The 113,996-nt window shown below is 69.6% G+C and carries 103 protein-coding genes, 3 tRNA genes, 1 rRNA gene, 1 other RNA gene, 3 pseudogenes and 1 riboswitch (1 of these 112 running past the window's edge); of the genes and pseudogenes, 59 read left to right on the forward strand and 52 right to left on the reverse strand.

Going from position 1 to position 113,996, the window contains the following annotated elements:
- The first annotated feature begins 3 nt into the window (after window positions 1-3).
- A 5S ribosomal RNA gene (rrf, locus tag NQ706_RS04395) occupies window positions 4-121 on the forward strand.
- Window positions 122-187: 66 nt separating this feature from the next.
- On the opposite strand, the gene NQ706_RS04400 is transcribed toward rrf, so the two are convergent.
- A complete protein-coding gene (locus NQ706_RS04400; protein WP_051806246.1) occupies window positions 188-964 on the reverse strand; it encodes a LacI family transcriptional regulator in 777 nt (258 codons plus the stop codon).
- Between the two features lie 163 nt (window positions 965-1,127).
- Between NQ706_RS04400 and NQ706_RS04405 the strand changes: the two genes are divergently transcribed.
- Window positions 1,128-2,933, forward strand: coding sequence for a long-chain-acyl-CoA synthetase (locus tag NQ706_RS04405; protein ID WP_038569709.1), 1,806 nt, complete (start codon window positions 1,128-1,130; stop codon window positions 2,931-2,933).
- A 107-nt stretch (window positions 2,934-3,040) separates the two neighbouring features.
- On the opposite strand, the gene leuE is transcribed toward NQ706_RS04405, so the two are convergent.
- Genes leuE through NQ706_RS04420 form a run of 3 tightly spaced genes read right to left on the reverse strand, consistent with a single transcriptional unit; the run spans window position 3,041 to window position 5,204 of the window.
- The gene (leuE, locus tag NQ706_RS04410; RefSeq protein ID WP_051806244.1) at window positions 3,041-3,733 is read right to left on the reverse strand and encodes a leucine efflux protein LeuE; all 693 of its coding nucleotides are present in this window, start codon (window positions 3,731-3,733) and stop codon (window positions 3,041-3,043) included.
- Entirely contained in the window at window positions 3,730-4,236 is a 507-nt protein-coding gene (locus NQ706_RS04415) for an acyl-CoA thioesterase (RefSeq protein ID WP_006945484.1), read from the reverse strand. Before NQ706_RS04415 ends, leuE begins: the two co-directional genes overlap by 4 nt.
- Before the next feature lie 23 nt (window positions 4,237-4,259).
- Window positions 4,260-5,204, reverse strand: a complete 945-nt coding sequence (locus NQ706_RS04420; RefSeq protein ID WP_051806242.1) for a histidine phosphatase family protein — start codon at window positions 5,202-5,204, stop codon at window positions 4,260-4,262.
- A gap of 47 nt (window positions 5,205-5,251) precedes the next feature.
- On the opposite strand from NQ706_RS04420, the gene NQ706_RS04425 reads away from it, so the two are divergent.
- Window positions 5,252-6,112, forward strand: coding sequence for an alpha/beta fold hydrolase (locus NQ706_RS04425; protein ID WP_051806240.1), 861 nt, complete (start codon window positions 5,252-5,254; stop codon window positions 6,110-6,112).
- A 114-nt stretch (window positions 6,113-6,226) separates the two neighbouring features.
- Here NQ706_RS04425 and NQ706_RS04430 read toward each other — a convergent pair whose 3' ends face one another.
- Both NQ706_RS04430 and NQ706_RS04435 read right to left on the reverse strand, forming a co-directional pair.
- Window positions 6,227-7,264 (reverse strand): Type 1 glutamine amidotransferase-like domain-containing protein, encoded by a 1,038-nt coding sequence (locus tag NQ706_RS04430; protein ID WP_404360462.1) that lies wholly within the window; start codon window positions 7,262-7,264, stop codon window positions 6,227-6,229.
- A 369-nt stretch (window positions 7,265-7,633) separates the two neighbouring features.
- Window positions 7,634-8,542, reverse strand: a complete 909-nt coding sequence (locus tag NQ706_RS04435) for a transglycosylase family protein (protein ID WP_051806237.1) — start codon at window positions 8,540-8,542, stop codon at window positions 7,634-7,636.
- 290 nt (window positions 8,543-8,832) lie between these two features.
- Between NQ706_RS04435 and NQ706_RS04440 the strand changes: the two are divergent.
- Window positions 8,833-9,108, forward strand: a pseudogene (locus tag NQ706_RS04440) (response regulator); the annotation flags it as partial.
- A 24-nt stretch (window positions 9,109-9,132) separates the two neighbouring features.
- Here NQ706_RS04440 and NQ706_RS04445 read toward each other — a convergent pair.
- Entirely contained in the window at window positions 9,133-9,372 is a 240-nt protein-coding gene (locus NQ706_RS04445) for a hypothetical protein (RefSeq protein WP_051806233.1), read from the reverse strand.
- A 29-nt stretch (window positions 9,373-9,401) separates the two neighbouring features.
- On the opposite strand from NQ706_RS04445, the pseudogene NQ706_RS04450 reads away from it, so the two are divergent.
- A pseudogene (locus tag NQ706_RS04450) lies at window positions 9,402-9,653 on the forward strand (winged helix-turn-helix domain-containing protein); the annotation flags it as partial.
- A gap of 96 nt (window positions 9,654-9,749) precedes the next feature.
- On the opposite strand, the gene NQ706_RS04455 reads toward NQ706_RS04450, so the two are convergent.
- The 8 genes from NQ706_RS04455 to NQ706_RS04490 all read right to left on the reverse strand — a co-directional run bounded on the left by NQ706_RS04455 (window position 9,750) and on the right by NQ706_RS04490 (window position 17,832).
- Entirely contained in the window at window positions 9,750-10,118 is a 369-nt protein-coding gene (locus NQ706_RS04455) for a transglycosylase family protein (RefSeq protein WP_051806229.1), read from the reverse strand.
- Between the two features lie 152 nt (window positions 10,119-10,270).
- Complete coding sequence (locus NQ706_RS04460) at window positions 10,271-10,909, reverse strand: hypothetical protein (protein WP_038569705.1); 639 nt, start codon at window positions 10,907-10,909, stop codon at window positions 10,271-10,273.
- A gap of 258 nt (window positions 10,910-11,167) precedes the next feature.
- A complete protein-coding gene (locus tag NQ706_RS04465) occupies window positions 11,168-12,424 on the reverse strand; it encodes an acyl-CoA desaturase (RefSeq protein ID WP_038569703.1) in 1,257 nt (418 codons plus the stop codon).
- A 187-nt stretch (window positions 12,425-12,611) separates the two neighbouring features.
- On the reverse strand, window positions 12,612-13,724 hold the full coding sequence (locus NQ706_RS04470) for a ferredoxin reductase (protein ID WP_081873758.1): 1,113 nt from the start codon (window positions 13,722-13,724) through the stop codon (window positions 12,612-12,614).
- A 344-nt stretch (window positions 13,725-14,068) separates the two neighbouring features.
- Complete coding sequence (locus NQ706_RS04475) at window positions 14,069-14,506, reverse strand: hypothetical protein (protein WP_006945528.1); 438 nt, start codon at window positions 14,504-14,506, stop codon at window positions 14,069-14,071.
- A gap of 169 nt (window positions 14,507-14,675) precedes the next feature.
- On the reverse strand, window positions 14,676-16,025 hold the full coding sequence (locus NQ706_RS04480) for a hypothetical protein (protein ID WP_038569702.1): 1,350 nt from the start codon (window positions 16,023-16,025) through the stop codon (window positions 14,676-14,678).
- A 205-nt stretch (window positions 16,026-16,230) separates the two neighbouring features.
- Complete coding sequence (rraA, locus tag NQ706_RS04485; RefSeq protein WP_038569700.1) at window positions 16,231-16,728, reverse strand: ribonuclease E activity regulator RraA; 498 nt, start codon at window positions 16,726-16,728, stop codon at window positions 16,231-16,233.
- Window positions 16,729-17,088: 360 nt separating this feature from the next.
- Window positions 17,089-17,832 carry an AraC family transcriptional regulator gene (locus NQ706_RS04490; protein ID WP_006945550.1) on the reverse strand — a complete coding sequence of 248 codons (744 nt, stop codon included), beginning with the start codon at window positions 17,830-17,832 and terminating at the stop codon, window positions 17,089-17,091.
- A 186-nt stretch (window positions 17,833-18,018) separates the two neighbouring features.
- Here NQ706_RS04490 and NQ706_RS04495 point away from each other — a divergent pair, with 186 nt between their 5' ends.
- Window positions 18,019-21,753 (forward strand): proline dehydrogenase family protein, encoded by a 3,735-nt coding sequence (locus NQ706_RS04495; protein ID WP_038569698.1) that lies wholly within the window; start codon window positions 18,019-18,021, stop codon window positions 21,751-21,753.
- Between the two features lie 218 nt (window positions 21,754-21,971).
- On the opposite strand, the gene NQ706_RS04500 is transcribed toward NQ706_RS04495, so the two are convergent.
- Window positions 21,972-23,705 carry a serine/threonine-protein kinase gene (locus NQ706_RS04500; protein ID WP_051806227.1) on the reverse strand — a complete coding sequence of 578 codons (1,734 nt, stop codon included), beginning with the start codon at window positions 23,703-23,705 and terminating at the stop codon, window positions 21,972-21,974.
- 118 nt (window positions 23,706-23,823) lie between these two features.
- On the opposite strand from NQ706_RS04500, the gene NQ706_RS04505 reads away from it, so the two are divergent.
- From NQ706_RS04505 to NQ706_RS04515, 3 genes are all read left to right on the forward strand, one after another.
- On the forward strand, window positions 23,824-24,120 hold the full coding sequence (locus NQ706_RS04505; protein ID WP_038569695.1) for a YciI family protein: 297 nt from the start codon (window positions 23,824-23,826) through the stop codon (window positions 24,118-24,120).
- On the forward strand, window positions 24,117-25,319 hold the full coding sequence (locus NQ706_RS04510) for an alpha/beta fold hydrolase (protein ID WP_051806225.1): 1,203 nt from the start codon (window positions 24,117-24,119) through the stop codon (window positions 25,317-25,319). Before NQ706_RS04505 ends, NQ706_RS04510 begins: the two co-directional genes overlap by 4 nt.
- 238 nt (window positions 25,320-25,557) lie before the next feature.
- Window positions 25,558-26,043, forward strand: coding sequence for a hypothetical protein (locus NQ706_RS04515; protein ID WP_006943448.1), 486 nt, complete (start codon window positions 25,558-25,560; stop codon window positions 26,041-26,043).
- Here the strand turns inward: NQ706_RS04515 and NQ706_RS04520 are convergent.
- Window positions 25,994-26,899, reverse strand: coding sequence for a hypothetical protein (locus NQ706_RS04520; RefSeq protein ID WP_051806223.1), 906 nt, complete (start codon window positions 26,897-26,899; stop codon window positions 25,994-25,996). The two genes, NQ706_RS04515 and NQ706_RS04520, sit on opposite strands and share 50 nt — an antisense overlap.
- A 148-nt stretch (window positions 26,900-27,047) precedes the next feature.
- On the opposite strand from NQ706_RS04520, the gene NQ706_RS04525 reads away from it, so the two are divergent.
- Entirely contained in the window at window positions 27,048-27,827 is a 780-nt protein-coding gene (locus tag NQ706_RS04525) for a polyprenol monophosphomannose synthase (RefSeq protein ID WP_038569692.1), read from the forward strand.
- Between the two features lie 80 nt (window positions 27,828-27,907).
- Here NQ706_RS04525 and NQ706_RS04530 read toward each other — a convergent pair whose 3' ends face one another.
- Complete coding sequence (locus tag NQ706_RS04530; RefSeq protein WP_006943451.1) at window positions 27,908-28,438, reverse strand: GtrA family protein; 531 nt, start codon at window positions 28,436-28,438, stop codon at window positions 27,908-27,910.
- A 209-nt stretch (window positions 28,439-28,647) separates the two neighbouring features.
- On the opposite strand from NQ706_RS04530, the gene NQ706_RS04535 reads away from it, so the two are divergent.
- The 4 genes from NQ706_RS04535 (at window position 28,648) to NQ706_RS04550 (ending at window position 32,735) form a co-directional block, all read left to right on the forward strand.
- Window positions 28,648-30,372: an FAD-binding dehydrogenase gene (locus NQ706_RS04535; RefSeq protein ID WP_038569691.1), complete on the forward strand. Its 1,725-nt coding sequence runs from the start codon at window positions 28,648-28,650 to the stop codon at window positions 30,370-30,372.
- Between the two features lie 69 nt (window positions 30,373-30,441).
- Entirely contained in the window at window positions 30,442-31,077 is a 636-nt protein-coding gene (locus NQ706_RS04540; protein WP_051806221.1) for a ScbR family autoregulator-binding transcription factor, read from the forward strand.
- A gap of 12 nt (window positions 31,078-31,089) precedes the next feature.
- The gene (locus NQ706_RS04545; RefSeq protein ID WP_038569689.1) at window positions 31,090-32,229 is read left to right on the forward strand and encodes an AI-2E family transporter; all 1,140 of its coding nucleotides are present in this window, start codon (window positions 31,090-31,092) and stop codon (window positions 32,227-32,229) included.
- Window positions 32,226-32,735, forward strand: coding sequence for an NUDIX domain-containing protein (locus NQ706_RS04550; RefSeq protein WP_006943456.1), 510 nt, complete (start codon window positions 32,226-32,228; stop codon window positions 32,733-32,735). The genes NQ706_RS04545 and NQ706_RS04550 overlap by 4 nt, the downstream gene beginning before the upstream one ends.
- Window positions 32,736-32,756: 21 nt before the next feature.
- Here NQ706_RS04550 and NQ706_RS04555 read toward each other — a convergent pair whose 3' ends face one another.
- Complete coding sequence (locus NQ706_RS04555) at window positions 32,757-33,389, reverse strand: response regulator transcription factor (protein WP_038569687.1); 633 nt, start codon at window positions 33,387-33,389, stop codon at window positions 32,757-32,759.
- A complete protein-coding gene (locus tag NQ706_RS04560; RefSeq protein WP_051806218.1) occupies window positions 33,386-34,777 on the reverse strand; it encodes a sensor histidine kinase in 1,392 nt (463 codons plus the stop codon). Before NQ706_RS04560 ends, NQ706_RS04555 begins: the two co-directional genes overlap by 4 nt.
- Before the next feature lie 152 nt (window positions 34,778-34,929).
- Here NQ706_RS04560 and NQ706_RS04565 point away from each other — a divergent pair, with 152 nt between their 5' ends.
- Entirely contained in the window at window positions 34,930-36,006 is a 1,077-nt protein-coding gene (locus tag NQ706_RS04565) for an FtsX-like permease family protein (protein WP_038569685.1), read from the forward strand.
- A 94-nt stretch (window positions 36,007-36,100) separates the two neighbouring features.
- Window positions 36,101-36,796: an ABC transporter ATP-binding protein gene (locus tag NQ706_RS04570; protein ID WP_038569683.1), complete on the forward strand. Its 696-nt coding sequence runs from the start codon at window positions 36,101-36,103 to the stop codon at window positions 36,794-36,796.
- 289 nt (window positions 36,797-37,085) lie between these two features.
- On the opposite strand, the gene NQ706_RS04575 is transcribed toward NQ706_RS04570, so the two are convergent.
- Window positions 37,086-37,547, reverse strand: a complete 462-nt coding sequence (locus tag NQ706_RS04575) for a hypothetical protein (protein ID WP_006947571.1) — start codon at window positions 37,545-37,547, stop codon at window positions 37,086-37,088.
- A 241-nt stretch (window positions 37,548-37,788) separates the two neighbouring features.
- A riboswitch (cobalamin riboswitch) is annotated at window positions 37,789-37,857 on the forward strand.
- A 47-nt stretch (window positions 37,858-37,904) separates the two neighbouring features.
- On the opposite strand from NQ706_RS04575, the gene NQ706_RS04580 reads away from it, so the two are divergent.
- The 4 genes from NQ706_RS04580 to NQ706_RS04595 all read left to right on the forward strand — a co-directional run bounded on the left by NQ706_RS04580 (window position 37,905) and on the right by NQ706_RS04595 (window position 40,906).
- Complete coding sequence (locus NQ706_RS04580) at window positions 37,905-38,624, forward strand: energy-coupling factor ABC transporter permease (RefSeq protein WP_038569681.1); 720 nt, start codon at window positions 37,905-37,907, stop codon at window positions 38,622-38,624.
- Window positions 38,617-39,021 carry an energy-coupling factor ABC transporter substrate-binding protein gene (locus NQ706_RS04585; RefSeq protein WP_038569679.1) on the forward strand — a complete coding sequence of 135 codons (405 nt, stop codon included), beginning with the start codon at window positions 38,617-38,619 and terminating at the stop codon, window positions 39,019-39,021. The genes NQ706_RS04580 and NQ706_RS04585 overlap by 8 nt, the downstream gene beginning before the upstream one ends.
- 2 nt (window positions 39,022-39,023) lie before the next feature.
- Complete coding sequence (cbiQ, locus tag NQ706_RS04590; RefSeq protein ID WP_038569677.1) at window positions 39,024-39,788, forward strand: cobalt ECF transporter T component CbiQ; 765 nt, start codon at window positions 39,024-39,026, stop codon at window positions 39,786-39,788.
- A gap of 125 nt (window positions 39,789-39,913) precedes the next feature.
- Window positions 39,914-40,906 (forward strand): energy-coupling factor ABC transporter ATP-binding protein, encoded by a 993-nt coding sequence (locus NQ706_RS04595; RefSeq protein WP_404360472.1) that lies wholly within the window; start codon window positions 39,914-39,916, stop codon window positions 40,904-40,906.
- A 295-nt stretch (window positions 40,907-41,201) separates the two neighbouring features.
- On the opposite strand, the gene NQ706_RS04600 is transcribed toward NQ706_RS04595, so the two are convergent.
- Window positions 41,202-42,998 (reverse strand): FUSC family protein, encoded by a 1,797-nt coding sequence (locus NQ706_RS04600; protein WP_038569674.1) that lies wholly within the window; start codon window positions 42,996-42,998, stop codon window positions 41,202-41,204.
- Window positions 42,999-43,122: 124 nt separating this feature from the next.
- Here NQ706_RS04600 and NQ706_RS04605 point away from each other — a divergent pair, with 124 nt between their 5' ends.
- Window positions 43,123-43,533, forward strand: a complete 411-nt coding sequence (locus NQ706_RS04605; protein ID WP_143181311.1) for a hypothetical protein — start codon at window positions 43,123-43,125, stop codon at window positions 43,531-43,533.
- Between the two features lie 80 nt (window positions 43,534-43,613).
- Here NQ706_RS04605 and NQ706_RS04610 read toward each other — a convergent pair whose 3' ends face one another.
- The 4 genes from NQ706_RS04610 to NQ706_RS04625 all read right to left on the reverse strand — a co-directional run bounded on the left by NQ706_RS04610 (window position 43,614) and on the right by NQ706_RS04625 (window position 48,060).
- Entirely contained in the window at window positions 43,614-44,138 is a 525-nt protein-coding gene (locus tag NQ706_RS04610) for a PadR family transcriptional regulator (protein WP_038569668.1), read from the reverse strand.
- 115 nt (window positions 44,139-44,253) lie between these two features.
- A complete protein-coding gene (locus NQ706_RS04615; protein ID WP_404360476.1) occupies window positions 44,254-46,953 on the reverse strand; it encodes an FtsX-like permease family protein in 2,700 nt (899 codons plus the stop codon).
- Between the two features lies 1 nt (window position 46,954).
- Window positions 46,955-47,293 (reverse strand): hypothetical protein, encoded by a 339-nt coding sequence (locus tag NQ706_RS04620; protein WP_038569662.1) that lies wholly within the window; start codon window positions 47,291-47,293, stop codon window positions 46,955-46,957.
- Window positions 47,290-48,060 (reverse strand): ABC transporter ATP-binding protein, encoded by a 771-nt coding sequence (locus NQ706_RS04625; protein ID WP_038569659.1) that lies wholly within the window; start codon window positions 48,058-48,060, stop codon window positions 47,290-47,292. The genes NQ706_RS04620 and NQ706_RS04625 overlap by 4 nt, the downstream gene beginning before the upstream one ends.
- Before the next feature lie 261 nt (window positions 48,061-48,321).
- On the opposite strand from NQ706_RS04625, the gene NQ706_RS04630 reads away from it, so the two are divergent.
- Entirely contained in the window at window positions 48,322-48,525 is a 204-nt protein-coding gene (locus NQ706_RS04630) for a hypothetical protein (RefSeq protein WP_006943496.1), read from the forward strand.
- On the forward strand, window positions 48,518-48,940 hold the full coding sequence (locus NQ706_RS04635) for a hypothetical protein (protein WP_143181554.1): 423 nt from the start codon (window positions 48,518-48,520) through the stop codon (window positions 48,938-48,940). Before NQ706_RS04630 ends, NQ706_RS04635 begins: the two co-directional genes overlap by 8 nt.
- A gap of 53 nt (window positions 48,941-48,993) precedes the next feature.
- Here NQ706_RS04635 and NQ706_RS04640 read toward each other — a convergent pair whose 3' ends face one another.
- The 8 genes from NQ706_RS04640 to NQ706_RS04675 form a co-directional block, all read right to left on the reverse strand.
- Complete coding sequence (locus NQ706_RS04640) at window positions 48,994-49,338, reverse strand: hypothetical protein (RefSeq protein ID WP_150112808.1); 345 nt, start codon at window positions 49,336-49,338, stop codon at window positions 48,994-48,996.
- Window positions 49,339-49,340: 2 nt separating this feature from the next.
- Window positions 49,341-49,952 (reverse strand): hypothetical protein, encoded by a 612-nt coding sequence (locus NQ706_RS04645; protein WP_150112807.1) that lies wholly within the window; start codon window positions 49,950-49,952, stop codon window positions 49,341-49,343.
- A 321-nt stretch (window positions 49,953-50,273) separates the two neighbouring features.
- Window positions 50,274-51,245 (reverse strand): NAD(P)H-quinone oxidoreductase, encoded by a 972-nt coding sequence (locus NQ706_RS04650; RefSeq protein WP_038569653.1) that lies wholly within the window; start codon window positions 51,243-51,245, stop codon window positions 50,274-50,276.
- Between the two features lie 9 nt (window positions 51,246-51,254).
- Window positions 51,255-51,983, reverse strand: coding sequence for a molybdenum cofactor guanylyltransferase (locus NQ706_RS04655; RefSeq protein WP_051806217.1), 729 nt, complete (start codon window positions 51,981-51,983; stop codon window positions 51,255-51,257).
- A gap of 92 nt (window positions 51,984-52,075) precedes the next feature.
- A complete protein-coding gene (locus NQ706_RS04660; RefSeq protein ID WP_038569651.1) occupies window positions 52,076-52,639 on the reverse strand; it encodes a TetR/AcrR family transcriptional regulator in 564 nt (187 codons plus the stop codon).
- A gap of 608 nt (window positions 52,640-53,247) precedes the next feature.
- Window positions 53,248-53,337: transfer RNA gene (locus NQ706_RS04665), tRNA-Ser, on the reverse strand.
- 54 nt (window positions 53,338-53,391) lie between these two features.
- Complete coding sequence (locus NQ706_RS04670) at window positions 53,392-53,907, reverse strand: LytR C-terminal domain-containing protein (protein ID WP_038569649.1); 516 nt, start codon at window positions 53,905-53,907, stop codon at window positions 53,392-53,394.
- A complete protein-coding gene (locus NQ706_RS04675) occupies window positions 53,904-54,197 on the reverse strand; it encodes a hypothetical protein (RefSeq protein ID WP_006945312.1) in 294 nt (97 codons plus the stop codon). The genes NQ706_RS04670 and NQ706_RS04675 overlap by 4 nt, the downstream gene beginning before the upstream one ends.
- Window positions 54,198-54,258: 61 nt before the next feature.
- On the opposite strand from NQ706_RS04675, the gene NQ706_RS04680 reads away from it, so the two are divergent.
- Window positions 54,259-55,821, forward strand: coding sequence for a helicase HerA-like domain-containing protein (locus tag NQ706_RS04680; RefSeq protein WP_038571819.1), 1,563 nt, complete (start codon window positions 54,259-54,261; stop codon window positions 55,819-55,821).
- 97 nt (window positions 55,822-55,918) lie between these two features.
- On the opposite strand, the gene NQ706_RS04685 is transcribed toward NQ706_RS04680, so the two are convergent.
- Both NQ706_RS04685 and NQ706_RS04690 read right to left on the reverse strand, forming a co-directional pair.
- Window positions 55,919-56,728, reverse strand: coding sequence for a LytR C-terminal domain-containing protein (locus NQ706_RS04685; protein WP_038569647.1), 810 nt, complete (start codon window positions 56,726-56,728; stop codon window positions 55,919-55,921).
- A gap of 155 nt (window positions 56,729-56,883) precedes the next feature.
- Window positions 56,884-56,973 (reverse strand) — tRNA-Ser (locus tag NQ706_RS04690).
- Between the two features lie 125 nt (window positions 56,974-57,098).
- Here NQ706_RS04690 and NQ706_RS04695 point away from each other — a divergent pair.
- On the forward strand, window positions 57,099-58,454 hold the full coding sequence (locus NQ706_RS04695) for an MFS transporter (protein ID WP_083607409.1): 1,356 nt from the start codon (window positions 57,099-57,101) through the stop codon (window positions 58,452-58,454).
- Between the two features lie 49 nt (window positions 58,455-58,503).
- On the forward strand, window positions 58,504-59,127 hold the full coding sequence (locus NQ706_RS04700; protein WP_038569645.1) for a hypothetical protein: 624 nt from the start codon (window positions 58,504-58,506) through the stop codon (window positions 59,125-59,127).
- Here NQ706_RS04700 and ffs read toward each other — a convergent pair.
- An RNA gene (ffs, locus tag NQ706_RS04705) (signal recognition particle sRNA small type) lies at window positions 59,124-59,218 on the reverse strand. The genes NQ706_RS04700 and ffs overlap by 4 nt on opposite strands.
- A gap of 160 nt (window positions 59,219-59,378) precedes the next feature.
- Here ffs and NQ706_RS04710 point away from each other — a divergent pair.
- From NQ706_RS04710 to NQ706_RS04735, 6 genes are all read left to right on the forward strand, one after another.
- Complete coding sequence (locus tag NQ706_RS04710) at window positions 59,379-62,834, forward strand: DNA polymerase III subunit gamma and tau (RefSeq protein WP_242686937.1); 3,456 nt, start codon at window positions 59,379-59,381, stop codon at window positions 62,832-62,834.
- 291 nt (window positions 62,835-63,125) lie between these two features.
- Window positions 63,126-63,623: a hypothetical protein gene (locus NQ706_RS04715; RefSeq protein WP_051806211.1), complete on the forward strand. Its 498-nt coding sequence runs from the start codon at window positions 63,126-63,128 to the stop codon at window positions 63,621-63,623.
- A gap of 57 nt (window positions 63,624-63,680) precedes the next feature.
- Window positions 63,681-64,280 carry a recombination mediator RecR gene (gene recR, locus NQ706_RS04720; protein WP_038571803.1) on the forward strand — a complete coding sequence of 200 codons (600 nt, stop codon included), beginning with the start codon at window positions 63,681-63,683 and terminating at the stop codon, window positions 64,278-64,280.
- Window positions 64,281-64,537: 257 nt separating this feature from the next.
- Window positions 64,538-65,803 (forward strand): aspartate kinase, encoded by a 1,266-nt coding sequence (locus tag NQ706_RS04725; RefSeq protein WP_038569640.1) that lies wholly within the window; start codon window positions 64,538-64,540, stop codon window positions 65,801-65,803.
- Between the two features lie 104 nt (window positions 65,804-65,907).
- Window positions 65,908-66,951, forward strand: coding sequence for an aspartate-semialdehyde dehydrogenase (locus tag NQ706_RS04730; RefSeq protein ID WP_038569638.1), 1,044 nt, complete (start codon window positions 65,908-65,910; stop codon window positions 66,949-66,951).
- A 274-nt stretch (window positions 66,952-67,225) separates the two neighbouring features.
- The gene (locus NQ706_RS04735; RefSeq protein WP_038569636.1) at window positions 67,226-68,314 is read left to right on the forward strand and encodes an aspartate-semialdehyde dehydrogenase; all 1,089 of its coding nucleotides are present in this window, start codon (window positions 67,226-67,228) and stop codon (window positions 68,312-68,314) included.
- Here the strand turns inward: NQ706_RS04735 and NQ706_RS04740 are convergent.
- Window positions 68,256-68,678 carry a hypothetical protein gene (locus NQ706_RS04740; RefSeq protein WP_150112805.1) on the reverse strand — a complete coding sequence of 141 codons (423 nt, stop codon included), beginning with the start codon at window positions 68,676-68,678 and terminating at the stop codon, window positions 68,256-68,258. The two genes, NQ706_RS04735 and NQ706_RS04740, sit on opposite strands and share 59 nt — an antisense overlap.
- A gap of 281 nt (window positions 68,679-68,959) precedes the next feature.
- Here NQ706_RS04740 and NQ706_RS04745 point away from each other — a divergent pair.
- From NQ706_RS04745 to NQ706_RS04760, 4 genes and pseudogenes are all read left to right on the forward strand, one after another.
- Window positions 68,960-69,658 (forward strand): annotated as a pseudogene (locus NQ706_RS04745) (transporter substrate-binding domain-containing protein); the annotation flags it as partial.
- 66 nt (window positions 69,659-69,724) lie between these two features.
- Entirely contained in the window at window positions 69,725-70,348 is a 624-nt protein-coding gene (locus tag NQ706_RS04750; protein WP_051806469.1) for an amino acid ABC transporter permease, read from the forward strand.
- Window positions 70,345-71,268, forward strand: a complete 924-nt coding sequence (locus NQ706_RS04755; protein WP_235181951.1) for an amino acid ABC transporter ATP-binding protein — start codon at window positions 70,345-70,347, stop codon at window positions 71,266-71,268. The genes NQ706_RS04750 and NQ706_RS04755 overlap by 4 nt, the downstream gene beginning before the upstream one ends.
- Before the next feature lie 31 nt (window positions 71,269-71,299).
- Window positions 71,300-71,929, forward strand: a complete 630-nt coding sequence (locus NQ706_RS04760; protein ID WP_081873752.1) for a GPP34 family phosphoprotein — start codon at window positions 71,300-71,302, stop codon at window positions 71,927-71,929.
- 101 nt (window positions 71,930-72,030) lie between these two features.
- On the opposite strand, the gene NQ706_RS04765 is transcribed toward NQ706_RS04760, so the two are convergent.
- The 3 genes from NQ706_RS04765 to NQ706_RS04775 all read right to left on the reverse strand — a co-directional run bounded on the left by NQ706_RS04765 (window position 72,031) and on the right by NQ706_RS04775 (window position 74,890).
- Window positions 72,031-72,342 carry a FitA-like ribbon-helix-helix domain-containing protein gene (locus tag NQ706_RS04765; RefSeq protein WP_038569625.1) on the reverse strand — a complete coding sequence of 104 codons (312 nt, stop codon included), beginning with the start codon at window positions 72,340-72,342 and terminating at the stop codon, window positions 72,031-72,033.
- A gap of 94 nt (window positions 72,343-72,436) precedes the next feature.
- Window positions 72,437-73,618, reverse strand: coding sequence for an acyl-CoA dehydrogenase family protein (locus NQ706_RS04770; RefSeq protein ID WP_038569623.1), 1,182 nt, complete (start codon window positions 73,616-73,618; stop codon window positions 72,437-72,439).
- A 105-nt stretch (window positions 73,619-73,723) separates the two neighbouring features.
- Window positions 73,724-74,890 (reverse strand): cysteine desulfurase family protein, encoded by a 1,167-nt coding sequence (locus NQ706_RS04775; RefSeq protein ID WP_038569621.1) that lies wholly within the window; start codon window positions 74,888-74,890, stop codon window positions 73,724-73,726.
- 264 nt (window positions 74,891-75,154) lie between these two features.
- On the opposite strand from NQ706_RS04775, the gene NQ706_RS04780 reads away from it, so the two are divergent.
- The 4 genes from NQ706_RS04780 (at window position 75,155) to NQ706_RS04795 (ending at window position 80,060) form a co-directional block, all read left to right on the forward strand.
- Window positions 75,155-75,982 (forward strand): nitrilase-related carbon-nitrogen hydrolase, encoded by an 828-nt coding sequence (locus NQ706_RS04780; protein ID WP_404360486.1) that lies wholly within the window; start codon window positions 75,155-75,157, stop codon window positions 75,980-75,982.
- Window positions 75,983-76,187: 205 nt separating this feature from the next.
- The gene (locus tag NQ706_RS04785; RefSeq protein ID WP_038571792.1) at window positions 76,188-77,708 is read left to right on the forward strand and encodes an APC family permease; all 1,521 of its coding nucleotides are present in this window, start codon (window positions 76,188-76,190) and stop codon (window positions 77,706-77,708) included.
- Window positions 77,705-79,399 (forward strand): NAD(P)/FAD-dependent oxidoreductase, encoded by a 1,695-nt coding sequence (locus NQ706_RS04790; protein ID WP_038569619.1) that lies wholly within the window; start codon window positions 77,705-77,707, stop codon window positions 79,397-79,399. Before NQ706_RS04785 ends, NQ706_RS04790 begins: the two co-directional genes overlap by 4 nt.
- Before the next feature lie 88 nt (window positions 79,400-79,487).
- Window positions 79,488-80,060, forward strand: a complete 573-nt coding sequence (locus NQ706_RS04795) for a helix-turn-helix domain-containing protein (protein ID WP_038569617.1) — start codon at window positions 79,488-79,490, stop codon at window positions 80,058-80,060.
- A gap of 104 nt (window positions 80,061-80,164) precedes the next feature.
- Here NQ706_RS04795 and NQ706_RS04800 read toward each other — a convergent pair whose 3' ends face one another.
- Both NQ706_RS04800 and NQ706_RS04805 read right to left on the reverse strand, forming a co-directional pair.
- A complete protein-coding gene (locus NQ706_RS04800; RefSeq protein ID WP_081873751.1) occupies window positions 80,165-81,625 on the reverse strand; it encodes an FAD-binding oxidoreductase in 1,461 nt (486 codons plus the stop codon).
- Between the two features lie 134 nt (window positions 81,626-81,759).
- Entirely contained in the window at window positions 81,760-83,325 is a 1,566-nt protein-coding gene (locus NQ706_RS04805; protein WP_376783766.1) for a sodium:solute symporter, read from the reverse strand.
- A gap of 253 nt (window positions 83,326-83,578) precedes the next feature.
- On the opposite strand from NQ706_RS04805, the gene speB reads away from it, so the two are divergent.
- The gene (gene speB, locus NQ706_RS04810; protein WP_006947199.1) at window positions 83,579-84,601 is read left to right on the forward strand and encodes an agmatinase; all 1,023 of its coding nucleotides are present in this window, start codon (window positions 83,579-83,581) and stop codon (window positions 84,599-84,601) included.
- Window positions 84,598-86,349, forward strand: a complete 1,752-nt coding sequence (locus tag NQ706_RS04815; RefSeq protein WP_081873750.1) for a thiamine pyrophosphate-binding protein — start codon at window positions 84,598-84,600, stop codon at window positions 86,347-86,349. Before speB ends, NQ706_RS04815 begins: the two co-directional genes overlap by 4 nt.
- A 146-nt stretch (window positions 86,350-86,495) precedes the next feature.
- Here NQ706_RS04815 and NQ706_RS04820 read toward each other — a convergent pair whose 3' ends face one another.
- Window positions 86,496-87,005 carry a MarR family winged helix-turn-helix transcriptional regulator gene (locus NQ706_RS04820; RefSeq protein ID WP_051806209.1) on the reverse strand — a complete coding sequence of 170 codons (510 nt, stop codon included), beginning with the start codon at window positions 87,003-87,005 and terminating at the stop codon, window positions 86,496-86,498.
- Window positions 87,006-87,087: 82 nt separating this feature from the next.
- On the opposite strand from NQ706_RS04820, the gene NQ706_RS04825 reads away from it, so the two are divergent.
- Entirely contained in the window at window positions 87,088-88,572 is a 1,485-nt protein-coding gene (locus NQ706_RS04825) for an MFS transporter (RefSeq protein ID WP_231729417.1), read from the forward strand.
- Between the two features lie 270 nt (window positions 88,573-88,842).
- On the opposite strand, the gene NQ706_RS04830 is transcribed toward NQ706_RS04825, so the two are convergent.
- Both NQ706_RS04830 and NQ706_RS04835 read right to left on the reverse strand, forming a co-directional pair.
- Window positions 88,843-89,442, reverse strand: coding sequence for a hypothetical protein (locus tag NQ706_RS04830; protein WP_038569615.1), 600 nt, complete (start codon window positions 89,440-89,442; stop codon window positions 88,843-88,845).
- Window positions 89,439-89,663 carry a hypothetical protein gene (locus NQ706_RS04835; RefSeq protein ID WP_038569613.1) on the reverse strand — a complete coding sequence of 75 codons (225 nt, stop codon included), beginning with the start codon at window positions 89,661-89,663 and terminating at the stop codon, window positions 89,439-89,441. Before NQ706_RS04835 ends, NQ706_RS04830 begins: the two co-directional genes overlap by 4 nt.
- 133 nt (window positions 89,664-89,796) lie before the next feature.
- Between NQ706_RS04835 and NQ706_RS04840 the strand changes: the two genes are divergently transcribed.
- Complete coding sequence (locus NQ706_RS04840) at window positions 89,797-90,258, forward strand: hypothetical protein (RefSeq protein WP_150112804.1); 462 nt, start codon at window positions 89,797-89,799, stop codon at window positions 90,256-90,258.
- A 269-nt stretch (window positions 90,259-90,527) separates the two neighbouring features.
- On the opposite strand, the gene NQ706_RS04845 is transcribed toward NQ706_RS04840, so the two are convergent.
- The 3 genes from NQ706_RS04845 to gabT all read right to left on the reverse strand — a co-directional run bounded on the left by NQ706_RS04845 (window position 90,528) and on the right by gabT (window position 94,861).
- Window positions 90,528-91,913 (reverse strand): NAD-dependent succinate-semialdehyde dehydrogenase, encoded by a 1,386-nt coding sequence (locus NQ706_RS04845; RefSeq protein ID WP_038569610.1) that lies wholly within the window; start codon window positions 91,911-91,913, stop codon window positions 90,528-90,530.
- Window positions 91,914-91,937: 24 nt separating this feature from the next.
- The gene (locus tag NQ706_RS04850; protein ID WP_006943997.1) at window positions 91,938-93,392 is read right to left on the reverse strand and encodes an NAD-dependent succinate-semialdehyde dehydrogenase; all 1,455 of its coding nucleotides are present in this window, start codon (window positions 93,390-93,392) and stop codon (window positions 91,938-91,940) included.
- A 131-nt stretch (window positions 93,393-93,523) separates the two neighbouring features.
- Complete coding sequence (gene gabT / locus NQ706_RS04855; RefSeq protein ID WP_006943994.1) at window positions 93,524-94,861, reverse strand: 4-aminobutyrate--2-oxoglutarate transaminase; 1,338 nt, start codon at window positions 94,859-94,861, stop codon at window positions 93,524-93,526.
- Window positions 94,862-95,086: 225 nt separating this feature from the next.
- On the opposite strand from gabT, the gene NQ706_RS04860 reads away from it, so the two are divergent.
- Window positions 95,087-95,962 carry a LysR family transcriptional regulator gene (locus NQ706_RS04860; RefSeq protein WP_038569601.1) on the forward strand — a complete coding sequence of 292 codons (876 nt, stop codon included), beginning with the start codon at window positions 95,087-95,089 and terminating at the stop codon, window positions 95,960-95,962.
- A gap of 15 nt (window positions 95,963-95,977) precedes the next feature.
- Here NQ706_RS04860 and NQ706_RS04865 read toward each other — a convergent pair whose 3' ends face one another.
- Window positions 95,978-97,990 (reverse strand): acyltransferase family protein, encoded by a 2,013-nt coding sequence (locus NQ706_RS04865; RefSeq protein WP_167539860.1) that lies wholly within the window; start codon window positions 97,988-97,990, stop codon window positions 95,978-95,980.
- A gap of 756 nt (window positions 97,991-98,746) precedes the next feature.
- Here NQ706_RS04865 and NQ706_RS04870 point away from each other — a divergent pair.
- The 10 genes from NQ706_RS04870 to NQ706_RS04915 all read left to right on the forward strand — a co-directional run bounded on the left by NQ706_RS04870 (window position 98,747) and on the right by NQ706_RS04915 (window position 108,773).
- Window positions 98,747-98,823 (forward strand) — tRNA-Pro (locus NQ706_RS04870).
- A 187-nt stretch (window positions 98,824-99,010) separates the two neighbouring features.
- Window positions 99,011-100,000, forward strand: a complete 990-nt coding sequence (locus tag NQ706_RS04875; RefSeq protein ID WP_167539859.1) for a cytochrome c oxidase assembly protein — start codon at window positions 99,011-99,013, stop codon at window positions 99,998-100,000.
- 173 nt (window positions 100,001-100,173) lie between these two features.
- Window positions 100,174-100,635 (forward strand): hypothetical protein, encoded by a 462-nt coding sequence (locus NQ706_RS04880; RefSeq protein WP_038569595.1) that lies wholly within the window; start codon window positions 100,174-100,176, stop codon window positions 100,633-100,635.
- 2 nt (window positions 100,636-100,637) lie between these two features.
- The gene (locus NQ706_RS04885) at window positions 100,638-101,027 is read left to right on the forward strand and encodes a hypothetical protein (RefSeq protein WP_038569592.1); all 390 of its coding nucleotides are present in this window, start codon (window positions 100,638-100,640) and stop codon (window positions 101,025-101,027) included.
- A 58-nt stretch (window positions 101,028-101,085) separates the two neighbouring features.
- On the forward strand, window positions 101,086-101,187 hold the full coding sequence (kdpF, locus tag NQ706_RS04890; RefSeq protein ID WP_197079011.1) for a K(+)-transporting ATPase subunit F: 102 nt from the start codon (window positions 101,086-101,088) through the stop codon (window positions 101,185-101,187).
- A gap of 11 nt (window positions 101,188-101,198) precedes the next feature.
- Entirely contained in the window at window positions 101,199-102,836 is a 1,638-nt protein-coding gene (kdpA, locus tag NQ706_RS04895; RefSeq protein ID WP_038569589.1) for a potassium-transporting ATPase subunit KdpA, read from the forward strand.
- A complete protein-coding gene (gene kdpB, locus NQ706_RS04900) occupies window positions 102,833-104,848 on the forward strand; it encodes a potassium-transporting ATPase subunit KdpB (protein ID WP_038569586.1) in 2,016 nt (671 codons plus the stop codon). The genes kdpA and kdpB overlap by 4 nt, the downstream gene beginning before the upstream one ends.
- A 1-nt stretch (window position 104,849) precedes the next feature.
- A complete protein-coding gene (gene kdpC, locus NQ706_RS04905; RefSeq protein WP_038569584.1) occupies window positions 104,850-105,422 on the forward strand; it encodes a potassium-transporting ATPase subunit KdpC in 573 nt (190 codons plus the stop codon).
- 37 nt (window positions 105,423-105,459) lie between these two features.
- A complete protein-coding gene (locus tag NQ706_RS04910) occupies window positions 105,460-108,099 on the forward strand; it encodes an ATP-binding protein (RefSeq protein WP_038569582.1) in 2,640 nt (879 codons plus the stop codon).
- Window positions 108,096-108,773: a response regulator transcription factor gene (locus NQ706_RS04915; protein WP_038569579.1), complete on the forward strand. Its 678-nt coding sequence runs from the start codon at window positions 108,096-108,098 to the stop codon at window positions 108,771-108,773. The genes NQ706_RS04910 and NQ706_RS04915 overlap by 4 nt, the downstream gene beginning before the upstream one ends.
- Before the next feature lie 18 nt (window positions 108,774-108,791).
- Here the strand turns inward: NQ706_RS04915 and NQ706_RS04920 are convergent, their stop codons facing one another.
- Window positions 108,792-109,943 (reverse strand): metallophosphoesterase, encoded by a 1,152-nt coding sequence (locus NQ706_RS04920; RefSeq protein WP_051806207.1) that lies wholly within the window; start codon window positions 109,941-109,943, stop codon window positions 108,792-108,794.
- A 36-nt stretch (window positions 109,944-109,979) separates the two neighbouring features.
- Here NQ706_RS04920 and NQ706_RS04925 point away from each other — a divergent pair, with 36 nt between their 5' ends.
- Window positions 109,980-110,450 carry a GatB/YqeY domain-containing protein gene (locus NQ706_RS04925; protein WP_038569576.1) on the forward strand — a complete coding sequence of 157 codons (471 nt, stop codon included), beginning with the start codon at window positions 109,980-109,982 and terminating at the stop codon, window positions 110,448-110,450.
- Window positions 110,451-110,539: 89 nt separating this feature from the next.
- Here the strand turns inward: NQ706_RS04925 and NQ706_RS04930 are convergent, their stop codons facing one another.
- Window positions 110,540-110,872, reverse strand: coding sequence for a WhiB family transcriptional regulator (locus NQ706_RS04930; protein ID WP_081873748.1), 333 nt, complete (start codon window positions 110,870-110,872; stop codon window positions 110,540-110,542).
- 198 nt (window positions 110,873-111,070) lie between these two features.
- Between NQ706_RS04930 and NQ706_RS04935 the strand changes: the two genes are divergently transcribed.
- The 3 genes from NQ706_RS04935 to NQ706_RS04945 form a co-directional block, all read left to right on the forward strand.
- Window positions 111,071-113,464, forward strand: a complete 2,394-nt coding sequence (locus NQ706_RS04935; protein ID WP_051806205.1) for a transglycosylase domain-containing protein — start codon at window positions 111,071-111,073, stop codon at window positions 113,462-113,464.
- A gap of 138 nt (window positions 113,465-113,602) precedes the next feature.
- Entirely contained in the window at window positions 113,603-113,758 is a 156-nt protein-coding gene (locus NQ706_RS04940) for a DUF4177 domain-containing protein (protein WP_006943980.1), read from the forward strand.
- A 3-nt stretch (window positions 113,759-113,761) separates the two neighbouring features.
- Window positions 113,762-113,996, forward strand: partial view of a RidA family protein gene (locus NQ706_RS04945; protein WP_038569573.1) — the 5' portion only. Its footprint extends 230 nt past the window's final position; the window shows 235 of its 465 coding nt (coding positions 1-235); its start codon is at window positions 113,762-113,764; its stop codon lies beyond the right edge, outside the window.

Raw genomic sequence — 113,996 nt, forward strand, 5'->3', positions numbered from 1 at the left:
TGTTACGGTGGTTATAGCGAAGTGGGAAACGCCCGGTCACATTCCGAACCCGGAAGCTAAGCCCTTCAGCGCCGATGGTACTGCACTCGGTAGGGTGTGGGAGAGTAGGACACCGCCGGACTTCTTCTAAGACGTGATGGTCTTGAACAGCTCCCCCGAAAGACTGGGGTTGAGTAGTTCAAGACCATCACGCATTTCTACGTCCACTACAAACACCCTGACCCCCGCCGCCCCTGCGAATGCTTGTACGGGTGCGGATAGACACGTACATGACGTGGCCCACTCCGTCGGGGACTGGGCATCGATAGGTAGAGAGGGTCAGGCGCCGGCCTGCGCGGCCATCGAGGTGCCTTCGATGAGCGCGAAGGTGTGGGTACGTGACGTCGGGAAATACGTCGAGGAAGCCGTCGGTGCATGCGGTCGCCTCGGGGTTGGCCGTCGGCGTCGTGTCGCCCTCACCGCGGCTCGCACCCTGGGGCGTCTCGACGAACGCGACGTCGCGGTGGCCGAGGTCGTACAGGTACGTGGCCAGGGTGCGCAGCGCGGCGCGTTCCATCGTCAGCTGCAGGACCCCGTCGATCGCTGGGTGGCCCGTGCCGACGAGCGGGATGCGGCGATGGCGCAGGTGGTCGAGCGCCGCTGCCGAGACGTGCCCGCCGAGCGGGAAGACGCCGGCGTCGAGGGGGATGCCGGAGATGCGTCGCACGACCTCGCGTCCGTCGCTGCCCTGTGCCGGGATGAGCAGGATGCCGCTCGAGTTCTGGCCCAGGTGCTGCGTGAGACGGTCGAGCACGCTGACGGCGAACGGGTCGCTGAACGAGTTGAGCAGTGGACCCTCGGCGAAGACACCGACGATGCCGGAGGGTCCCTGTCGCAGGGACGAGGCGAGCGGGTCGGGGCCGCCGTAGTCGAGATCCTCGGCGGCATTGAGGACGCGCTCGCGCGTCGCGTCGGCTTCGTTCATCGTCCAGCACGGCCGGGGGGATGGCAATTTTGTGCTGGCACCCATCGATGTGGGACGGGCTGAGCGGTATCCGTCACGTGGTTACTGAAGCGTAGGTAGGGTTGGGGGATCGCGGCGCGGACCGCGACACCGGAGCTGACGACGGCCGAAGGAGACCACAGCGATGACGACCTCACGGACCCGGGTGACGCTGCTCGACGTGGCGCGCGGGGCACTGACGATGACGCCCGACGTCCCCCACGTCGCCAAGCATCTGCCGTCCTTACTGCTGCGTCGATCGGGCCGCGCCATGTCGATCGGCTCGGTGTTCGAAGGGCTCGCCGAGCGGCACCCGCAGCGTCCGTTCGTCGTGGCCGACGAGGGGCGCCTCACCTATGCAGAGGCCAATGAGCGCGTCAACCGGCTCGCGTGGGTGCTCAAGGACGCTGGGGTGCGTCACGGGGACGTCGTCGGGCTGATGTCGCACAACTCGATCGACATGCTGCTCGTCATGCTCGCGACCGTGAATATCGGCGCCGTCAGCGGGCTGATCAACTACAACCAGCAGGGCGATGTGCTCGCCCACAGCCTCGGAGTACTCGACGCCCGCGTCATCGTCGCCGAGCCGTCGTTGCTCGAGGCGGTGACGACGTGCCTCGCGGGGGAGGGCTCAGCGAACACCGCACCGTCGTCGGATACCGGGCGCCACGCGGACGTCGTCGGGCTCGACGAGCTCGTCGCACAGGCGACGAACGCGCCTACGGCGGCGGCGCAGAACCCGCCCGAATGCGCGCAGGTGCGCGGCAGCGACAAGGCGTACTACATCTTCACCTCCGGCACGACGGGCATGCCGAAGGCCTCCATCATGAGCCACCATCGGTGGCTGCAGTCGTACTCGGGCCTCGGCGGGCTGGGCGTGCGGCTGCGCGAGGGCGACACTCTCTACTGCTGCCTGCCGCTGTATCACAACAACGCCGTGACGGTCGCGCTCGGAGCCGTGCTCAACGGCGGCGCGTGCTTCGCCATCGCGCGCAAGTTCTCCGTCTCCAACTTCTGGGACGACGTCATCCGCTTCGACGCGACGTCGTTCGTCTACATCGGCGAACTGTGCCGCTATCTGCTCGGCCAGCCGCAGCGGGACGTCGACCGGGCGCACCGCATCCGCGTCATCGTCGGCAACGGCCTGCGGACCGACATCTGGGCCGAGTTCCAGGAGCGCTTCGGCATCGCGCGCGTCGCCGAGTTCTACGGGGCGAGCGAGTGCAACATCGCGTTCATCAACGCCTACAACATCTCCGAGACGGCCGGCACGTGCCCACTGCCGCACAAGGTCGTCGCCTACGACCCGGAGACGGGCGGCGCGGTGCGCGACGCGAACGGGCGGCTGCGTCAGGTCAAGGTCGGCGAGGCGGGCCTGCTGCTCGCCAAGGTGACGAAGGCGCAGCCGTTCGACGGGTACACCGACGACGACGCCACCGAGAAGAAGCTGCTGCGCGACGGTTTCAAGGACGGCGACTGCTGGTTCATCACCGGCGACCTCGTGCGCCGGCAGGGGCTCAACCACGTGGCGTTCGTCGATCGGCTCGGCGACACGTTCCGGTGGAAGGGCGAGAACGTCGCGACGACGGAGGTCGAGGCGGCCCTCGAGCGGCTGCCGTTCGTCGAGGACTGCGTCGTCTACGGCGTCGAGGTGCCCGGCTGCGACGGGCGAGCCGGCATGGCCGCCGTCGTGCTGCGCGAGGGCGAGCCCTTCGACGCCATCGCGGCCGTGGCGCTCGACGAACGCCTGCCGAAATACGCGGTGCCACTTTTCGTGCGCGAGGTCGATTCGCTCGAGCACACCTCGACGTTCAAGTCGCGCAAGGTCGAACTGCGCGACGCCGGGTTCGCCGGCGTGGGTGACGACCGCGTGTGGGTGCTGACGCGTGACGGCTACGTGCCCTTCTACGAGAGCTACCCCGAAGACGTCGCAGCAGGGCGTCAGCCGTGAGGGGTTGAGCTTCGCCGTCGGCCGGCCATGTGGTTGTGCGGCAGCCGTGAGGGGTTGAGCTTCGCGTCGGCGTGGTTGTTCGGCGTGGTGGTTCAGCGTGTCGGGCGTCAGAACGATGCGGTGGCGAGCTTGACGGCGAACAGGCAGAAGGCCGTCCCCGCGGCGAGGTGTGCGCCGGCGACGACGCGCGGGCGTCCTGCGACGCGGTGGCCGAGCCGTGAACTGATGGCGATGACGGCCGCGAGGTAGGTGAGGCTGATGATCTGCATGATGACGGCGAGCACCCCGAAGTTGACCCACAGGTGCGGATCGCCCGGCGTCACGAACTGCACGAAGAACGCGGCGAAGAACAGGATCGACTTGGGGTTGAGCATGCCCGTCGCGATCGAGCGGCGGAACGGGGACGTCGCGGTGCCGGCGTCATCGGGGCCCGCGCCGGTGTCGATGGGGTTGAGCGAGTCGTCCGTGGCCTCGGCGCGCGTCAGCGCTCGATGTTCGCGCAGCAACTGCACCCCTCGGCGCAGCAGACCGAACCCGAGATAGGCGAGATAGGCGCCGCCGATGAGCGTCAGCGCGCGGAAGAACAGCGACCCGCCCGTCAGCAGCGTGCCCGCGCCGGCGACGGCCGCGATCATGAGGATGCTGTCGCTGATGAACACACCGGCGGCGGCCTGCCAGCCGGCGCGTCGCGATACCTGCGCGGCGCTCGTCGCGACGAACAGCGAGTTCGGCCCGGGCAGCAGGATGATGAGCACCGCGCCGAGGGAGAACTGCGCGAGCTGGGCGAACGTCAGCGTCATGCGCGCTCGACGGACGCCTCACCCGCGCCGAGATCGCGGATGGCGGCGCGCTGCGCGAGGCGGTGCTCGCGACGGATCTGCGCGGCGCGGAAGCGGCGCTTCTCCTCCTCCGTCACCGGCTCGAGCGTCGGCACCTGACGCGGCCTGCCCGACTCGTCGACGCCGACCATGACGAGGAACGCCGTCGCGACGTGGACCGGGGGCGTGCGATCGTCCCACCGCGTCGTCTCGACGCGCGCGCCGACCTCCATCGACGAACGACCCGCCCAGTTGACCTGCGTCTTCACCGTCAGCACGTCACCGACGCGCACCGGGGCGAGGAACAGCATCTCGTCCATCGCGGCCGTGACGGCGGGGCCCTGCGCGAAGCGCGCCGAGACGGCGCCCGCGGCGTCGTCGACGAACTTCATGATGTTGCCACCATGGACGGTGCCGAGCAGGTTCGTGTGCTGGTTGCCCATGATCTGGCTGAGGACGAGTTGCGTGTCGGAGGGAGCGGTCATGACCGCCATTGTCTCGCAGGATCTCAGCGGTTCGTAACGAGCCCGGCGCCCTCGAGATGGGTGAACTCGTTGAACGTCAGCAACCGAGGGCCATGACGATCGATCGTGATGCGCGTGACGCCCGTGTTGACCGCCGCGAGGGTGAAGTGCTTCCACGCATCGAGGCTGCCGCCGGCGGTGAGGTGAGCCGCCGTCCAGCACACCGGGCCGGCCGACGTCACGACGACGACGTGCTCGTGCGCGGCGTCGACGAGATCGTCGAGCGCCTCGTTCGTGCGCGAGGTGAACTGCTCGAAGCTCTCCGGGTACTCGTGGTCGTACTGGCCGCCACTCCAGCGATCGACGGCCTTCTCGAACGTCTCCTCGAACGCGATGCGCGGACGCAACGTACGCACCATGTCGGCCTTCAACACGAGCATGTTCTTGTACGCCGGTTTGTACGCCGTCAGGAGCGCGCGATGATCGAGCTCGTTCCAGCGCTCGTCGAGACCACGCGCCACGACGCGCGGGGCATGCGCGGCGATGATGGCGTCATCAGGCTGTTCATCGGGTTTCGGGTGAGGGGGCTTGCCTCTGGAGGGTTTTCTCGGCGCGTGTGTGGCGGCGTCCTGGGTGCTCTCCAGGTGTTGCGCTCGGTCTGTTTCTCGGTCGCTCGACGCCGGGGCGGGCGGCGTGGCCGGCGCCTCCGGTTCGTCCGCGCGGGGGTGAGCGGGCGTCGTCACGTGTGTGGGTTCGGTGGCGGGGGCGTCGTCGAGCTGCCAGCCGGCGCCCGCGGCGATCTCGGCGAGAGTCTGACGGTGGCGCTTCATCGAACCACTGACGATGAGGCTCGGTGCGACGCCGTGCGCGGCGAAGTGCTTGCCGAGCAGATACGCCTGCTCGTGGCCCGTCTCGGAGAGGTTGTCGTAGTCGGACTTGCCGAAGGACGCCTGCCCGTGGCGCACGAGCCAGACCGAACGCGTTTCCATGGACCAATCTTGCCGCACCACGTGCTACCCGCGGGTAGCCTTTCGTCGTGCATTCCACGACCGCCCTCGAGGCCACCGTCACGACTACGAGCGGGCTCACGAGCCACGTCACCTTCATTCCCGTCGACGACCCGGCGGCGCCCGTCCTCGTCATCCGACCGGCGTTCGGGGCGCCCGCGTCGTACTACCGGCACCTGACGCCGGCGCTCGCCGAGGCGGGGCTCGCGAGCCTCGTCGTCGAGTACCCGGGGCGGGAGACGCGCGACGGAATCGGGCGCGAGACGACGTACGGCTACGACGCGCTCGCGACCGGGGTGCACGAGAGCGTCATGACGCACGTGCGCGAGCTTCGGCCCGACGCCCCGGTCGTGCTGCTCGGGCACAGCCTCGGCGGGCACGTGTCGATCTTCGCGGCGGCGCTGCACCCGGATGGGCCGGCCGCGGTCGACGGCGTGATCCTCGCGGCGTCGGCGAGTCCCTACTGGCGGGGGTACGGGGCGCCCGGCAGGGTGCGCTCCTTCGCGGGGACAGCGCTGATGGCGACCGTCGCGCGCGCCGTCGGGTACTGGCCGGGCGACCGGCTGAAGTTCTGGGGGCGCCAATCGCGGGTGCTCGTGCAGGACTGGTCGCGGATGGCGCGTACCGGGCGCGTGCGTCCGTCGGGGGCTCAGATCGACTACGAGGCGGCGTTGGGGGCCTATGGCGGGCAGGTGCTCGCGATCTCACTGCCGAACGACTCGTTCGCACCCGTCGGCGGGCTCGAGCAGATGCTGCGTTGGGTGCCTAAGGCGCGCGTGACGCGCTGGCACTCGCCGGACGATCTCGGGCACATCCAGTGGGTGCGTCGCAACGTCGACGTCGTGCCCGTCATCGCTGCGTGGGTCGAGGAGAACGTCGCGGCTCGGTGACGGGTGCGTGATGGGTGTTGACGCCTGGCGGCGGGGGGTAGTTGCACGAGTTATGTGCATCTGCACGTCGAATGTGCGGCACATTCCTCGTGCAGATGCGCAGAAGTCGTGCAGCTAAAAACTGCGATTGCGTCCGGTCGATGACGAAGCGTGCAGGTTCCAGATCTGACGAGCGACGTCGACGTACTGCTCGCGTGGGCCTGCGGTGGAGGGTGTCTCTGGTTCGGCGGCGCTCTCGCCATCGCTGTCGAAGCAGTGGACGAACGTCGCGTGGACGAGGGTGAGGACGTCGTCCGGGCTCGTGCACGCAGGCAGTCCCGAGGCGATGTACTCGGCCTCGGCGTCGAACTCGTCCGACGGCGCGCCGATCTCGGCGAGCCCGAGGAGGTTTGCGGCGTCGAGGATCTCGCTGATGCGGGGTGCCACCGTCGAGCCCCGCAGGCGCGCCGGGATGACGTGTGGCTCGCCCTGTTCGCGCGTCACGCGCCAGGCCACGCCGCCTGGTTTCTCGGTGACGGCGTAGGTGGAGGTGCCGTACTCGGTGTCGCGGTGCCAGATGAGCGCAACGCCGTCATCGGCGGCATGGCCGTCGGGCAGGGCGCCGTCAGCGACCCACCGCCGGTACTTCTCGGCGCGGCCCGGTTCACCGAACAGGTGGGGGCACGCGCTGCCGGGGAGAAAGCCGAGGCCGTCATCGAGGGGTGCGAGTGGGCCGAACGAGTCGGTCGACGACGCCTCGAACCAGCAGTTCATGCCGGCGCTGATACCGGCCAGGACGGTGCCGTTCGCCGCGGCTTCGCGCAGGAGGTCGGGCAGGCCGTGCGTGCGCCAGATCGCGAGCAGGTTGGCCGTCGACCCACCGCCGACGTAGACGACGTCCTGGGTGAGGACGTGGCGGGGGTCGCAGGTCCAGTTGGCGTTCGCGGACTTGGTGAACAGCGACAGGACGCTCGTCTCGGCGCGCCCGGCGAAGGCTTGCTCGAACTTCGCGGCGTAGTCGAGGTCGTCGCCGCTGGCCGTGGGGACGAAGCAGACGCGGGGACGCTCGGCGCGCGTCAGCTCGAGGATGTGCTCGTCGATCGGCGTGACGGCGCCCTCCTGAGAGAAACCCCCGCCGCCGAGGGTGATGATCGTGCCGGTGAAGTTCGTCATCCCTCGATTGTCGCCGAGGCGATGCGTGGTGGCGACAGACTTTCAGTCGGCGGGGTTTGGTCTGCCGTCGGGTGTGAGTGCGGGTGCAAGTGCGGGCGCCGGTCCGTCGTCGTGACTCACCGTCATGGGTCGTCGAGCTCGTCGCTCTGGGCCCAGCTTCCGGCGTGGTTGAGGACGACGGTGAATGTGGACGAAAATCACCGATGGGTACGAGAATCGCAGGTGAGCACACGCGTCGCCGGCGTGGATCGTGAGATGCCGGGGTGAATGCGACGGCTCGCACTCACCCCGGCATCTCACGCTCGGGCCCGACCGGCGTTCACGCGACGGGTAGGGCGCTCCCGTCATGGGCGGAAAGCGCGGCGCGGCTCAGGCCGCAGCCTTCGCCGGAGCGTGCGAACCGTGCGCCGCCAGCGAGTTGGCCGGCTTCGTCAGGTGCTTCGGGGCCACCTTCGCGTGGTGCTTGCCGACCGGCTTGGCCTTCGGCAGCGCCTTGTTCGCGTCCTTGCCGTGCGGCTTGGGTGCGGCCTTCGCGTGAGCAGGCTTGGGTGCAGTCTTGCCATGCTTCACCGTCGCCAGCTTGGGCTGCGGCTTGGCCTTCTCACCCGGCTTGCCGTGCTGCGCCGGGGCGGGCTTGCCGTGCGCCTTCGTCCTGCCCGGGTGCGCCGCCTTCGTGCTCGCGGTGCTGCTCTTCGAGTTGGACACGCTCGTCGTCGTGCTCGAGCTGTTGCCCGTCGAGCTGGACGCGCTCGACGCCTTCGTGCTCGTGGACGTCGTCGTGCCCGACGTGGCGCTCGTGCTCGGCGAGGCGCTCGTCGATGAGCTGGAGGTGCTCGTCGTGGGCGCGCTCGTCATGCTCGACCAGCAGCCGCTCGAGGCGGCCCAGGGCGACGTCCCGGCCTGGTTGTAGAGCTCGAGGGCGGCGGCGTCCTGCACCGACGCGGGCGCCGAGGCGGCCGTCGTGTAGCCGGCGGCGGCCGACAGGCCCTTCCACGTCGAGTTCAAGAACTGGTAGGCGCCCGAGGCGCCACTCGAGGCGTTGACGGCCTGGTAGTTGCCGCCGCTCTCACAGGACTTGATCTTGGCGAGCACCGATGACGCGGACGACGAGGACGTCGACGTCGCGGCGCTCGCGGTGGAGGCCAGGCCCGCACCGGCGACGCCGACGAGCGCGATTCCGCTCGCGAACGTCATGGCGCGTTTGCGCTTCTGCTTGGGTGCGGCGTCCGTGATGTCGTGCGAACGGATCGGGTCGGTGGTGGCGTCGAAGTGGGTCATGACTGTTCCTCTCGTCGGTCTGTTGACGTCATCCACCGTGCCGACGCTTCGTTGCGGGCGGCTGACGCGACTCTGACGGCGACGAAACGTTGTGAGCCTGCTGTGAGGCGTGCCGTCATCGCATCCTGTCGACGGGCGGGCGGCTCTGATCGCTTGTGGTGCAACAGTTTTCGACAGAAGCACCGCGTCGCGGCGAGCCGCCGGGCGAGGGTCCGTCGGTGCCTCAGAGAGGGCGCGTGACGGCCGGCGTTCTTATCGAAATCAAAGGCGAGGTTCTTAGCGTCGCCGTCATGAAGGCACTCATCGTCGACGAATCCGGCCGCACGTCGGCACGTCTGCAGCCGGCGCTCGCGCAGGAGGGGTACGTCGTGCAGGCGGCCTCTCAGCGCGGCGAGGCGCTGTGGTTGGCGAGCGAGGCGGAACCCGACGTCATCGTCATCTGCAGCGCCCGACCCGGCACGCACGACGTCCCCGTCGTCACCGCCCTGCGCGGCGACGGCGAGCGCGCGCCGATCCTCGTCATGGCTCGCCGCGGCGAATCGGCCGACCTCGTCGAGGTGCTCGACGCGGGCGCCGACGACGTCGTCACCTCACCCGTGCCGTTCGCCGAGGTCGCCGCGCGTCTGCGAGCTCTGACGCGCAGGGCCCCGCACCTCGTCGAGGACGAACTGCGCGTCGGGACCCTCCGTCTGGATCGCGCGGCGCGCGTCGCCGTCAGGACGCTCGACGACGCCACCATCGGTGACGCCGGCATCGATCACGCCAGCATCGGTGACGCCCTTGCCGAGCCGGGCGGGGCCACCACCCGCGACGTGGTGAGCGGCGCGCAAAGGGGTGAGGTGGCGATCGACTCACCGCCCGCGAGTACGCCGTCCTCGAACTGCTCATGCGCAACGCGGGGCACGTGGTGTCACGCGCGCGCATCGTCGACGACGTCTGGGGCGGGCTCGATGCGGCGACGTCGAACCTCGTCGACCAGGTCGTCAGCCATCTGCGGCGCAAGCTCGACCGCCCGTTCGGTCGCCACGACATCACGACGGTGCGTGGCGTCGGCTACCGCATCATCGACTCAGCCGCTCAGCTCGACGGCGTCGTGCGACGCGCGTCCTGACGGGCCCCACCCCCGGCCTGCCCGGGCAGCACGACGCCCCGTCAGGACAAATCCTGACGGGGGCGTCACCGGCACGACACATCGTGCCGAGAGGTCTTACGTGGCCCAGCAGCTGGAGCTGGCGGCCCAGGGGGAGGTGCCGGCCTGGTTGTACAACTCGAGGGCTGCGGCGTCCTGCACCGACGCGGGCGCGTACTTGGCCTTCGAGTAGCCCTTGGCGGCGGAGAGGCCCTGCCACGTCGTGTCGAGGAACTGGTAGGCGCCCGAGGCGGTCGACGACGGGTTCTGCGCCTGGTAGTTGTTCGAGCTCTCGCAGAACTTGATGGCGGCGAGCGTGCTCTGCGCGCCCGAGCCGGTCGCTGCGGAAGCGGTGCTCGCGAGGCCGGCTCCTGCGGTGCCGACGCTGGCGACTGCGCCGACCAGGGCGGCGGCGCGGTGACGGATGTTCATGGTCGAGTGCGACATGTGGCGTCTCCTCGGAAGGTGTGAGCGGGCACGAAGTGGTGTTGCTCCGTGCGGGTTCTCCACCTGTCTAATGACCGAGCCCCGGCCCGCCACAAACGCGAGACGCCCGCCGAGCCGTGGCTCGACGGGCGTCACCCGGGAAAAGCGTTGCGTCAGCGCGATGCTCGGCGACGCATGACGAGCGTCACACCCGTCGCGGCGAACGCGAGCGCGGCAGCGCCCGTCAGCGCGCCGGTGTTCGACGACGGCGCGACGCGGTCGGTCTGGACGACGGGGCCGGCCGGCTTCGACGAGGCGTGGGACGTGCCCGGCTTGTGCGGCATCCCGCCCGGCATCTGCGGCATGCCGGACATGCCCATGAGCGTGGTGAACCATGCGTCCCACTGTGCTTCGGACGCGTTGGCCGACGGCGGCTTCGGCAGGCCGAACATCGTGGCGACCTTGCCGGCCCACGCGTCGTACTCGGCGTCGGAGGCGTCCATCGCGGGCAGTGCCGGCAGGCCGAGCAGCTTCACGACGGCCTTGACGTACGTGTACGCCTGCGCGTCCGTGGCGTTCTCACCCGGGAAGGGCGGCAGGCCGAGGGTCTTCGACGCCTGCTGGAACCACGCCTCGATCTGCGCGTCCGTGGCGTTCTCGCCGGGGAACGGCGGCAGCTTGGCAGCCAGCTGCTCGATGGTGGCGGGCATCGTCGGCTTCGGGGCGGGCTGCTCGGCGAGGGCCGGAGCGGCGAACGAGACAGCGACGAGCGCGGTGCCGAAACCGGCGGCGACGCGGGAGGTGAGTGACACGTGAGTCACCTTTCGATGAAGGCCCGCGAGGCTCGGTCTCGAGCAGATCGGGCATGCACAGCCCATTATGAGCTACTTCACAGGGTGGCGGCGACTCGGCGAGCTGTGCGCTCAGCGGATACGCGAACTATCGCGCCAGTCGCGACGGCAACGTGCGGGTTGGGTGCTCCCGCGCGCTCACACGCCCGTCCGACGGAGCGTGCGAACCCGCACTCCCGTCGAGACAGGACGTGCGGGTTCGTCGAGGGGCAGAGGCGATCAACCGGCGCGGTAGGCGGCCCATTCGTCACGTGTCGGGACTGCGAGGACGCAGATGTTCTTCCACGTCGAGCCGAGCTGACGCCCGAATCGTCCCGTGTTGTACGGCAGGCCATAGCGTTCGCAGATCTCGCGCACCTTGGGGGCGACCTCGATGTAGCGGTTGCTCGGCAGGTCGGGGAAGAGGTGGTGCTCGATCTGGTGGCTGAGGTTGCCCGTCAGCGTGTGAAACGTGCGGGTGCCGGAGATGTTCGCCGAGCCGAGCATCTGCCGGATGTACCAGTCGCCGCGCGTCTCGCCGTCGATCATGCGTTCGTCGAAGGTGTCGACGCCGTCGGGGAAGTGACCGCAGAAGATGACGGCGTGCGCCCAGACGTTGCGCAGTGCGTTCGCCGCGACGGTGCCGCCGAGCGCGCGCAGCGCCGTCGAACAGAAGTTCGTCGGTCGTCCGAGGGCCTTGCCGACGAGCGCGCCGACGGTGGCCGCAGCGAGCGGCGTCGCGACGTAGTCCTTGGCGACCATCGCGATGGCCTTGTCGCGCAGCGCCGCGATGTCGGCCATGACGGCCTCGCGCGACTTGTACCCGGCCTTGTACTGATCCCACTCGATGTCGTAGCTCGCGATGCCCCATTCGAACATCGGCGCGAGCACGAGGTTGACGAGCGGGTTCGCGAGGTCGCGCGGCTTCCACGGCTGGTCGTCGCTGACGCGCAGGATGTTGTAGCCCACGTCGCGGTCCTTGCCGATGACGTTCGTCCACGTGTGGTGCAGGTCGTTGTGCGTGTGCTGCCAGCCGCGGGCGGGCGCGACGAAATCCCACTCCCACGTCGTCGAGTGGATGTCGGGGTCGCGCATCCAATCCCACTGCCCGTGCAGGACGTTGTGGCCGAGCTCCATGTTGTCGAGCACCTTGCCGAGCGCGATGAGGCCGACGCCGGCGCTCCACGCGATCTTCGAGCGGCTGCCGATCATGCAGACGCGGCCCGCGAGTTCCGTCGCACGCTGGATCTTCACCATGCGCTTGACGTACGCCGCGTCCTTCGCGCCGCGCTCGGCGAGCACCTCGTCACGGATCGCGTCGAGTTCGGCGCCGAGGCGTTCGACGTCGTCGTCACTGAGGTGCGCGGCCGTCGGCGGGCGCACGGCGAGGTGGCCGTGCGTCGGCAGGACGCCGGTGCGCTTGTCGGGCTTCGCGGCCGCGCGGGCCGTCTTCGAATCGGCGGCGCCGGGCTTGAGGGCGTTGAGGACGGATGTCATGAGCTGAACTCCTGGTCGGGTTCGTTCTCGCCGGATTGGGAAAGAGGACGTGAGGTGGCCGCGCGTCCGGTCAGCGCGGCGTGACGGGGCGTCGAGGGGCTGACGACGCAGCGGGATCGTGCGCTCAGGGCGGGCGCGTCGGGTCGGCGGAATGCGCCGTGGGTGGTCATGGTGACGTCATCACTACTCACGCGTCGAGGTGGACCGGGCCCACGGCGGCGCTGATGCAGGTCTGGATGAGTTCGCCCTCGTCGGAGCACAGTTCGCCCGACGACAGATTGCGCACGGTGCCACTGACGAGCGGCGTCAGGCACGTTCGGCAGATGCCCATGCGGCACCCGGACGGAAGCAGGACGCCCGCGTCCTCGCCGACCTCGAGCAGCGTCGTGTTGCCCTCGGCGTTCGCCTCCTTGTCGGACTTCTCGAACGTGACGACGCCGCCGCGCGCGTCGGGGTCGGCGAACAGGGTCGGGGCGAAGCGTTCGACGCTCAGCTCGTGCGGCAGATCCTCGCTGTGCCAGAGGCGTTCGGCGTCGTCGAGCATCTCCTGCGGCCCGCAGACGTACGTCTTGCGGCTGCGCCAGTCGGGGCAGAGCGTGTCGAGGTCATGGGTCGTCGCGAGATCGAGACGGCCTTCGTGCTCGGTGAAGCGGTGCACGAGCGTCAGGCTGTGGTGTGCGTCGTTCATCTGCGTGAGTTCGTCGAGGAACAGCGTCTCGTCGGAGTTGCGCGAGGAGTGGATGACGACGACGTCCGCGTCGCGCCGCTGCGGCAGCAGGGTGCGCAGCATCGACATGACGGGCGTGAGGCCGCTGCCCGCCGTCAGCATGAGCAGGGGGCGCGGGCCGGTGGGCAGGAGGAAGTCGCCCTGCGGCGGAGCGAGGAACAGCACGTCGCCGGGCTCGGTGTGGTGCACGAGGTGGCTCGAGACGCGCCCGACAGCGGTGACGGTGATCGCCGGGTCGTGGCCCTCGGCGGTGACGAGGGAGTACGAGCGCCAGTTGCGCACCCCGTCGATCTCGACGCCGATGCGCGCGTACTGGCCGGCCTTGTGCGCGTCCCACGTGCCACCGGGCGTGAACTCGATCGTCGCCGAGTTCGCCGTCTCATGGCGCACGGCGGTGACGACGCCGCGCAGCTGACGGCTCGAGACGAGCGGGTTGAACAGGCGCGCGAACTCCTGCGGCGGCGCCGGCGTCGTGAACACCTCGGCAGCGCGCCACGCGGCGCGCTTGAGCAGCGAGCCGCGGCGCGGGGTGCCTGACGAGCGGGCAGGGCGCGGTGGCAGAGCGGAGTTCACTCAGACATTGTGCCTCTCACAACTGACAAAAGCTTCCGCCGCCGGGGTGAGCAGCTCTGGGACCTTCGTCTCTGCGGACGAACTGGCGGGTTCGGTGGGGCAGCGGCGAGGGCGTGGCTGACGGGGTGCTCGGCGCTCGCCGACCCCGGCGCGATCTTGTGTCATCAACGCGTGAAATGGCGCGCGTTCATGACACAACATCCAGGAGGCTTGACGAGATGACGAACGTTCACTCTAGCAGATCGCGAAGTCATCCCCTCATGGCGCCATGCCACCGTCCTCGGTGATGGGATCGCCATCAGCGACATGACGTAAAGCGGTCTGTGGTGGGGGACCCTCGTCAACTACGCCAGGATCGGGAGGAGGCAGTCGACCTCGCCTTCACGTCGATAACTCTCGATCTGCGGACGGGACGAGTCGTGATCTGCCGAGCCGAAGAGGACGTCGAACGCCTCGCCGATGTGCCCGTAGACCTCCGGAGCTTCACCTCGTAGGCGCAGCCGAAGGTAGGCGCCACCCGGGATCGTCGTCTCGTCCAGACCCAGCGAATTTGCGGCGTCGCGATCCAACCGAATCGAGCACATGCGGTAGATGTGCGATCCGCCGTAGACGAGGCCCATCATGCGTCGTCCCCTCAGGGAGTCGAAGGCGTGCTCGAAGTCGGGCCACCCGGCTTGGATGCTCGGCAGGTCGAGGGGAACATCGCGGCTGAGCGCGGGAAGATCCTTGAGGTTGATGACATCGATCCTGCCCAAGGCGTGGCGTTCTGGGTAGTCGCTCATGCGCCAGGTCTAGCCAAGATTTTGGAAGGTTTTCAAGTGTTCGGAGCAGTCAGGCGACGCCGGCCCGCAGGGATGGGCCGGCGAGCTCGACGCGCTGTCCGTGCTGGAGCCCAACCGCGACGGCAGCCCGTACGGTGGGTGACCGCCCCGTCGGCTGACCTGCGCGCCGTCAGCGACCGGTGCGAGCCCGCCACTCACGACGCGTCTCGCCCGGGCGCGGGGCGCTGTCGTCGTCGGAGGCGCTGGCGGCGGTTGCTTCGGGCGTCTGGGGTGTCGCCGCACCGGAGGCCGGCGGTTGGTTCGGCGTCTCGGTCGACGCGCCAGGGACGTCGGTGCGTGCGGCACCGGAGGTGGGCGTTTGGTCCGCCGCGCGTGACGGCGCACCGGGCGTATCAGTCGCGTCGGGGGTGTCAGTGGTGTCAGCGCTCGCGACAGCGGCGTTCTTGGGTTCTCTGGTCTGAGAAACACCCATCGACTCGTCCGCTTCGTCGGCGCCGGGCTCGACCACGTCAGGCTCGGCGGGCAGTTCGCGTCGGGCGTCGAGGGCGTCCTCGGTGGAGGATTCCTCGCGCGTGGAGGGCGTGGGGACCGGCTTCGGGCGCAACCCGGCCTCGGGGTCGCCGCCCTTCCACGCTGCGTGCTCCTCGGTGGTGCGCACGACGCCGTCCTCGCCGAGGACGAGGCCGTCGGGCAGATCGGGGGCATCCATCGGCATGACGTCGTCGGGGGAGTGCGGGTCGCCGTCACGGAACGTCGGGCCGACGCGTTCGGCGGGGGAGTCGTACGCGGCCGACGGGTCGTCGAGACCGTGCGCCGGGAAGCCGGCGAGCAGCTCGACCTGACCGACCGTCACCGACCCCGGTGCCGGCACGCCGTCGAGGGGAACGGGCGTGCACAGGTCGATCTCGCCGCACACCGTCGCGATCCGGGAGACGAGGAACTCGTGGCCCGTGACGGAGTTCGTGCGGATCTCGGCGAACTGGACGGTGCCGCTCAACGTCGCGAGAGGCGAATCGCTCGACGCGGCGGGCAGGAACGTCTCGATCTCCATCGGCGGCGGCCACGGCAGACCGAACTGCTTGACCTCGGCCGGCGGCTCACCTTCGACGCCGGGCATCGCACTGCGGGGCGAATCGAAGAAATCCTCGACCGTCGCGAAGAACTCGGTGTCGACACCCATCGCGACGAGCGCGACGCGCCCCACCGCGGCCCAACCGACCGTGTACCGGTTGTCCGGTACGACCGTGAACGGGTCGAGCTCGAAACCCGAGACGTCCGTCAGCGTCACCTGCGCCAGACCGTTCTCGAGCGGCGTGATGCCGCAGTACGGAGTGCGCACCGGCGTGTCGAAACCAGGGCGCGCGTACTGCGCCGTGCGGTCGAGCAACAGCATCGCGCCACTCGAGTCGACCCAACGCGTCGTGCTCGACAACTCGTGCGCCGGCGCACCCTTGTCGCGCGCCAGGGCGGCCAGGGCAGCGGGGTCGGTAAAACCGATGCACGCGACAGTTGAACTCATGGGCGTAACGGTAGGCGAGCAGGTGACCCCTCGCCACTCTCGCGGGACGTTCTATCGCGTCGCGGCATGTGGTGGCCCGGCGCGGCCCGGCGCGGCACGCGGACGACGCGGTGCGCTGGTGGCATCGACGTCGACCGGACCTGCGAGGCAGACCTGCCAGGCGGGCTGCGTCGATATCGGCATCAGGTCGGGCTTGTCAGGCCCGTCAGGACAGGAAGGTGGAGGCGTGTTCCGCGGACGTGACGACGATGCCGTCCTCGTCGCTCCACAGATGGTCGCCGGGCGTGAACGTGGCGCCCCCGAACGTCACCGGAACGTCCTTCTCGCCCTTGCCGTCCTTCGCCGACTTGCGCGGGTTCGTGCCGAGAGCCTTGGTGCCGAGGTCGAGTTTCGCGACGGCGGCGCTGTCACGGATGGCGCCGTTGATGATGACGCCCTCCCACCCGTTCACGACGGCGGCCTCGGCGATCATGTCGCCCATCAAGGCGCTCTCGACGTTGCCGTCGCCGTCCACGACGAGCACCTTGCCCGCGCCCGGCGAGTTGAGTGTCTCCTTGACGATCTGGTTGTCGCGGAAGCACTTGATCGTCACGATCGTGCCGCTGAACCGCGCGCGTCCGCCGTACTGAGTGAACTGGGTGGAGCACGAGTCGAGCGCGTCGCCGAGCTCGTCATAGAGGTCGGCGGTGGCGATGTCGGCCATGAGAGGCGTCCTTTCGTCGGGTTCGAAGGGCATGCAGGTCCACGCTATTTCGCGAGGACGCCCCATGGGGCGTCGCGGGCCGCGGATCAAGACGAGGCGCGGCGGTGACGGCCGGGGTCGGAGCGATGAACGGTGAATGTGGACGAAAATCGCAGAAGCGGACGAAAATCGCGAATGGGGACAGGATTCGCACAGGGGGACGGGATTCGCCGATGGGTACGGGGCCGTGCCACTCTGCGATTTTCGTCCACATTCGCGATTCTTGGTCACATTCGGAATCGGGATGCTGTCGGCGCGCGGGCGGTGCCGGCCGTTGGCTGGGGTGGGGCTCGGGATCAGGTCAGGTCGGGTCGGATCACGTCAGCCCTGGGTGCGGCGCTCGCGGCGATAACGTCCCGGGGGCATGCCGACGAGGCGCGTGAACGTGCGGTTGAACGCGGCCTGGTCGGAGTAGCCACAGCGGTCGGCGATCTGCGCCAGCGTCAGCTCTTTGGCGGTGAGCATCTCGCGCGCGGCGTCGATGCGTGACGACAGGACCAGTTGGCGCGGCGAACGTCCGAACACGCGGCGCGAGCGTCGCTCCAGCGTGTCGACCGAGCATCCCGCGACGCGGGCGAGATCCTGCGACGTCACCGGCTGGTCGAGGTGCGCGTCGATGTAGGCGCGCACGGCGCCGAGCGACGTCATCGCCGGGTCGTCCTCGGCGGCCTCGCCGACGTCCTGCGACATGCTGGCGATGCCGACGACACGCCCCGCCTGGTCGCGCAGCGGCACCTTCGCCGTGATGTGCCAACGAAACGGCCCGCCCGAGGCGCGGATCAGCTCGAGCTCGTTGAACAGCGGCTTGCCGGACGACAGGACACGCGCGTCCTGCTCCTCGTAGCGCTCGGCGAGCTCCGGCACGAACAGCTCGGCCGCGCGACGCCCGACGACGTCACCGCGCGAGCGCTTGTTCGTGCGCTCGACGAACGTCGGGTTGACGGCGAGGTAGCGACCGTCCGCACCCTTGACGCAGAACATCGTGCCCGGCAGGTGATCGACCATTTCGAGGACGGCGGGTCCGAGCGCGCCACGTAGGGCGTCGAGCGTCGGTGCCGTCGTCATGAGGGAAGGGTAGCGGGCGTGTCGGCACCGCCAGGCCCACAGACCTCGCCAGCCCCACAGGTCCCTGGGTCTTCCCGTCCCGCCGGCGACACGAACCGTCACGACGAGCCGTTCTGGCCGATACCCGCGGCGAGGCTGCGGCAGGCGGGCAAGACTTTAGCGGTCAGGAGGGGTTTGACTGGTGGTATGAGCCAGATCACTGACGCACCCCGCACCCCGGGCGCCACCACCGTCGACACCACCCCGTCCGACGACGCTGCGACGTTCGCCGAACTGCACGACCTCGTCGAGGACGCCGTCGCCCTCGCGAACCGTTGGAGCGACGCGACCGGGGCCGGCCAGACGAAGGCCGAGAAGCGCACGAGCGACCAGCTCGGCGCGCTGCTGCGTGACGAGAAGGGCCTGGACCTCGCGGTGAAGTTCGTCGACCGCGTCGCGCGCCCCGAGGACAACACGGCCGCTGCGCGCGAGCTCGCGCGCCTGTCGTCGAACGAGGCAACCGGGTTCATGGGCAAGCTCGACGCGAAGCTGCTCGGCCTCGGTTCCCGCCTCGCGACGACGATGCCGCCCGTCGTCGTGCCCGCGGCGCGCACGCGTCTGCGTCAGCTCGTCGGCCACCTCGTCGTCGACGCGAGCGACCCGACGCTCGCGAAGCACCTCGCCGAGGCGCACGCCGACGGCTTCCGCCTCAACATCAATTTGCTCGGGGAGGCCGTCCTCGGTGAGGCCGAGGCCGCGCGTCGCACCGAGGAGACGCGCAAACTGCTCGCGCGCGACGACGTCGACTACGTCTCGATCAAGGTCAGCTGCCTCGTCTCGCAGATCTCGACGTGGGACGCCGAGGGCACCGTCGAGCGCGCCCTCGAGCGGCTGCGTCCGATCTACCGCGTCGCGAACGGCACGGCGAGCGACGCGTCGTCGCCATCGTCGAACACCGGTGACGCCAACGCCGACGCAGGCCAGCCGGGTGGGGGCGCCGCGAACGTCAACCGCGGCGACATCAAGAAGAAGTTCGTCAACCTCGACATGGAGGAGTACCGCGACCTCGACCTGACGATCGAGCTGTTCACGCGCCTGCTGTCGGAGCCGGAGTTCCACGACCTCGAGGCGGGCATCGTCCTGCAGGCCTACCTGCCGGACGCGGTGCCGGCGCTCGAGCGTCTCATCGCGTTCGCGAAGGAGCGCAAGGCCAACGGTGGCGCGGGCATCAAGGTGCGTCTCGTCAAGGGCGCGAACCTCGCGATGGAGCGCGTCGAGGCCGAACTGCACGACTGGAAGCAGGCGCCGTACACGTCGAAGGAGGACGTCGACGCGAACTACCTGCGCTTCATCGAGCGCGCGACGCGCGCCGACGCGATGGAGGTGTGCCGCCTCGGTGTCGCCTCGCACAACCTGTACGACGTCGCGATGGCGCACCTGCTCGCCGAGAAGCGTGGCGTGAGCGAGCACCTCGACGTCGAGATGCTGCAGGGCATGGCGCCGTCGCAGGCCCGCGCGGTGAAGGCCGACGTCGGCACCGTCCTGCTCTACACGCCCGTCGTGAAGCGCGAGGACTTCGACGTCGCCGTCTCCTACCTCATCCGTCGCCTCGAGGAGAACGCGGCGGAGCAGAACTTCCTGCACGCCATGTTCAGCCACGACGAGGGTGCGGCCGAGCGTCACAAGTACGTGCGTGACGGCCTCGTCGGCACCGGTGCGCTGTCGGCGATGCAGGACCAGGAGCGACGTTTCCGTGAGTCGATCGACGCGATCGCCTCGACGCCCGTCGGCCCGCGACGCTCGCCCGAGCGCGCGCCGATCGGAGACTTCTTCGAGAACACGCCCGACTCCGACCCGGCGCTGCCCGCGGTGCGCGATTGGGCGCGTGAGGCCGTCACGCGTCAGCCGGCGCCGCTGACGTCGCCGCAGCTCACGTCGCGCGAGATGGTCGACGACGTCGTCGCGCGCGGCGTCGCGGCGCAGGCCGGGTGGGCCGGACGTTCCAACACCGAGCGTGCCGCGCTGCTGCGTGAGGCGGCGCGGGAGATCGAGAAGCGTCGCGGTGATCTCGTCACCGTCGCGGCCGCCGAGGGGGGCAAGACGATCGACCAGGTCGACCCGGAGATCTCGGAGGCGATCGACTTCGCGCGCTACTACGCTGACCGCTGCGAAGAGTTGGTCACCGGAATGGCTTCTGACGGAGCACGATTCGAGCCTCACCGCCTCACGCTCGTCACTCCGCCGTGGAATTTCCCCGTCGCCATCCCGATCGGTTCGGTGCTCGCGGCGCTCGCGAGCGGATCGGCCGTCGTCATCAAGCCGGCACCGCAGACGGTCGGCTGCGTCGAGGTCGCGATGGAGGCCCTGTGGGCTGCGGGCATCCCGCGCGACGCCGCGCAGGTCGTCCGCGTCGAGGAGGACGACAACGGCCGCGCGCTCGTCGCGCACGACGACGTCGACACCGTCATCCTCACCGGCTCGATCGAGACGGGTCGCCTGTTCGCCGGGTGGCGCGCGCGTCACGCCGGTGGGCCGCGCGTGTTCGGTGAGACGAGCGGCAAGAACGCACTCGTCGTCACGCCCGCCGCCGACCTCGACCTTGCCGCCGCCGACCTCATGAAGTCGGCGTTCGGGCACGCCGGGCAGAAGTGCTCGGCTGCCTCGCTCGGCATCCTCGTCGGCTCGGTCGCGACGTCGAAGCGGTTCCGTGAGCAGCTCGTCGACGCCGTGAAGTCGCTGCGCGTCGGCTGGCCGAGCGACCTCGGCACGACGATGGGCCCGGTCATCGAGCCGCCGTCGGGCAAGCTGCTCAAGGCGCTGACGACGCTCGAACCGGGTGAGACGTGGCTCGTCGAGCCGAAGCAGCTCGACGACACCGGCCGCCTGTGGAGCCCCGGCCTCAAGGACGGCGTGAAGCCCGGCTCGTTCTTCCACATGACCGAGGTCTTCGGCCCCGTGCTCGGCCTCATGCACGCCGACACGCTCGAGGAGGCGCTCGAACTGCAGAACGCGACGCAGTTCGGCCTCACCGCTGGCATCCACAGCCTCGACGAGGACGAGGTCACGTACTGGCAGGAGCACGTCGAAGCGGGCAACTGTTACGTCAACCGTCACATCACGGGCGCGATCGTGCAGCGTCAGAGCTTCGGCGGGTGGAAGGAATCCGTCATGGGCCCCGGCGCGAAGGCGGGCGGGCCGAACTACGTCGCGCAGTTCGGCACATGGGTGCCTGACGGCGTCGCGCGTCAGGGCGCGCCGATCATGCCGCGGGTGCGCGACCTGCTCGAGATCCTGTCGCCGCTGGCGCGAAACGAAGCCGACCGCGAGTGGCTGCATGCGTCGCTGCGTTCCGACGCGTTCGCGTGGCGCGAGGAGCTCGGCATCGAGGCCGACCCGTCGTCGCTGCGCGCCGAGTCGAACGTCTTCCGCTACCGCCCGCAGCCGCAGGTCGTCGTGCGCGCGGAGCTCGGCGAGACTTCGGCGGACGGCGACGTCGACGCCGTCGCGGACCGCACGCTCGCCGAGGTGGCGCGACTCGTACTCGGAGCGCACCTCGTCGGTTCGAGCGTGTACCTGTCGTGGGATGTCGCGCTGCAGCCGGCGCTGACGCGCCTGGCGGCGACGGGCGAGGGACGACAGGCACTCGTCTGGCTGAACCGCATGGGGTCGGTCGAGAGCTCGGCGCAGTTCGTCACCTGGTGCCGTGAGCGCACGCGCGACGGCGAGCCGCTGCGCATCCGCATGGTCGGCGCGGACGCCGACGGCGAGACGGCCGCCGCGCTCGCGTCAGCTCCCGGCGAGGACCAGGGCGCGAGCATCACGCCGCTGTTCGGCGAGGTGCTGTCGACGGGACGCCGGGAACTGCTGACGTTCCTGCGCGAACAGGCCATCTCGCGGACACTGCACCGCTTCGGCCACGTCGCGCCGGAGCTGATGCGCTGACCGGTTGACGCCGAATCGGTGACCCACCGAGGTCTACTGCGTGACGAGCCGTCAGGGGCGGCTCGTCACGCAGTTGGTTCGAGTTGAATGTGGACGAGATTCGCGAGTGTGGACATAGATCGCGAATGCGGACGAAAATCGCAGGTGGGCGGGGCCTGAGAGGGTGGGTGGCGCCGGGGGTATCCAGGGCGTGAGGGCGGCGCGGGGCGCCCAGGGCGTCAGGATGTGCGCAGGGTGCCGGCGACGAGGGCGACCGGGGCGGTGTCGAGCGCGGGCGAGCAGCCGATCGAGTCGGTGTCGACGTTCAACGTACGGGCACCGCTGACGGGCACGCGGAGTGTCTTGGCCTGCTTGCCGCCGAGGGTGACGGTCTGCTTGGCGCTGCCGTCGACGCGGACGGTCACGGTCGTCGTGCCCTCCGGCTGCATGTTCGTCCCCCCGGGCTGGGCGTCGGTGGCGCCGACGGTGAACGCCACTTCGTCGTAGCGACGATCGAGGGCGAACTGTGCCGCGGCGGTGCACGCCTGGCGGTCGGTGAGCAACGGCGCGACGGCGTCGTCGTACGAGGATCCGCCGACGCGCACGCTCGCCGTGCGCGCCCCGCCCGACAGCGCGCCCGACAGGGGGACGTCTCGTGGCTGCGCCGAACGACTCGACGCCGACGATGACGGCGCCGGAGCTGCGCCATGCGACGAGGAGGAGTCGCGCAGCAGCAGCCACGCGACGAGCGCGATGAGAGCGAGACCGGCGACGAGCGTCACCGCCAGCCAGACGCTGCGCCGGTGCTGCCCCCCGCTCGGAGTGTCGCTCGTCGCCGACGCTGTGCCCAGGTGATCGGCGGGATTCGGCCCACCCGGGCCGGCCACGCCACCCACGCCGCCCGCGCCGACCGCCCCACCTGCGCCCGCAGGCAGCGCCGCCACCGCGGCGGCGCCTGACATGGGCGCGGGCGATCCGATGGGCGCGGAACTTTCCGACGCCCCTGCGGCGACGATCCGTGACGTCCGCGGCGGTGCGCTGAGCATGGGCGCGGCGGGAGCGCCGGCGAACTGCGGCGCCATGGCCCACAGTCGCTGTGCCACGGCTGCGGCATCGTCCGGGCGTTCGTGCGGGTTCTTCGCGAGCAGCTCGGCGATGAGCACCCACTGGGCATCGGGGATGCCGTCGGGGCGCGTCGGCGCGTGATCGGCGTGCAGGCGCAGCAACGCGACGGGGGAGTCCGCGTGGAACGGCACCGCGCCGCACGCCATCTCGTACAGCGTGACGCCGAGCGCGTAGAGGTCGCCCGCACGTCCGCTCGGTTGCCCGTCGCCGAGTTCGGGCGCGAGGTACTGCGGCGTGCCGATGACGTTCGCCGTCGCCACCTGCCCCGTCTGCGTGACGAGGGAGGCCACCCCGAAGTCGGCGAGCTTCGGCACGAGAGTGCCCAGCGCGTCGGTGGACGTCCGCGTCGATGCGGCGGCGGGCAAGGCGGTCTCGGTCGTAGCCCTCGACATCGCAGCCCTCGACATCGCGTCAGGGTCTTCGGCGAGCAGGACGTTCTCGGGCTTGAGGTCGCGGTGCAGCACACCCGCGCCGTGGACGGCGGCGAGGCCCTCTGCGATCTGGGCGCCGAGCGTCGCGACATCGTGCGGGGGCAGGTTGCCGCGCCGTTGCAGGAGGGCGCGCAGGGAGTCGCCGGCGACGTAGTCCATGACGATCGCGAGGCGCGGGCCCTCGACGACGAGGTCGTGCACGCGGATGACGTACGGGCTGCGCAGGCCGACGAGGAGGTTGCGTTCCTGCAGGAAGCGCGCGACGACGCCGGGGTCGTCGGCGAGTTCGGGGCGCAGCAGTTTGAAGGCCAGGGTGTGGTCGTCGACGTCATGCCCGACCCACACCTGCCCCATCGCGCCCGAGCCGATCTGCCGCTCGAGCGTGTAGCGGCTTCCCAGCTGCCAACCCTCGCTCACGCCGAGTTCCCTCCCTGCCTCGTTGGGACGATCCTATGGGCGCGCCGCCGCGTCTGGGGCTACTCTCGGGCACCAACCCCGACTTGCCCGCCGACCGGCGCGTGGCGTAGGAGAGATCATGGCCATCTTCGCTGTCACCTACACGTATTCCGACGACGTCGCCGCCCGCGACGCCCACCGCCCCGAGCACCGCACCTACCTCTCGCAGGTCGAGGGCATGCTGCTGTCCGGCCCCCTCGCCGAGCCCGACGGTGCGCTGCTCGTCATCGCCGCGCCGACGCGTGAGGATGTCGCCGAGCGCCTCGACCGCGACCCGTTCTTGCTCGAGGGCATCGTCGTCGAACGCACGATCCGCCCCTACACGCCCGTCCTCGGCTCGCAGGCGCCGACGTTCGCCGAACACCTCGAACGATGACGGAGACGCCACGCGAGCCCGCACCTGACGGCACGTCGGGTACCTCGTTCGTCGGCACCTCGGGCCTCGCCGAGAGGGCAGACATTGACGAAACACCGGCGTCTGAGGGCGCATCGTCGAGCCACAAGAATATGTCGCTGTCGAACGCAGATCTGCCGGAGCCGAACCTGCCACCGATCACGAGCGTCGTCATCGACATCGGGGACGATCGCGTCGAGGTCTTCCACCGAGACAGCGGGCCTGATGATCAGCCCGACAACGCCTCGAGTGACGGGGGTGTCGACGTCCCGGGCGTGAACGCGTCGCTCGCCGGCGAGCAACGGGAGCACGCCGCGGCTGACGCTGCGGCCGACCCTGGTGCCGCCGACGCTGAGCCCCACCCCGAAGCCGCGCCGACTGGTCGCCCGACGTATGTGCTCGTCCATGGTCTCGGCGGCAGCCTCGCCAACTGGGAGCCGTTGTGGCCGTTCCTCACCGAGCACGGTCGCGTGCTGGCGCTCGACCTCGCAGGGTTCGGCCGCACGAGTGGGTCGAACCGCTCAGCCGTCTCCGACAACGTCGATCTGCTCGCGGCGTACCTGCGTCAGCTCGGTCTGAGCGACGTCGTCCTCGTCGGCAACTCGATGGGCGGGATGATCGTCGCGATGATGACCGCGAAGCACCCTGAGCTCGTGTCGCGTCTCGTGCTCGTCGACCCCGTGCTGCCGCTGCACCCGCAGGATCGGCCGCACTGGTCCGTGCTCGTCACCTTCTCCCTCTACATGTGTCCACCCGCGGCGCGACGCGTCATCCCGCGTTACGCCGCGCGCCGCGGCATCGACCGCATGGGCGTCGAGGGCGTCCTGACGGTCGTCGCCGACCCGCATCGCGTGCCGAAGTGGGTGATGCGACGCTCCGTCGAGGAGGTCCGTGCTCTGGCCGAGAACCAGGACTCCGTGCCCGGGCTCGTGCGGGCCGCCAACTCGCTCGTCGTGGCTGCTGGAAGCCCGCGCTACCGTCGCGTGCTGAGTGAGTTGCGGGTGCCCGTCACGCTCGTGCACGGCGAGCGCGATCGCCTCGTGCCCGTCTCCGCGGCGCGTCGCATCGCCGCTCGTCACCCGGCCTGGGCGTTCCTCGAAGGCCCCGGCCTCGGCCACGTGCCGATCTACGAGGCCGCGGGGTGGGTCGCACGCTGCATCGTGGGGGCGGCAGCGTCCTGACGAGCAAGACGGCCCGAGCCCGACGCCCGGCTCGGGCCGCCGATTGCCGGCGCCGTGCATGGTGTTTACCACCGCTCGCTCAGGATCGCCTCGCGCGCGCTGGTTCTGGTCGCTGGTGGATGGCACTGTGCGTGGCGGGTGTCACCGCGTGCTGACTGGCCGCCAAGGTCACGAATGTGTCACGGTGGAGTCGATCGTCCGTCATCGTGACCCACCCCGACCTTCCTGAGAGGACCCAGTGACCTTCACTCTTCGACCCGCCCGCACGCTGTCGGTGCTCGGTGCCTGCGCCGGTCTGACGCTCACGCTCGGTGCCTGCGGCAACAGCGGCGACGACCCGAGCGTGCAGGTCAGCCAGTCGAGTTCGGCCTCCGGCAAGCCCGGCGCGACACTTGCGCTGCGCAAGGCCTGCATCTCGTCGAACAGCCAGGTCGTCTCGGCGAACGCGGCGTGGAACGACGCCGTCGACTCTCACAAGGACGCCGACCTGCAGAAGGCGACGAAGACGATGGGTTCGCTCGCGGATTCGCTGCGCTCGGACGGGAAGCAGTCCGGTGATTCGTCGTTCAAGAAGAAGGCCGACGCAGCTGCGGCTCAGGTCGATGCGTTGAAGAAGGCGGAGAAGCCGGCGAAGACGGTCGACACGACGTCGTACAACAGCGCCGTCGAGGACCTCACGAGCTACTGCTCGACGATGTTCCCCCAGGCATCGAAGAGCGCCTGAGCAACGCCTCTTCGAGAGCGGCCCGCGCCGAGTCGCGGGCCGCTCTCGCTGCGTCGTAGGCCTTCTGCGCCGCCTCGACGCGGACTCGCAACCGCGCGATGCGGGCATCCATCTCGGCCAGCGCTGCCTTCTCGCGCTGCTCCTGCTCGGCCCGCCGCCTCTGGGCGCTCTCGCGCTCGGCGGCCCCACGTTCGGCTTTCTCCTGCTCGTCCTCATCCCGCCGGCTCTGGGTGTCGGCGACCTGCGGGGAGGCTCCATCCGCGGAGGAGGAAGCGGATGGGGCTGATGTCGCGGCCGCAGCACCGCGGATTCGGTCTTGGGCAGGCGTACCGCCGGCGACGAGTCGCAGCGCGGGGCGCGCAGGCGCGTCGCGGTGCGCGACGGCGTCGGTGAGGTCGACGTCGCCCCACCCGCTGTAGCTCAGTGGTCGCACGAGTGCGCGGGTCGCCACGGCGTCGGCTGCCTGCCGGTCCGCGATCGCCGCGAGCAGCGTGGCGCGCACGGCCTCGGCGAGCGAGCCGTTCAGGTCGTGCCGCGTGACGATCTGCTGCAGCAGTTCCTGCCGTCGGGCCGACAACTCCTTGAGCGTGGCCGCGTCGAGCGAGGTCTGCGCGGCACGCATCTGTTCGCCGAGGGCAAGGACGTCGCTGATGGCGCCGTCGTCGAGGTGGTTGACGGCCGCGGCCGCGGCGGTGGGCTTGCGGAGCGCGGCGATCTCACGGGCAGCATCGCGCTCACCGGCGGTACGTGCGGCTGCGGCGAGTTCCTTGCGCACCGCGACGAAGTCGGCCGGGTCGCCGCCGTAGAGCGTCGTGACGGCCTCGGCGACGGTGCCCATGTTCATGTCGGCGCTCATGCGGCCCGGCCGGGGGGTGTGCGTCGCACGAGGGCCTGCGGATGCCCGGCGACCGCGATTCGTGCTGGGTTCATTGCTCCATTGTCCGTCGCCACCGATAGGGTGTGCACAGCCTGGCGCCCGCCTGGCGCTCGTGGGGAGGTCTTTGGTGGTCGACGCAGCGGATCGCGCACCGATCGAGCGAGTGCTCGTTCTCGTGCCGACGTACGACGAGCGGGAGAACCTGCCGGTCATCGTCGAGCGCATCCGGAGTGCCGTCCCCGACGCCGACATCCTCGTCCTCGACGACAACTCGCCCGACGGGACAGGGCAGCTCGCCGATGAGATGGCGGCGGCCGACGCCCACGTGCACGTCATGCACCGTCGCGGCAAGGAGGGCCTCGGCAAGGCCTACCTCGCCGGTTTCGCGTGGGGTCTGGAGCGCGGCTACGACGCGCTCGTCGAGATCGACGCGGACGGTTCGCACCCGGCCGAGGAACTGCCTGCGATGCTCGCGCTCGCGGCCGGCGCCGACCTCGTCATCGGCTCCCGCTGGATCAAGGGCGGCTCCGTCGTCAACTGGCCGAAGAACCGCGAGATCCTCAGCCGCGGCGCCAACGTCTACGTCCAGGCGATGCTCGGCACCCGAGTCCATGACGCGACGGCCGGGTTCCGCGTCTACCGCGCGACGCTGCTGCGCCAGATCGACCTCGCGAGCGTGACGTCAGCCGGTTACGGCTTCCAGATCGACCTGACGTGGCGCTCGATCCGGGCCGGGGCGCGCATCGTCGAGCACCCGATCCGATTCAGCGAGCGCGAACTCGGCACGTCGAAGATGTCGGGCAACATCATCAGCGAGGCGCTGCTCGCCGTCGCCGGCTGGGGTCTCGAACTGCGGCGCGAACAGGCCGGGCACCTCCTGTCGCGGGTACGGGCGCGACGGTCCTAGCGTTCGAGGGTGATGTGGTCGGGCACCTCGTGTCCCGGGTGGGCGCACGGCGCTCAGCCCCCTGATCCCGCTCCTGCGCGTCAGGCTTTCGGATCCTCTGCGGCGGCGCCGAACACGATCGTCCGGTAGGCGACGAAGCGCAGGATGGTGCCGATTCCGATGCCGATGAGGGCGTGCACGTTCTCCCACAACGCGCCGCGGGCCCCCAGCACGTAGTGCGCGAACGCGACCCAGGCCGAGGTGGCGGCGAGTGCGACACCGTTGACGGCGAAGAACAACACGACCTCGTGGTGCAGCGGACGGTTCTCGCGGTGACGGAACGTCCAGTACCGGTTGCCGACCCATGCGAACACGGTGGCCACGGCGCCCGAGATGATCTTCGCGGTCGTCACCTTGCCGTCGAGCGGGCCGGCGCGCAGCCAGTTGTACAGGCCCATGTCGATGAAGATGTTGAGCACGCCGATGATGCCGAACGTGCTGAGCTCGCGCCAGAACGCGGCGAGCGGGGACGACGCCGTAGTCGCCTGGTGCCCGGACGAGTCGGCCCCGAGCGATGACGCTCCGGCCGCGGGCGTCTCGTCGGGGCGCGCCGCTGCGGTCCGTGAGGTCATAACGTCCGATGCTACCCATTGCGCCTTCTGACGGGCTGAGAACGTCAGCACATCGGACGGCCGCGCAGCGCCTTTTCGTCGTTCGTCGATGCGCCCGAAAACCCGTGAGTACAGTGATCGGCATCACATCGAACCCTGGCGTTCGATACAGGCCGCGACGTGACGCGTCGTCCCGAGACAGTGCGTGCGACGAGACTTTGGAGGTGGGCATGGACGGGAAGAGTTTCGACGCGATCGTCGTGGGCGCGGGGCTGGCAGGTCTCGTGGCGGCGGCCGAACTGACGTCGCGGGGGCGCCGCGTCGTCGTCGTCGAGCAGGAGAATCGCGCCAATCTGGGCGCTCAGGCGCACTGGTCGTTCGGTGGGTTGTTCCTCGTCGACTCGCCCGAGCAGCGCCGCCTGCGGGTGCGCGACAGCCTCGAGCTCGCGTGGCAGGACTGGTGCGGCAGCGCCCAGTGGGACCGCCTCGAGGGTGAGGCGAACGCGTCCGGTGAGCCCCTCGGTGAGGACGTCTGGGGAAAGCGCTGGGCGCGCGCCTACGTCGAGTGGGCGGCCGGCGGCAAGCGGGAGTGGTTGCGCGAGAACGGAATCGAGCTCACGCCAATGGTCGGGTGGGCCGAGCGAGGCGACGGTCGCGCCGGGGGTCACGGCAACTCGGTGCCCCGCTTCCACATCGCGTGGGGCACCGGCACGGGCGTGAGCGGCCCCTTCGTCGAGAAGGCGCTCGATGCCGAGGCCCGGGGCCTGCTGACGTTCGCGCACCGTCATCGCGTCGACGAATTCATCGTCGAGACCCCTGCCGACGGTGGTGCTCGCGCCGTCACCGGCGTGCGCGGCAGCGTCCTCGCTCCCGACGACGCGGAGCGCGGTGTCGCGTCGAACCGCGACGTCGTCGGCGGGTTCGAGTTCACGGCGCCGTCGGTCATCGTCGCGAGCGGTGGCATCGGTGGCAACCACGACCTCGTGCGGCGCTGGTGGCCGGCGGATCTCGGCGAGGCGCCGCGTTCGATGCTGACGGGGGTGCCCGCCTACGTCGACGGGCGCATGCTCGAGATCGCCGCGGACGCGGGCGCGCGCCTCGTCAACCGTGATCGGATGTGGCACTACACCGAAGGCATCCGAAACTGGAACCCGGTGTGGCCGCAGCACGCCATCCGCATCCTGCCCGGCCCGTCGCCGCTGTGGTTCGACGCGATCGGACGTCGCATGCCGATGCCGTGCCTGCCCGGTTTCGACACGCGCGGCACGCTGCGTCATCTGCGCAGCGACCCGGCGATCCGCGCGTACGACCACTCGTGGTTCATCGTCACCCAACCGATGCTGGAGAAGGAGTTCGCCCTCTCCGGCTCGGAGCAGAACCTCGACCTGACGTCCGGGAGCCGCCGCGAGGTCGTGCGGGCGCGGCTGGCCAAGGGTGCGCCGCGAGCGGTCGCCGACTTCGTCGAGCACGGCGAGGACTTCGTCGTCGCCGAGACGCTCGAAGAGCTCGTCGCGAAGATGAACGAGTTGACGGACGAGCCGCTGCTCGATGCGGCACACGTGCGTCGGCAGATCGAGGAGCGTGACGCGCAGGTCGACAACGCCTACGGCAAGGACGTGCAGGTCATGGCGATCCACAACGCGCGCCGCTACCTCGGCGACCGGCTGGCGCGCGTGTCGGCGTCGCACCGCGTGCTCGACGAGAGGCAGGGCCCGCTCGTCGGCATCAAGCTGCACGTGCTGACGCGCAAGAGTCTCGGCGGCATCCAGACCGACCTCGACTCGCGCGTGCTCGACGCTCGCGGCCGCGTCGTGCCGGGGCTGTTCGCCGCCGGTGAGGCCGCCGGCTTCGGTGGGGGAGGCGTCCACGGCTTCAACGCGCTCGAGGGCACGTTCCTCGGAGGATGCCTGTTCTCCGGGCGAGCGGCCGGGGTGGCCGCCTCCCGAGTGGCATGACGGACGACATAACAATTCGTGATTGAATCCGCAGGCCGAAATACGAGACGACCATGAGGGGGTGGCTCGGTGGCGCAGCGGAAAATCACCCAGGCGCGTGCGCACGAGACGCGCTCTCGCATCCTGACGGGCGCCGCCGAGGCGTTCGCCGAGCACGGTTTCGCCGGCGCGACCATCGCCGACATCATGACGCGCTCGGGCGTGACGAAGCGCGCGCTGTACTTCCACTTCGACACGAAGGAAGAGGTCGCCGACGCCGTCCTCGCCGCGCACACGACGTGGCTGCGCGACGCCGTCGCCGCCCTGGCGGGCTCGCCGGTGCAACGCCTCGTCGACTACGGCTACCTCACCTGTGACGGGCTCGCCGACGACCCGATCTTCCAGGCGACGGCTCGGCTCGCGATCGAGCGCGAGACCTACGGCGCGGGGCGTCCGGCGTCGTTCGGGGTGTGGCAGGAGACGACCCGCGACATGCTCGACGAGGTTGCCGCTGCGGGGTGCCTCAATGCCGGGGTCGACACGGGCGTCGTGGCGCGCATGCTCAGTGCGCCCGTCCTCGGGCTGCACCTGTCAGCACGCGCGAGCGACCCGTCGTCGCGCCTGCACGCCGAGATCGAACAGTTCTGGACGCACGCCGGGGCGACCCTCGTGAGGCCCGAAGCGCTCGCCGGTGTGACGCTGCGTCGCGCCCGCCCCACCGCGTGACACTCTTGGGCCATGGAACAGCAGAAGGTGGAGTCGGCGCGTGAGGCCGTGCCGTACGGCGTGCGGGTGGCCGCGTGGTGGTCGGTGTGCCTGCTCGCCATCGCCGTCGGGGTGCTCGCGTTCTTCTGGGGCGTCACGCGTCTCGGCGTCGTCACCGTCTCCTTCGTCACCGGGGTGATGTTCGCGGCGCTCCTCGCTCCGATCGTGTCGTGGCTGGTGCGGCGCGGCGTGGGGCGCACGACATCCGCGGTCATCGCGTTCTTCGTCGGTGTCGGTTCGGCTGCGGGGCTGATCGCGTTCGTCGTGGCGCAGATCGACGACTCCAGCGGCGAGTTCGCCCGACAGCTGACGCTCGCCGAGCAGGGCGCGCGGCACTGGCTCGTCGACGGGCCGCTGAAGATCGACGAAACCTCCGCGAGCCGCTACACGACCGACCTCGGAACGACGCTGAGCAACCACACGGCCGACATCGTCGGCTGGGCGGCGGCGCACGTCGGCATCGTCACGGACGGGTTGTCGGCGCTGCTGCTCACGCTGTTCTGCGCGCTGTTCCTGCTCGCCGACGATGGCTCCATCTGGCGTTGGATCGTGCGGCTGCTGCCGCGTGGCGCGCACAACCACGTCGACCTCGCGGGCGCGGCGGCGTGGCGCACCCTCGTCGTCTACATGCGCTCGCTCGTGCTGCTCGCACTGCTCAACGCGGCGGCGATGCTGCCCGTCCTCTGGTTCGCGGACGTGCCCCTCGCCGTCCCGCTGACCGTCGTCATCTTCCTCGGCTCGCTCATCCCGCTCGTCGGGGTGCTGCTCGCCGCGGCGCTCATGTTCGCCGTCGCGTTCGTCGGCAACGGGCTCGTCACCGCGCTCGTGCTCGTCGCGATCCTCACGGTGCTCGTGCAGCTGCTCGGCAACCTCGTCAACCCCCTCATCCTCGGACGGTTCGTCGACCTGCACCCCGTCGTCATCCTGATCGGCGTGAGCGCCGGCACGCTGCTCGGCGGGGCGTTCGGCGCGTTCACGGCCGTGCCGCTCATCGCCGTCGTCAACAACATGGTCAAGGTGATGCGCAGCTACCATCTCGAGGAACACGGCGACGAGGATCTCGACGCCGTCGACGAACGTCAGCTCGAACGCCGCGCCAAGGAGGCCATGTGAACGCCGAGCGTCCCGGAGCGCTGCGGATGGCCGCGCTGCGCGTCTACCGGATGCTGCCCGCCGGGCTCAGCCACCGCATCGTGCACGCCATGCAGCCGACGTTCAGCGCCGGCGCCGTCGCCATCATCGAGCACGACGGGCGCGTGCTTGCGCTGCGTCAGGCGCACCGCAGCGGATGGTCGCTGCCGGGCGGCCTCATCGACGCCGGCGAACAACCGCAGGACGCCGTCGTGCGTGAGGTGCGTGAGGAGACGGGCCTCGACATCGAACCGGGCAGCGTCATGGCCACTGATTTCGACCCGGAGATCCGGCACGTCGACGTCATCTTCCGCGTCGTGTGCGACGAGCGCCCCGAGGTCGAGGTGGCGAGCGAAGCCCTCGAATCCGGATGGTTCGCGCTCGACGAACTACCGCACCCCGACAAGTCGACGCGCCGCATCCAGCGCGCCGTGCGCCTCGCGCGGCAGCCATCAAGCGTGGGGCGTGTCGTCGGGCGCGGCGACTGAGGGTTCAGCCCTGCGCGCTTCTCAGCGCAGCAGCCCGGCGCGTCGTGCGAGTGCCACCGCTTCGGTGCGCGAGGTGGCGCCCAGTTTTTCGTTGATGTGCACGAGGTGCGTCTTGACGGTCGCCTCGGAGACGAAGAGGTGCTTCGCGATCTCCTTGTTCGTCGCGCCGCCGGCGACGGCGTCGAGCACGTCGAGTTCGCGGGCCGTCAGCGTCGGTGCGGGCGAGGACAACCGGTTGACGAGGCGCGCCGCGATGGCGGGCGCGAGCACCGTCTCGCCGCGTGAGGCGCGGTGCACGGCCTCGACGAGGTCGGCGGGCGGTGCGTCCTTGAGCAGGTAGCCGGACGCGCCGGCCTCGACGCCGCGCACGATGTCGGCGTCCGTGTCGTAGGTCGTGAGGATGAGGACGCGGGGCGCGTCGTCGCGGGCGCGGATGGCGCGCGTCGCCGCGACGCCGTCGAGGCCGGACCCCATCTGCAGATCCATGAGGACGACGTCGGGGCGCACCCCCTGCTCGGCGAGGCGGTCGAGCACGCGCAGGGCCTCCTCGCCGCTGCCGGCCTCGTCGAGGACGTCGATGCCCGACGCGTCGAGCAGCGCTCGTAGGCCCGCGCGCACGACGGGATGGTCGTCGGTGAGGATGACGCTCGTCATCGGAGGCTGCTTTCCGTCGAGGGTGTCACGTGCGGTTCGACTCCGGCCGTCAGGGCAGGGGCGGGCTCGGTGTTCTCCTGCCTCACCGCCTTGTAGGGGCCGCTGGTGGGGATGGTCGCGATGAGAGCGGCGCCCTCGCCGGGCTGGGATTCGATCTCGAGGTGGCCGCCGAGTGCGTCGAGGCGTTCACGCATGGCGCGCAGGCCGAATCCGCTGCCGCCCAGGGGTGCGCGTTCGACGTCGGCGTCGGTGAAACCCACGCCGTCGTCGATGACTTCGAGGCCGACCTCGTCGGGTCGGTAGCTGAGCGTCACGCCGACGCGCTGCGCTTTGCTGTGGGTGCGCACGTTGGCGAGGGCGCTCTGCGCGATGCGCAGCAGAGCGACATCGACTGGGGCCGGCAGTGGGCGCGGTTCGCCGTCGCAGGTCGTGTCGGCGCGGATGCCGGTGTGCTCCGTCAGGCGCGCGGTGAGGCGCTCGAGAGCGCCGGACAACGGCGCGTCGACGAGGTCGCTCGGCGTCAGGGCATGGACGACCTCGCGCGAGTCGGCGAGGCCCTGCGCGGCCGTCGACTCGATCTGCTCGAGCAGGCGCGCCATCTCGTCGCCGGCATGCGCGGCGCTGTCGCGGGTGGCCCGGGCGCTCGCGTGCTGGGTGCGGGCGTGCTGGTTACGGGCGAGGCCCGCGCGCGACAGCAGCACGATGCTGGAGAAGCCCTGCGCGAGGGTGTCGTGGATGTCGTGCGCGAGGCGCTCGCGCTCGGCGAGGACGCCGGCGCGGTGCTGGGCGAGGGCGAGCGTCTCCTGCGTCGCGAGCACGTCGTCCTGCGCGGCGACGAGCTGGGTGAAGAGTTCGCGGCGGCGCGTGTTCTCCGCGCGCAGCTGGGCGTACACCCACGAGATGCCGAGCGCGACGATCATCCCCATGATCGGGCCGATGACGGTGCCGACGTTGCGTCCGTCGGGGCGCGAGACGAGGGCGGCGACGCTCGCGACGAGGACGAGGGGCACGAGGGCGGCAGCGATGGGCCGGATCGCGACGTGCAGGACGAGGAAGTACAGCGCGAACGCCACCCACGCGAAGTCAGGCGCGACGGCGAGCGTCAGGCACCACGCGAGCGTCAGCGCGATGATCCACACCTGGCCGGTGTGCGAATCCTGGGCGGCGCGCAGCGACTGGGCGCGGCGCGCGCGGCGTTCGACGACGAGGCCGCTCAGGTAGACGCCGGTGAACACGACCGTCGCGGCGATGACGGCGAACGGCGAGGCGTCTCCGGCGAGCGCCCGGATCACCCCGACGACGAGCAGCACGACGAACAGGACGTGCATCGCGGCCTGCATGATGCGGATGGTGCGTTCGGAGTCGGTGGTGGGGTCGGTGGTACTCATCACCGCCCATTTTGCCGCGTGGATGCGTCGAACGCGCACGGACGTCAACCGAACGATTGATGCGTTCTCCCACTGCCTGGGTGATGCGCGCAGGGGGTGAACCGCACTGGAATGGAGAAAACCTGGAGAACCTGTGCCGAAAGAAGAGGTTGATGTTCCTCGCAACTCGAGACCTTGCGTACGCCAAGGGGCGTTTCGCCCTCATCGGCGGCGTCATCGCCCTGATCACGCTGCTCGTCGTCATGCTGACCGGCCTCGCGGCCGGCCTCGGGAAGGAGAGCGTGTCGGCCATCGACACGTTGCCCTCGCACGGTGTCGACCAGATCGGCTTCTCGGCCCCCGCGAAGGGGCAGAAGGTCGGGTATGACAGCTCCCACGTCGAGGCGAAGGACATCGACAAGATCAAGTCGGTCAAGGGCGTCACCGACGCCTCGCCGCTGACGATCACGCAGGGCCGCGCGAGTGTCTCCGGTGTGCCGTCGGCGGTCGCCGTCTTCGCCGTGCCGGACGGTTCGTTCGCCGCGCCGAAGGGGGTGAAGAACGGCTCCGTCGTCGTCGGCAAGACGATCACGAAGGACGCCGCGCTCAAGGAGGGCGAGTCGATCTCGTTCAACAACAAGAGCGTTCGCGTCGCGAAGCTGAGCGACGACGCGTCGTACCAGCACCAGCCCGTCGTGTGGATGACGGAGAGCGACGCGAAGGCCGCCGGCCTGCTCGGCCAGGGCTCGGGCACCGTCGCGCTCGTCAAGACGGGCAGCGGGTTCTCGAAGGACGCGCTCACCTCGGCGACCGGCCTCGACGTGCAGGACCCGAAGACGTCGCTCAGCACGATCAGCGCCTACCAGGCCGAGAACGGCTCGCTGACGCTCATGCGCGTCATGCTCATGCTCGTCTCCGCCCTCGTCGTCGGCGCGTTCTTCACCGTCTGGACGATCCAGCGCACGCCCGACCTCGCCGTCCTCAAGGCGATGGGCGCGCACACCGGCTACCTCGTGCGTGACGCCATGGGTCAGGCCGCCATCCTGCTGCTCATCGGTGGCGGCCTCGGCACGATCGTCGCGACCGTCCTCGGCTACTTCGCGCAGGGCACGGTGCCGTTCGTCCTCAGCCTCACGACCACGCTCGTCCCGCTGGCGCTGCTGTTCGTTCTCGGTCTGCTCGGCGCGCTCGTCAGCGTGCGCCGCATCGTGACCGTCGACCCCAACACCGCACTGGGGGCCGCGCGATGAGCCTTCGTCGTCATGCACCCGTACCTCGTGTCGAAGGCCGCGCGATGAGCCTCGACGCCACCCTCGTCCCCACCACCGCGCCAGGAGCAGCCCGATGAGCCTCGACGTCAAGAACGCGACGCTGACCTTCCCCGACGGCGCCTCGGGGCGCATCACGGCCGTCAACGACGTGTCGTTGCACGTCGCCGCGGGCGAGTTCGCCGCGGTGACGGGCCCGTCGGGTTCCGGCAAGTCGTCGCTGCTCGCCGTCGCCGGCCTGCTGCAGACGCCCGACTCCGGCATCGTGACGATCGACGGCAAGGTCGTCTCGGGGCTCTCGCACAAGGACGCCGCAGCGGTGCGCCTGTCGTCGATCGGGTTCGTCTTCCAGCAGAGCAATCTCATCGCGTCGCTGACGTCCGTGGAGCAGCTCGAGATCGTTGCGCGCATCGCCGGGCGTCACGGCAAGGACACCGCATCGCGGGCCGAGGAACTGCTCGCCGCCGTCGGGTTGGAGAAGGTCTTCGACCGCCGCCCCGCAGCGCTCTCCGGCGGTCAGCGTCAGCGTGTCGGCATCGCCCGCGCGCTGATGAACGAGCCGAAGCTGCTGCTCGTCGACGAACCGACCGCGTCGCTCGACACCGAGCGCGGCACCGCCGTCGTCGAACTGCTCGGCAAGGTGACGCACGAACACCAGGCCGCGACCATCATGGTGACGCACGACCTGCACACCCTCGACGCCGTCGACTCGCTGCACGAGATGGTCGACGGTCGCCTGCGCACGCTCGAGGCGACCCCGACGCAAGGTTGATGTCGGCGCCTCGTCGTAGTGCTGGCCTCGGCGCCTGATCGTCTCGACGGAGACGACGCGAGGAATCGGGTGTAGGCGAACATGACGCCGGCCGGATGCGACAAGCATCCGGCCGGCGTTCGTCGTCTCGTGGTTGCGGCGTCTCACGGTGACGTCGCCTCGTGGTCTCGGCGTCTCGACGGTAGGTGTGAGGTCGGCGAGTCGTTGGGGACGGGATTCGCAGATGGGGACGCGAATCGCGGTTTGGGACGGGAGTTCGAGCTGGCGCCTGTTCTCGAGCCGGCGTTGGTCAGGAGCTGACGTGAGCCAGCTGCGTCGTCGTGGCCGGCGCGTCATGCATCAGGGCGAGGCGTAGGCATCCGAGAGCGACGGGGATCTCGGCGGCGAGCGCCATGGCGACGGCGGTGGCGAGCGAACTTGTCGTGGTCGCGCTCGCGATGTCCGTGACGGCGTCGAGGACGAACAGCGTCGCGGCGACGAGCCCGATGAGCCGGGTGGCCGCGGCGCGTCGACTGGTGGCCAGAACGAGTGCGGTGAGGGCGAGGAGTTCGCTCACGTCGAGCCCCAACCACGCCGCGATGCTCGCAGGGTCGACGCGCTGCGCGTCCAGGCGCAGGTAGAGCACCGGGATCCAGGCTGCGAGGACGCCGCCTGCCACCGTCAGGACTCGTGTCACCGTCGTGTTCTCCACGTCCCCCACGTTCGCGCTCGCGTGTGGGTGGGTGATGTCGAGATCCTGTGCGTCGGCCATGAGCGCTCGCGGGCGATCTGGCGTGGTGTTGACGTCGCAATGTCGACGTGGTGCGGTGCCGCAGCGCGGGCGTGGGGGAGCACCGGGGTGAAGCCTGGCCGTGGGGCGGTGGCGCGAGGGGCCGTCAGAGGTGGCGGGCCGGACACGACGAAGGTGTGATCACCGTTGCGGGAGCTACTGCGTCCCGGGCGCCCACGGCGGGCGGGCGGTTCGCTAGGGTGGGCAGCGCGCGTCACCCAGGACGAGGAAGCCGGTGAGAATCCGGCACGGTCGCGCCACTGTGAACGGGATTTCCGTGAGTCAGGAACTCGGGGTGACGCCATCGAGCGGGACGCGTCATCCCGGGAAGGTGCACTCATGCATATCGCTGAGGGGTTCTTGCCCCCTGTTCACGCTGCCGCCTGGAGTGCGGTAGCGGCACCCTTCGTCATCCACGGAGCGCGCGAGATCAAGCGCACGATCGAGAAGCATCCGGAGTCGAAGCTGCTGCTCGGCGGAGTCGGGGCGTATTCGTTCGTGCTGTCGGCCATCAAGTTGCCGTCCGTCACCGGGAGTTCGTCGCATCCGACGGGCACCGGCGAGGGCGCCATCATCTTCCGCCCGCCCGTCATGGCGGCGCTGGGCACGATCGTGCTGCTGTTCCAGGCGCTGTTGCTCGCGCACGGCGGGCTGACGACGCTCGGCGCGAACGTCATGTCGATGGCAGTCGTCGGGCCGTGGGCCGGGTACGGCGTCTATCGGCTGATGCGTCGCGCGCCGCTGTCGATCGCCGTGTTCTGCGCCGTCGCCGTCTCCGACCTCATGACGTACGTGACGACGGCGACGCAGCTCGCCCTCGCCTTCCCCGACCGCGCGACGGGTTTCGTCGGCGCATGGTCGCGGTTTCTCGGGCTGTTCGCGGTGACGCAGATTCCGCTCGCCATCGTCGAGGGCCTCGTCGGTGTGCTGCTCATGAACGCGCTGCGCTCCTGGGCCGGCCCGGAGCTCGCCGGTCTGGGATTCGGACGCGATCGTGGGTTCGATACGGGTGTCGCGGTCTCGGCCGACGTCGAGGCGAAGGAGGCGAGCCGTGCGTGACCGTCGACTGACGAACGTCCTCCTCGTCGTGCTCGCGGCGGCGATCTTCGTCCTGGCGCTCGTCATGGGCACGCGCAGTGGCGACTTCGGTGGCACGGACGCTGCGGCCACCGAGACCATCGAGAAGTCCGACCCCGACTACAGGCCGTGGTTCGAGCCGTTCTGGACGCAGCCCGGTGGCGAGGTCGAATCGGGGCTGTTCGCGATGCAGGCCGCGCTCGGTGCGGGCTTCCTCGGCTTCGTCCTCGGCACGTTCCGCGAGCGTCGCAAGAACCGCGACGCGGCGTCGGGTGTCGCGAGTGCGGGTAGCGGTGTTGCGTCACGTCGTGCTGCCCCGGGTGATGACGCTGCGACGGGTGTCGTCACGAACGCGCCCGACGGTTCGCGGATCGCCTGAGCGTGGCTCATCTCGCGATCGACGAGGCGGCGTGGAGCAGCGCGTGGCGCTCGCATGCCGTCAGCGAGAAGGCTGCGCTGGCGCTCGGTCTTCTCGCCGTGGCGATGGTGGCGCGGGACGTGCGCGTCGACCTGGCCGTCGTCGTCGTCGCGTTCGTCGCCGTCACGGTGGGTGCGCGCGTCGCGCCAGGGCTGGTGCTGCGTGTGTGGGCGCTGCCGGCGGTGTTCGTCGTCATCGGCCTCGTGGGCGTGCTCGTGTCGATCGGCCCCGCGCCCGATGACGCGCTGTGGCAGGCGGGGCCGTTTTCGATCGGGCGATCGTCGCTCGATCGAGCCGTTCTGACGGGGTCGCGTGCAGCGGCGGGGGCGGCTGCCGTCCTCGTGCTCGCGCTGACGACGCCGATGACGGACGTCCTCGGCGGGCTGCGGCGCGTCGGGGTGCCGGCGTTTCTCGTCGAGATCGCGGGCGTCGTGTATCGGATGATCTTCACGCTGCTCGACTCGGTCGGCACGATCCGGGAGAGTCAGACGGCGCGCCTCGGCTACGCGACGCGCCGCGCGGCGCTCGCGAGCACTGGGACGCTGCTCGCGGGGGTGCTCGTCCGGGCCTGGACGCGCGCCCAGCGCCTCGAAGCGGGGCTCGCCGGACGTGGATACACGGGCGACCTCATCGTCACGACGCCCGCGCGGCAGGCGTCGTGGCGGTCGCTGTGTGGTGTCGTGCTCGTCGTCGGCGCCCTCATGGCGTGGGCGGTGATGTCGCGATGAACAGGTGGCTGCAGAACAGGCAAGCTGGGCCGAACGGCGTCGCTCGAGATAGTGAGTCACGTGTGGCTGAGCCCGGCGGCCGGGAGGCAACTGGTACCCGTGGGTTGGGTGTCAGGGATCTGCGCGTGGGGTATCGCGGTCGGGATGCCGTACTCGACGGCGTCGACCTCGACGTGCAGCCGGGGCGGCGGCTCGCGTTCGTCGGCGCGAACGGCGCAGGCAAGACGACGCTGTTGCGCGCCGTGGCCGGGTCGGTTGCGGCGACGTCGGGGGACGTCGTCGTCGACGGGGTGGTGTTGCAGCGTTCGCGGCGCGGGCTGGAGCGTCATCGACAGCTCGTGCAGCTCGTGCTTCAGGATCCGGCGGATCAGTTGTTCTCGGCGGACGTCTTCGCGGACGTCTCGTTCGGCCCGACCAACCTCGGGCTGCCGCCCGACGAGGTGCGGCGACGCGTCGAGGAGACGCTCGACGTCCTCGGGATCAGCGACCTCGCGGATCGGCCGGTTCATCAACTGTCGTTCGGGCAGCAGAAACGCGTGGCCATCGCGGGTGCCGTCGCGATGCGCCCCGCGTACCTGCTGCTCGACGAGCCGACGGCCGGTCTCGACCCGGCCGGCGTCGAGGCGCTGCTCGCGAGCCTCACGTCGCTCGAGGAACGCGGTACGACGATCGCCCTGTCGACGCATGACCTCGCGTTCGCGTGGGAGTGGGCCGACGACGTCGCGCTGCTGCACGACGGGCACCTGCGTCAGGACGCCGCGCATCGTGTGCTCAGCGACGAGCCCGCCCTGCATGCCGCGGCGCTGCGCGCTCCCTGGCAGGCGCAGATGTTGGCGCGCGCAGGCGTGACGTGTGCCGGAGCGCAGACGTCGCGCGACGGGGGCGCCGACGGGGCCATCGACGGGGTCGCCGTCGAGGCCGTCAACGAGGTCGTTGGCGGCGACGCGGGGCCTGGTGACACCGCGGGCGACGCGGGGCCCGGCGACGCCGGCGGCGAAGGCCCAGGCGCTCGCCGGCGTCCTGTCATCGGGGCGATGCCGCGCACGATCGATGAGATATACGACGCTGTGGTCAGTGGCGTCTCACGCTCCAGTGACGGCACTGCGCAGGCGGAATGACAGCCCCGGCCGCTCATCGCAGGGGGGTGACAACAGGTGCCGCCGGCAGCTGGCAGCTGGCGGCCATCAGCCAGTGACCATCAGTCGGTAATCAGCGGTCGGTGGTCGGGGGTGGTCGGCGGTCGGTGGTCGGGGGTGGTCGGCGGTCGGCAGTTGGCGGGCTCGGCGGCTGGTGGATATGGCAGTCGGCGGGGGCCACGGTTGCTCTGCTCAACGCCGCGCAGGATGTTCTCACTCATGGCGTGGGTGGGTCGGGACGTGTGGGAGTGCCACCTCGGCGGTCGCGACGACACCGCTACGGGCGCGGCGCGGCGCCGTGCCCCCCGACGTCGAGTAGCTCGTCGACGCTCGCGGCGATGGTCGTCGCGTCGACGAGCTGCGTCGAGACGGGCGGCAGGTCGTGGATGAGGCGCGCGAGGCGTGACGCCATCGCGTTGGCGTCGAGGTGAGCGAGCGGATCGTGCGTCCAGCACGCCGCGAGGGTCACGTACGTGGCCGAACCGAGGCTCGCCTCGAGCTCGCTCCACGACCCGAGCACGCGCGGCAGGTCGCGCTGTGCGATCTGCAGGACGTGCGCGGCCTCGAGCTGCTCGAAGACGAGGTCGCGCCGCGCGCTGACGCCCCGCTCGGAGTTGTGCTCACCGTCGGCCAGGAGCAGCAGCACCCGCTCGAGGGCGCGCAGGGCGCGACGGAACTGACGACGCACGAGCAGCACGGGCAGACGACGCCCGAACGCCCACAGCACGAACAGGCAGATGACGCACGACAGGGCCGTCTCGAAGATGCGATCGAGCATCAACTCACCGATCGGCTTGTGCGCCGTGCCCGCCGACGCCACGAGCAGCGCCATCGGCGTGATGAACATCGAGCCCAGCGCATAGTTGCGCACGACCGTCCACTGCAGCAGGTACACGCACATCAGCGCGACGACGATGACCCACCAGCCGCTCGGATGCGTGAGGCTGACGAGGAAGAACAACCCCACCCCGACGACCGTGCCGACGAAGCGGTGCGCGGCGCGATGCGTCAGTGTCAACCGGTCGCCGCCGAGGGAGATGAGCAGCGCCGTCGTCATGACCGCCCAGTACGGATGCGTGACGCCGAGTGCGTATGCGAGCACGCACGTGAGCAGCACCGCGAGCGCTGCGCGCCGCGCGATCAGCGCAGGCAAGGACGAGCGCGACAACCCCCAGCGCAGCAGGTAGCGCCGCGGTGGGCGTCCGAGGTAGCGCGCCTGCGCCATGACGGGGACGGCGATCACGGCCCCGGGCAGTCGCGTGGCGGCGGTGCGTTGGACGACTTCGATGTGCAACCGGCGCAGGCGCTTCGTCAGCTCGCGCCAGTGCGGGTCGGGGTGACGGCGGCCCGTCGCCGCGCTCAACGCCCACGCCGCGGAGAAGATCGACGCGTACGCCGTGTCCCGCAGGCGGCCCGTCTCGACGAAATCGCCGTCCGGGTCTGACTCGAAGTACGCGTCACACGCCTCCTGCGCCTCGTCGACGGCTTGATCCTCCGGTTCGTGACGCTGCGGGTACTGCAGCGCGAGGCTCAGCACGCTCGACATCACGGCGCCACAGCCTGCTGCCAGCAGGAACCGGCTGCCGGGCACGCCGACCGTAGGCAGATACGTGCCGATGGCCGGGCCGATCGTCAGAAAGACAGGGCCAGGCGGGTCGCCGACGAGCGCGTGGTACAGAAGCACACTGACGCCGGCGATCGCCGTCAGCGCGACCGTCGTGAGCACCGCATGTCCTGCGACGCTCACCCCGATCGTCAACGCCGCGACGTACGCGAGCGTCATGCACGCGAGGATGGTGACGCGGTGACGCCACGTCCGCTTGACGCTGACGGTGCACAAGAACGTGCCCGTCAACCCGAGCAGACCGAGCTGTGGGCCGAGGACGAACGACAACGCCAGCACCGTCAGCGTCACGCACGTCGTGATGTGTGCCGCCGTCTTCCAGCGCCCCGGCGCGGGCTTGACCTCGACGAACGTCTGCAGCTCGTCCGCGAGGCGCGCCTTCGTCACCCCGCGACGACGGGCAGCGCGACGCACCTGCGGCGGCGCGAGCATCATCGTGAGGCGGGGCATGCCTCTATTGTGAACCTGGCCACCGACAACCCCGGAAACCTGGGCCTTTCGCCTCCACATGTACACGGGTGCTCGTCGCCGCGGCAGTGGCATGGCGTCGTGTGCATGAATTCAGGGACAGAACATGAGAGTCAAGGAACCCGCGGCAGCGGGCACGAAACCGCGCGCCTATGCGGTGCGTTGCCGGTGGCTGCCGTGGAGCCCCCGGGCTCACCGGTGGGCCGGGCAGCTCCTCAGTGCATCCCCCGGCGGTGATGACCTGATCTCGGCGGTGATCTTCGCCATCGTGCTCGTCCCGTTCATCGTCGTCCTGGTCTACCTCATCGGCGAGCTGGCTCTGCTGTTGCTCCTGGTTCCGCTGCTGGCATTGACCCGTTTCGTGTTTCGTCGCCCCTGGGCCGTCTGTGTGAGTCGACGTGGCCGGGTGCTTCACGAGGAGCGGTGCCCCACGTTCAGCGCCGCCCGAGCGCGTCGGGGCGACCTCGCACAGGCGGTGCGAACCGGCACCTGGCGCGAGCTACCGCGTCAGCACTGAGGCGCGCGCGACGAAGCACCTCGACGTCAACCCCGCGCCAGGCGCTCCCACCTCGCGATCCATGTGGACCGCGCACGACGTCAGCCGCGAGCCAGCCGTTCCTCGACGTAGTCGAGCCAGCGCAGCTCGGCCTCGTCGGCGAAGATGAGCGATTCGAGGACGAGCTCGTCGGGCGTCGGTGCGCTCGGCGCGCCCGGTGCGCGGCGCGGTTTCGACCGGTTGAGTTCGCGCAGGTGCCGCATCGTCGCGGTGCGTTGCGTCGAGACGAGCGCACGCACGTCCACCCCCGGCATCGTGACGGCGAGCGCCAACTTGATGGCGAGTTCGTTGCGTGGCGTCACGTCGCGCGGGACGGCCTGGGCCCACCACGAATCCACTTCGCCGCGCCCCGCCTCGGTGAGGCGATACGGGATGCGGCCCTCGTCGTCGGCCGCGCCCGCGCCCTCGACGAGACCGTCGCGTTCGAGGCGCCCGAGCGTCGTGTAGACCTGCCCGATGTTGAGCGGCCACTGGCCGCCCGTGCGCGCCTCGAACTCGGAGCGCAGCTGCGCGCCGTACATCTCCTGCGAGGCGAGCAACGCGAGCAGGCCGTTGCGAACGCTCACGTCAGCCCCCTTCGCGACGTCGCGGTGAACGATGAACGTTCAACGGTACGACGCGGGGCGCCCGCCCGCCGAACCCGGCGAACCCGTCGGACCCCGCGTGGATCGTGTACGACGCTCACCGCTCACGCCTCGTCAGCACCGGCTTGCGGCGTGCGAACAGCATCGACACGAGCGCTGCGACGAGTGGCACCGCGACGAGCATGATCGCGAGCGACCACCATGGGATCGCGTACGTGCCGCCGCTGAGCTGGTGCGTCCGCTCGTCCATCACGTGGTTCGTCGAGGCCCGCGCCAGGATGAGCCCCGGCGCGATGCCGACGGCGATGCCGATGAGCGCACCGATGACGCCGATCGCCGCCGCGTGCGCGCCGACGATGCGTCGCCGCATCCCCGTGGGCGCCCCGACGGTCGCGAGCGTCGCGGCGTCGGCCTGCGATTCGGCGTCGTTGAGCAGCGTCGACACGATCGTCGTGAGCAGGACGACGAACGCGAGCGCCGCCGTCATGATGCCGAGGATGACGAGGATCGGGCTCGAATAGCCCCGCTCCACCATCAACGGCATGTCGATCGGGGAGGCGGCCTTGAGCTGACCTTCGAGCTTCTTGCTCACCCCACCCTCGGGCGCGACGGTGATCGCCGCGAGATGGGCCGTCATGTGGTGCTTCGCCAGCGTTTCGCGGGTCGCGATGAGCGAGTTCGGCGTCGAACCTGCGAGCTTGAACGCGGCGTCGAACGACACGGGGCGTGCCGGCACCGTCAGGGGTGAGCAGGACGCGACGGTGGCCTCCGGCTGCTCGGCGTTCTTCCACTCCACCGCGGCCAGCGTGACCTCGCCGTCGTTGATCGTCGTGGCGCTCGACTCCGGCCCCCACGTTGCCGCGCCCAGGCTGCCGTTCGTCGACGGCCCGACGTGGAGGAACTCTCCTCGCTTCAGGGCGTCTCGCGTCGCGGCATCGAGGCCCATGAGCGTCATGCCGGCCTCGTCGACGCCGAGCACGCTGACGGCCGCGGCGGCGGCGTCCTGACCGGAGCCCTTCGCCGGGCACTTGCCCGCGAGGTAGCGGGGCATGAGATCTGTGGCGCCCACTGTCCACGCACCCGCGGCGCCGGGGACGATCTTGCGGGCCGCCGCGATGGCTGCGCTGTCGTCCGTCTCACTGGTCCGCGACCCGGGAGAGCTCGAGATGAACGCCGCCTCGCCCATCGGCATCGACGGGGTGTACCTCTTGGCGTGGTACGCGTCCTCGCTCGCGCCGTAGACGCTGACACCCGTGCACACGGCGACGGTGGCGAGCACCGCGCCGATCGACGCCGTCGCCCGCGTGCGCTGACGGCTGACCTCGCGCACCGCGATGCGCGGCGTCAGGGGCAGGCGGCCGGCGAGCTTGCCGGTCAGCATGAGCACGTACGGCACCGCGAGCACCGCGCCGCCGAAGAACAGCGGCACGCCGATGTACGCAAGGGCGGTCTGCCCCTCCTCACCCATCGACGACCCGTCGCCCCCTCGCTGCGTCGCAAAGAACAGGCACAGCGTGCCGGCCGCGACGGCGATGACGCCGATCGTCGGCAGTCGACGCTTGACGACACGCGCCGACACCTGCCCGCGCAGGGCCTGCAGAAGGTTGGTACGACCCGCAGCCCCCGCGGGCACCCACGCGGCGATGAGCGCGGCGAGCGTCGAGACGACGACGAGGCCGACGATCCAGCTGAATCGGATGTCGGTGGGCGCGTCGAGGGTCGTCACCTGCCGGCAGGCGATCTTCGCGGCGACGACGCCGAGCGCGGTGCCGAGGACGGCACTGACGAGCGCGGTCAGCGCACCGAGGATCATCGCGTTGGCCAGGACGATGCGGCGCAGGACGGCGCGGGTGCCGCCGTTCGCCGCGACGAGCCCGAGGCTGCGACGCTGACGCGTCGCGCCGGCCGCGAACGCCGGGCCGGCGAGCAGTGCCGTCACGGCGACGAAGGCCATCGTCGCGACGGCGATGGCGAAGGCCATGCTCGAATCGCCCGTCGTGTTCACGTCATAGGTGCTCGCCTGCGCGGACACGTTGTCGCGGGTCGTCAGGTCGAGGCCGAATCGGTGCCACTGCTCGACGTCAGCGGCCGAGAACGTGCGCGAGTCGTCGAGGAGGAACCCCGGTGACGAGCTCGGCTTGTACCCCGTCGGCACCGGCCCGACGGCGGCGACATCCGCGAACGGCGTCGTCACGGTACCGACGACGGTGAGGTTCACCGTCTTGCTGTCGGACGGGTTTCCGGAGTCAGAGCGCGCCTGCATCGGCCCGTCGGTCGGCAACCCCATCTTCTTGCCGTATTCGGTGACGGCGACCTCACCCGGCTTCGACGGCAGGCGCCCCGAGACGAGAGTGGCCTTGCGTGCGAGCAGGGGCGAGGTGGCGTCGGTCAGCATGACGGTGCCCCACGTCGACGTGAACCCACCCGACGTCGTCTCCTGCGTGGCGGCGAACACGAAACCTTCCTGGCGGGCCTCGAGCGCGGCAACGCCCGCCTGTTCGCTCACCTCCGCAGCCGTCGGAGGCTTCGATGTCGTGACGGCGCGTCCGGCCGCCGGCATCGGCGCGCCCGGTTTCTCGGCGGACACCGTGACGATGCCACCGAGCCCCTCCATGGCGCGGGCGCGTTCTTCGTCAGGGCTGATCTCGAACGTCGAGATGAAGGCGAGCATCGTCGCCAGCGCCATGACGGGCAGCAGGATGAGCAGCGCAGCGAGCGCCGAGCGGCCCTTGTAACGCATGATGTCGCGCCACGCGAGGCGCAGCGGCAGCCGCCATCCGGCGAAGGGGGAGGCCATCTCAACGACCCCCTGCGCGCGAGGCGTCCGACGCCGATGAGTTGCGCGACCCACGACTCGCAGGTGCGGCCAGGTGCGAGATCGCCGGACGCGACGCACGCGTCGCGCCGGCCGTCCGCACCGCCATGACGAGCGCAACGGCGATGATGCCGACGAGCAGGACGACGAGGGCCGGTGTCGACAGGAACACGCCCTCGAGCACCGGCCCGTGCGTCGCGTCGAGCCACGATTCGGCCGGTTTCGTCGTCACGTGCGACGGGGGCGAGCCCTGCACCCACGTGTGCACGCTGACGACGGCGAGCTCCTGCACCCGGGACAGGTGGTCGGACGCGGTGATCATGCCCGGCCCTGCGTCGTTGCTGCCGTCACACTCGTCGCACCGTGCGAGCGGGTGGCGGCGGTCTCTGCGAACGGCGCGGGTTCGTCGCCGACGATGCCGACGACGGCGCCGTCACGCAGGTTGACGATGCGGTCGGCCCACGACGCGTGCCGCGAGTCGTGCGTGACGAGCAGGACGGCGGCGCCCGCGTCGCAGCGCTGACGCAGCACCATGAGCACCTCCTCACCCGTGACTGAGTCGAGTGCGCCCGTCGGTTCGTCGGCGAGCACGACGCGGCGCTCGCCGACGAGGGACCGCGCGATCGCGACGCGCTGCTGCTGGCCGCCCGACATCTCCTCGGGGTAGCGGTCGGCGAGGTCGGCCAGGCCGACGGCGTCGAGCGCCTCGAGACCTGCGGCGCGGGCGGCGCGCAGGCCCTTGCCGTCGAGTTCGAGGGGGAGCGAGGCGTTCTCGACGGCCGTCAGCGCCGGGACGAGGTTGAGGTCCTGGAAGACGAACCCGACGCTGCGGCGGCGCAGGCTCGCCATCTCCTTCTGCCCGATGCCGACGATGCTCGTGCCGCCGATGCGCACGTCACCGCTCGTCGGCGCATCGAGGCCGCCCGCCATGTTGAGCAGCGTCGACTTGCCCGAACCGCTCGGACCCATCACGGCCACGAGTTCGCCCGGGTACAGCGCGAGGTCGACGTCGCGCAGGGCGTGCACGTCACCCGCGGGTGAGGGGTGCACCTTGCTCACGCCGTCGAGCTCGAGGGCTGGTTGCGTCATCGTTCATTTCCCTTCGTGAGGCCCGACGTGCGCCGCCGACGATGTGTCGACGGCGCACGTCACGCTCCCGTGCCCTTACCGCATACGCAGTATGCATACCCGGTATGCACATGTATACCGGGTATGTGGGTGCTGTGGGGGAATGACGCGCCGGTGGGTGTGTCGGGCGTGTCGGGTGAGGCGCGCCGCGCGGCATGTGCCGGGGGTGTCGTAGCACGTCGAGGCTTGGGGCCGGCGGGCGACGGGGCGTCGGGGTGCGCCATGACCGTGCCGCAGATGGTGCGAAACCACGCGCAGCGCGCCGAACGTCGCGCGCGTTTCGAGGCGGAAGCCCAGCTCGCTGAGCGTCTGAGCAAGGCCCGTACACCCCGCCAGAAGCGACGCGAGCTCGCCCGCGTGAATGGCGAGGCGAAGCGCGCACGCAGCGGCGATCAAGAAGGCGGCACAGTGGGCCGGCGTGAGTGATCGTCAGGCGCAGCGATGGGCCAAGACTGCCGATCGCGACGGCAACCCTATGCCGCTCGCGAAAGCCTCACCGGTCGTAGAGAAGCGCCGCACCGCCGTGCAGCGTGGCATGGGAGGTGCGCGGAAAGTCCAGGCGGACCGCATGGCAGCGATGCGCCATTTCACCATCCCAGGCACGGTGAAGGTCGAGATCGACACGGGCGGTAAAGCATCGTCGATCGAAGACCGTACGCACATCACGACGACCGTCCCTCTCGACGCGTCTGAGATGGAGACCGTGGCCGCGTGCATCGAAGCGCAGGAGTACGAGGAAGCCGCAGCGACCTTCAACGCCGCGCTGATCGATGCGTGGATGGGCGGCACGAGCCCGGTGAACATGAAGATCTTGCACTGGACCCCGGTTGAGCCGGAGTGAGAAAACAGTGGAGGGGTAAGGCAGAAAACCTGCCTTACCCCTCCACTGTTACGTCAGACCTCTAATTGGGTGAGATCATCGATCGGCAGGCGAATGAGGTTCAGAACTTCGGCTGAATACCCAGATTGTTTCATCGGGTCATCTTCAATCCAGGCGGTCGCTTCTTCTGATGTTGCATGGGCTGAAGCAATCGCTGGCGATTCGTTCAGGTCTCCAGCAGCCCAAATGTACAGATTATTCTCAATCCGATTATTCTCAATCCGAGCTGCACCGGCTAGGTCCAAGTCTTCCCATGAGACTCTTGTCTTAAGATTTTTGTTGCTGTCAAGGATCTTCAGAAGCTCGTCTTCCGACGTGAGTGCGACCTTGGCTGAGCCGTCTACGAAGACTGCGATCATGCCTACATCGTGCACTTCAGTTGAGCAACCTTCGTGTAGGACCGCGCGTAGTAGGTCTTGTTTTTCCAAACGATCGTACCGAGCGTGGAACCAATAAACGTGGCGTTCGTGGTCCCCTTGCAGGTCTTCACCACGTTCTTCTGCTCGAGCTTTGCGATATTGCGACCACCTGACATCGTTGTGCCGCCGGCCTTCTTCCACCACGCATACCACTTGTAGTGAATCTCTTCAGCGTGAGTGATAGACGTTACGGGCGTGGTGCATGTCGTGATAGGCTTATTACCCGCAGCCTTTTGGTCATATTCCTTCCGCAGGTAAACTGCACCGGGGTTTAGCGTGCAAGGCCCATAGTTGGGTGTTGCAAAACGTACCGATGCGCCCTTTCCACATTGGTAGTCATTGAGCTTTTTGATTGCTTCTTCCTGACTGCTCGCCTGGATGAAGGGCGTTGCCTTCGCCTCGCCACCCTTGAGGAACTGGTCAAGGCACTCTGCGTCGCTAGAGCGGTCGGTTGCGCTCTGAGCTGCGGGCACGGGCTTCTCAGCCGCCAGGGCTGTCGGCGTCACAAGAGACACGCCGAAGACGAGGGGCAGGCTTGTTGCTGCGATGCGCATACGGTTGACATGACAACCGCTCTCACTAGGTCAATTCTTCGGGCTTTCGCAGCATACCTAGGTCAGGGGCTGGGGAAGGGGGAAACGCGGCGGGGAGATTTGAAGGGGGGCCTTGAATCGACGGGTGACGGGGCGTCGGGTGTGGAGGTCAGCGAGGGGAGGAGGAAGGCGTCGACGCATGCCCCACGGGGTTCCGCATGCGCAGGTCAGGGCTGAAACCCTGTCATGCGGGATCGCAGCTCCCAGAGGTGCGCCGGGCCGGCGCACCCCGCACCCGGCCGCCCAGTCACTCCGCTTACCCCGTTGCAGAGCGTGCCGCGCTCAGAGCGTGAGCAGCACCTTGCCGATGTGCCCCGACGCGGCGAGTTCGCGGTGCGCGTCCGCTGCCTGCGCGAGCGGGTAGGTGGCGTGGACGATAGGCCGCACGGCGCCCGATTCGACGAGCGGCCACACCGTGTCGCGCACCTCGCACACGATCGCGGCCTTCTCCGCGAGCGGACGCGAACGCAGCGACGTCGCCGTCACCTGGGCGCGCTTGGCGAGCAGTTTCGCGAGGTCGAGCTCGGCCTTGGCCCCGCCCTGCATGCCGATGATGACGAGCCGGCCGTTGGGCGCGAGAGCGTCGATGTTGCGGCTCAGGTACTTGGCGCCCACGACATCGAGGATGACGTTGGCGCCACCCTCGGCCGCGACGGCGTCGACGAAGTCCTCCTCGCGGTAGTTGATGAGGGTCTGTGCGCCGAGCGCCTTGCATGCGGCGAGCTTTTCGGCCGAACCGGCGGTGACGGCGACGCGCGCGCCGAGCGCCGTCGCCAACTGGATCGCCATCGTGCCGATTCCGCTGCTGCCGCCGTGCACGAGCAGCAATTCACCGGGCTGCAGGTCAGCGGTGAAGACGACGTTGGACCACACCGTCGCGGCCACCTCCGGCAACGCGGCGGCCGTCACGAGATCGACGCCGCGCGGCACGGGCAGCACCTGGCCGACGCGGACGTTGACGTACTCGGCGTAGCCGCCGCCCGCAAGCAGCGCGCACACCTCGTCGCCGACGCGCCAGCCGACGACGTCGGGCCCGAGCGCGTCGATGGTGCCGGAGACCTCGAGGCCGAGGATGTCGGATTCTCCGGCAGGCGGCGGATAGTGCCCCTGACGCTGCAGCAGGTCCGCGCGGTTGACGCCCGCCGCGGCGACCTTGATGCGCACCGAGTCGCCCTCGGGCGCGGGCAGATCGGGCACCTCGGCGAGGGTCATGACGTTCTCGTCACCGAATTCGGACAGCATGATCGCCTTCATTCCTCGACCCTACGACGCGCCCCGCGCACGATGAAACGCCAGATCGTCGACGGTGTCGACGTCGCGGGCGTCGCCCGGGTCGACGGGGGTCTCAGCGAGAGCGAGGGATGCAAGCAACGCACGCATCGACGCGCCGGCAGGGTTCCCGATCGCCTCGCAGGCCGCGGCCAGGGCATCGGCGCGATACACCGCGAGAAGCGGCTGACGACGGCCATCGACGACGGCGACCGCTCCGTCGAGGCAGGACGTGCTGGTCGCCCGCATCGTCAACGCCGCGTCGAGGAGGCCGGGGAGGGCATGGCCGCCCCGGGGCGTGTCGCCGGCGACGAGGGCTATCCACTCGCCGGTGCTGACGTCGAGCGCCCGCACCAGGGCAGCGACCGGGCCGCCCAGGGGCGGATCCTCCTGCACCCAGGTGACCTGTTCGCGACTGATCGCGCGCGGCGGACCGACGACGATGACGGGCCATGATGTCGGAAGCGAGGCCAGCGTCGAATCGAGCACGCTTCGGGCGCCGAGCGATACGTCCAGCTTGTCGTCGTGAGCGCCGCCGAAGCGCCGCGACGTCCCGCCGGCGAGCACGACGGCCGTGACGGACAGGTTCAGATCGGGCCGTTCGTCGCCTGCGCTGCCCCTGCCCGCCCGCCGGCCTGCCGGTTCTGCGGCGGCGCCACTCAGCCGCGAATCGGTGCCGTCGGGTCGGGAGGCGTGCTCGTCGAAAGGCTCGTGCGAGGTCATGGGTCCATCGTCGTGGACGCGAGCGCGCGGTGGGTACGACGCGACGTCGTCGCGCCGTCGCAGGTGGGTGATCCCGGCGAGGAGGCGTCAGGTCAGCTGCGCGGCAGGCGACGCGCGCTGTCGACGAGCTGGCGGGCGCTCGCGTCGAAACCGTCGTAACCGCGAGCTGCGCGGGCCGTCATCGTCATGCCGATCATCGAGCTCGTGGGCAGGCTCGCGTACTCGCGCGCTGCGGCAGTGGTGACGCTGCAGTCGGTCAGGGCCTTCGCGAGGCCACCCTTGAACGCGTCGAACGCTGCACGGCAGTGTTCGAGCTGCGTAGGGTTCTCAGCAGCGACGGTGACCGCGCCGACGGCCGAGCCGGCCTCGAACTTCGTCTCGTCGAGGTAGGCGCGCAGGCGGCCGAGCAGTTCGCTGATGACCTGTTCAGGCGAACGACGTTCGACCGACGCCATGACGTCGAGCCACTGCTGGGCGTTGAGGTCGATGGCGGCGAGAACGAGTTCCTGCTTGCCGCCGGGGAAGTGGTGATAGATCGAGCCGCGCGGCGTCTGCGTCGCCTGCGTCACCTCTGCGAACGAGGTGGCCTGCAGGCCACGGCGGGCGAGCAGGTCGAGGGCACCGGAGATCATGCGATCTCTGACGGGCGACGGCATCGGAGCTCCTTCAGGCAGGTTCAGGGTTTGCAGAAACCCATGTTGCACAGGAGGGAACCCATGTTCGCTCCTTGAACACTTTATACACCGTCTGTGCTCTTTTTGTTCTGCGGGCGTGCTGCGCCTGGCACTGGCGGTCGATAACTAGGACGATGCAAACGGGCGAGGGTGAAGAGTTCACGCGTTCGTGTAGAGAATTTTACCCGTTCGGTGGGAGTGTGTGCTCCCCCACAGGTGTGGGTTGCGTGCTGCCTGGTTGTTCAGCGCTGCCATCGTAGCTGGACATGTGACCAAGTGTGGTGGAGTTGCTACAGCCGCAAGAATATTGCGTCGCAACTCCGGTCGATGATGCTGGCGGTGCGTCGTCTTGGGTACGGCAGGTGGTGGGTCGCAGGCGCGGCCGGTGTGGCGTCAGCGACGCGTCGAGGGTGGGTCAAGTGCGTGTCGCGTGTGCGTCATGTGGCGGGGGGACTCCGTCGGCGGGGCGGGAGCTTGCTGCGCTCGCTGCCGCCTGCCTCCTCCCAAATCCCTCGCGTTCATTCAGAGATGCGAAAGACCCCCTCCGGGGCGACTTCGTCGCTGATCCCGGAGGGGGTCTTCCGCATCTCTGGCGGTGGCGGTGGGATTTGAACCCACGGTGGAGTTACCCCCACACACGCTTTCGAGGCGTGCTCCTTAGGCCGCTCGGACACGCCACCGGTAAGAACATTACAACAGCGATGCGTCGGAGCAAAAACGAGATGAACGAACCGTCACTTGCACACCGGCGACGGCGACGGCGACGCAGGCGCCGCAGCGATCGTCGGGAACGACGAACCGACGACGACATCCACACTGTTGCCGTCACGCCCGTCCTGCACGAGCTTCGCGCCCGGCACCAACGTCGCGACATACCGCTTCGCCAGCGCCGCGCCGTCAGGGCCGAAACGCACCTCGCCGACACCGTCCTCGCTGTGCTGATACGGGTCGTTGCCGACGACACCCATCCTGAACCCGTGCGTGCGCAACGCCTCCGCAGCCGTTGCCGCCGCACCCTTCGACCCGCTGGCGTTGTAGACGTTGAGCGTGAAAGACGCGATCTCCGGCGGCGCCGAACTCACCGTCCCGTTCGGGCACGGGCCGCTCTGCTTGCTCGGCGACGAGATGAACGTCGCCGCGAACACGATCGCGCCGAGCACGAGCAGCGCGCAGAAGACGAGGATGGCGATGGAACGGCGCTCGCGACGCTTGCGCGCCCGAGCGAGGCCGTTGTCGCGGACATAACTCATAGGGACAAGACCCTTGCGTGGAAGGTGGCGCGCGACTGCAAGGCGGCCCGCAAGGCGCGATGCAGACCGTCCTCCAAGTACAACTCGTTCTCGTACGCGACGACATGCGCGAAGATGTCGCCGTAGAACGTCGAATCCTCCGACAATAGCGCCGACAGATCGAGCGTCGTACGAGTCGTCGTCAGATCCGCCAGACGCACCACCCGAGGCGTCACCGGCGACCAGTCCTTGGGCGTGACGAGGCCATGGTCGGGGTAGGGGCGCGAATCGCCCACGGCCTTGAAGATCACGGCCCTATTTTATGTGCCGACAGTGCTGGGCGCGCACGCGCCGGGCGGATACGCTCACGACGTGACCGAAAAGAATCAGCTCGAAGCCATCCGCAGCGGATACGCCTTCGACGGCGCCTCCCTCGAGCTCGGCGCAGCCGTCGAGGACAACACCGCCAAGCCCGACGTGCAGGTGCGCCTGCCGCTGTCGATGATGAACCGCCACGGCCTCATCGCCGGCGCCACCGGAACGGGCAAGACCAAGACGCTGCAGCTCATGGCCGAGCAGCTCGCCACCAACGGCGTGCCCGTCTTCATGGCCGACATCAAGGGCGACCTGTCCGGTCTCGCCGAACCGGGTGAGTCGAACGACAAGGTCGCCGCCCGCGCAAAGGACGTCGGGCAGGCGTGGGAGGGCAAGGGCTTCGACGTCGAATACCTCAGCCTCGGCGGCGAGGGCAAGGGTGTGCCTGTGCGTGCCACCGTCACCTCGTTCGGCCCGACGCTGCTGTCGAAGGTGCTGGGGCTCAACGTAACCCAGGAATCCAGCCTCGGTCTCATCTTCCACTACGCCGACGCCAACGGGCTCGCCCTGCTCGACCTCAAGGACCTGCGCGCCGTCATCACGCACCTGACGTCCGACGAGGGCAAGGCCGACCTCAAGAACCTCGGCGGGCTCAGCTCGGCGACGGCCGGCGTCATCCTGCGCAACCTCATCGCGTTCGCCGATGGCGGCGCCGAGGTGTTCTTCGGCGAACCCGAGTTCGCCACGTCCGACCTCATGCGCACCGGCGCCGACGGGCACGGCATCATCACCTGCCTCGAACTGCCGAGCGTGGCCGAGAAGCCCGCACTGTTCTCGACGTTCCTCATGTGGATGCTCGCCGACCTCTTCCAGGAACTGCCCGAAGCGGGCGACCTCGACAAGCCGAAGCTCGTGTTCTTCTTCGACGAGGCGCACCTGCTCTTCGACGGCTCGAGCAAGGCGTTCGTCGACCAGATCGAGCAGACCGTCCGCCTCATCCGCTCCAAGGGCGTCGGCGTCTTCTTCGTCACCCAGACGCCCAAGGACGTGCCGTCAGGCGTCCTCGGCCAGCTCGGCAACCGCGTGCAGCACGCGTTGCGCGCCTTCACGCCCGACGACCAGAAGGCGCTCACCGCGACCGTGCGCACCTTCCCCAAGAGCGGCTACGACCTCGAAGAGCTGCTGACGACGCTCGGCACCGGCGAAGCGATCGTCACCGTACTGTCGGAGACCGGTGCCCCGACGCCCGTCGCCTGGACGCGCATGCTCGCACCGACGTCGAAGATGGGCCCGGCCGCACCCGAGACGATGGACCGCATCGTGTCGTCGTCGCCACTCGCACCCAAGTACTCCGAAGCGATCGACCGCGAATCGGCCTACGAGAAACTGCAGGGACGCCTGACGCCCGACACAGCGGGTGCGGGGAGCGACGCCGACGCGGCGCAGAACACACCCGCTCCCGAAGCGCCCCACGCGCCCGCCAAGAAGGAGAAGGACGACCCCGGCCTGGTCAGCCAGGTCGTCCACTCCTCCGCCTTCAAGTCGTTCATGCGCTCCGCCGGTACCCAGATCGGCCGCGAGATCACCCGCAGCCTCTTCGGCACCGCCCGCCGTCGCTGACGATCAGCGCATCAGAGGCGCACGCACCCAAGACACACGAGGGACGCCCGACCAGGGCGTCCCTCGTGTGACTTCCACCTACCAGAGCTTGTTTCCCTCAGCAGCCGCCCGACGCTGACGGTGACGCACTCGGCGACGCCGTCGCCTGCGACAACGGCACGACCTTGCCGTCCGTCGGCCACTTCGAACCCAGATACAGGCGCACGGCCGAACCCTTGATGTCGACAGCGCCCTTCGTCTGCGTGTCCTGCAGCAACCGCGAACCGGGGATACTCATCTGCAGGCGCTGCGCGTCGGGCAGGCCCTCCTCGTCGTACACGATGACGGCCGAGTCGTCCGGGTAGTACGCCTTGTCGTTCGCCTCGGCATCCGCGTGGAAACCCTGCTTGCCGAGCTGACCGGCGACGTCCGCCGCGAGGCCCGGCATGAACGTCGTGTTGAGGACGGTGACGGAGACGTTCTTCACCGCGCGCGGCGGGCGCGGCGTCAGCGAGAACTTGTTGCCGATGACGATGTCGATCGTCGGATCCGTGCGCTCGTCCTGATACAGGTTTGCGTGGGGGATCTGCTTGGCGACGTTGAGCGCGATCGTGCGGCCGTTCTTGCCGTACCGGATCTCGGCGAACTTGGGGGTCGGACGATCGTCGCTCAACGGGTCGTTCTTGACGTCCAGCGTGTGCATGCCGCGCCAGCCGAGCTGCTTCGCGACGGTGGCACCCTCACCGCTGCGGTCGCTCGCGTTGTAGACGTTGGCGTAGATGCTCGACCACGCGACCGTGCGTGACGGCGACGGGTTGCCGGGTGGGCACGTCGGCGCAGCCTGCTTCGGCTTGTCGCTCGAGCACCCCGTCAACGCACCTGCGGCAACGACGAAAACCGCTGCAGTGCTGGCGGTTCGGCGCATCATCACGATCCTTTCGACCCGGCTCGCACGACGACGAACCACCCCCGGAAGTGCCCAGTGTACGGCGGGCCGCGCACCCACGCCGACGGCGACCGTCCCTCGGCGCGCAGACACGACGATGCCCCGCCGGGCGAACCGGGCGGGGCATCGATCACGTGTGGCGGAGGATATGGGATTTGAACCCATGAGGGGTTTCATCCCCAACACGATTTCCAATCGTGCGCACTAGGCCACTATGCGAATCCTCCGCCGAGAACTGTACTGCACCGCGGCGCATGCGCCCAAGTCGGGCGGTGCAAGCAGCGTCGAGGGAACAGCCGGGGAACGACGGGTGCGCAGGGGCTCGTCGGTGCGGGCTGTCACCATGGGGGGCGTGACGCACGACAACACGAGCCCCGACGACACCCGCGCAGCCCGTGTGCGCTGGAGCGACCTGCCGCTCGCGGCCAAGCTCATGCTCGTCAGCATCGTGTTCGACTTCGTCGGCACCGGCCTCATCATGCCGTTCGGCGTCACCTACCTGCACGAGGTGCGCCACCTCAGCCTGCAGGTGACGGGCATCCTGCTGGCCCTGCCCGCGATCGTCGGGTTGCTCGCCGTCGGCCCCGGCGGTGTCGTCATCGATCGTGTCGGTGCGCGTCGCGTCGTCATCACGGCCGTCGGGCTCGAGATCACCGGGCAACTGCTCATGGCCGGGGCGCACGACGTCGGGCGGGCCGCACTGGCATTGACGCTCTCCGGAATCGCGACGGGGGTGATCTTCCCGGCCGTGCAGGCGATGGTCGCAAGCGTCATGCCGTCGGACCAACGGCAGTTCTTCTTCGGTCTCAACTTCACGCTGCTCAACCTGGGCATGGGCATCGGCGGGGTGCTCGGCGGGGCCATCGTCGACGTGACGCGGCCGTCGACGTTCGAGCTCGTGTACGTCATCGACGCCGCGACGTTCCTCGTCCCACTCGCGCTGTACCTGGGTCCGCTGCGACACCACGGCGGACGCGTCGAGCACCCCTCGAGCCCTGACGGCGACGCGCCGCGCGGCGGTTACGCGCAGGTGCTGCGCGAGCCGACCATGCGGCTGCTCGTGCTGCTCGGATTCATCACGGCCTTCATCGGCTACGCGCAGTTCGGAGTCGGATTCCAGGCCTTCGCCCGCAGCGTGGCGCACGTCTCGACGCAGGTGCTCGGCTGGGCGTACGCGGCGAACACGGCCGTCATCGTCGTCGTGCAGATCCTCGTGCTGCGGCTCGTCTCCGGCAGGCGGCGCACGCGCGCGCTGCTGCTCATGTGCGGCCTGTGGTCGCTGTCGTGGACCGTGCTCGGCCTCGCGGGCTGGTCGGGGGAGCGCTCCGCGACGATGGCCGGCGTCCTCGTCTGCGCGTCGGCGGCGATCTTCGGCGTCGGCGAGACGTTCCTGCAGCCGACGCTGCCCGCCATGGTCAACGACCTCGCCCCGGACGCCCTGCGCGGGCGCTACAACTCGGCCTCCGCGGGAGCCTTCCACCTGGCCGAGATCGTCGGCCCGCCGTTCGCGGGCCTGCTCATCGGGCACGCCCTGGCCGGCTGGTACACGCTCGCGCTCGTCCTCGGATGCGTGGGCGCGGCCGCCGTCACCCTCGCCGTCGAACGGCGCCTGAGCCCCGCCGTCAACGGGCTCGGCGCGCCGCGCGAACCCGACGTCGCGGGCGAGCTGGCCCTCGAGGTGCAGCGCGCCAAGCTGAGCGGTGAGTAGGTGCGTGAAAACCCCTTCGGTGATGAGCGGCGGCTCGTAGCCTGACGCCATGCCCCGACGCGTCGCCCGTCACGCCGCGCCGCTCGGCGACGGACGCGTCGTATGGCTGTTCGGCGACACGCGTCGCGCGCCCAGCCACGGGGCGACCATGGTGTTGAACTCGATGCTCATCAGCACGCGGGGGTGCTTCGCGCAGGTGCTGACGGGCGGCGCCGTCATCCCCGATCCCGGTGTTGCGGGCGAGCGGTTGGCGGCGTGGCCGACCTGCGTCATCAGCCTTGATCGCGGTCGATGGAGCGAGCTTTTCGTCTGCACCAACACGATCAGGCGGCACGGCGGGTTCTGGGGGTTCACGCTGCTCGGCACGTCGGTGACGCGCTTCGTCGTGCCGGACGGCGGGGCGGCGCGCCGCCTCGAGACCGTCGCGCTGAGCGCAGACGACGACGCGCTCGACCACGTGACGTGGGGGACGGCGAGCGTCGCCGATGACGGGTGGATCGTCGTGTACGGCACCCGTGCGCCGACGGGCGGCTTCGGGCGCGAGGTGTACGTCGCGCGCACGCGTCCGGAGGACATCGAGAACATGGCGCGGCGGCAGTACCGCGGCGCGACGGGCTGGGGAACCCGACGTCAGATGACGCCCGGGACGCGGCTGGGGCCCTGTGAGACGTGAGCGCCCCCCGCGTACCTGGAAGAGCTCTCCTACCCTTGCTGCATTCCTGCCCTGGGGGAGTTCGGAGAGGTACCACCACGCGGGGGGCTTGGCATGAGTCTACCGGGGACGCTGCGAGGGCGGTAATCGTGGGGTGGTCTGCGCTCCGGGCGGCGCTGGACGGGTGGTCGGACGAGGCGTGATTGGCCTGCTCGTAGGGCGTTCTCCGCGGAATCTCGGGGTTGTCGGCGCGCGCCACTAGTGTTGCTGGCATGACAACGGCCCTGTACCGCCGCTACCGCCCCGAGACGTTCGCCGACGTCATCGGCCAAGAGCACGTCACCGAACCCCTCATGCAGGCGCTGCGGACGGGGCGCGTCAATCACGCGTACCTGTTCAGTGGTCCGCGCGGGTGTGGCAAGACGACGTCGGCGCGCATCCTCGCGCGTTGCCTCAACTGCGTGCAGGGCCCGACGCCGAGGCCGTGCGGGGTGTGCGACTCGTGCGTGGCGCTCGCTCGTGGCGGTGCCGGCAGCGTCGACGTCATCGAGATCGACGCGGCCTCGCACGGTGGTGTCGACGACGCGCGTGACCTGCGTGAGCGCGCGTCGTTCGGCCCGGCGAGCAGCCGCTACAAGATCTACATCATCGACGAGGCGCACATGGTGACGCCGCAAGGCTTCAACGCGCTGCTCAAGATCGTCGAGGAGCCGCCGGAGCACGTGAAGTTCGTGTTCGCGACGACCGAGCCGGAGAAGGTCATCGGCACGATCCGCTCGCGCACGCACCACTACCCGTTCCGCCTCGTGCCGCCGAAGAAGCTGAGCGACTACATGGAGACGCTGCTCGACGCCGAGGGCGTCGCGTACGAGCCGGGCGTGCTGTCGTTCGTCACGCGCGCGGGTGGGGGTTCGGTGCGTGACTCGCTGTCGGTGCTCGACCAGCTCATCGCCGGGTCGGGGCCCGAGGGGCTGACGTACGCCGGCGCCGCGAGCCTGCTCGGCTTCACCGATGACGAACTGCTCGACGGCATCATCGAGGCGTTCGCGGCCGGTGACTCGGCGGCGGTCTTCCGGCAGATCGACCGCGTCGTCGAATCGGGCGCCGACCCGCGACGGTTCGTCGAGGATCTGCTCGAGCGTCTACGCGACCTCATCGTCGTCGCGGCCGTGGCCGAGGGTGCGGGCGCCGTGCTGCGCTCGGTGCCGGAGGACCAGCTGGAGCGCATGCGCTCGCAGGCGGCCTCGTTCGGTGCTGGGGCGCTGTCGCGCGCGGCGGACGTCATCAATGCCGGCCTGACGGAGATGACGGGCGCGACGTCGCCGCGCCTGCAGCTCGAACTCATGTGCGCGCGCGTGCTGCTGCCCGGCATCGCGGGTCTCGACGGGTATGCGGCGCGACTCGACCGGATGGAACGTCGCCTCGACATGGGCGAACTGCCGCCTCGTGCTGCCGCGGGGCCGGTGCCACATGCGCCGGCGATGCCTCCCGCCGGTGCATCGGCGCCGACGCAGGGCGGGGTCGGCGCGAGCGCCGGCGCGGCCTCTGGGGTGGGTGCGAGTGCTGACAGGGCAGGACGCTCGGGCGGTTCCGCCGAGGACGCCGCATCGGCGACGGCGGGTGTGACAGGGGCGGCGGGCGCTCCTCAGCCGGCAACGACACCGAGATGGCAGAGCCCGAGTGCCGGTGCAGCGCAGGAGAACTCGTCGACCGGTGACGATCTGTCTCGCGCGCCGGGTGCCGGGGCGGGGGGTGGTCGTGCTGACACCGCCGGCGTTGAGGGCGGGGATGGTCGCGCGGGTCAGTCGGGTGCCTCTCGCCCGTCAGGTCACGGCGAGGCCGCACCCGAGCAGGGTCAGCGGGCCGCTGCGGCCGCGCGCGACGACGCGCGGGTCGAGCAGCCGCAGAGCGTCACGGGAGGCGTGAGCGAGGCCGAGCGAGAGCGCGCGCAGCGTGATTTCGATGCGACGCAGCAGTCCGGCGGCGCGTCGTCGCCGCAGCAGGGTTCCGGCGAGCGCGAGAGCGGTCAGCCGGCGCGCGGAGGCATGAGCACAGACGACATCCGTCGGGCGTGGCCCGATGTGCTCGACCGCATCTTCCGCATCAAGCGCGTCACGTGGACGCTGCTCAGTCAGAACGCTCAGGTGGCCGAGTTCGACGGGCGCCGGTTGATCCTGGGCGCGACGAGCGAGGGCCTCGCCGGCACGATGAGTCGCGGGCAGCACATGGAGGTCGTGCGTCAGGCGCTCATCGAGGCGATCGGCGTCGACGTCGCCGTCGAAGCCCGCGCCATGACGGCCGGTGCCGCGGCGCCGTCGGGTCAGGGCGGGGGTCATCAGGGGGCGGCCAACGCTGCGCAGGCGCGCCAGACGTGGTCGTCGCCGAACGCGTCGCCCGCGGGTGAGGTGCCGAACGCGCAGCAGTCTGCGCGGGGATGGTCGTCGCCGAACGCTGCCCCCTCGGGGGCGCAGGGTTCATCCCGACCCCCGGGGGGTGGCGGGCAGTCTGGCTCATCGGTTGGCGGGTCGTGGGGTGACGAGCCCGCGCCGCATGACGCGCCGCCCGACGACAGGTCGCAGTTCGACGAGATGGCGCAGTTCAGCGCGTCGATCGATCCTTCGTCGTCCGCCGGTGGGGCGGCTGACGGGCGTGTGAACGTGCCAGCAGGCTCTCACCGTGGCGAGGGTGTTGACGCTCGCCGCCAGGGCAGCCCGGGCCATGATGGTGGTTCGCGTGGTGCGACGCAGGATGCGTCCGGCCAGAACGCGTGGGGCGATCCCGCCTCGGGAGGAGCGCGCTCCGCTGCGCCGCAGCAGGGTCGTCAGGGCCAGGGACGCCCCGGTGGGTGGCGCGATCGCACCGGTTGGAACGGGGCGCAGGGCGGCCATGCCCGCGTCGATCCGGCGCGGGCCGGCGACCCCGCCGAGGGCGTCGCGCCGCGTGAGGCTGATTCGCCGCGCCAGGACGCAGGCCTCGCGGCTGCCGCCGCGCAGAGCAGCGCGTGGGGTTCGGATTCGCGCGGCGACTGGGGCGCGCAGGCCGGCCCGGCGCCGTCATGGGCGAACGACGACGCGTCTCCCAGCATGCGCGGAGCCGGCCACGGTTCTGCGGACGAATCCTCGCGGAACCAGGGATCGGCCAACGGCGCCTCGAACAGGGGCGACGCGTCCGGTGGCGTCGCGAGGGTGGGCGCGAATCCTTCGGGGCGCTCGGCCGAGGCGTCGCCGGCTGACAACGGCGGCCCGAGCAGCGGCGTCGGTGCCAGTGGTGTCGACGACAGTGCTGGTGCGCCCTCGAGCGCGGGGGAGCCCATTCCTGACTGGATGGAGGACGAGCCCGAGACCGACGTCGAGGCCGTCTACGATCCGCTGCCGCCTCGTTCGGGCGAGAGCGATCGAGCCGGTGCTCGCGAGCGCGCCGGCGATGGGCAGGCCGAGGCGGCCCACGACTCGGCGGCGGCGGGCAGCGTTGCGCCTGCGCCGCAGCCGACGCAGGGCGCCGTCGACGACGGGCGCGCGCTGACGCCGCGTCAGCGCGCCGAGAAGGCGGCGCGGGAGGCCGCGCAGCGTCAGGAGGATGCCGAGCGGGGCGGGCGCGGCCGCTTCGATGATGCGTCGGCGAGCGTCGACGACGAGGACATCGAGAACTCCGACGCCGTCGGGCTGCCGATCATCAAGTCGGTACTGGGCGGCACGGTCATCAAGGAAGAAGGCCCTGACGCGAACTGACCTGACGCGGGCTGACGAAAGTCGTGGCAGCGCTGCGTGGCGCGACCGTGACGGATGCCAGGCCTTGGCCCGGGTTCTACCGGGCCGTAGGGCACGGGCCGGCTCGCGGGGCGCGTCAGCACAAGCGGGATGCGACGGCGACATGCCAGCAAGAGCAGGACGCGACAAAGACGCGGCAGTGAGAGCGGGCCGCCGCACGGGAGACGCGTCAGCAAGAACCAGTCACGCGGGAGACGTCAGCAAGAGCGGGGCGCGATGGAGAGTGGGCGAGTGAGAAGAATGATGGGACGCATGGGGCGAGCAGGGTTCGCCTTCAGGATCGACACGGCGTTGGCGCCGCATGAGGCATGGCGGCGCGTCGTCGACGTGCCGGCGCACGGCGAGGTCGTGCCGTTCACCACGGGTCACGGGCCGGCGCCCGAGGACGCAGTCGTCGGGTCGCGCTACGTCGCGCGGACACGGCTCGGGCCGCTTGGCTTCGACGACGTCATGGTCGTCCGGGAAATAGAAGCCGGGCGGCGCGTCGTGTTCGAGAAGGTCGGTCGCCTCCTCGGCGGTGTCGTCACGGTCGAGATCACCCCGGTGCGCCGGGCCGCCGGGCCCGACCGGGCAGACGGCGAGCGGGACCTCGCCGGCGGTGCGCAGGTCGCCTGGGAACAGAGCATCACCCTGCCGTGGGTGCCGGGTCGCCTTCGCCCCGCCGCCGCGTTCGTCACCCGCGTGGCGGCGCCCGCCGTCGGCGCGGGCTATCGCCGGGTGGTGACGAAGCTGCTCGATCCGCACCGCTGACCTACGCCCCGCGCGCTCGATTGGGGTTGTCACCGGTGACGCGTAGGCTTGCCGATCGTGTATGAAGGCGTGGTTCAAGACCTCATCGACGAGCTCGGTCGGCTGCCCGGTGTCGGGCCGAAGTCGGCGCAGCGCATCGCGTTCCACCTGCTCGAGGCGGATGCCGATGACGTGCAGCGTCTCGCGGAGGTGCTGCTCAAGGTCAAGGAGACGGTGCACTTCTGCGAGGTGTGCTTCAACGTCGCCGAGACGAACCTGTGTCGTGTGTGCGCCGACCCGCAGCGCAACCCGGCACTCATCTGCATCGTCGAGGAGAGCAAGGACGTCGTCGCGATCGAACGCACCCGCGAGTTCCGCGGGCGCTACCACGTGCTCGGCGGTGCGTTGAACCCGATCGAGGGCGTCGGCCCGGGCGACCTGCACATCACCGAGCTCATGGCGCGCCTCAGCGACACGTCGCTCGAGGAGATCATCATCGCGACCAACCCGAACCACACGGGTGAGGCGACGGCGAGCTACCTCGCGCGCCTCATCGGACCGATGGGCGTGACGGTGAGCCGCCTCGCATCCGGCCTGCCTGTCGGCGGCGATCTCGAATACGCCGACGAGGTGACGCTCGGCCGTGCCTTCGAGGGCCGCCGCGTCCTCGTGTTCTGACGCCCCGTGATGTGACGCATCCTTCGTCGCGGGCGTGCCGCCTCGACGAACATGAGTTCGGCCCGACGAATACGAGCGAAATAGTCGAACGGAGCGGCAGATCGCTCAGGTTCGACCATTCCGCTCGTATCGGCCGACAGCTGGTCATATGGCGCCCGTCGCGGACGCAGAACCAGTATCTGAGCGCTCAGCGAGCCTGCAGGGCGCAGTGCCTAGACTCGCCGTGACCGACCGAAGTCGACCCCCGGAGCAACACCGTGAGCCTGATCGTCCAGAAGTACGGCGGTTCGTCCCTCGCCGACGCCGACAGCATCAAGCGTGTCGCGCGACGCATCGTCGACACGAAGAAGGCGGGCAACAGCGTCGTCGTCGTGGTCTCCGCGATGGGCGACACGACGGACGAGCTGCTCGACCTCGCCGCGCAGGTCAGCCCCGCGCCGCAGGCACGCGAGATGGACATGCTGCTGACGGCGGGGGAGCGCATGTCGATGGCGCTCGTCTCCATGGCCATCGCGAACCTCGGCCATTCGGCGCGCAGCTACACCGGCAGCCAGGCGGGCGTCATCACCGACGAGGTGCACGGCAGAGCGAAGATCATCGACGTGACGCCCGGCCGCATCCAGCAGGCCGTCGACGAGGGGCACATCGTCATCGTCGCCGGGTTCCAGGGCGTCAGCCAGAGCACGAACGAGATCACGACGCTCGGACGCGGCGGTTCGGACACGACGGCCGTCGCGCTCGCCGCCGCCATCAAGGCCGACGTGTGCGAGATCTACACCGACGTCGACGGCATCTTCACCGCCGACCCGCGCATCGTGCCGAAGGCCCACAAGATCGACCGAATCACCAACGAGGAGATGCAGGAGATGGCGGCACAGGGCGCGAAGGTGCTCATGCTGCGCTGCGTCGAGTACGCCCGCCGATTCGACCTCCCCATCCACGTGCGTAGCTCCTTCAGCCACCACGAGGGCACCTGGGTCGTCAACGACAAAGAAGGAGACACCGTGGAAGACCCGATCATCGCCGGCGTCGCGCACGACCGCAGCGAAGGAAAGATCACGATCGTCGGCATCCCCGACTCACCCGGGCGCGCAGCCGCCGTCTTCCGCGCCGTCGCGGGCGCGGGCCTCAACGTCGACATGATCGTCCAGAACGTCTCCGCCGGCGAGGACAAGCGCACCGACATCTCCTTCACCGTGCCGAAGGACGAAGCGCCCAAGGGTGTCGCCGTCCTCAACGCGATGAAGGACGAGCTCGGCTTCGACCGGCTGCACTACGACGACACGATCGGCAAGCTGTCGCTCGTCGGCTCCGGCATGCGCTCCAACCCGGGCATCTCGGCGACGCTGTTCCAGGCGCTCGCCGACGCCGGCATCAACATCGAGATGATCTCGACTTCCGAGATCCGCGTCTCGGTCGTGACGAGCAGCGACGAACTCGACGAAGCCGTCCGCCTCGTCCACACCGCATTCGGGCTCGACGCCGACGGCGAGGCCGTCGTCTACGCCGGCACCGGCCGCTGACGGGCATCGTCTGCAATCGCGGAACGGTACCCGGTGCTGACGACGCGACGCCATCATCACAGCGGCGAGGCTCGACGTCTGGCCGCGCGAAAGGAACGTCACCCATGAGCAAGGAACTGAATCTCGGCGTCGTCGGCGCGACCGGCCAGGTCGGCCGCGTCGTCCTACAACTGCTCGAGGAGCGGAACTTCCCGATCAAGAGCCTGCGGCTGTTCGCGTCGGCGCGCAGTGCGGGCAAGACGCTGACGTTCAAGGGCGTCGACTACACACTCGAGGACGCGGCGACCGCTGACCCGAGCGGCCTCGACGTCGCGATCTTCTCCGCGGGCGGCGACACGTCGAAGGCGCTCGCACCGAAGTTCGCGGCGGCGGGCGTCACCGTCATCGACAACTCCTCGGCGTGGCGACGCGACCCCGAGGTGCCGCTCATCGTCAGTGAGGTCAACGGCGAGCAGATCGCGAACACGCCCAAGGGCATCATCGCCAACCCGAACTGCACGACGATGGCTGCGATGCCGGTGCTCAAGCCGCTGCACGACGCCGCGGGGCTGAAGCGTCTCGTCGTCTCGACGTACCAGGCCGTCTCCGGATCGGGCGTCGCCGGGGTGGCCGAACTCGCCGGGCAGATCCGCAAGGCCGCTGAGGCCGACATGGAGAAGATGGCGCTCGACGGCGAGGCCGTCGACCTCGGCGCGCCGAACAAGTACGTCGCGCCGATCGCGTTCAACGTGCTCGCCATGGCCGGTTCGATCGTCGACGACGGCACGAACGAGACGGACGAGGAGCAGAAGCTGCGCAACGAATCGCGCAAGATCCTCGACCTGCCCGAGCTCGCCGTGTCTGGCACGTGCGTGCGCGTACCGGTGTTCAGCGGTCACTCGCTCAGCGTCAACGCAGAGTTCGAGCGCACCATCACGCCCGAGGAAGCCCGAGACCTGCTCGCCGACGCCCCCGGCGTCGAACTCGCCGACGTGCCGATGCCGCGCGTCGCCGCAGGCAAGGACCCGAGCTACGTCGGACGCATCCGTCAGGACGCCTCCGTCGCCGACGGCAAGGGTCTCGCGCTGTTCATCAGCAACGACAACCTGCGCAAGGGCGCGGCGCTCAACACGGTGCAGATCGCCGAACTCATCGCTGCCGCCGGCTGACCTCCGCCCCAACGGCGATTCTTGTCGCCATCGGCGAATCTCGTGCCCATCTGCGGTTTTCGGTCACATTCAACGTGGGTTGGGTGGGGGCGGTCAGGTGGGACGTGAAGCCACAGGTGATGGGGCGAGAAGTGCGCCAGGCGTTGGGCCCACGGGATCGAGCGGCGCGGACGGTGGGTGCGATCTCGCCGAATCATGTGAGTTTCCAGTCGATCTGGCGTCAACCGGGCAGGCGGACCGGTTCGTCGTCGGTGCCGGCGCCTATGCTCGGAACGTGACTGCGAACCAGCCCGAACGGCCAGTCCTCGCTGTCGTCGGCCCCACGGGGCTCGTCGGCCAGGCGGTGATCGACGTCCTCGCGACGCGCGCGGACGCGTGGGACGACGTGCGTCTCTTCGGCTCCGACCGATCCGTCGGACGCAGGATGCTGTTCGGCGTCGACGAACTCGAGGTCGAGCCCCTCGACAGTGAGAGCTTCGCCGGTGTCGACGTCGCCATCTTCGCGACGCCCGCAGACGTGTCGGCGAAGTGGGCGCCGTTCGCGACGGCGTCCGACTGCCTCGTCGTCGACACCTCCGCCGCGTTCCGTGATGACGACGACGTCCCACTCGTCGTGCCCGAGGTCAACGCGGCTGCGGCGTTCGAGCACCCCCGCGGCATGGTCGCGATGCCGTCGGGCCCCGCGATCGTCATGCTTCCCGTCCTCGCGACGCTGCACGAGCACTGGAGCCTCACCCACGTGACGGCGACGTCGATGCAGGCCGTCACCGGCGCGGGCAAGCGGGGCGCGGAGCGTCTCTATGAAGAGGTATCGGCGCTCACCGGCCACCCGCGCATCGGCCAGATGCCCGGTGACGTCCGCCGCTACGTCGCCGATCTGCCCGACGACTCACCGTTTCCGGCCCCGATCGTCAGCAATGTCGTGCCCTGGGTGGGTGAGCACGTCGGCGGCGGCTGGTCGAGCGAGGAGAACGACATCGCGCACGAACTGCGTGACGTGCTCGCGCTGCCGCAGCTGCGCGTCGCCGTCACGTGCGTGCAGGTGCCGATCGTCACGACGCACATGTCGACGCTGCACGTCAGCTTCGACAAGAAGGTCAAGCCCGACGACGCGCGCCGCGCCATCGTCGAGGGCGCGAACGGCGCGATCGTCATGCCCGACGAGAACGGCACCGACTGGCCGACGCCCGCCGACGCCGTCGGCACCGACCCCGTCTGGGTCGGGCGCGTGCGTCAGGTCGAGAGCAACCCGCACACGCTCGACTTCATCGTGTGCGGCGACAACATCCGCAAGGGCGCCGCGCTCAACGCCCTGCAGATCGCCGAGATGCTCGTCGGGGTGGGGCGCTACGCGCAAGCGTGAGGCCGGTCGCGTCGATGGCGTCGAGTCGCCGACCGAGCCGGTGCATGAGCCACCAGCGCCGAATCCAGAAGACGGCATTGACGGTGAAGAAGGCGGCCGCGAGCCAGTCCCACCACGAACGACGGCCATCGACGACGTCGGAGCAGGGCATCAGGGCAAGCCCGGTGAAGGCGAAGGCGGCCAGTGCTCGCGCCCACGGCAGCTGCGCGACGCGGGCGCGTTGGATGTCGCGCTCATGAGGGTCGTCGAGTATGCGGCCGGCGCCGGTGGCGGCGTCGATGCGGCGCTTCTCGGGCCCGGGCATCAGCTCCAGTTCGTTGAGGAGCTTCGATCGGTCCAGCTCGCCCAGCACACGTCGCGTCATGCTGCGATTCTTGCAGTTCTCCGACGGTGCCGGTGGCCGCGCGAGGGGCGCCGCGCTAGGCCGTCTGGAAGTGGGGCGCCGGTGGGTCGCTCACAAGCGGTAGGCGCCGTCGACGCATAACGGTGAGTTAGGCGACATCAAATAGGAGATTGTTGAATCGGGGCGTAATCTCGACTCTCGTGAAGACGCCCAACCGTGACCGTTTCGGGGTGCTGCGAGCCCGAAGCGTCCTCGTCGCGATCCTCAGCTTCGTCGCAGCCCTGCTCCTCGGTGGCCTGACGATGAACACCGCCGCCGCGCAGCAGGCGCCTGCCGTCACGAAGGCCGACGACAAGCTGCCCGACACGATCAAGGTCGGCACGGAGGGTGTCTACCCTCCGTTCAGCTTTAACAAGGGCGGTGACCTGACGGGCTACGACGTCGATTACTTCCGCGAGGTCGCCAAGCGTCTCGGCGTCAAGGTGCAGTTCGTCGAGACCCCATGGGATTCGATGTTCGCCGGCCTCAACTCCGGGCGCATCGATCTCATCGCCAACGAGGTCTCCGCCACGGACGAGCGTCGTGCTCAGTACGACCTGAGCACGCCGTACGTCACGACGACGGGTGTCGTCGTCACGAAGAAGAACGACAGCTCCGTCAAAGAGCTGAGCGACCTCAAGGGCAAGAAGTCGGCGCAGAACATCACGTCCGACTGGGCCGAGACGGCGAAGAAGGCCGGCGCAAGCATCGTCCCCGTCGAGGGCATGGACAAGGCCGCCGCCATGCTGCAGAACGGCCGGGTCGACGCATTCGTCAACGATGAGCTCGCCGTCAAGTACTACCTCGCGACGCACCCCGACTCGGGCCTCAAGATCGCCCTGACGACGAACGACAAGAGCGAGTCCGTGTTCGCGGCGCGCAAGAACACGCACCTCACTGACGCGGTGTCGAAGACGATCGCCCAGATGAACGACGACGGCACGTCGAAGAAGCTCTACGACAAGTACTTCACGACGAAGGCCACGGGCGAGTCGTCATGGAGCGTCATCAAGGGGAACATCGGGCCGATGCTGCTCGCGACGATCAAGGTGACGATCCCGCTCGCGGCGGTCTCGTTCGTCGTCGGGCTCGTGCTGGCCCTCGGTGTCGCGCTCGCCCGGTTGAGCTCGAACGCCGCGATCTCCTGGCTCGCGCGCGCGTTCGTCTCCATCTTCCGCGGCACACCGCTGCTCGTGCAGTTGTTCCTCATCTTCTTCGGCCTGCCGCAGCTCGGATTCAAGCTCAGCCCGTGGATCTCCGCGGCCGTGGCCCTGGCCCTCAACGTCGCTGCGTATGCCGCGGAGATCATCCGCTCGGCGATCCTGTCGGTGCCCAAGGGGCAGTGGGAGGCCGCCGAGACGATCGGAATGAACCGCTCGACGGCGCTCAAGCGGATCATCCTGCCGCAGGCCTCGCGCGTCGCCGTGCCGCCGCTGTCGAACACGCTCATCTCGCTCGTCAAGGACACGTCACTGGCAGCGACCATCGGTGTGAGCGAGATGTTCCACGAATCGCAGGTCGCGGCAGCGCCGTCGGGCAAGTTCATCGAGCTGTACGCGACGGCGGCGCTCATCTACTGGGTCATCTGCTTCGTGCTCAGCCTCGTGCAGACCCGCCTCGAAGACCGACTCGGAAGGCACATCGCACGATGACGACTCACGGTTCCACCCCTGTCTCCGGTTCGACGAGCGGCGGTTCGACGACCGACGGTGCATCGGCGGGCGCCCCGTCTGTGGGTGCTGCGTCGGCGGGAGCTGCGTCTGCAGGCGCCGGCCTGTCTGACGCCCGTGACGCCCTCGTCGACGTCCGTGGTTTGACGAAGTCGTTCGGCTCGCTCGAGGTGCTTCGCGGCGTCGACTTCACCGTGCCGTCGGGGTCGGTGACGGTGCTGCTCGGCCCGTCGGGTTCGGGCAAGACGACGGTGCTGCGTTCGCTCAATGCGCTCGACCTGCCTGACGCGGGCGTCGTCCGCATCGGGGACGCCGAGGTCGACTACGTCGACGTCCCGCTTGGGCGTGACGGTCGAGCCAAGGGTGACGCCGCCAAGCGTGTCGGTGCGCTGCGGGCGAAGACGGGGATGGTGTTCCAGCAGCACAACCTGTTTCCGCACAAGAGCGTGCTCGAGAACGTCACCGAAGGCCCAATCGTCGTGCAGGGCGTCGCGAAGGCCGACGCCGACGCGCGGGGGCATGAGCTTCTCGCGAAGGTGGGTCTCGACGACCAGGCCGACAAGTACCCCTACCAACTCTCGGGTGGGCAGCAGCAGCGCGTCGGCATCGCACGCGCTCTGGCCCTCGCGCCCGAGCTGCTGCTCTTCGATGAGCCGACGTCAGCGCTCGACCCCGAACTCGTCGGGGGAGTGCTGAGCGTCATGCGCGAACTCGCCGACGAGGGCCGCACGATGATCGTCGTCACCCACGAGATCGCGTTCGCGCGTGACGTCGCTGATCAGGTGCTGTTCATGGACGGCGGCGTCATCGTCGAACGCGGCGAGCCGTCACAGGTCATCGACCACCCGCGCGAGGCGCGCACCCAGGCGTTCTTGAAGCGCATCCTCGACCCGCTGAGCTGAGTCGTGATCGCGGACGCGCGATACTGATCAGGTGCTGATCAGCGAACGTCTGTGGATCATGAGCTTGGATGATCGAGGACTGCCAAGGGTCACCGGGGCACAGGTGTGCGTCACGGCCGGGTTGATGCTCGATCTGCGGTCCGCGGCCCTGATCGAGTGGCCGGGCGACCGGATCCGCCGAACCGTCAAGGCTGCGCCCGAGGGCCTGCTGGGATGGGCGGCGAGCCGTCTGGAGGAGGTGCGCGAGCCGACACAGGCGCGCTTCGTCATCGACGCGCTCTATCCGGGTGCGTGGGAACACGTCGGCATGAGCCTCGTGGACCAGGGGATGGCGAGGATGACGCGGCACGGGCTCCGCCGCAAGCCGCGATTCTCGTTCACGACGACGCCTCTACGGCGAGAGATCGTCGATGCGTCACGCGCGTTGCTTTTCGACGACGCCACCACGCACGATGACGACGCCGTCCTCGCGGTGCTGGGCGCGGCAGGAATCGGGGATGAACTGCTGTCCCGGTCGCCGTTCACGGACGAATCCGTGGCAGTCGCTTTCGCCGACCGCGAGCCCGGATCGTTGCAACGGCAGGTCGACGAGGCGATCTCCTTCGCCCTCGTGCCCTTCTACGCGAACGGCTATTACTCGACCGGTGCCAACGCGGGGTGACGTGCGAGCGGCCTTCCCGCTCGCCGGTCCGACGAGCTACGGCTGATTCGGCTGGTGAAGCCTGGGCCGTGAGCCCGCGAAGCACCCGGCAAGTGAGTGGCTCACGTGCGGTCCTGGAGGCGCAGAGCGCGCACGGCGTCCTCACCTCGGACGTCCCCGTGGGCGTAGGCATCATCGCCTTCAGTGATGTCGCGCATCGCGTCCTCGTCGGTGAGCGTTGCCAGGGTCTCGGTTTGGTCAACGTGCTCCGAGTGGTCGAGACGCGATGGCCTGTCATCAGGCGGCGGCTGATGTGCGACGAGAGTCAGGCATGCCACGAGGTAGTCATTCAGACTGAGCCCCGCGGCGTCGGCCTGATGTTCCAATGACCTCAACACGTCATCCGAGACGTCGTGGATCGTCAGGGTCGCCATGCCGCCAGGCTGGCAAGGCGCAGGTTTCTCAGGTCGCTACCCGCCGTGATCGCTAAGGCAGCCGCCGTCGTCTCGGAGGCTCTGGCGGATGGGCTCAGCGGAACGCCGACTGACCCGTCAGGGCATTGCCGAGGACGAGTTGGTGCACCTCGCTCGTGCCCTCGTACGTCATGACCGACTCGAGGTTTCCGGCGTGACGGATGGGGGAGTACTCCGTCGAGATGCCGTTGGCGCCGAGGATCGTGCGGCACTCGCGCGCGATGGCGATGGCCTCGCGGCAGTTGTTGAGCTTGCCGAGGCTGATCTGCTCGGGGCTCACGCCCGCGCCGTCCTTGAGGCGCCCCAGGTGCAGCGCGAGGAGCATGCCCTTGGAGACCTCGAGCGTCATGTCGGCGAGCTTGCCCTGCGTCAGCTGGTAGCCGCTGAGCGGCTTGCCGAACACCTGGCGGGACGCGGCGTAGTCCAGCGCCGTCTCGAGCGAATCGCGGGCGGCGCCCATCGCACCGAAGACGATGCCGAAGCGCGCCTCCGACAGGCACGACAACGGCCCCTTGAGCCCGCGCACCTCGGGGAAGACGGCATCAGCGGGCAGGCGCACGTCGGTGAGCGACAGCTCGGCCGTCACCGACGCACGCAGCGACATCTTCTTCGTGATCTCGCGCGCCTCGAAACCGGCGGTGTCCGTCGGCACGACGAAGCCGCGGATCTTGTCGTCGGTCTGCGCCCAGACGACGGCGACGTCGGCGATCGTGCCGTTCGTGATCCACATCTTCGTGCCGTTGAGCACCCAGTCGTCGCCGTCGCGCTTGGCGTGGGTGCGCATGCCGGCCGGGTCGGAACCGAAGTCGGGCTCGGTCAGGCCGAAGCATCCGACGGCGTCGCCCGCCGCCATCCGCGGCAGCCACTCGGTCTTCTGCTCCTCGCTGCCCCAGCGCCAGATCGCGAACATCGCGAGGCTGCCCTGCACGCTGACGAGCGAGCGGATGCCCGAATCGGCCGCCTCGAGCTCGTGACACGCCATGCCGTACGCGGTCGCGCTCGAGCCGGCGCACCCGTAGCCGTCGAGGTGCATGCCGAGCAGCCCGAGCTCGCCGAGCCCCTTCGCGAGCTCACGCGCCGGAACGCTCGCCTCGTCGTACCAGGTCGGCAGATTCGGACGCACGTGGTCGTCACAGAAGCGTCGGACGAGGGCCTGGACGTCGCGCTCGTCGTCGCTCAGGAGCCCGTCGATCGCGACCAGGCGGTTGAGTTCAGGGTTGCGGGAGAAATCACTCACCCCACCATCGTGCCTCACGCGGTGAGCGCCGGCCCCGTATGCACCTCTGCGATCTGCGTCCCCATCCGCGATTCTTGGTCATGTTCGTCGGCGGTCCGGCGCTCGTCAGGCGACGTGGCGAAACGCCGCGACGAGGCTCGTCGCGGCGCGGTCGATGTCGGCGGACGTCGTGGCGCGCCCGAGCGTCAGGCGAATCGCGCCGAGCGAGACGCCGTCGTCGCACCCCATGGCGACCAGTGTCGTTGCGGGGGAGTCGATTCCAGCGTGACACGCGCTGCCGGTGGATGCTTCGACGTCAGGCGCTGCCTCGAGCACCTCGCGCCCGAGGCGCCCCGGCTGGGAGATCATCAGCGTGTTCGGCAGACAGTTCTGCGCGGGGCTGAGGCGAACGAGGCCGGGCACGGCCGTCGAGAGGCGGCGCCACAGCTCGTCACGCAGGCTCATCATGCGCGCGGCATCGTCGGCGAGGCGCGAGAGTGCGAGCTGCGCGGCCCGCCCGAGGCCGACGATGCTGGCGACGTTCTCCGTCCCCGGACGCAGCCCGCGCTCCTGGCCCGCGCCGACGACGAGGGGCTCGATCCGCGTGCCACGCCTGACGTACAGCGCGCCGACGGCCTTGGGGGCGTACAGCTTGTGGCCGGCAAGGCTGAGCAGATCGACGCCGAGGTCGTCGGCGTCGACGCCGATCTTCCCGACAGCCTGCGCCGCGTCGGTGTGGACGAGACCGCCCGCCGCGTGCACGCTCGCGGCGAACTCACGGACGGGTTGAATCGCCCCGGTCTCGTTCTGCGCGAGGATGATCGAGCCAAAGGCCACATGGTCGCGCGGCAGGGGTGCGAGGTCGACGTGGCCGGCTCGCGTCACCGGCAGCGTCACGACGTCCCAGCCCTCGCCCGCGAGAAGCGTCATGGGCGCCGACGTCGCCGGGTGCTCCACCGCCGACGTCACGACGGTCGAACTCACGTCGGCCGCGGGCGACGCGCCAGCGCGGCGAAGCGCCGCCGTCACGCCGCGGATGGCGAGGTTGTTCGCCTCCGTGCCGCCGGAGGTGAACGTCACCTCGTCCGCCGACGCACCGATGAGCGCAGCGACGTGCTCGCGCGCATCGTCGACGGCACGGCGGGCCAGGCGCCCTGCCGCCGTCGCGCTCGACGGGTTGCCGCAGTGCTCGGTGAGATACGGCCACATCGCTTCGGCGACCTCCGGCGCGACGGGCGTCGTGCCGTTGTGATCGAGGTAGACGGGGCGGGCGTCGTCAGGCCGAGAACTCATGCTGACGATCCTGCCGCGACGCAGGGGCGCATCCAACTCGGCGGTGCTGGTGCGGCCGTCAGGGGGCCTGACACGAGCCGAAAGTGGACGGAAATCGCCGATGTGACGGTGAATCGCGAAGGGGACGGGATTCGCAGATGGGGATGAGAATCGCGAATGTGGACGAAAATCGCAGAGGGGGCAGGCGGGTCGCACGGTCGCCGCGCGGGGGCGTGGTGGTCGGATCGGGCCTCGAGTGCCGTCGCATCTGCCATCCTCGACGTCATGCGCATCGCCGTCATGCAGGACAAGGCCGTCGTCGGTGACGTCGACGCCAACCTCGCCATCATCGACGCTCGCGCTGGTGAAGCTGCCGCGCGCCGTGCTGACGTCCTCGTCACCCCCGAACTCTTCCTCGCCGGCTACGCCCCGAAGCGGTTGCACGCCGTCGACCCCACCCAGCAGACCGACATCGCGAGCGCCCTCGCCGCCACCGCGGCGCGTCACGGTATCGCCGTCCTCGCGAGCCATCCCGAGATCGCGACGGCCGACACTCCCGCCGCCCGCGGTGGCGGCGCGCCCGGCGAGACTGCTCGACACATCGCCGCCACGCTGTTCGACACCGACGGCCGCCCGGTCCTGCATTACCGCAAGGTCAACCTGTTCGACGACGACGAAGCCGCCGCCTTCAGCCCCGGAACAGACGCCCCCACCACCGTCGAACTCGCCGGGATGCGGGTGAGCGTCATCATCTGCTTCGACGTCGAATACCCCGAGATGACGCGCGCCGCGGCGCTCGCGGGCGCCGACGTCGTTCTCGTCCCGACCGCGCTCACCGCCGGGTTCGACGACGTCCCCCAGGTGCTCGTGCGGGCTCGTGCCCTCGAGAACGGCGTCGGCCTCGCCTATGCGAACCACGTCGGCGTCGAGGACGGGCTCACGTTCGGCGGCGGCAGCGTCATCGTCGGGCCTGACGGCGGCCTCCTCGCCCAGGGCGGCGACGGCGCCGAACTCCTCATCGCCGACATCACCCGCGACGATGTCGCTGCTGCCCGTGACGCCGTCCCCTACCTGGCCAAGCTGCGCCGCGACACCTACGCGTCCTGGCGCTGACGTCAGCCACAGCACCTCGGCGTGCCCGCGTCGGCGAGCAAGATCGAGCGGCATGACTGACCACGAGCGGCAGACCATTCGCATCCAGCCCGAACGCTCGTCTTCACCTCTCGCCACGTCGACGCACACCCGTTTCCCAACACGAAACAACTCGGCGATGTGTGACATCGTGGTCTGGCCCACAGACCCCTTCGAGAGGTGCCCCGTGTCCTCATCGCTCGACGAGCAGGCGCGCACGCGACTGCCGATCGGTGCCCAGCTCCTGCGGCGCAAGCCGATCGGGCTGACGCTCGCGCAGGCCGAGGCGACCTCCGACGGGCGCAGCCTGCACCGCAGTTTCGGTGTCCTGCAGCTGACGATGATCTCGGTCGGGGCGACGCTCGGCACCGGCATCCTCGTCGTCCTCGGTGAGACGGTGCCCGAGGCTGGCCCGGCGATCTGGATCTCGTTCGTCATCGCAGGCGTCGCCGCGCTGCTGTCGGCGTTCTCCTACGCCGAGATGGCGGGCCTCGTGCCCGTCGCCGGGTCGAGCTACAGCTACACCTACGCGACGATGGGTGAGGGCCTCGCGTGGGTGTGCGGGTGGTGTCTCGTCCTCGAGTACGCGGTGAGCGTCGCGGCCGTCGCCGTCGGGGCGGGTCAGTACGTCAACGAAACGCTCGACTCGTTCGGCCTGAGCCTGCCCGAGGCCGTCGCGAACCCACCCGGGGCGGGCGGCGTCGTCAACGTCCCCGCAGCCCTCGTCGTCCTGCTCGCGACGGCCCTGCTCGCACGCGGCGCGCGGGAGAGTGCGCGCGTCAACACGATCATCGCCGTGCTGAAGATCGCCATCCTCGTCTTCTTCTGCGCAGTCGCGTTCACTGCGTTCAAGGCGGGCAACTTCGCACCGCTGGCCCCGATGGGTGCCGCGGGCGTCTCCGCCGCCGCGAGCACCGTGTTCTTCTCGTACATCGGTTTCGACGCCGCATCCACGGCCGGTGAGGAGGCGCGCGATCCGAAGCGGGATCTGCCGCGCTCGATCCTGCTGTCCATGATCATCGTGACGGTGCTGTACGTCGCGGTCGCCGTCGCCGCCATCGGAGCCCGCGAGTGGCACTGGTTCGACGGTCGCGAGGCGCCGCTCGTGCAGATCATGCGTGAGATCACGGGGGCCTCGTGGGTCGCGTTCATCTTCGCGGTGACGTCGGTGCTCGCCATCTTCAGCGTCGTACTGACGGTGCTGTTCGGCCAGATCCGCATCCTGTTGTCGATGTCGCGCGACGGCCTCGTGCCGCGCGTCTTCGGCGTCATCTCCCCGCAGACGGCCACGCCGGTGCGCAGCACCCGGATCGTCGGCGGCGTCGTCGCGGTGACGGCGGGCCTCATCCCGCTCGGTGAGTTGGCCGACGCGACGAGCATCGGCACGCTGTTCGCGTTCGCCCTCGTCAACGTCGCCGTCATCTATCTGCGCGTGCGCAACCCGAAGCTGCCGCGCGCATTCACGGTGCCGCTGTACCCGCTGCTGCCGGCCGCCGGCGCGCTCATCTGTCTCTACCTCATGGCCAACCTCAGTTCCTCGACGTGGATCGTGTTCGGCGTGTGGATGGCCGTCGGCATCGCCGTCTACCTCGGCTACGGCCGCCGTCACTCCCGCCTCGCCACGCTCGACCAGGCGACCTATGAGCGTCACCTCGAAGACGACCTCGACCCCGACCATCCACTCCGAGAAGGAGACACCCCGCGATGACCGCTGTCACCGAGTTCCCGCACGATCGCGCCGAGCACGCGGGCGATGCGCCCGTCACGATGCTCAACCCCGACTTCCCGTTCAGCTACGACGAATACCTCACCCACCCCGCGGGCCTCGGCAGCGTGCCGGAGGAGATGTACGGCACCGAGGTCGCCGTCGTCGGCGCCGGCCTGTCAGGCCTCATCACCGCGTACGAGCTGATGAAGCTGGGCCTCAAGCCCGTCGTCCACGAGGCCGACCGCATCGGTGGCCGGTTGCGCACCGACAGTTTCAGCGCCGCCCCGGACGTCGTCGCCGACCTCGGGGGCATGCGTTTCCCCGTCTCCGGCCGCGCGCTCTACCACTACATCGACGCGATGGGCCTCGAGACGGAGGCGTTCCCGAACCCGCTGTCGGACGTCACGCCGAGCACCGTCATCGAGCTCGGCGGCGAGGCGCACTACGCGCGCACGCCCGACGAACTGCCGCAGTTCTTCCGCGACGTCGCGGACGCGTGGAAGGCCGCCGTCGACGACGGCGCGCGCTTCACCGAGATGCAGGACGCCATCCGCGCTCGTGACACGAAGCGCATCAAGCAGATCTGGAACGAGCTCGTGCCGACGATGGACGAGCAGACGTTCTACGGCTTCATCGCCGCCTCCGAATCGTTCAAGAAGGCCGGTTTCGCGGCGCGTGAGGCGTTCGGTCAGGTCGGTTTCGGCACGGGTGGCTGGGACACGGACTTCCCGAACTCCATCCTCGAGATCCTGCGCGTCGTCTACACCGACGCCGACGATCAGCACCGCCGCATCCTCGGCGGAGCGCAGAAGTTGCCCGAGGCGTTGTGGTCGCACGCGCCCGAGAAGCTCGCCCATTGGCCGGCCGGCACCACCCTGGCGAGCCTGCACGACGGGGCGCCGCGCGGCGCCGTCGCCGCCATCCGGCGTCATGAGAGCCGCGACCTCGAGGTCACCGAGCGATGGGGGCGCAAGGCGACGTACCCGGCGCTCGTCACGACGTGCCAGTCGTGGTTGCTGTCGACGCGCATCACGACCGAGGAGGCGCTGTTCAGCCCGCAGATGTGGATGGCGATCGAGCGCAGCCACTACATGAGCAGTTCGAAGACGTTCGTCATGGTCGATCGCCCGTTCTGGAAGGACGTCGACCCCGCCACAGGCCGTGACGTCATGTCGATGACCCTCACCGACCGCCTCAACCGCGCCACCTACCTGCTCGACGACGGCCCGGACCGGCCCGCCGTCATCCTGCTGTCGTACACGTGGAACGACGACGCGCTCAAGTGGCTCGCGCTCGATGCCGACGAGCGCGTCGAGCTCATGCTGCACTCGCTCGCCCAGATCTACCCGGACGTCGACATCGCGAGCCACATCATCGGTCAGCCGATCACCGTCTCGTGGGAATCCGACCCCAACTTCATGGGCGCGTTCAAGGCCAACCTGCCGGGGCACTACCGGTATCAGCAGCGGCTGTTCACCCACTTCGCCCAGGACGAGCTGCCGGAGCACCAGCGCGGTATCTTCCTCGCCGGCGACGACATCTCGTGGACGGCCGGTTGGGCCGAGGGGGCCGTCCAGACCGGCCTCAACGCGGTGTGGGGTGTGGTCCGTCACCTCGGCGGAAGTTCGTCTCCGGAAAACCCCGGGCCAGGGGAGCTGCTCGGCGACTACGGCCCCATCGCCCTGGACTGACGGCAAAAATGGACTCTGACGGCTTTTCTGGGGAGAGCGGTGAGATCCGGCGTAGGGTTTACCGCAATACAACCAAGGGGGAGCTGGCGTGAAGTCACTACCAGTGCAAGGGGTGCGTGAGAACGTCGCCATCGGCGCCCGGCTGCGCAACGCCCGGCTGGCGCGCCGCTACACCCTCGAGCAGGCCGCGCAGCTCGCCGGCATGACGAAGGGGTTTCTCAGCCGCGTCGAACGCGACCTCACGTCGCCGTCCGTCGCCTCTCTCGTGACGCTGTGCCAGGTGCTGCAGATCGAGGTCGGCTCGCTCTTCGAGGCACCCCGCACGTCGCTCATCAAGCTTGCCGACGCGCCGGTCGTCGACATGGGCGGCACGGGCATCGACGAGCGCCTCGTCACGGGTCGTCAGGAACGTTCCGTGCAGATGCTGCGCGCCGTCATCCAACCCGGCGGGGCCGGTGAGGCCGAACCGTACGCCATCGACTGCGAGCTCGAGATCTGGCACGTCGTCTCCGGCGCGCTCGACGTGACGCTGCACGACGCCACGCACCGACTCGACGCCGGCGACACCCTCACCTTCCCCGGCCGCGAACCACACACCTGGCGCAACGCCGCCGACGGCGAGAGCGTCGTCATCTTCACCCTCATCCCCGTCGCGCGTTGACGGGGCTCAGGCCACCTGCACGTGGTTGTCACCCTCGACGTACTCGATGACGAGGGTGCCACCGACGGCTTCGAGGTAGCTGCGGATGCTGCGCGCGCTCGATATCAAGAGTGATCGCTCGCAAGGTTCACACCCGGGTTGAGGGTCCCATTCGGGTCGAAGACGCGCCGCAGTTCGCGCTGGATGCGCGTGTTCGTCTCGCCGAGCTCGACGGGCAGCACGCTCGCCTTGAGGCGCCCGACGCCGTGCTCACCGGTGATGGTGCCGCCGAGATCGAGGCCGAGCTGCATGATCTCCTCGAACGCGGCGTAAGCGCGACGCTTCTCGTCCACGGCCTCGGGAGCGTCGCCGGGGGAGTAGAGCACGGCGGGGTGCATGTTGCCGTCGCCGAGGTGGCCCGCCGTCGCGACGCGTATGCGGTGCTTCTTGCCGAGCGCCCGCACGCCGTCGACGAGTTCGCCGGTGCGTCGCAGAGGCACGCAGACGTCGTCGACGAGGTCGCGGCCCATCGCCTCGAACGCGTTGCCGACGAGGCGCCGCGCAGCGGTGAACTGCAGTGACTCCGCGACGGATTCGGCGACGAACACCTCCGCGCCGGCCTCCTCGGCGAGGCGCGAGAACGCCGCGAACTCGACGTCCTGACGTGTGGCGTCGTCACACCCGACGATGAGCATGCCGTCGACGGACTCGTCGAAGCCGAGATCGGCCATGCGCTGCACCGCGGCGAGCGTCGGGCCGTCCATGAACTCCAGCATCGACGGGCGCCCACCGGCCTCGAGGTAGGTTGCCGCCACCTCGCACGCACGCGACGCCGAGTCGAACAGTGCGACGGCGACCAGTTCGTCGTCAGGCGCCGGGACGAGAGCGAGCGTCACCTCCGTGACGACACCGAGTGTGCCCTCCGACCCGACGATGAGGCCCGTGAGGTCGTACCCCGCGACGCCCTTCGCCGTCGGAGTGCCGGTGCGCATGACGCTGCCGTCGGCCAGCACGACCTCGAGCGCACGCACGAACTTCTTCGTCACCCCGTACTTGACGCAGCACAGGCCCCCGGCGTTCGTCGCGACGTTGCCGCCGATCGAGGAGATGCGCCACGAGCCCGGGTCCGGGGGATAGAACAGGCCCTGCTCACGCACGGCGTCCGACAGATCGCCGTTGAGCACACCCGGTTCGACGACGGCGATGCGCTCGGCAGGGTTGATGGTCTTGATCGCGTTCATGCGGGAGACATCGAGCACGAGGCACCCGTCGATCGCGTTCGCGCCACCCGACAGCCCGGTGCCCGCACCCCGCGTGATGACGGGCACGCCACGCTCGTTCGCCCACCGCATCGTCGCGACGACGTCGTCACGGCACGTCGCGCGCACGAGCGCGATGGCCGCACCCACCTCTTCGACGGGGGAGCGGTCACGGCTCGCGGCGTCGACGACGTCGGGGTCGGTGACGAGCGTGCCGCTCAGCTGCGCGGCGAGGGCGTCGAGGTCGTCCGCTTTCGGGACGGCTGGTGCCGTGGCCGCGGAAGCCTCGTCGGGGGTGGGCTGCTCGCGCTGATCGGGGGTGCTCATGCGGTCTCCTCGTGAGGTGGGCGGTCTTCGGGGCGCGATGGGGCGCGTCGTGACTCAGCAGGGACGCCGATGCCGCCGTCCGCTCCAGCGTGCGAGCGGACGGCGGCATCGTCAAGCCGCGGCGGGCAAGTGCCTCAGCGTGCGGTCGGCGTGGCGTCGAGTTCGACGTCGGCGGGGCGGTGGACGCGGGCGTCCCACTCGGCGCGCACCGCGTCGTCCGTCTTCGGCGTCGCGAGGGAAGCGACGACGAACGTGACGAGCGAGGCGATGAGGCCGTAGTAGATCGGCTCATTGGCGAGGATGCCGCTCAGGGTGTCGCCGAGCTTGTTCGCCTGGTAGACCATCCCGGCCACGGTGACGAGCGTGCCGACGAGCATCGAGATCGCGGCGCCCGTGCCGTTGGCGCGTTTCCACACGAAACCGCCGAGGATGGCGACGAGCAGGCCGCCGACGAGGATGTCGTACGCCACCGTCAGCGACGCGACGACGAGGTCGCCGCCGTTGTCGAGGCGCGCCATGAGGATCGAGATGAGCACCGTCAGCACGCCGAGGCCGAGGACGAACGCGCGGTTCTCGCGGATGTTCTTCTCACTGTGCGGGTCGGACGCATCATCGTTCGCGGCGTGCGAGCCTGTGCTCTTCAGGGCGTCGTGGTCGCTGTAGGCGTCGACGGCGACGTCGTCGACCGCGCGGGCACGGCCCGTCAGGAACGGGACGACGTCGTTGCGGGCCACCGTCGCGCACGCGATGAGCGCGCCGGACGCCGTCGACATCATCGCCGCGACGGCGGCGGCGAGCACGAGACCGCCGATGCCGACGGGCAGGATCTTGTCGGCGACCTCGGCGTAGACGTCGTTCTTCGCCTTGATGCCGTCGCCGAGGACGGCGTGCGCGCCCATGCCGATGATCGCGCCGGCCGCGCCGTAGAGGATGCAGTAGACACCGGCCATGGTGCCGCCGAGACGCGCTACCTTCGGGGTGCGCGCGGTGAAGACGCGCTGCCAGATGTCCTGGCCGATGAGCATGCCGAACATGTAGACGACGAACCACGTGATGATCGTCTGCGTGTCGGCGCCGACCTTGCCGCCGGCGATGGCGAAGTAGTCGTCGCCCAGGCGCTCGCGGATGCCGGAGAAACCGTCGGCCTTGACGAGCACGAACGGCAGCATGAGCGCAAAGATGCCGATCGTCTTGATGATGAACTGCACCTGGTCGGCCAGGGTGATCGACCACATGCCGCCGATGACGGAGTACACGAGCACGACGGCGCCGCCGATGGCGATGCAGATCCAGCTGTCGAGGCCCGTCAGCACGTGCAGGACGGTGGCGTACGCGCCGGTCGAGGTGACGACGAGGAACATCGTGTACAGCATCATGACGATGCTGGACGCGCCCGCGGCGCTCTTGCTGCCGTAGCGCAGTTTCAGCATGTCGCTGACGGTGTAGACGCGCAGCTTCGAGATGGTGCCGGCGAACAGCAGCGACAGCAGGAGCACGCCGACGCCGATGGCGACGACGAGCCACATGCCCGACAACCCCATCTTGTAGCCGAGGCCGACCCCGCCGACCGTGGAGGCGCCACCGAGGACGACGGCCGCCATCGTGCCGGTGTAGAGGAAGGTGCCGAGGCGGCGGCCGGCGACGAGGTAGTCGCTGGAGTTCTGGGTGCGCGAGCGGCCCCAGAACCCGAAGCCGAGCATCGCGACGAGGTAGAGGACGACGATCACGAGGTTGAGGTCCACGAGGGCCTCCTTGGATCCGGGTGGCATGGCTCTGGCATGAGTCCACGGTGAACCGTATGAATATACGAGATCGACTCGTGACAAACGAGAGATTCGCATTGGTAAACACGTCCGTTAATCTGATCGTGACCTGATGAGTGGCCGTTCGACGGCTCGACGGGGTGCTCGCACCGGGCGTGCGCGGGCCTCGTCGGAAGAGGAAGAGGACGAGATGGATCACCCCCGCATCGAGGCCGGCGGCAACGTCGGGCCCGTCAATGCCGCCCTCACGCCGCGGTACGCCGGCCTCGGCACGTTCGCGCGCCTGCCGCGCATCGAGGACGTCTCGAAGGCCGACGTCGCCGTCGTCGGCATGCCGTTCGACACCGGCGTCTCCTACCGCCCCGGTGCGCGTTTCGGCGCGACGCACGTGCGCGAGAGCTCGCGTCTGCTGCGCCCGTTCAACCCGGCGCAGTCCGTGTCGCCGTTCGCGCAGATGCAGATTGCCGATGCCGGTGACATCGCGCTCAACCCGTTCGACATCGAGTCGGCGCTGAAGGAAGCGGAGGAGGGTGCACGTCAGTTCGTCGACGAGGGCACCTCGCTCATCACGATCGGCGGCGACCACACCCTCGCCCTGCCGCTGCTGCGCGCGCACGCGAAGAAGCACGGCCCCGTCGCGCTGCTGCACTTCGACGCGCACCTCGACACGTGGGACACCTACTTCGGCGCCGAGTACACGCACGGCACGCCGTTCCGCCGCGCGTTCGAGGAGGGCCTCATCGACTCCTCCGGCGTCTGCCACGTCGGCACGCGCGGCCCGCTGTACGGCACGCAGGACCTCGAGGACGACGCGCGCTTCGGCTTCGGTGTCGTGACGAGCAACGACGTCATGCGCATGGGCGTCGACGAGGTCGTCGGGTTCCTGCGCGAGCGCGTCGGCGACCGTCCGCTGTACGTCTCGCTCGACATCGACGTGCTCGACCCCGCGCACGCGCCGGGCACCGGCACCCCCGAGCCGGGCGGTCTGACGTCGCGTGAGCTGCTCGAGATCCTGCGCGGCCTGCGCGGCACGAACCTCATCGGCGCCGACGTCGTCGAGGTCGCACCGCCCTACGACCACGCCGAGCTGACGGGCCTGGCGGCCGCCAACGTCGTCTACGAGTACATGTCGCTGCTCGCGCTCGGTGCGGACGCCGCGCCCGGCGGGCCCGCGTACGGCGAGTCCGGCACGGTGTACGGGGCCCAGCGGTGAGCGAGCAGATCCGTCACCCCGAGCCCGAAGCCGTCGCGCCGGCGGGCGAGGGCGAGAAGATCCGCAACGGTGGCGACCTCGTCGTCGAGACGCTCGAAGCGCTCGGCACGACGACGGTGTTCGGCATTCCCGGTCAGCACGCGCTGGGCCTGTTCGACGCGCTGCGCCGCTCGGGGCTGCACTTCATGAGCTCGCGCGTCGAGAACAACGCAGCCTTCGCGGCCGACGGCTACTCGCGCGTCTCAGGCAAGCCGGCCGCGCTGTTCCTGTCGACCGGGCCGGGTGCCCTGACGGCGCTGCCCGGGCTGCAGGAGGCGTACGCGACGAGCGTGCCGATGGTCGTCGTCGCCTCGCAGGTGCCCGTCTCGGGCCTCGGCGGCGCGCGTCGCGGCATGCTGCACCAGCTCGACGAGCAGCGCCGCGCCGCCATCGACGTGACGAAGTCGCAGCGCACGGTGACGCACCACGCCGCCATCCCGACGGCCATCGAGTCGGCGTGGGTCGAGGCGATGACGTATCCGCGCGGGCCCGTGTGGGTCGAGGTGCCGCAGGACGTGCTGCTTGCGAAGACGGAGATCCCGCCGATCCGCACGGCCGTCTCGGCGCCGACGCCGGAGGGGCCGCGCCCCGAACTCGTCTGGGCTGCAGTGAAGTTGCTCGCGGGCGCGAAGCGCCCTGCCATCGTCGCTGGTGGTGGCGTGCGCCGCGCCGGCGCCGAGAGGGCGCTGCTCGCCCTGGCGGAGAAGCTCGACGCACCCGTCGTCTGCTCGCCGGGTGGCAACTCGGGTTTTCCGGTCGATCACGCGTTGTCGATGGGGTCGTGGGTCGAGGACCGCGCCGTCACCGACCTCCTCGCGGACGCCGACGTCCTGCTCGCGGTCGGCACCTCGCTCGGTGAGGTGACGTCGAACTACTTCACGCTGAAGCCCGCCGGCAAGCTCATCCACGTCGACGCCGAGCCGCGCGTGCTCGAGTCGAACCACCCCGCGCTCGGCATCGCGTGCGACGCGAAGGCGGCGCTCGATGCGTTCGTCGCGGCGTTCCCGGCAGAGGCGCCCGCGGGGCGCGCGTCGGGAGCCGAGCGTGCTGCCGAAGTGCGCAAGGCGATCGTCGCCCGGCTCGACGGTCAGGTTCTCGCCCACGAGCGCGCGTTCATGGACGCCATCCGCGCCGGCATCCCCGACGAGGTGCCGACGTTCTGGGACATGACGATCGCCGCCTACTGGGCCTGGAACTGCTGGGACGGCCGCTCCGGTGGCTTCCACTCGGGTCAGGGCGCCGGCGGGCTCGGGTTCGCGTTCCCGGCCGCGCTCGGCGGCGCCGTCGCGCTCGCGGAGAAGCGCGGCGCGAAGCTGACGGACGTCGACGCGGCGTTCTCCGTCGGCGGGCACGAGCGCGTCGTCGCCGTCGCTGGTGACGGCTCGTCGATGTACTCGATCGCCGAACTCGCGACGGCCGTGCAACACGGCATCCCCGTCACGTGGCTCATCGTCGACGACGGCGGCTACGGCATCCTGCGCGAGTACATGGAGGCGACGTTCGGCCAGGCGACGCACACCGAACTGGCACGACCAGACTTCGTCGCCTTGGCGGAGTCGTTCGGTGTCGAGGCTCAAGAGGTGGCTGTGGGTGACGAGGTCGGCTACGGCGAGTTGACCGACGCCCTGCGCGCGACGTTCGCCGCCGATGTCAACGGCCCGCGCGTCATCGTCGTCAAGACCCACCTCGAGATGTTCGCGATGAGCTGACCCCTCTGCGATTCCTGTCCCCTTCTGCGATTTTCGTCCACCTTCACGAAGGTGAACGAAAATCGCAGATGAGGACGTAGATCGCCGTTGGGTACGGGATGGCGAGAGTGAGGGGGGCGGCGGCTTCGCGGTGTGGCCGGGGACTCTCAGGGCGTGCCGGGGGCGCGCGGCGCGCCGTGGGGTGAGGGCGTCGGCGGTTCCTTGTAGGCGTCGATGAACGTCGCGAACGAGCTGACGAGACGTTCGCGTTCGCCGGCGGGCAGAGCGGCGAGGGCGTCGTCGACGCGGTCGAGGTGACGTCCGACGCTGCGCTCGTAGAGCGCCGCGCCGTCGTCGCTCGCCTCGAAGAGCCAAGCGTGAGACCCGGATTCGCGGAATCGCCGGACGACGCCGGCCCGCACCGCAGCGTTGACCTGACGGTTCGCCGTCGACTGCTCGAGCTCAAGTTCGCACGCGATCTGCTTGAGCGTGCGCGGCGGGCCGTCGCCCGTCAGCAGCCACAGCAGGCGGCCCTCGGCGATGCGCAACTCGCTCGCCTGCTCCTCGGCGCGGCGCATGATGTCGAAGTGAGAGAGCAGGCGCGCCATGGTGCGGGCACAGTCGCCGTTGCCGTCGTCGGCGGCGGTGTCGATGTCGCTCGCCACGTCTGCCGCCATCCCGTCACCCCGCTTGTTGCTTCGTACAACTAAATGTAATCTCATCGGGTAGGTATGTAATTTACACAAACGGAGTGGTCACTTGTCCTCACCCACCGCGCCGACCGGGGCCGCCCCCGCGATGCGCTTCTCCCCGATGACGGTCGTCGCCGTCCTCTGCATCGGCAGCCTCAGCGGCGCGCTCATGCAGTCCCTCGTCATCCCGATCCAGCGCGAACTGCCGGAGCTGCTGCACACGTCCGCGAGCAACGCCTCCTGGGCGGTGACGGCGACGCTGCTCGCCGGCGCCGTGACGATGCCCGTCACCGGCCGCCTCGCCGACATGTACGGCAAGAAGCGAGTCCTGCTCGTATCGGCGACGCTGCTCGTCCTCGGTTCGGTCGTCGCGGCGCTGTCGAGCACCCTCGCGCCGTTCCTCGTCGGCCGCGCGCTGCAGGGCATGGCGATGGGCTACATCCCGGTCGCCATCAGTCTCGTGCGCGAGGTCGCTCCGCCCGCGCGTGCGACGGGCGCCGTCGCCGCCGTCAGCGCGACGCTCGGTGTCGGTGGTGCGCTTGGTCTGCCGCTCGCAGCGTGGATCGCGCAGGACTACTCGTGGCACGACCTGTTCTGGCTGTCCGCGGTGCTCGCCGCCGTCGTCGTCGTGCTGACGGCGTTCGTCGTGCCGCACATCCACGACGAGCACCCGGCGCACATCGACCCTGTCGGCATCATCGGTCTCGCCGTGGGTCTGGTCTCGGCGCTCGTCGGTGTCTCGAAGGGCTCCGAATGGGGGTGGGGCAGTGGGCGCACGATCGGCAGCATCGTCGCCGGTGTCATCGTGCTGCTCGTCTGGGGCGCGTACGAGCTGCGTCACCACGATCCGCTCGTCGACCTGCGCACCATGGCGCGCCGCCCGGTGTTGTTCACGAACCTCGCGGCCGTGCTCGTCGGATTCGGCATGATGGCGCAGTCCATCATCGTGCCGCAGCTGCTCGAGATGCCCGAGGCCACCGGGTACGGTCTCGGCCAGTCGATCCTGCACGCCGGGCTGTGGATGGCTCCCGCGGGCCTCATGATGATGGCGTTCGCGCCCGTCTCGAGCGCGCTCATCACGCACCGCGGTGCGCGGGTGACGCTCGCCACCGGTGCGCTCGTCATCAGCATCGGCTACGTCATCGCGCTGTTCCTCATGAACGCGCCGTGGCAGCTCATGGTCGCCTCGTGCGTCGCGTCGGCGGGTGTCGGCATCGGTTACGCCGCGATGCCGACGCTCATCCTCGACAACGTGCCGATGCACGAGGCCGGCGCCAGCGTCGGCGTCAACGGCCTGATGCGTTCGGTCGGCACGACCGTCGCCGGCGCCGTCATGGCCGCCGTGCTGACGAGCCGCACGACCGTCCTCGCGCCGGGGACGCCCGCCATCCCGACGGAGGGCGCGTTCAAGGTGTGCTTCATCATCGGGGCCTGCGCCGCCGTCGCGGGCGCCGCCATCGCGATGCTCGTCCCGCGACGTGTGCGCCCCGACGCCGAGGCCCAGCCGGCCGGCGTCGACCTCGCACCGGAGGGCGCCGTCGTCGCGGGCTGAACCCGTCGCTCACGGTGAGCTCGAACGTCGCCCGCGAAGGTGTCAGATCTGACGCGTTCGCGGGCGACGTTCGTCATGAATGGCTGACGTCGGATGCAGTACCCCGATGGCGCGACATGTCGCGTAAGTCGGGATGCTGTGACGCAAGAACGCCCCACTCGTGCGACGTGACGCACGTGTGAGGGTCGCGAAGCCCGCGGAGCCCCCATTGCGCGATGTGACGCACCATCGGGTAGTTGCCGTCGCCGGCGGCCAGTTGACGTCACGGGTTCAGACGGGCGCTCCTGCTTCCCGATGGAGGAAGTGGAGCAGGTTGGCGAAGCCGCGGGCATCGTCGATGGCCTTGTGGGTGTGCTCGACGTCGCCGAGCCAGTGCTGCGGGAGTTTCGGAGCGGGCAGCTCAGCGGGCGGGCGGCCGGTGAGAGCTGACGTGTAGGAACGCAGACACAGAGCGGGGCCGGTGAACAGCTTGTCGTCCTCATAGGGGCCCTGATGCAGCCCGTAGGTCGTGAACCGACGAAGGTAGTAGTCGATCCACGTGCCGTCGAACGAGAGAAGGGCGGCACAGAACGCGCGGTGGCGGGGGAGAGTCATGATCCAGTCCACATAGCGGCGCATGACGTCCGTGATCGGCTGGGCGTTCTGCGTGGCTGCCTCCCACGCACCTGGCTCCGAGTCGAACCACGCCTTGGTGCGCGGGTTGGGCGCCGCATCGGGCAGTGGTTCGAGGACGGCTTCGAATTCGCCGAACATCTCGCCCGACATCGTCGTCGCGACGGACGCGAGCGAACGCATCGAGTTGGCGCCCGGGTGCGGTCCGTCGACCTCGATGTCCGTGACGACCCACACCCACTCATCGGTTTCGGTCATGGCGTCGCAGGGTAGGTGAGGTTGCAGGTGAACGCGAGATTCTGCACCTCGCCACTCATGGGGAGGAGGTTCGTCGAACCCGCCGGGCGATGCTGGTCCTGGTAGTTGGACCACGCGACGAGGGCGTCACGATACGTCGTGCACTGGGTCTTCGTGGGGTGCTCGGCCAAGCTGGGACGCGGTGGCCCGCCGAGCGCGAAGCCGTTCGCGTCGCGAGCCACGTCGCTCGTCTGTGAGCTTCTGGAAGCCGAGGTCGTGCCGCCGTTGTTCTGCGCCTGGTAGGCGGGCCAGGCTGTCTTGTTGATCGCGTACTCGGAGGCGTTGCACGGTGCGTCGCCCTCTTCGTAATGGCAGGTGAACGTGGTCGCCGACGGGCGTGTGCGGCGTGGCTGTCCAGTTGCGGCGGCGGTGGATTCGGCAGGAGGTACGACGGACGGCGTGTGCCCCTGGCCCGGGCTCGTGGTGGGAGCTGCTGACGACCAGCTGGAGGAGGGAACTTCGGTCGTTGAAGGCGGCGAGGTTGACGTGCTGGGCGCGGATGCCGCCGATGTTTTCTCGGCGGCCGATGCGGAGCCTGAGGAGATGGTGCTTGTGGCGTCGGCACTCGTCGCCTTGTCAGAACTGCACGCGGAGGTGCTGACGAGGACGAGCAGCGGGATGGCGAAGGTGCAGCGCCTCATGAATACCGTTCGGTCGGGGCGCCATGTCCTGGCGCTGAAGTCCTCATTGTCGCGTCTTTGGTTCGTTCCCGGGGCGGTAGGCATCAATCGCAGTGCCCCGATGGCGCGGCATGTCGCGCAAGTGGGGATGCTGTGACGCAAGAACGCCCCACTCGTGCGACGTGACGCACGAGTGGGGCGTTCTCAGGCCCCGAGGGTCAGGTGGGCGTACTTCGTCAGCCCGCGATCACTTCGGCGGTCCGACGCGCGCCCGAAGGGGCCGGGGCACATCCTCGCTTCGCTGCGGTGCACCCCGCCCCTTCGAGCTTCGTCAGCCCGCGATCACTTCGGCGGTCCGACGCGCGCCCGAAGGGGCCGGGGCACATCCTCGCTTCGCTGCGGTGCACCCCGCCCCTTCGAGCTTCGTCAGCCCGCGATGCGGATCATCCGCTTGTTGCAGAACTCGTCGAACCCGTACGTGCCGAGCTCGCGCCCGAAACCGGAACGCTTGACGCCACCGAACGGCAGCTCCGACGAAGAACCGGGGGCCTCGTTGATCGACACCATGCCCGACTCGAGCCGATCGGCCACGCGCAGCGCGGCGTCGACGTCAGACGAGTGCACCGACGCGCCGAGACCGAACAGCGTGTCGTTCGCGATGCGCACGGCCTCGTCCTCGTCGGCCGCCTTGTACATGACGGCGACGGGGCCGAAGATCTCCTCGCTCCACGCGCGCATCTGCGGCGTGACGCCGGCGAGCACCGTCGGCGTGACGTACGCGCCCGGACCGTCAGGACGCTTGCCACCGACGACCACCTCGGCGCCCGCGTCGACGGCGTCGTCGATCCGCGCCTGAATACCCTTCGCGGCGGCCTCCGTGACGAGCGGGCCGATGTTCGTCGACTCGTCGTGCGGGTCGCCCATCTTCAACCCGGCGACGGCCTCGGCGAACTTCGGCACGAACTTGTCGTACGTCTCGTCGCCGATGAGGATGAACCGCTTCGCCGCGTTGCACGCCTGGCCCGAGTTCTCGAAGCGGCCGAGGATGCCGTCCTCGACGGCCTTGTCGATGTCGGCGTCCGGCAGCACGATGAACGGGTCACTGCCGCCGAGCTCGAGCACGGCCTTCTTCAGGTTGCGCCCCGCACGCTCACCGACGGCCGAACCGGCACGCTCCGAACCCGTCAACGACACGCCCTGCACGCGCGGGTCGTCGATGAGCATCGCGATCTGCTCGTTCGTCGCGTAGAGGTTCTGATAGACATCCTTCGGCACCCCGGCGGCGTGATAGATCTCCTCGATCACCTTCGCCGAACGCGGGCACTGCGGCGCGTGCTTGAGCAGGATGACGTTGCCGAGCAGCAGGTTCGGCGCCGCGAAACGCGCGACCTGGTAGTAGGGGTAGTTCCACGGCATGACGCCGACGATGACGCCGACGGGCTCCTTGCGCATGTACGCGCGCCCGTCACGCTCGCCCAGGTCGAGCTCCTCGTCGGCAAGCACCTCCGGCGCGTGCTTCGCGTTGTACGCGTGGATGTCGCCCGAGAGCCACACCTCACCCGTCGCGTCGCCGTAAGGCTTGCCCATCTCGTCACCGATGATGCGCGCCAGTTCCTCCTGACGCGAGTCGTACTCGGCCGCGACGCGCTCGATGATCGCGATCTTCTCCTCGAGCGGCACCTTGCGCCAGCGCTCGCGGGCGGCGTAGGCGCGCTCGAGGGCGGCCATCACCTCATCGTCGGTCGCGGTGGGGAAGGTCTCCTCGACCTCACCCGTCGCCGGGTTCGTCACCGTGTAGATGGCTTCACTCATCACATGCCCCTTCGTCGCAGGCGCTCAGAGCGCCATGCCCACGTACTTGGTCTCGAGGTACTCGTCGATGCCCTGGAAGCCGCCCTCGCGGCCGAATCCGGAGGCCTTGACCCCGCCGAACGGCGCGGCCGGGTTCGAGATGACGCCGACGTTGACGCCGACCATGCCGTACTCGAGCTTCTCGGCGACCCGCAGCGCCCGCGAGTAGTCCTTCGAGAAGAAGTACGCGGCGAGGCCGTACTCCGTCGAGTTCGCGCGGGCGATGACGTCGTCCTCGTCGGTGAACGTCTGGATCGCGGCGACCGGGCCGAAGATCTCCTCCCGCACGATGTCGTCGTCACCGGGCACGTTCGTCAGGACGGTGGGGGCGACGAAGTTGCCCTCGCTCGGCACCTGCTCGTCGCCGCACACCTTCGTGGCGCCCGCGGCGACGGCACCGTCGATGAGTCGCTGGACGTTCTTCACGGCCTTGCCGGTGATGAGCGGGCCGACGGTGACGCCCTCGTCCATGCCGTTGCCGACCGTCATCGCCTTCATCTTCGCGGCGAACTTCTCGCCGAACTCCGCGGCGACCGACTCGTGCACATACAGACGGTTCGCGGCCGTGCAGGCCTCACCGATGTTGCGCATCTTCGCCGCCATCGCGCCCTCGACGGCCGCGTCGACGTCAGCGTCCTCGAAGACCATGAAGGGCGCGTTGCCACCGAGCTCCATCGACACGCGCAGCAACTGCTCGGCCGACTGCTCGACGAGCTTGCGGCCGACAGCCGTCGAGCCGGTGAACGTCAGCTTGCGAGCTCGCGGGTCGCGAATGAGCGGCTCCATGACGCCGCCCGAATCGCTCGTCGTGACGACGTTGACGACACCCTTCGGGACGCCGACCTCCTCGAGGAGCGCGACGAGGGCGAGCATCGTCAGCGGCGTCTCGGCGGCGGGCTTGATGACCATCGTGCAACCGGCCGCGAGCGCCGGACCGATCTTGCGCGTGCCCATGGCGAGCGGGAAGTTCCACGGCGTGATCATGAGGCACGGGCCGACGGGCTGCTTCATCGTCAGCAGTCGCGATCCGCCCGCGGGGGCGGGCAGGTACGTGCCGTTGATGCGCACGGCCTCCTCCGCGAACCAGCGGAAGTACTCGGCGCCATAGGCGACCTCTCCCTTGGCCTCGGCGAAGGGCTTGCCCATCTCGAGGGTCATGAGCGCCGCGAAGTCGTCGGTGCGCTCGATGAGCAGCTCGAACGCCTTGCGCAGCAGTTCGGAACGCTCACGCGGTGTGGTGGCCGCCCAGCTCGCCTGCGCGGCGTGCGCGGCGGCGAGGGCTGCGTCGCCGTCAGCGGGGGAGGCGTCGGCGACGCGCGCGAGGACCTCGCCGGTCGCGGGGTTCGTCACCTCGAGCGTCTTGCCGCCCTCCGCGTCGCGCCATGCGCCGTCGACGAACAGCTGCTTCGGCACGTCGTTGATCAGAGCCTTCGTGTCCATGTGTCTTTCCTATCCCAGATTCGTGGTGTACCGGCGAGTACGGCGGGTGCAGCTGTGGAAGCGGCTGTGCCGGATCGCCCGGGGCGGGGCGATCCGACACAGCCTGTGGATGGTCGTGCTCGCTCAGGCGCTCAGGCAGTCGCGGAGTCGAACGCTTCGGCGATGATGTCGAGGCCTTCGCGCAGCAGGCCGTCACCGATGACGAGCGGCGGCAGGAAGCGCAGGACGTTGCCGTACGTGCCGGCCGTCAGCGTGACGACGCCCTGAGCGTTCGCGGCGGCCGCGATCTTCTTCGTCAGGTCGGCGTCGGGCTCCTTCGTGCCGGCCTTGACGATCTCGACGGCCATCATGCCGCCGCGTCCGCGGATGTCGCCGACGACGTCGTGCGTGTCGGCGATCTGGCCGAGGCGCTCGCGGAAGATCGCCTCGATCTCCTTGGCGCGCGCGGGCAGGTTCTCCGACTCCATCGTCTCGATGGCGCCGAGGGCGCCCGCGCAGGCGACGGGGTTGCCGCCGTAGGTGCCGCCGAGGCCGCCTGCGTGGACGGCGTCCATGATCTCGGCGCGGCCCGTCACGGCCGCGAGCGGCAGGCCGCCCGCGATGCCCTTGGCGGTCGTGATGAGGTCGGGCACAACGCCTTCGGCGTCGCACGCGAACCAGTCGCCGGTGCGGCAGAAACCGCTCTGCACCTCGTCGGCGATGAAGACGATGCCGTTCTCGCGGCACCAGTCGGCGACCTTCTTCAACCAGCCGGCGGGCGGCACGATGAACCCGCCCTCACCCTGGATGGGCTCGATGATGACGGCCGCGACGTTCTGCTCGCCGATCTGCGCGTGCACAGCGCTCGTGAACGCCTCGAAGGCGTCGTCAGTGATCGTGTCGGCGTTGCCGACCCAGCGGTACGGGTACGCCATCGGCATGCGGTAGACGTCGCCCGCGAACGGCCCGAAGCCCTGCTTGTACGGCATGTTCTTCGCCGTGAGCGCCATCGTCAGGTTCGTGCGGCCGTGGTAGGCGTGGTCGAACGCGACGACGGCCTGACGGCCCGTGTGGACGCGCGCGATCTTGACGGCGTTCTCGACGGCCTCGGCGCCCGAGTTGAACAGCGCCGAACGCTTCTCGTGGTCACCGGGCGTCAGCTCGTTGAGCTTCTCGCAGACGGCCGTGTACTCCTCGTACGGCGTCACCATGAAGCAGGTGTGCGTGAAGTCGTCGAGCTGGTTCTTGGCCTTCTCGACGACCTTCGGCGCCGAGTTGCCGACGCTCGTCACGGCGATGCCGGAGCCGAAGTCGATGAGCTGGTTGCCGTCGACGTCGACGAGGATGCCGCCGCCCGCACGCTCGACGTAGACAGGCAGGCCGATGCCGACGCCCGCGGAGACCGCGCCCTTCGTCCGCTGGTGCAGTTCCTGGCTCTTCGGGCCGGGGATGGCGGTGACGAGCTTGCGCTCCTGAGGGACGGACGTCATGGCCGTGTCCTTTCGTCGTACGGGATCGAACCGAGGTGCGAGTGACCAGGGTCGATCAGTGTTCTCCCTCACTCTGAGGCTTGGCGCCTATGCTGTCCAATATCAATTTTCGATGATTGGTATGCATGTTGGGAATAGGCCGCTGATGGGCTCTGGCCGGCCGCCGAGGGCGGTGAAAGTGACCGTAGATCGCCGATGTGGACGTAGATCGCAGAAGGGGACGGTATGGAGTTGAGGGCGGTCGAGTGCTTCGTCGCCGTTGCCGACGCCGGGACGGTGACGGCCGGCGCGGCGCGACTCGGCGTGGGGCAACCCGCCGTCACGCGTCAGATCCAGCAGTTGGAGCGGCAGCTGCGCATCCGCCTGTTCGATCGTGAGGACGGGCGGCTGCGCCTCACCTCCGCCGGCATCGACGTGCTGCCCGTCGCGCGTCGACTGCTGCGCCAGGCCGACGCCGTGAGTGACGCGGCCCGCGGCGTCGCAGCCGGCCGTCTGCAGCGGGTTCGTCTCGTCAGCCCCGGCACGACCCGCGACGACGTCCTCGCCCCCTGGCTCGCGACGTGGTCCGCCGACGCGCCGCTGCCGAGCATCGCCGAAGCGTCCGTCGACGACGTCTACGACACGTTGCGTCGCGGAGCCGACCTCGCCGTGGCGCCGCTCGCACCACCCCCGGCGTTGGGCAGCCGCGTCGTCGCGCGCCTGCCGCTGTGGGCGTGCGTCGCGCCGACCCATCCGTGGGCGCAGCGCGATGCCGTCCACCTCGACGAGCTCGCGGGTGCTGACCTGCTCCTGCTCGAACGCAGCTTCTCGGCGCGCCGCGTGCTCGACGCAGCCCTCGACGCAGAGCAGCTCGGCGTCGAACCCCGCGCGGAGTTCGCCTCACCCGTCGTCGCCCAGGCCGTCGCGGCCAGCGGGCGCGGCGTCTGCGTCCTCACCGACGACCCCCGCTTCGGCCTCGTGCCCCTCACGATCCGCGACGCTGACGGCGACGCTCTCGGCATCCGCCTCCACGCCGCGTGGGATCGTCGCCATCACGCCGCTGACGCGCTCGAACGGCTCGCGCAGGATCTGTCGCGGTTCACGCGACGGAGGTATGCCTGACGAGTCGTGTCGTGGTCAGGCCTTCGAGGCCTTCTGCACGAGGCTGATGTAGACGGGCATCGCTGCGAGGGTGGGGTGGACGCCGTCGATGAAGTACTCGGGGTGGTCCTTGGAGGCGCCGTACCAGTCGACGAGGTGCACCCACGGCCGGCCCTTCGCCGCCTCGCGGATCGCATGCAGCGCCTGCTTCTGGGTGCCGAGCGTGGTCTTCGGCAGCACGAGCACGACGCGTTCGTCCTTCAACGCGTCGAGGGTCTTGGCAAGCATCTCCTGCGGCACGACACCGTTGTCGCCGGTGTGGATCAGGACGACGTCGCTCCTGATCGTCCCCGCCTTCGCAGCCGCCATGACCTGCTCGAGCACCGCGTTCGCCTGCTGGCTCTTCGCGGCGTGGTTGTCGACCGTGCGGTAGGCGTGCGGGAGCTGGTTGAGCGCGACGGACGCGGGGACGGAGTCGCCCCAGACGCTGATGCTCATCTGCTTCGTGGCGCGGGTGTCGAGCCCGGCCACGGGGGTGTTGCTCGACGACGACGGGCTCGCCGAGGTCGACGGCGCCCCGGGGTGCCCCGGCGTCGGCGGGGCGGACGGCGCCGGGGTGGGCGTGGCGTCGATCCCGGGCGCGGGTGCCGTCGTCTCGGTCGACCCCTGACGGTGCGCGACGATCTGTGTCGCCGTGACGATGAGCGCTGCCGCGAGTGCGAGACTCGCGACCATGGCGCCGACACGGCGGTCGACGACAGCGCCCCGCGCGCGACGCAGGCAGGCGCGCACCCCGGCGCGGCGTACGGGCATCTCGACGTAGCGGTAGCTCAGTTCGGCGAGCACGAACGTCGCGATGCTCAACCCGATCGCGGGCAGCAGCCACGACGACTCCATCGCGTCGGTGACGAACGGCAGCGTCACGAGCGGCCAGTGCCACAGGTACAGCCCGTACGAGCGGTCGCCGACGTAGCGCAGCGGGCGCCACGACAACGCGCGGGTGAGCGGGCCGTCATGGACGACGACCCACACGAGCGCCGCCACGACGAGCGAGAAGGCGAAGAAACCGCCCCAGCGGTAGAAACCCATCGAGAGGAAGTCGAGCTGCGTCATCACGACGATGACGGCGACGAGCGCGGCGACGCCGGCGGCCGTCATGCGGGTCGTCGCCGGGGCGAACGTGAGGCGCGAGCGGAACCCCCGCGCGTCGAGCAGCAGTGCGAGGGCGGCGCCGACGAGCAGGCCCATGACGTGTGTGTCCGTGCCGAAGTAGACGCGCGTGGGGTCGTCGGCCCAGCGGCCGCTCGAGGCGAAGGCGCCGACACTCATCGCGATGCTCGAGGCGAGCGCCCCGCCGATCGTCACGGCCAGCAGGACGTGACGCCGCGTTCGTGTGGCGCGAACAGCGAGGAGCACCCCCGCCACCACGAGCGGCCACAGCAGGTAGAACTGCTCCTCGATCGCGAGCGACCACAGGTGTTCGAGGAACCACCACGAACCGAAGTCGCCGTACTGCCGTCCGCCGTACACGTACCACCAGTTCGACGTGTACGTCAGCGCCGCCGCCGAATCGCGCAGTTGCTGCGCGAGGCCGGACGGATGGAAACACGCCGTGACGAGCGTCGTCACGGCGAGCAGGAGCAGCGCGGCGGGCGCGAGGCGTCGTACGCGAGCGGCCCAGAACGCCTTCAGATCGATGCCGCGCAGCGGCCAGCGCGACCACAACTGGCTCGTGATGAGGTAGCCCGACAGGACGAAGAAGATGTCGACGCCCAGGAAACCGCCGCTGAACCCGGGCACCCGGAAGTGGAACGCCATGACGGCCAACACCGCGAGCGCGCGCACGCCGTCGAGGGCCGGCAGCCGGCCGCGCCGCGGAGTCGCGACGGTCGCTCGCGCGGCGTCGGAGGCTGGTTGCACGGCGTCGGAGGACGACGGGGCGCTCGTGTCGGCCGATGTGGTGGGGCCTGTGATGGCGTCAGTGCGAGCGGCGTCCGAGGACGGGGCGCTCGTGTCGGTCGACGTGGTGGGGTCTGTCGTGGCGTCCATCGCGTCGGTGACCACTGACGTCGCGTTGCTCGCCGCGGATTCGCGAGCCGGCGGGGCCAACCGTTCCGCGTGGTGGGGTGCCTGACGCGGGGGTGGCGCGAGCATGTCCGTGGGGCGTCTCCGAGGCCGAGAGCTCGCCTCGCGGGCCGCTCGGTTCGTGCGGTCGACCGACTGCCCGACGGTCGTGCGGGAGGCCGCCGCTGTCGCCGGCGTCTCGACGACGTCCCTCGATGGCTCGACGCGCAACGTGTCCGCGTCGTTCTTGACGCGCGCGCTCGGGGACGCTTCCCGAGATGCGGGAGGCGACGTTGCGGGAGGGCTCGCTGATCGCGGCGGGGACGTCAGCGGGTCGGCGCTGAAGAGCCAGTCGGGCAGGGCGTCGCTCGATGAGGGCGCGCCGCTTCGCCCTGCGTCGCGGTCGCGGCTCCCGCCGCGGCCTCCCGCGGCGGCGCCGTCGCGACCAGCCGAGCCGCGACCAGCCGTGCCGCGACCAGCCGTGCCGTGACCGCGAGGCGTGCGTGGCCCGTCGTGGTCCGTGCCCACGATTGTTCCCCCTGGCGTTCGTTCCTCCCTGACCTTTGATGGTATGACCTGACCGCCCCGATGGACGTGGCGACGCGGCCACGATGACGTAGCTCACGAACGGGCCGCCAGGGCGTCGGCGACGACGGTGCCCCGACGATTAGCGCCGACGCGCCGCGGCATGTAAGGTTTGGTGTCGCTGCCGATCGCATCGGTGGCGCATGACGAGAGTCGCGGGGTGTGGCGCAGCTTGGTAGCGCGCGTCGTTCGGGACGACGAGGTCGCAGGTTCAAATCCTGTCACCCCGACCAGCGTCAGCAAGGCCCTCATCGGTTCGCCGATGGGGGCCTTCGCCGTACCCGTCCGAATGCGGGCCCAGCCGTGTGCGTCGTGGCCGCAGTGCGCAGTTGCCCGATCCCGCGGCGACGCGAGCGCGTTCGAAACCGCCGCCGAGGCGAGTTCACCGCCCTCCCAGCCGACGCGCGCACAATGCCCGCTGTGAACGAACTGCATGCCTCGTCATGGCTGACCGACTGGCGACCGGGCTCATGGGGCACCCTCCTCGTCGCAGTCGTGACGATCGGCTACGTCGCCCCCTGGATCCGCGCACGCCGTCGCGGACGAGCTGACGTCTCGTGGCTCGCGTGGTTCCTGACGTTCGGAGCCGGCGCCCTCGCCTACACGCTGTGCGGGCCTGTCGAGGTGTGGTCGACGCGCCTCATGTGGGTGTTCGCGCTGCAGGTCGCGCTGCTCGTCGCCGTCATCCCGACTGGCTTGGCGCTCGCGCGCCCCGTCGACGTCATCGAGGGCGCGACGGGGTCGACGGCGCTGCGCCGAGTGCTCGGCGGGCACCTCGGACGGGCGCTCATGTACCCGTTCGTCAGCTCGATCCTCGCGATGGTGAGCGTCATCGTCGTCTTCTTCACGCCCTACGGGCAGGCCGCGCTCGACTCCACGCCGATGCGCATCGTGCTCACCGTGCACCTTCTCGTCGTCGGCGGCACCGTCGTGCTGCCCCTGCTCGCCGGCGATCTGCTGCCCGCGTGGGCCGGGCCCGGCGTGCGCGTCCTGCTCGCCTGCGTCGACGGCCTGTTCGACGCGATCCCCGGCATCCTCGTCATGACGCACCACGATCTGCTCATGCCGCACTTCCCCGGCTTTGCCGCGTCCGCCTCCACCTACCGCGGCGACATGTCCGCCTCGCTCGATCAGAAGTTCGCCGGGGGAGCGCTGCTCGCCGTCGCCGAGAGTGTCGGGCTGCCCCTGCTCGCAGCCGTCTTCATCGAATGGATGCGAGCCGATCGCGCGAGCGCCCTCCGCGCCGACGCCGAACTCGACGCCCAGTACGGCGACGGCCCCGGCACGACGACGCCATGGTGGATCACCGCGGCACCCACCACGTCCGAGGGCAGCGCCGACGCGACCCTCACCGCCTCCGAGGGCCTTGCCGACGTCCCACCCGATCGGACGTCAACACCCTCGAGGTGACGCACACCACGATTCGGAGCGTTTTCCCAGCGGCTCACGGGCAATTCCCCAGATGAGTCCTTTCCCTTCTTCTATGGGGTTGAACGGGACGTGGCTGCCGATCGTGCTCGGCTGCGCCGCGGCACTCGTTCTCGTCGTCATCGTCCGGGGAGGCTCGTGGGGGGGCGCAAGTCGTGGATGCAGCGCTGTCGCGCCTCGGCCCGACGGCTCTGTTCACCACGCTCGTGCTCGCGCTCGTCGGTGCCCTGTTCAACAACGAGTACGCGTTCTACACGAGTTGGGGTGACCTGCTATGCGACCCGCCCGAGGACACACCGCGTCACCCCGTCATCGTCGCGATGCGCGGGTTGCCGGGCAGCCCCGAGTCCTACAACAAGCTCGACCACTTCTACACGCGCCTCGACAAGGCTGTCAGCGACCGCCGCATCGCCGCGCCCATCGTCGTCGTGCCGCAACTCAACCGCACCCCCGACGACGACACCGAGTGCATCGACGACCCGCACGGCCTGCAGACCGAGACGTGGCTCGCCTCGACGCTGCCGACGTGGGTGAGACAAACCTTCGCCGTCGCGCCCGGGCGCGGGTCGTGGGCGACGTGGGGTACTCCCTCGGCGGGTGGTGCGCCTCGAAGCTGACGATGAAGCACCCCGCGACGTTCGGCGCCGCCGTCGCCTACCAGGGCTACTTCCGCCCGCATTTCGACGGCCACCTGCCGTTTCAGCCAAACGCGCCGCAGGCGCGCAGCTACGACCTCATCGCCCTCGAGAAGACCAACCCGGTGCCCGTGTCGCTGCGGCTGTTCGCCTCCGACGCGAACAAGGTGAGCTACCCCTCCGTCAAGGAGATCCTCACCGTGGTGAAGCGGCCCACCGACGGCACGGCGCGCATCGCGCAGGCGGCGGCCACCGCCTGTCGGTGTGGACCCGAAAGATCCCGCGCTCGTTCGACTGGCTGGCACAGGTCCAGCCAGGTTTCGCACCACGCCCCTGAACGCCGGGGCGACGAAGCAGGGAAGGGCCTCACGTAAAGAACGCGCCAAGACGCGACAAGGCGACCTCAAGACGAGCGGTGCGCCATCTGCGCGGTTGCACGCTCGGTCCATGATCGAAATCGTCATCGCGGGCATCATCGCCCTCGCACTGCTGGGGTACCTGCTGTACGCCCTCATCCGGCCCGAGAAGTTCTGAGGGCCGCGCACATGAACGTCACTCTTCAGGCGATCTGCATGATCGCCACCATCGCGCTGCTGTTGGCGTTCATCCACGTGCCGCTCGGCACCTGGATGTACCGCTGCTTCACGGACGAGCGTGACTGGGCGCCGGAGCGCCTCATCTACCGCGCCGTCGGCGTCGACCCGCGCATCGAGCAGGGCTGGCGCACGTACGCCGTCGCCAGCGTCATGTTCGGCGTCGCGTCCGTCGTGCTGCTGTTCGCGCTCATCATGGCGCAGGGCGTCCTGCCCTGGGGCCTGGGGCGCAGCCAGGACTGGCACACGGCCTTCAACACGGCCGTGTCGTTCACGACGAACACGAACTGGCAGACCTACGGCGGTGAGTCGGGCGCCGGGTACACGGTCCAGATGGCCGGCCTGACGGTGCAGAACTTCGTCTCCGCCGCGACGGGCATCGCCGTCGCCGTCGCCCTGTGCCGCGCGATCGCGCGCAGCAACGCCGCGACGATCGGCAACTTCTGGGTCGACCTCGTGCGCGCCTGCACCCGCATCCTGCTGCCCATCGCGTTCGTCGGCGCGCTCGTGCTCGTCGCGGGCGGCGTCATCCAGAACCTCAGCAGCCCGCACGACGTGACGACGCTCGTCGGCGGCAGCCAGACGATCCAGGGCGGCCCCGTCGCCTCCCAGGAGGTCATCAAGCTGCTCGGCACGAACGGCGGCGGATTCTTCAACGCGAACTCGGCGCACCCGCTCGAGAACCCGAACGGGTGGACGAACCTGTTCGAGATCCTCCTCGTGCTCGCGATCCCCTTCTCCCTGCCGTGGATGTACGGCCTCATGGTCGGCGACCGGCGTCAGGGCGCCGTGTTCACGACGGCCATGGGCGCCCTGTTCACCCTGAGCGCCGGCCTCGGCATCTGGGCCGAGACGAGCGGTGCGCTCGGCTCGATGGAAGGCAAGGAGCAACGCTTCGGCATCGTCGGATCGGTACTGTTCGGCACCGCGACGACGGGCACCTCGACCGGCGGCGTCAACATGATGCACGACTCGATGAGCCCCCTCGGCGGCGGCCTCATGATGCTCAACATGATGCTCGGCGAGGTCTCGCCCGGCGGCGTCGGCACCGGCCTGTACAACATCATCATCTTCGCGCTGCTCACCGTCTTCATCGCCGGCCTCATGGTCGGGCGCACGCCCGAACTGCTCGGCAAGGCCATCGGCCGCCGCGAGATCACGTACGCGGCGCTCGCCGTCGTCGTCATGCCCGCGCTCGTGCTGGTGTTCACCGCCGCCGGCGTCGTGTTGCCCGTCGCGAAGGACGCCCTGCTCAACCACGGCCCGCACGGCCTCAGCGAGATGATGTACGCCTACACGTCGGCGTCGAACAACAACGGTTCCGCCTTCGCGGGCCTGTCGGCCGACCAGCCTTACCTCAACCTCACGCTCGCGGCGTGCATGTTCCTCGGACGCTTCCTGCCGATCGTGCTCGTGCTCGCCGTCGCCGGCGCGCTCGTCTCGCAGCAGCGACGCCCCGCCACGGCCGGCACGATGCCGACCCACGGGCCCGTCTTCACCAGTCTGCTCGTCGGCATCATCGTCATCGTCGCCGGGCTGACCTTCTTCCCCTCACTCGCTCTCGGCCCGATCGCGGAGGCCCTCTCGTGAACGCATCACTCGCCCGTACGGCTCTCGAATCGGCGCCGGACGCCCTGCGCAAGCTGGACCCGCGCCACCTCGTGCGCACCCCCGTCATCTTCGTCGTCTGGGTGGGCTCGGTGCTCACGACGGTGCTGTCGATCATGCACCCGTCGGTGTTCTCGATCTCCGTCACGATCTGGCTGTGGCTGACGATCCTGTTCGCCAACCTCGCCGAGGCCATCGCCGAAGGGCGCGGCAAGGCACAGGCCGACACGCTGCGTCAGACCCGCGTCGACTCGATCGCCCGCCGCCTCATGCCGCACGGCGGCGAGGAGCGCGTACCCGGCACCGAACTGCGCGTCGGTGACCGTGTCGTCGTCGAGGCCGGCGAGGTCATCCCCGGTGACGGCGACGTCGTCGACGGCGTCGCGACGGTCGACGAGTCGGCCATCACCGGTGAGTCGGCGCCCGTCATCCGCGAATCGGGTGGCGATCGCTGCGCCGTCACCGGTGGCACGACGGTGCTGTCGGACCGCATTGTCGTCGAGATCACGAGCAAGCCCGGTGAGACGTTCATCGACCGGATGATCGCGCTCGTCGAGGGCGCCGAGCGGCAGAAGACGCCGAACGAGATCGCCCTCGGCATCCTGCTGACGACGCTGACGATCATCTTCGTCCTCGCCGTCATGGCGATCTGGCCGATGGCGAGCTACTCGGGCCACGACATGTCGCTCGTCGTCCTCGTCGCGCTGCTCGTCTGCCTCATCCCGACGACGATCGGGGCCCTGCTGTCCGCCATCGGCATCGCCGGCATGGACCGTCTCGTGCAGCACAACGTGCTCGCGATGTCGGGGCGCGCCGTCGAGGCCGCCGGTGACGTCTCGACGCTGCTGCTCGACAAGACCGGCACGATCACCTACGGCAACCGCCGCGCCGGTGACGTCGTCCCCGTCGAGGGTGTCTCGCGCGAGGACCTCGTGCGCGCCGCGTGCCTGTCGTCGCTCGCCGACGAGACGCCCGAGGGTCGCTCGATCGTCGAATACGCTGCGGCAGAAGGGTTCACGGCGACCGAGATCCCCGACGTCGTCACCGTTCCGTTCACCGCGCAGACCCGCATGTCCGGTATCGACCTGCCCGACGGCAGCGCCATCCGCAAGGGCGCCGGCTCGGCCGTCGCCGCGTGGGTGCACGAGCTGGGCGGCCACATGGCGCACGACATCGACGCACGCGTGGAGGCGATCAGCCAGGCCGGCGGCACGCCGCTCGTCGTCGCCGAGCGTGACGCCGACGGCACCGCCCGCATGCTCGGCGTCATCCACCTCAAGGACGTCGTCAAGCCCGGCATGGCCGAGCGTTTCGCGCAGATGCGCGAGATGGGCATCCGCACCGTCATGATCACGGGCGACAACCCGCTGACGGCCGCCGCGATCGCGAAGGAGGCGGGGGTCGACGACTTCCTCGCCGAGGCGACGCCCGAGGACAAGATGCGCCTCATCAAGGCCGAGCAGGAAGGCGGGCGTCTCGTCGCGATGACCGGCGACGGCACGAACGACGCGCCCGCCCTCGCGCAGGCCGACGTCGGCGTCGCGATGAACACGGGCACATCGGCGGCGAAGGAGGCCGGCAACATGGTCGACCTCGACTCCGACCCGACGAAGCTCATCGACGTCGTCGCCATCGGCAAGCAACTGCTCATCACCCGCGGAGCGCTGACGACGTTCTCGATCGCCAACGACGTCGCGAAGTACTTCGCGATCATCCCCGCGATGTTCGTCGTCATCTTCCCGGGCCTCAGCAAGCTCAACATCATGCACCTGCACAGCCCCGAGTCGGCGATGCTGTCGGCGGTCATCTTCAACGCCCTCGTCATCGTCGCGCTCATCCCGCTCTCGCTCAAGGGCGTGGCGTACCGATCGCTCGGTGCCGCCGCGATGCTGCGCCGCAACCTGCTCGTCTACGGCGTCGGCGGCGTCATCGCGCCCTTCGTCGGCATCAAGCTCATCGACCTCGTCCTGTCCGTCATCCCGGGAGTGAAGTGACATGTTCGTTCTCCGTCAGAGTTGGGCCGCGCTGCGTGCGCTCCTCGTCCTCACCGTCGTCCTCGGCATCGCCTACCCGCTGCTCGTCACGGGCGCGGCGCGGGCGATGCCGGCCCGGGCGGACGGCTCGATCGTCCGCACCGAGGGCCGCGAGGTGGGTTCCAGCCTCATCGGCCAGCCCACGAGCGACGCGAAGTGGTTCGCGGCGCGCCCGTCCGCCGTCGACGCCCCCGGCGCCGAGAGCGGCGGCTCGAACCTCGGCCAGAACGCCGACGAGCAGAAGAAGGCGATCGCCGAGCGTCGCACGGCGCTGACGAAGGCCAACCCGAACGCGACGGGTCCGATCCCGGACGACGCGCTGACCGCGAGCGGCAGCGGCGTCGACCCGGACATCAGCGTCGCCTACGCCCGCTGGCAGGCACCACGGATCGCCGAGGCCCGCGGGATGAGCGTCGCCGACGTCGAGAAGATCATCGACGCCCACATCGAGAAGCCGGCCCTCGGCTACCTCGGCGGCAAACGGGTGAACGTGCTCGACCTCAACGTCGGACTCGCGCAACGCGCCGCTCGCTGAGCGGGCGGAAACCGCGACGGCAGAAGAAGATGGACGCATGACACGAGGCACGCTGCGCATCTACCTCGGCGCGGCCCCCGGCGTCGGCAAGACCATGGCGATGCTCGCCGAGGGCCGACGCCGGGCCGAGCGGGGGACGGACGTCGTCGTCGGTTTCTGCGAGACCCACGGGCGCACCGCGACGGCCGCCGCGCTCGAGGGCCTCGAGGTCATGCCGCGACTGCGGCGCGAATACCGGGGCGCGACGCTCGAGGAGATGGACCTCGACGCCGTGCTCCGGCGCGCGCCGCAGGTCGCGCTCGTCGACGAACTCGCGCACACCAACGTGCCGGGCGGCCGCCACGAGAAGCGGTGGCAGGACGTCGAGGACCTGCTCGCGGCGGGCATCGACGTCGTCTCCACCGTCAACATCCAGCACCTCGAATCGCTCAACGACGCGGCGTTCGCCATCACCGGCGTGCTGCAGCGCGAGACGGTGCCGGACGTCGTCGTCCGGCGCGCCGAGCAGGTCGAACTCATCGACATGGCGCCCGAGGCGCTGCGACGACGGATGGCGCACGGCAACGTCTACAAGCCGGAGAAGGTCGACGCGGCGCTCGCCAACTACTTCCGCCAGGGCAACCTGACGGCCCTGCGCGAGCTCGCGCTGCTGTGGCTCGCCGACCGCGTCGAGGAGAGCCTGACGGCCTACCGCAGCGACCATGACATCGTCGGTACGTGGCCGACACGTCACCGTGTCGTCGTCGCCCTCTCCGGTGGGCGCGAGGGCGCGACGCTGCTGCGCCGCGCCGCCCGCATTGCCGCGCGCGGCAGCGGCGGCGAGATGCACGCCGTCTTCGTCGTGCGCGACGACGGCCTGCGCACCGCCGAGGCCGACGTCGTCAGCGGTCTGCGACGCCTCACCGAGGAACTCGGCGGGACGTTCCACACCGTCAGCGGGCCCGACGCGGCCGAGGCCGTCCTGCACTACGCGCGCGGCGTCAACGCCGACCAGATCGTCGTCGGCCTCAGCCGGCGCTCGCGGGCCCAGGCGATGCTGCGACCCGGCACGGGCGAGCGCATCATCGCCGGCTCGGGCGAGGACATCGACGTCCACGTCGTCACGCACGAGCTCGCGCACGTGGGCTCGTCGCCGACCGAACGTGAGGGGTTGTCGACGCGCCGCGTCCGGCTCGGCTTCCTCACCTCGGTGACCGCCCCTGCGCTGCTGAGCGCCCTGCTCGTGCCGCTGCGCTCCGGCGTCGGGCTGCCGCTCATCGTGCAGCTGTACCTGCTGCTCACCGTCGTCGTCGCGCTCATCGGCGGGATGGCGCCCGCGATCACGGCCGGCGTGCTGTCGTCCCTGCTCATCAACTGGTTCTTCACCCCACCCATCGGCACGCTGACGATCTCCGACCCACAGAACGTCGTCGCGCTCGTGCTCTTCGTCGTCATCGGCGCCGCCGTCTCGCTCGTCGTCCACGCGAGCGCCCGCCGGGCCGCCGACGTCAGCGCCTCGCACCAGGAGGCGACGGCGCTCGCCGAACTCAGCCACACGATGCTGTCGTCCGCCGACCAGCTCGCGCTGCTGCTCACGCGCTCGCTCGAGATGTTCGACCAGGACGCGGCGGCCGTCGTCCGCACCCGCGGGCCGGGTCGCAGCGTCATCGCCTCGACGGACGGCTACAGCGACGTCGCCGCGCAGGCGCTACCGCGCGAGAAGACGACGGTCGAGCGCATCGACGACGAGCACGACCTCGTCCTCGTGGGGCGCCCCGTCCCCGCCGAGCGGCAACGGCTGCTCGGGGCTTACGCGATGCACGCGGCGGCCGTGCTGCACCGTCGGGCGCTGCTCGACCTCGCCGAGTCGGCCGACACCCTCGCGCGCGACAACAAGGCGCGCACCGCGCTGCTGTCCGCCGTCTCCCACGACCTGCGCACGCCCCTGGCCGGCATCAAGGCCGCCGTCGGCAGCCTGCGCAGCGACGAGGTGACGTTCTCGCCCGAGGACGAGGCGGAACTGCTCGAAGCCGTCGAGACGTCGGCCGATCGCCTCGATGCGCTCATCGGCAACCTGCTCGACGCCTCACGGCTGCAGACCGGCGCGCTCGTCGCGAACCCGCGCGAGATCGACCTCGCCGAGGTCGTCACACCCGCGGTGCGCGCCCTCGAGACACCCGATCGCGTCACCTGGCACCTCGACGACGCCGCGCGCCACGTCGTCGCCGACCCCGGCCTGCTCGACCGCGTCCTCGCGAACGTCCTCGAGAACGCCCTGCGTCACGGCGGCAGCGACGGCGTCGTCGTGACGACGAGTACGCTCGGCCCGCGCGTCGAACTACGCGTCGCCGACCACGGCCCCGGCATCCCCGACGAGGCGCGCGAAGAGATATTCCGGCCTTTCCAGCGCTACGGCGACGCACCCGCGGGTGACGGCATCGGGCTCGGTCTCGCCGTCGCGCGCGGCCTGACGGAGGCAATGGGCGGCATGCTGGAGGCGGAGACCACTCCCGGTGGAGGTGTCACGATGGTCATCGTCCTGCCGGCCGTGGCGAACGCAGCGGGTGCGACGAGCGAGGCCGAGCCCGGCGCTGAATCGGAACCCGAGTCGGCGCCCGAGGCCCGGCCCCAGGACGCTGAGGCCGACCAGCCGGTCGATACCCGGTTCGCAGACGCAACCACGCGCGGTGACTCATGAATGAACGAGTGCTCGTCGTCGACGACGACCCGACGATCGCGCGGACGCTGCGCATCAACCTCAAGGCGCGCGGCATGGACGTCGAGACCGTCGGGTGCGGCCTCGATGCCCTCAGCACGTGCGCGGACGCCATGCCCGACCTCGTCGTCCTCGACCTCGGCCTGCCCGACCTCGACGGCGTCGAGGTGCTGCGCCGACTGCGTCAGAGCTCGAGCGTGCCTGTCATCGTGCTGTCGGCGCGTCAGGAGGCCGACGACAAGGTCGAGGCGCTCGACGAGGGAGCCGACGACTACGTGACGAAACCGTTCGGCATCGAGGAGCTCATGGCGCGCGTGCGGGCCGCGCTGCGGCGAGGTGGCGCCGAACCGTCCGGCCCGGCGCCCGTCGTCACCGAGGATTTCTCGCTCGACTTCACGACGTACGAGGCGAGCGGGCCGACGGGAGCCGTCCACCTCACGCCGACGGAATGGCGTCTGCTCGCCGAATTGGCGCGCCACCGCGGGCGCGTCGTGCCGCACGAACAACTGCTGCGCGCCGTGTGGGGGCCGCAGTACGGACGCGAGTCGAACTATCTGCGCGTCTACTGCGGGCAGTTGCGTCGCAAGCTCGAACCCGAACCGTCCCGCCCGCGCTGGATCGCCACCGAACCCGGCATCGGCTACGTGCTGCACTGACGCGCCGTGCAGGGCTCGTCAGTGCGCCTTCGCCGTCAGCGTGATGAGTGTCGCCTCGGGACGGCAGGCGAAGCGCACGGGCGTGTACTTGTTGTGTCCGAGCCCGGCGGAGACGTGCAGCCACGCCGCGTCGTCGGGCGCGGCGGACGACGGCAGCGCGGTGCGGCGCCGTTCGCGCGCCGTGGCCTCGGAGCGCGAGACGGAGTCGTTGTGCACGCGGTGGGCGTCGAGGACGTCGAAGCGCTCGCCGATCTCGGCTGCGGTGTCGAGGGGCGAGCCGTCCGGTGCGGGCGCACCCGGCCCGATCGGCACGGGCTGCGTCGAGTCGACGCCTGAGGCGCCGGGCCACCAGCGCGAGACGCCCTTGACGCGTGAGGTGTCGAGGTCGCAGTTCGTCACGAGTGCGCCGTGGAACGGCACGCACAGCTGCCCGCCGTGCGTGTGTCCGGCGATGACGGCGTCCGCGCCGTCAGCCGTCATCGCGTCGAGAACGCGCGTGTAGGGCGCGTGGACGACGCCGATCGTCGCGGCCACCTCACCTCGGCGCGACGCGGCCTCGCCGGCGACCTGCGCGTAGTCGTCGTACTCGAGGTGCGGGTCGTCGACGCCGACGAGCTCCAGCGCCGCGCCGTCAGCCCCCACCTGCACCCGTTCGCGTCGATGCGTGAGGTCGAGCCAGCCGCAGGCGGTGAAGCCGTCACGCAGCTGGGCGATGTCGAACTCGCCTGTCTGCATCGCCGCGCCCTTGGCATGCGAGTCGTCGAAGTAGCGCAAGGGGTTCTTGAGCTTGGGGTAGAAGTAGTCGTTCGAACCGAAGACGAACGCGCCGGGAAACTCCATGAGCGGCTCCATCGCGCGCATCGCGGCGGGGATGGCGTGCTCGTCGCTGAGGTTGTCGCCGGTGTTGATGACGAAGTCGGGTTCGAGCCGCGCGAGCTGACGCACCCACTGGATGCGTCGTTCCTGACGCGGCACGATGTGCAGGTCGCTGACGTGCAGCACCCGCAGCGGCGCCGTCCCGGGGGCGAGCACCGGCATCTCGACGCGGCGCAGCGCGTACCAGTTGCGCTCGATGAGCGAGGCCCAGGCCAGCGCTGCCGCGCCGCCGGCGGCCGTGCCTGCAGCGGCCAGCGTCAGCGCCCGGGGGAGGGGGCGGGCAGGAAAACTCATGCGGGGATTCTCGCACCGGGGTGGAAGAATGGCCGCATGAGCGAAACCGGCGCCACCACCTTGAAGGCCACTCTCCACACCGACCTGACCGACGCGATCCGCGAGCGCGATCAGGTGCGCAGCGCGACGTTGCGCATGGTCCTGACGGCCGTGTCGAACGCCGAGGTCGCCGGCAAGGAGCACCGTGAACTGAGTGACGACGAGGTGCTCGCCGTCATCGTCAAGGAGGCGAAGAAGCGCCGAGAGGCGGCTGACGCCTACGTCGGCGCCGGGCGCACCGAGCTCGCCGAGAAGGAGAACGCCGAACTCGCGTGTCTCGAGGGGTACCTGCCCAAGCAGCTGAGTGACGACGAGATCGACGCGATCGTCGCCGAGGCCGTCAACGCCACGGGTGCATCTGGCATGAAGGACATGGGCAAGGTCATGGGCGTCGTCAAGCCCAAGATCGGCGAGCAGGCAGAGGGCGGGCGCGTCGCGGCGGCCGTCAAGAAGGCGCTCGCGGGCTGATCAGCCCGCCACGGGCTCAGGTGCCCGAGCAACGGTGAGGGCCGTGCCGACCCCAGCGGTCGGCACGGCCCTCACCGTTCGTGCATGTCTCAGCTCGCGCGGCGGATGCCTGCGGCGACCTCATCGGCGCGCGCCATCTTGAACAGCGTCGCCCACGACTTGACGTCGGGACGGCGACGCAGCAGCGCGCGGCGCTCACGCTCCGTCATGCCGCCCCAGACGCCGTACTCGGTGCGGTTGTCGAGCGCGTCGGCGAGGCATTCGGCGACGACGGGGCAGCGCTGACAGATCGTCTTCGCCGACTGCTGTGCAGCCCCCTTGGCGAACAGTTCGTCAGGTGCCGCCGCGGCGCACTGGGCGCGGGCGGCCCAGTTGTCGTCCCAGACGGGCGTCTGCGTCTCTTCTTCGGCCATGATCGTCATCGGTGCCCTCCCCTTGTTGGTGCGGATGACGGTGTGGCGTGCGCCACGTGCAAAAGTTGCTATACGCACAGTAGGCGTGGTTACTGGTGAGTTTCCATGGGGATTGAGTACTAAAAACGTTAGTACACGCAGCGTGCGGAGGGCGCGCCGAATCGAGCCTCGAAGGCTTTGACAGGCTGCCCCGATACGCTGAGCGGCATGCGTGGAAAGTCTCCTGCCGCCGATGCGTCGGCCAAGAAGCAGGCGAAGAAGCAAGCCCGGAAGAAACCTGACGGTCGCCGTCAGCGTTCTGCGATGGGCTCGGTTCTCAGCCTCCTCGGCGCGTTCGTCGCCACCTCGATGGCGTTGGGCCTGCTGTTCGCGGGCCTGCTCATCCCCGCCACGGGCCTCGCGGGCGCGAGCGTCAAGGGCGGCGTCAAGGAGTTCGACGACATGTCGGGCACGCTCACCGAGAACGCCCTGAGCCAGCAGTCGAAGATCTTGGCGAAGGACGGCTCCGTCATCGCCACCCCGTACGACGAGAACCGCATCGTCGTGCCGTCGTCGGCCATCCCGAAGGTGATGAAGGACGCGCAGGTCGCCATCGAGGACGAGCGCTTCTACGACCATGGCGCACTCGACCAGCGCGGCATCCTGCGCGCCGTCGCCGCGAACCTCGTCTCCTCGAGCACGCAGGGCGCCTCGACGCTGACGCAGCAGTACGTCAAGGTCGCGGCCCAGCGCGCCGCGATCGAGAGCGGCGACAAGGAGGAGGCGAAGAAGGCCGTCGCGCAGCACGGCACCGACGCCTACGTCCGCAAGATCAAGCAGCTCAAGATGGCGGTCGAGCTCGAGAAGACGCACACGAAGGATCAGATCCTCACGAGCTACCTCAACCTCGTCTTCTTCGGTGACGGCACGTACGGCATCGAAGCCGCCTCCCAGCATTACTTCGGCCACCCGGCGAAGGATTTGACGCTGCCCGAGGCCGCGACGCTCGCGGGCGTCGTCAACCTGCCGGGTTCGACCGACCCGGTGCACAACCCGAAGGCCGCGGTGAAGCGCCGCGACATCGTCCTGCAGAAGATGATCGACCAGGGCAAGGTGAGCGAGGCCGAGGGCAAGGCGGCCATCGCGAGCCCACTCAAGACGAACGTCACGAACGTCGCCGGTGGCGGTGGCTGCCAGGGCAGCAAGTACCCGTACTTCTGCGACTATGTCACCGACTGGGTCGCCGACCAGCCCGCGCTCGGCGCGAACCGCAAGGAGCGCCTCGCCAAGCTGAAGACCGGCGGCCTGACGATCCAGACCTCGCTCGACCCGAAGAAGATGTCGGCCCTCGACTCGAACCTCAAGAAGCGCGTTCCTGTCGGCAACGGCGCGGACGTGCAGGCAGCGGGCGTCATCATCGAACCCGGCACGGGTCTCGTCCAGGCCATGTCGCAGAACGCCAAGTACGACGTCGCCGGATCGAACCACTTCTCCACGTCCGTCGACTGGGTCCGCTCGGGCTTCCCCATCGGTTCGACGGCGAAGATCTTCGCCATCGTCGAGGCGATGCGTCAGGGCCGCGCCGTCGACTCGACGGTGAACGTTCCCGCCATGAACGGCACGAAGGGCGGGCGCCCGGTCTACAACTTCACGTCGAAGACGTTCCCCGGCCAGTGCGGTCAGGGTGCCGGCAACTGGTCCGTCGGAAACGACCACCCGGTGTCGTCCGGCCCGATGAGCCTGAGCAAGGCCACTGCCGAATCGGTCAACACCGCCTTCGGAGCCCTCGTGGCGTCGCTGGGGCCGTGCAAGGTGCGGGACACCTTCAAACTCATGGGTGTTCAGGCCCGTGACCTCAACACGGGCGGGTGGCGCGACATCCGTCGCGACCCCTCGTCGATCGTGCTCGGCTCCGACTCGTCCTCGCCGATGATGATGGCCAACGCGTTCGCCACCGTCGCGGCGGACGGCAAGTACTGCGCACCCCGCCCCGTCGTCTCGATCAAGCAGGCGAACGGCAAGCCGGTGGCGCTCAAGGTCGAGGCGTGCAAGCAGGTCATCAGCCAGCAGGAGGCTCGCGGAACGGCGAAGATCTTCACACACGTATTCGACAGCGACGGCACCGCCTCTGATGCCAAGCTGGCCGACGGGCGGGAAGCTTTCGGCAAGACCGGTACGGTCGACGGATCCCTGCACACGTGGTTCGTCGGCTCGACGAAGCAGCTCTCCACGGCCGTCTGGGTGGGGCGCGGATTCGACAACAAGAACCCGATCAAGAACGTCACCATCGGGGGCAAGCACATCGGCACCTTCCTGTACGGCGGCGACATCGCGGCGCCGGTGTGGAAGGAGACGATGGACACGATCTCGAAGGGCATGCCCAAGGCGAAGCTCGCCGAACCCGACAAGGCGACCAAGCAGGGCGACGAGGTGAGTGTCCCCGACGTCAAGGGCAAGAGCGAGGCGGACGCGAAGTCGACACTCGAGAAGGCCGGTTTCCTCGTCACCGTGTCGAAGCAGAACTCCGGTGACGTCTCCGGCGGGCAGGCGTTCAAGACCGACCCTGCGGCCGGCCAGAAGCTCGGCAAGGGCAAGAAGATCACGCTGTACGTCAAGCCCTGATCGTCAGGTGCTGGGCGCCGACTGACGCAGGCTCGCGAGGCCCACCCCGTCCTGGGGTGGGCCTCGCGCCGTCAGGGGGTGGGGTCTGCCTCGGGCCGCTTCGACCGTGACGGCGGTGGGTGGCTCTAGGGTGGAGGCATGCAGAAATGGGAATACTTCACCGCGCCGATCATGGTCCACGCCACGCAGCAGATCCTCAACAACTTCGGTGAGGACGGCTGGGAGCTCGTGCAGATCGTGCCCGGCCCCGACGGCAACGGTCTCGTCGGCTACTTCAAGCGCCCCAAGGCCTGAGCGATGAGCGCGATCGAGAAGCGTCTCGCGGAGCTCGGGTTCGAACTGCCCGAGGTCGCAGCGCCCGTCGCCGCGTACGTCCCGGCGGTTCGTGACGGCGACCACGTCCACACCTCCGGCCAGTTGCCCATGGTCGCCGGCAAGCTGCCGCTGACGGGCAAGGTCGGTGCCGAGGTCAGCGCCGAGCAGGCTGGCGAGCTCGCTCGCACGTGTGCGCTCAACGCGCTCGCGGCGATCA

The sequence above is a fragment of the Dermacoccus sp. BD5 genome, assembly GCF_044878485.1.
Classification (GTDB): Bacteria; Actinomycetota; Actinomycetes; order Actinomycetales; family Dermatophilaceae; genus Dermacoccus; species Dermacoccus nishinomiyaensis.

Coding starts and splice junctions, on each gene's coding strand:
- NQ706_RS04555 (WP_038569687.1), bottom strand. CDS start 33,389: ATGACGAGCGTCATCCTCACCGACGACCATCCCGTCGTGCGCGCGGGC.
- NQ706_RS04830 (WP_038569615.1), bottom strand. CDS start 89,442: ATGACCGAAACCGATGAGTGGGTGTGGGTCGTCACGGACATCGAGGTC.
- NQ706_RS04790 (WP_038569619.1), top strand. CDS start 77,705: ATGACCGCTGTCACCGAGTTCCCGCACGATCGCGCCGAGCACGCGGGC.
- NQ706_RS04640 (WP_150112808.1), bottom strand. CDS start 49,338: ATGATCGCAGTCTTCGTAGACGGCTCAGCCAAGGTCGCACTCACGTCG.
- NQ706_RS04755 (WP_235181951.1), top strand. CDS start 70,345: ATGACGACTCACGGTTCCACCCCTGTCTCCGGTTCGACGAGCGGCGGT.
- kdpA (WP_038569589.1), top strand. CDS start 101,199: ATGAACGTCACTCTTCAGGCGATCTGCATGATCGCCACCATCGCGCTG.
- NQ706_RS04670 (WP_038569649.1), bottom strand. CDS start 53,907: ATGAGTTATGTCCGCGACAACGGCCTCGCTCGGGCGCGCAAGCGTCGC.
- NQ706_RS04415 (WP_006945484.1), bottom strand. CDS start 4,236: ATGACCGCTCCCTCCGACACGCAACTCGTCCTCAGCCAGATCATGGGC.
- NQ706_RS04820 (WP_051806209.1), bottom strand. CDS start 87,005: ATGGCGGCAGACGTGGCGAGCGACATCGACACCGCCGCCGACGACGGC.
- NQ706_RS04600 (WP_038569674.1), bottom strand. CDS start 42,998: ATGCCCCGCCTCACGATGATGCTCGCGCCGCCGCAGGTGCGTCGCGCT.
- gabT (WP_006943994.1), bottom strand. CDS start 94,861: ATGACGTCCGTCCCTCAGGAGCGCAAGCTCGTCACCGCCATCCCCGGC.
- NQ706_RS04685 (WP_038569647.1), bottom strand. CDS start 56,728: ATGATGCGCCGAACCGCCAGCACTGCAGCGGTTTTCGTCGTTGCCGCA.
- NQ706_RS04800 (WP_081873751.1), bottom strand. CDS start 81,625: ATGAGCACCCCCGATCAGCGCGAGCAGCCCACCCCCGACGAGGCTTCC.
- NQ706_RS04805 (WP_376783766.1), bottom strand. CDS start 83,325: ATGCTCGGCTTCGGGTTCTGGGGCCGCTCGCGCACCCAGAACTCCAGC.
- NQ706_RS04710 (WP_242686937.1), top strand. CDS start 59,379: ATGACAACGGCCCTGTACCGCCGCTACCGCCCCGAGACGTTCGCCGAC.
- NQ706_RS04845 (WP_038569610.1), bottom strand. CDS start 91,913: ATGAGTGAAGCCATCTACACGGTGACGAACCCGGCGACGGGTGAGGTC.
- NQ706_RS04480 (WP_038569702.1), bottom strand. CDS start 16,025: ATGAGTTCAACTGTCGCGTGCATCGGTTTTACCGACCCCGCTGCCCTG.
- NQ706_RS04560 (WP_051806218.1), bottom strand. CDS start 34,777: ATGAGTACCACCGACCCCACCACCGACTCCGAACGCACCATCCGCATC.
- NQ706_RS04545 (WP_038569689.1), top strand. CDS start 31,090: ATGGAACAGCAGAAGGTGGAGTCGGCGCGTGAGGCCGTGCCGTACGGC.
- NQ706_RS04625 (WP_038569659.1), bottom strand. CDS start 48,060: ATGACGCAACCAGCCCTCGAGCTCGACGGCGTGAGCAAGGTGCACCCC.
- NQ706_RS04565 (WP_038569685.1), top strand. CDS start 34,930: ATGTTCCTCGCAACTCGAGACCTTGCGTACGCCAAGGGGCGTTTCGCC.
- NQ706_RS04455 (WP_051806229.1), bottom strand. CDS start 10,118: ATGTCGCACTCGACCATGAACATCCGTCACCGCGCCGCCGCCCTGGTC.
- NQ706_RS04715 (WP_051806211.1), top strand. CDS start 63,126: ATGGGGCGAGCAGGGTTCGCCTTCAGGATCGACACGGCGTTGGCGCCG.
- NQ706_RS04935 (WP_051806205.1), top strand. CDS start 111,071: ATGCGTGGAAAGTCTCCTGCCGCCGATGCGTCGGCCAAGAAGCAGGCG.
- speB (WP_006947199.1), top strand. CDS start 83,579: ATGGATCACCCCCGCATCGAGGCCGGCGGCAACGTCGGGCCCGTCAAT.
- NQ706_RS04510 (WP_051806225.1), top strand. CDS start 24,117: ATGACGGAGACGCCACGCGAGCCCGCACCTGACGGCACGTCGGGTACC.
- NQ706_RS04420 (WP_051806242.1), bottom strand. CDS start 5,204: ATGGAAACGCGTTCGGTCTGGCTCGTGCGCCACGGGCAGGCGTCCTTC.
- NQ706_RS04700 (WP_038569645.1), top strand. CDS start 58,504: ATGCCCCGACGCGTCGCCCGTCACGCCGCGCCGCTCGGCGACGGACGC.
- leuE (WP_051806244.1), bottom strand. CDS start 3,733: ATGACGCTGACGTTCGCCCAGCTCGCGCAGTTCTCCCTCGGCGCGGTG.
- NQ706_RS04765 (WP_038569625.1), bottom strand. CDS start 72,342: ATGGCGACCCTGACGATCCACGACGTCTCGGATGACGTGTTGAGGTCA.
- NQ706_RS04490 (WP_006945550.1), bottom strand. CDS start 17,832: ATGACGACGGCACCGACGCTCGACGCCCTACGTGGCGCGCTCGGACCC.
- NQ706_RS04885 (WP_038569592.1), top strand. CDS start 100,638: ATGAAGCACCCCGCGACGTTCGGCGCCGCCGTCGCCTACCAGGGCTAC.
- NQ706_RS04915 (WP_038569579.1), top strand. CDS start 108,096: ATGAATGAACGAGTGCTCGTCGTCGACGACGACCCGACGATCGCGCGG.
- NQ706_RS04865 (WP_167539860.1), bottom strand. CDS start 97,990: ATGGACGCCACGACAGACCCCACCACGTCGACCGACACGAGCGCCCCG.
- NQ706_RS04930 (WP_081873748.1), bottom strand. CDS start 110,872: ATGACGATCATGGCCGAAGAAGAGACGCAGACGCCCGTCTGGGACGAC.
- kdpC (WP_038569584.1), top strand. CDS start 104,850: ATGTTCGTTCTCCGTCAGAGTTGGGCCGCGCTGCGTGCGCTCCTCGTC.
- NQ706_RS04465 (WP_038569703.1), bottom strand. CDS start 12,424: ATGACATCCGTCCTCAACGCCCTCAAGCCCGGCGCCGCCGATTCGAAG.
- NQ706_RS04405 (WP_038569709.1), top strand. CDS start 1,128: ATGACGACCTCACGGACCCGGGTGACGCTGCTCGACGTGGCGCGCGGG.
- NQ706_RS04575 (WP_006947571.1), bottom strand. CDS start 37,547: ATGGCCGACGCACAGGATCTCGACATCACCCACCCACACGCGAGCGCG.
- NQ706_RS04660 (WP_038569651.1), bottom strand. CDS start 52,639: ATGCCGTCGCCCGTCAGAGATCGCATGATCTCCGGTGCCCTCGACCTG.
- NQ706_RS04780 (WP_404360486.1), top strand. CDS start 75,155: ATGCGCATCGCCGTCATGCAGGACAAGGCCGTCGTCGGTGACGTCGAC.
- NQ706_RS04650 (WP_038569653.1), bottom strand. CDS start 51,245: ATGAAGGCGATCATGCTGTCCGAATTCGGTGACGAGAACGTCATGACC.
- NQ706_RS04605 (WP_143181311.1), top strand. CDS start 43,123: ATGAGAGTCAAGGAACCCGCGGCAGCGGGCACGAAACCGCGCGCCTAT.
- NQ706_RS04400 (WP_051806246.1), bottom strand. CDS start 964: ATGAACGAAGCCGACGCGACGCGCGAGCGCGTCCTCAATGCCGCCGAG.
- NQ706_RS04645 (WP_150112807.1), bottom strand. CDS start 49,952: ATGCGCATCGCAGCAACAAGCCTGCCCCTCGTCTTCGGCGTGTCTCTT.
- rraA (WP_038569700.1), bottom strand. CDS start 16,728: ATGGCCGACATCGCCACCGCCGACCTCTATGACGAGCTCGGCGACGCG.
- NQ706_RS04570 (WP_038569683.1), top strand. CDS start 36,101: ATGAGCCTCGACGTCAAGAACGCGACGCTGACCTTCCCCGACGGCGCC.
- NQ706_RS04535 (WP_038569691.1), top strand. CDS start 28,648: ATGGACGGGAAGAGTTTCGACGCGATCGTCGTGGGCGCGGGGCTGGCA.
- NQ706_RS04615 (WP_404360476.1), bottom strand. CDS start 46,953: ATGGCCTCCCCCTTCGCCGGATGGCGGCTGCCGCTGCGCCTCGCGTGG.
- NQ706_RS04920 (WP_051806207.1), bottom strand. CDS start 109,943: ATGAGTTTTCCTGCCCGCCCCCTCCCCCGGGCGCTGACGCTGGCCGCT.
- NQ706_RS04655 (WP_051806217.1), bottom strand. CDS start 51,983: ATGACCTCGCACGAGCCTTTCGACGAGCACGCCTCCCGACCCGACGGC.
- NQ706_RS04940 (WP_006943980.1), top strand. CDS start 113,603: ATGCAGAAATGGGAATACTTCACCGCGCCGATCATGGTCCACGCCACG.
- NQ706_RS04925 (WP_038569576.1), top strand. CDS start 109,980: ATGAGCGAAACCGGCGCCACCACCTTGAAGGCCACTCTCCACACCGAC.
- NQ706_RS04530 (WP_006943451.1), bottom strand. CDS start 28,438: ATGACCTCACGGACCGCAGCGGCGCGCCCCGACGAGACGCCCGCGGCC.
- NQ706_RS04580 (WP_038569681.1), top strand. CDS start 37,905: ATGCATATCGCTGAGGGGTTCTTGCCCCCTGTTCACGCTGCCGCCTGG.
- NQ706_RS04520 (WP_051806223.1), bottom strand. CDS start 26,899: ATGAGCGCCGACATGAACATGGGCACCGTCGCCGAGGCCGTCACGACG.
- NQ706_RS04910 (WP_038569582.1), top strand. CDS start 105,460: ATGACACGAGGCACGCTGCGCATCTACCTCGGCGCGGCCCCCGGCGTC.
- NQ706_RS04750 (WP_051806469.1), top strand. CDS start 69,725: ATGCTGCTCGCGACGATCAAGGTGACGATCCCGCTCGCGGCGGTCTCG.
- NQ706_RS04740 (WP_150112805.1), bottom strand. CDS start 68,678: ATGACGCGACGTGTGCTGGGCGAGCTGGACCGATCGAAGCTCCTCAAC.
- NQ706_RS04850 (WP_006943997.1), bottom strand. CDS start 93,392: ATGGACACGAAGGCTCTGATCAACGACGTGCCGAAGCAGCTGTTCGTC.
- NQ706_RS04435 (WP_051806237.1), bottom strand. CDS start 8,542: ATGACCCACTTCGACGCCACCACCGACCCGATCCGTTCGCACGACATC.
- NQ706_RS04475 (WP_006945528.1), bottom strand. CDS start 14,506: ATGAGCGACTACCCAGAACGCCACGCCTTGGGCAGGATCGATGTCATC.
- NQ706_RS04775 (WP_038569621.1), bottom strand. CDS start 74,890: ATGAGTTCTCGGCCTGACGACGCCCGCCCCGTCTACCTCGATCACAAC.
- NQ706_RS04620 (WP_038569662.1), bottom strand. CDS start 47,293: ATGATCACCGCGTCCGACCACCTGTCCCGGGTGCAGGAGCTCGCCGTC.
- NQ706_RS04730 (WP_038569638.1), top strand. CDS start 65,908: ATGAGCAAGGAACTGAATCTCGGCGTCGTCGGCGCGACCGGCCAGGTC.
- NQ706_RS04430 (WP_404360462.1), bottom strand. CDS start 7,264: ATGACGAACTTCACCGGCACGATCATCACCCTCGGCGGCGGGGGTTTC.
- NQ706_RS04860 (WP_038569601.1), top strand. CDS start 95,087: ATGGAGTTGAGGGCGGTCGAGTGCTTCGTCGCCGTTGCCGACGCCGGG.
- NQ706_RS04495 (WP_038569698.1), top strand. CDS start 18,019: ATGAGCCAGATCACTGACGCACCCCGCACCCCGGGCGCCACCACCGTC.
- NQ706_RS04505 (WP_038569695.1), top strand. CDS start 23,824: ATGGCCATCTTCGCTGTCACCTACACGTATTCCGACGACGTCGCCGCC.
- NQ706_RS04630 (WP_006943496.1), top strand. CDS start 48,322: ATGACCGTGCCGCAGATGGTGCGAAACCACGCGCAGCGCGCCGAACGT.